A 112,979-nucleotide genomic window follows, 5' to 3' on the forward strand; every position below is an offset into this window, starting at 1 on the left:
ACGCCATCGCTGGGACAGGAGGCGAGGAAATACGCCGAGAAAGTCCTCGCTATTGGGTCGTCTCGCGAGGAATACACACGCCTGATCGGCGCAGCCAGGCCAGGCGATGACCAGTGCACCGTTGGCTAGAGAAAATCAGCACGATCAGCGAGCTAGTGAGATCGAGCCTTGAGTGAGGCGTAGCCCTGTTCCGGCTACGCCACTAGAGAGTCACCTTGCTCCGGCTTAGTCGCCCAGATATTCGCAGCCACTGGTACATGTTTCATGTATCCGGATACGGGACAGTTCCGGTAGCAGCGGCTTCAACTCCTGCCAAATCCAGCGAGCAAGATTCTCGCTTGTTGGATTTTCCAAGCCTGGTAAATCATTCAGATAGTTGTGATCGAGACGATCATAAATTGGCTTGAACACCTCTTTGATCTCGCCAAAATCCCGGATCCATCCTGTGTGGGGATCCACTTCGCCTCGTAGATAAAGCGCAACCCGGAACGAATGCCCGTGCAGGCGCCCACATTTATGTCCTGCAGGGACGTTCGGCAGGCGGTGCGCTGATTCGAACGTAAATTCTTTAAAAATTTCCACGGAACATCCAACCAAAACCTGACTGCAATGGCCCGAATCTTACGCTTTTTTCCTCCATGCCGCCCGCTTGATTCCCGCTTGGAGGTGACGGTGCATTTTGACACTACGAGTATGTTAGGGCACAGTACCGCGCTTTTTCCGGGCGGTGGGGGGGATTGAATGAACGCAGTCGTAGCGGCAGTCGGCATTATGCTGGTCTTGAGTTTGTGCAGGGTGCATGTAGTAGTTGCGCTGATTGCGGGTGCCATTACGGGGGGTATGCTTGGCGGCCTGGGCTTGGATGGTAGTTTGTCTGCGTTCAACAAGGGGCTCGGTGGCGGGGCAACAGTGGCTCTGTCCTACGCGTTACTTGGCGCCTTTGCAGTTGCAATTGGTAAAAGTGGATTGGCGAACGCACTGGCTGATCGTGCCCTCGCGTTGGTAGGCTCGCAGGACTCCAAGTCGGCTGGTCCAATCAAGTGGCTGATGGTTTTGTTGCTGTTGGCGGTTGCGATCTCGTCGCAGAATATTTTGCCCATTCATATCGCCTTCATCCCGCTGCTTGTGCCTCCGCTGCTCTTCGTGCTCAGCAAACTCGAAATCGACAGGCGGTTGATTGCGTGTGTGTTGGCATTTGGTCTAGTCACGCCCTACATGTTTCTTCCTGTGGGCTTCGGGAGCATCTTTCTCAAGGAAATATTGCTGGCCAATGTTTCGCAGAATGGCGCTGATGTGACCAACATCAATGTCAGTCAGGCCATGTTGATTCCCGCGCTTGGCATGTGTGCAGGCCTGCTCATCGCCCTGTTCAGCTATAGGAAACCTCGCAACTACGATCTTCGGAAAATCGAGCGCGATGAGCCGCGAGGCGCGCGGTACAGCCCGCTCACGTTGTTGGTTGCCGCAATTGCTGTTGCGGCCGCTTTCGTTGTTCAGCTATGGCTCGATTCGATGATCCTGGGAGCTTTGGTCGGCTTCGTTATTTTCTCCGTGTCAGGCGTGGTGCGCTGGCGCGAGGCGGACGATCTGTTTACCGAAGGGATGAAAATGATGGCCATGATTGGCTTCATCATGATCGCAGCAGCTGGTTTCGCCGAGGTAATGCGGGCTACTGGAGAAGTGAAAGCCCTGGTGGATGCCTCGACTGCATGGATCGGCAACAGCAAAGCGATCGGTGCGCTGGTGATGTTGGTCGTTGGGCTGCTCGTGACGATTGGAATCGGTTCGTCCTTCTCGACAGTTCCGATCATCGCTGCCATCTTCGTCCCGCTAGGTCTTGAGTTGGGCTTCAGCCCGTTGGCAATCGTCTGCCTCGTTGGTACCGCCGGGGCGCTTGGCGACGCTGGCTCACCCGCTTCGGACTCGACCCTCGGCCCGACGGCAGGCTTGAACGCGGACGGACAGCACAACCACATCTGGGACACCGTGGTCCCAACGTTTCTTCACTACAACCTACCGTTGCTCGGGTTCGGCTGGGTAGCCGCCCTGATTCTTTAGCGCGGCAGAGGGGCTCTTACGGCCCCTCGCAGCCATGCGCACTCCTGCTGACTATTGCTGACTAAGGAGTAGTCATCCCAGCGATAGGAAACCAACTGTGAATACGACCTTGGAGCAGAAAGTCTTCCTGGCCTTGTTGCTCGTCGTATCCCTTGCATTTGGTTGGATCCTCTATCCGTTCTACGGCGCAGTTTTCTGGGCCGTCATACTGGCGATTATCTTCGCGCCACTTCAGCGCTGGTTGTTTCAGCGCTGTGGGAACAGGCGCAATCTGACGGCCCTGATCACGCTGTTCGTATCGCTGATGGTGGCGGTGCTGCCGGTCATATTGATCACCGGCCTGCTCGTGCAAGAGGGGGCGTCCCTCTATCGGCAGATCGAAAGCGGTGAGCTGGATGTGGGAAGTATCGTTGGCAGCGCAAAAGAGCTGCTTCCACCGTCGTTGCAGGTGCAGATGCAGCGGTTCGGACTTGGCGATATCGATCAGATACGCGACCGGCTGGCCAGCGGTGCTCTCGAGGGCAGTCAGTTTTTGGCAACCAAGGCGTTCAGCTTTGGGCAAGGTACGTTCCAGTTCGTAATCAGCTTTTTCGTCATGCTGTATCTGTTGTTCTTTCTCATACGCGATGGTCGCGAACTGGTAGCGAAGGTCAGGCGAGCGTTGCCCTTGAGTGACACCCAGAAGCGTCGACTTTTCAGCAAGTTCACCCGGGTCGTCAGAGCAACGGTGAAGGGGAACATTGTCGTAGCCGCCACGCAGGGTTTTCTGGGAGGGGTGATTTTCGCAGTGCTGGATATTCCAGGGGCGTTGCTCTGGGGCGTACTGATGGCATTTCTTTCGCTATTGCCAGCCGTGGGGGCGGGAATCATCTGGACACCGGTGGCGATTTATTTCCTCATGAAGGGCATGATCGTTCAGGGGGTTGTGCTCACGCTCTACGGCATCTTGGTGATCGGTCTCGTCGACAACATCCTCAGGCCGATATTGGTTGGCAAAGACACAAAAATGCCGGACTACGTCGTGCTTATTTCGACGTTAGGTGGGCTCGCGCTATTTGGTTTGAATGGCTTTGTAATTGGCCCCTTGATTGCGGCGCTATTCATCTCTGCGTGGGGGTTGTTCACGTCGCCGGAGGGGGAGCGGGAACCTCCGGTCTAGATGCACCCGCCAAGGGGCGCATCTAGACCCAGCGGGCTCAAAGCACGCGACCACCATCCTTACGTCGAATGATTACCGTCGCCGAGCGCGGACGCCGTCTTGGTCCGTCGGGCCATACGCTGGTGTACTGCGTGGGTGTAGATCCTTCCCCGGGGTGTTGCACGTTCACGAAGACCGTTCTGAAGTCGGGCGTCGAGGTGATTCCCGTAATTTCAGCGCCTGTCGGGCCGACCAGGAAGCGCTTGGTCTGGCCTGTCTTCGGGTCGGAAACCAACATCTGGTTGTTGCCAAAGGGACCGGCGCTCAGTTGGCTGCCGCTCATGTCCGTCTGAATCCAGAGGCGGCCTTCATCATCGAACCAGAGTCCATCTGGGCTTGCCAGGACATTGTCCTGATCGAGCGACCTGCCACGGGGATCGCGGCTATCCGATTCCGGACCGGCAAGCAGATACAGATCCCAGCGGAAGGTAGTGCCGATATTGTTGCGGCCGTCTTCGCGCCAACGGACGATATGTCCGTAAGGGTTGGGGGACCTTGGATTGGCGGCATTCGCCTCCTGACGTGCCGAGTTATTCGTCAGTGTGAAATACACTTCGCCGGTGTCGGGATGCACGGCGCCCCATTCGGGACGGTCCATCTTGGTCGCTCCGACAATATCCGCCGCAAGCCTTGTGTTGATCAGGACCTCGCCCTGATCACGAAATTGGACGCCAGCAGTCAGGCAAGCCTGTTGGAAGCTGGCGTCCTCGAAGTCCAGCGCGAGCCAGTCCCCGGTGCCATCCGGGTTGAAGCGCGCCACGTACAGCGTTCCCTCGTCGAGTAAACGACTGTCATCCCGTAGCGGACGGTACCTGTCCCGACTGATGTATTTGTAGATGTACTCGTTCTGCGAATCGTCGCCGGAATAGCATACGACCGGCCAGCCTGCCTTGGCGGGAGCGAAGACCAAGCCTTCATGGGCGAAGCGCCCGAGCGCCGTGCGCTTTACAGGTGTGGAGTCGGGATCGAACGGATCGATTTCCACGATCCATCCGAACGTGTTGGGCTCGTTCCGATAGTCCGAGCGTGCGTCCTCGCCGATCGTGGTGGCATCGAAACGCTGGAACTCATCTCCAGGCACGGTCTCCCAGCCATAGCGGCCAGCGGTACCTACGCCATAGCGCTCGAGATGCCTCGGCAGTTCGGCGTCGCGGCTGGCGAAGTAACCTGCCCAGTTCTCCTCGCACGTCAGATAGGTACCCCAGGGTGTATAGCCGTTGGAACAATTGTTCAGCGTGCCACGGGTCGTGGTGCCGCTTGGGCTGTAGCGCGTGTGCATCAGCTCATGGCCGCGCGCCGGGCCTTCGATGCGCATTGGGGTTGCGCCGGTGATGCGCCGGTTGCGCGCGGATGGCAAGACTGCCCAATCGCCTCGCGCGTTGCGTTTGATCTCTACGACCGAGACGCCGTGGGCATTGATTTCCTTACGGACTTCTTCGGCCTTGGTGCGCTTGCCATCCTGCACACTTGGGCCGTTCGGGTGCAGCAGCGCGCTATCGACGTACTCATGGTTCAGTGCAAGCAAGCCGTGGTCGCTTTTGCGCCCTTTGAAGCGCGCATCCATGGGGAAGAAATGCATGCCGTCATGGTGCATGCCGGTTTGCTGAGCCTGATCCTCAGCGCTGTTGCTGGCGTCTTCGAGGTAGGCGGGGTAGCTCCCGCAGATGGGCGTTCCCCAGGGAATGAATACGTCCACCGTGTACCCGTCTGGAACAGTGATGGCGTCGGCGCGGGTCACCCCGACCGCCCCAAAGGGGAGTCGGCTGCGGCGTTGGAAAGCCGGTGCGTTACCTTTGGGGGCGGCAGCGGCTGCGATCGCAGGCATTCCACCCAGGAAGGCCAGCGCGCCCAAGGCAGCTCCGCCGGCTATGACCTGACGCCGCCCCACGGCAATCACGTCCTGAATATGAGGATTGGCGGAACGGTTGCTCGGACGCTCATCGCCATTGCCAAACATGATGTTGTGATTATCGTCAGTCACGACGTAGCTCCATTAGGGTAATCGACGGAGCTATGACGCTATGTTGAACAGACGACAAGTTAATGACAGTGCCGGCCCGCCCGACGAATGGACGAGCAAAAAAAAGCCCCGCCGATGCGGGGCCCGGGAAGCTGTGGGCCCGGGGGACGCCGGGCCGCGCGATCAGTGGAACTGGTTCATGGTGTTGTCTTTACCGCTGGCCTTCAGAGCAGCCTCGCCAGCGAAGTATTCCTTGTGGTTGTCGCCGATGTCGGAGCCAGCCATGTTCTGGTGCTTGACGCAGGCGATGCCCTGACGGATTTCCTGACGCTGAACACCCTTGACGTAGGCCAGCATGCCTTGGTCAGCGAAGTACCCCTTGGCCAGGTTATCGGTCGACAGGGCAGCGGTGTGGTAAGTCGGCAGGGTGATCAGGTGATGGAAGATACCGGCGTGAGCCGAGCCGTCACGCTGGAAGGTGCGGATCTTCTCGTCGGCGATCTGGGCCAGCTCGGTTTCGTCGTACTCGACGCTCATCAGCTTGGCACGGTCGTAGGCGGAAACGTCCTTGCCTTCGGCCACGAACTGGTCGAACACCTGCTGACGGAAGTTCAGTGTCCAGTTGAACGACGGGCTGTTGTTGTAGACCAGCTTGGCGTTTGGAACGACTTCGCGGATGCGGTCAACCATGGCCTTGATCTGCCCAACGTGCGGTTTCTCGGTCTCGATCCACAGCAGGTCGGCGCCGTTTTGCAGAGAAGTGATGCAGTCCAGAACGCAGCGGTCTTCGCCAGTGCCCTTGCGGAACTGGAACAGGTTGGACGGTAGGCGCTTCGGACGCAGCAGTTTGCCTTCACGCTTGATGACGACGTCGCCGTTGCCCAGTTCGGCTTCGGAAATTTCTTCGCAATCCAGGAACGAGTTGTACAGGTCGCCCAGGTCGCCCGGCTCCTTGGTCACAGCGATCTGCTTGGTCAGGCCGGCACCCAGGGAATCAGTACGCGCAACGATGACGCCGTTGTCGATGCCGAGCTCGAGGAAGGCGTAACGAACGGCCGCGATCTTGGCGAGGAAGTCGGCGTGCGGAACGGTAACCTTGCCGTCCTGGTGACCGCACTGCTTCTCGTCGGAGACCTGATTTTCGATCTGGATGCAGCAGGCACCTGCTTCGATCATGCGCTTGGCCAGCAGGTAGGTGGCTTCCGGGTTACCGAAGCCAGCATCGATGTCGGCGATGATCGGGACGATGTGGGTTTCGTAGTTGTCGATCTGGCTCTGGATTTCGTTGGCCTTCGCGGTATCGCCGGCTTCGCGAGCGGCGTCCAGAGCGGTAAACAGCAGGTCCAGTTCGCGGCTGTCGGCCTGACGCAGAAAGGTATACAGCTCTTCGATCAGGTCGGAAACGGCAGTCTTTTCGTGCATGGACTGGTCCGGCAGCGGGCCGAACTCGGAACGCAGAGCTGCGACCATCCAACCGGACAGGTAGAGGTAGCGCTTGTTGGTGGTCTTCAGGTGCTTCTTGATGGAGATCAGCTTCTGCTGACCGATGAAGCCATGCCAGCAACCGAGGGACTGGGTGTAAAGCGACGAGTCTGCGTCATACTCGGCCATGTCCCGGCGCATGATGTCGGCCGTGTACTGGGCGATTTCCAGGCCGGTCTTGAAGCGGTTCTGGGCACGCATGCGGGCCACGGATTCAGGGTTGATCGCGCTCCAACTGCTTCCAGCTGCTTCTTTCAGAGCGGCAACGGCTTTGATGTCGTTTTGATAAGCGGACATGGTCAATCCTTTCGAGAAAAAATTCGTGTTTGGTTGAGCACCGACTGTTCCCACCGAAACCTGCATGTTGAGCTGATGCGAGCAACACGCGGCAGAGTGTCGAAATACCGACCGAGACGAGATTGACCATGAAGGAGGGTGTGCAGTTACGACCGCATGAGGAGGTATCTGCTGCGGAATGGTCGTGGCATTCCGGCACGACGGCAAGGCGCCATCGGTGGCTCAGCGGATTGCTTCTACATGCTGCGCGTCAATCGCTTCCCCGTCCCTCGGGACGACTCGTTCCAGTCGCAACCTCGTCAGTCCGCCTTGTGGGCAGTACAGTCACGGATCGCTTGCTGGTTGGCCGAGCGGTCCGGAGGCCCTCGATCAGGGCCCCTGGTTAGCGGGAGCGGGGCCATAATGCGCCGGGGAAAAAGCTTCGTCAAATGTTTTGTAGTTGATTTTTCAGGTCACTACATTTTCTTTGAGGACGACGTTAGGGGCGGGTTCACATGTACCTAATCGAGGCGCTCGACCTTCAGGCGCAGCGAGAAGTCTTCCTGACCGGCAGTGGAGTAACGGCGCAAGGTGCCTCGCTGGTTGCCACTGGCGCTTTCATTGACGCCTCCGAGCGGTATCCACTCACCTAAACGGCCGCTGACACGCGTATCGGTATCTCGGACGTTGACCACCCCGGGCTGGTAGCGGTCTAGGCGGTCGTCATGGCTGCTGATCGTGACCTGAACCTGCTCGCCATGAACGGTCGCGGTTGCATAGAAGCCGCGTGTCACGTCGCGATATTGGGTCTGCTGATAGATCTGCCCATACCCATCGGTGTCACGTGTAGTAATCGGTACGCTCTGACCGACCTGAATCAGGGCCGGATATCCTTCGGTTGCCTGCACCTGCTGCACGCCCCCACCTTGGCTCGCGGTGCTATGCCGAATGATCCGCACCCTGTTCTCGCCTGAATTACCGTTCTGGCCGGTTTCCAGTCTGACGTTCCCTCCGCCGAAAGAGCCGTCGACCTGGAATCCGGATTCGCTGTCGCTCGCCGCATTCTGGGTGTCGACGCTGATCAACAGGCGGCGCGGTGCCGTATCGAGCCGGGACAACACGGTTCGCAGCTCTGCGATCACGGAATCGGGTGCGTTGACGATCAGTTGATTGCCGTAGGCGTTGACCTTGCCCTGCTCACCGACCACGGACTGGGCAACGGCCAGTACGTCATCAGCCATGCGGTATTCGAGCGGGATCACTTCGGTCGCTGCTTGACTGTGCAGGCATACCAGCAGGGCAGATAGGAGGGAGAGACGGCGCCGCTTCATAGCAGGAAGCTCCTCAACTCGGGATCAGTAAGGCTGTGTGACCAGGCTGTATCGAACTGCTGCTGACGCTGGCGGGCGCGAGCGGCGTCCTGGTACAGCGCATAGCCGGCGAAGCGTTCGACGCTTGGGCGCACGAGCAGCCCATGATCATCAACAATCAGATACGCGCCTTGCTCCATAGGGTAATCGGGATTGAGCTTGCGAATCTGCATGGTGCTGGTCAGTCTGCGCGACAGCGCCAGTAGACGATGGCTTTCCCTGATGGCGCGCGAGGAATCGGCGATCAGCACACGCATGCGGTTACGCGGATGGGCGCGCAGCATAAGGGCGCACGCCTGTTGGACTTCAAGATTGTTGTAAAGCCACGCCTCGAGATCCGGGGTGAAAAGACTCAGGCTTCGTCGCGCCTGCCGTAGCAGGTTTAGTGCGTGCTCCCGGGCCTGCTCAGCGGTGTCGAAGGGGCGCCGTCCGGCTAGCGGTTTATCGCCGGGCTGCATGGGTGCCGGATTGATGTCATAGGCAAAGCGACCGGGTGACTCGAAGTCGATTGCCGGCAGGTCAGCCGGTATTTCGCTTCGATCCGGTTCGCTTTCGCTCATCTCATTGACTCTTGCGCAGCATGTCGACGTGGGGGATTCCGGCCTCGAGGAACTCCTCGCTGATTACGTGGAAACCTAGGCGTTCGTAAAAGGCGGTGGCATGGACCTGCGCACTCAAGCGTTGCTCTTCCAGCCCCCGCCGTTCGGCTTCGGCAATGACGGCGCGCATCAGCGCTTCACCGACGTTCATGCCGCGCCAATCCCTTAGCACCGATACCCGGCCAATGTGACCGTCGCCAAGTAACCTTGCGGTGCCGATTGCGTACCCATCTTCAAACGCCAGAAAATGCACCGCATCGGCGTCGTCGGAATCCCATTCCAGTTCCGGTGGAACCGACTGCTCGGCGATGAATACGGTCTCGCGTATTCTGCGCAGCTCTGCGTTATCCCGCTGCCAGTCAGCGATGCGAACGTCGATTTCACTCATCAGCAAACTCCAGACTTCCTTGTTTGACCAGCTGCCAGATCAGATTACGCCCATCCTCATCGGCGAGCCAGGGTTGCAGGTTGTCGACATGCAGAGCGTCGGCCGAGCACAGGAGCTTGAGCAGATCCCGGAGGTGAGCGGGTAACAGGCGGCTCTGGCCGCTGGCGAATAGCAGCAGTCCGATATCGACTTCGCTCCAGGCCAGGCGTGCGCTGAGATTACGCACAAGCACCACCCCATCTGACAAGGCCGCGAACAGTTCGGATTCTTCCATTTCGGGGCCTTGCACCCGTTCGGGGTAGCGGGGTTCGGTCATGAACTGACCGAACCAGGTCAGCAACAGGCGTTCGTCGCTCATATGCTCGGTGAGCATCGTACGCAGGCGGTCGAGCGCGTCGCTTTGAATCTGGTAAGGATCATCCGCTGGGGTCAGGTCGGCGTCACTGTAGCGTTCCTCGTCGGGCAGGAACTGCGCAAGAAAATCAGTGAAATGCGTGAGCACTTCGGCTGCGCTCGGTGCCCGGAAGCCGAGCGAATAAGTCATACAGGCGTCTTCGGCGGTACCGTAATGTGCCAGGCGCGGCGGGAGATACAACATGTCGCCCGGTTCCAGCACCCATTCTTCCACTTCCTGAAATTCGGCCAGGATGCGCAGGTCCGGGTGCGTCAGCATCTTGCTTTCGGCATCACACATCTGGCCCACGCGCCAGCGCCGATTGCCATGCGCCTGCAGGAGAAATACGTCGTAATTGTCGAAGTGCGGCCCGACACCGCCACCTGGCGCGGCAAAGCTGATCATGACGTCATCGATGCGCCAGTTCGGCAAAAAGCGAAAATGCTCGACGAGCTGGGCGACGTCCGGAACGAGTTGGTCGACAGCCTGAACCAGCAGTGTCCAATCGCGCTCGGGCAATTGCTGATAGGTATCTTCGGTGAAGGGGCCCCGACGCAGTTCCCATGGGCGCTCGCCATGCTCGATGACCAGGCGCGACTCGACGTCTTCCTCGAGGGATAGCCCGGCCAGCTCATCTGGTGATACGGGGCTTTCGAAGCCGGGTAGAGCCTGGCGAATCAGCAGTGGCTTTTTCTGCCAATACTCTCGAAGAAACTCGCGTGCGCTGATGCCGCCGAGGATCTCAAGGGGAATGTCGGATGTCATGAAGGCACCTTGCTCGAGGGCGAGCGACCAATAAAAACGCCCGGCACAGCCGGGCGTGGGCTGAAAAGGATGGGTTCAGATTCGCTTGGCCTGGGCTACGGCGTTTCCGATGTACGCGGCCGGCGTGAGCTTGCGTAGCGCCTCTTTGGCGTCGGCCGGAATATCGAGGCCGTCGATGAACGTCTGCAGGGCTTCGGGGCTGATGCCTTTGCCGCGAGTCAGCTCCTTGAGCTTTTCATAAGGATTCTCCACCGCATAGCGACGCATTACGGTCTGAATAGGTTCGGCCAATACTTCCCAGCAAGCATCCAGGTCTTCGGCGATGCGTGGGGCATTGAGTTCCAGTTTGCCGATTCCTTTCAAGGTCGCTTCGTACGCGATCACGCTGTGTGCGAAGCCCACGCCAAGATTGCGCAAGACGGTCGAGTCGGTCAGGTCACGCTGCCAGCGGGAGATCGGCAGCTTGCTGGCCAGGTGTTGAAGCAGGGCGTTGGCAATGCCGAGGTTGCCTTCGGAGTTCTCGAAGTCGATCGGATTGACCTTGTGGGGCATGGTGGACGAGCCGATTTCACCGGCAACGGTACGCTGCTTGAAGTAACCGAGAGAGATATAGCCCCAGATGTCCCGGTCGAAGTCGATCAGAATGGTGTTGAAGCGCGCCACCGCATCGAACAGCTCGGCAATGTAATCGTGTGGCTCGATCTGCGTCGTGTAGGGATTCCAGGCAAGACCAAGGTCCTCCTCAATGAACGCACGTGCATTGGCCTCCCAGTCGACATCGGGATAAGCCGACAGGTGGGCGTTGTAGTTGCCTACCGCGCCGTTGATCTTGCCAAGCAGTGGAACGGCCTCGACCTGCGCAATCTGGCGCTCCAGGCGGTACACGACATTGGCCAGCTCCTTGCCCAGGGTCGTCGGCGAGGCAGGTTGACCGTGCGTCCGAGAGAGCATCGGCACTTCGGCATGCTCGACTGCGAGTTGCCGAATCGCGTTGGCCAGTTGGCGCATGAGTGGCAGCAGGACCTGATCGCGACCTTCACGAAGCATCAAGGCATGAGACAGGTTGTTGATGTCTTCGCTCGTGCAGGCGAAGTGGATGAATTCGTTGATCTTGGCCAGTTCAGGCAGTTGCTTGGCTTGCTCTTTGAGCAGGTATTCGACCGCTTTCACGTCGTGATTGGTGGTGCGCTCGAAGGCTTTGACCCGCTCGGCATGTTCGACCTGAAAATCTTCGGCAAGCCTGTTCAGCAGTTCATTGGCCTCGGCAGAGAAGGGCGCCACCTCTGGAATCCCGGTGTGTGCCGCAAGCCGTTGCAACCAGCGCACCTCCACGAGGACGCGGCAGCGGATCAGGCCGAACTCGCTGAAGATTGGGCGCAGAGCGCTGGTTTTGCCGGCATAGCGGCCATCGACAGGTGATACGGCAGTGAGCGAGGAAAGCTGCATAGAGGGCATTCTCGGACGGTCGAGCAACGAAAAGAGGGCGGCGATTATACATGAAAGCATCCCGGTGGCCTTCCCGGGAAACCTGACGGTCAGTCAGCAGCGGCGCCTAGCCTGTGCGCAGGAGCGGATAGAGCGCGTCGAGCATCTTCCGGCGGCTGAAAATCATCTGCCAGCGATGGCCGCCAAGCTGACGCCAAAGGCGCGCGGCACGAATGCCAGCGAGGAGCAGGGCCCGAATCTTGGCGGCGTTGTCTGGTTGTTGCAGGTGACGCATGTCTCCCTGGACCTGGATCCGCTGGCGAAATGTACTGAGGGTGTCCTGGTACAGACCGCCGAATGAGGCGATGACGTTTTCGTGCGTCAGTCCGAAATGGTCCGCTTGGGCCTGGATCTGATCCAGCCGGCTTCCGATAACTTGCAGCATGTCGCTTCGCTTATCCAGTTGGCGCTCCAGCCCTATCATCGCGAGGGCGTAGCGCAGAGGTTCGCGTTGCAAGCTGCTGGTGTCGCGCTCCAGCGCGCCAACCAGCGCGCGATAGCCTTCGCGCAGGTTCAGGTCGTCTCCGCCGTAAATATCAAGCGCTGGCTTCTCTTCACGGACCAGCAGACTGCCGAGCAGGCTCGCCATCGCCGCATTAGGCGCTTGCCCGGTCCGCGCGATACGGTCGACGAGCGCTGCTGCCTCGAACACAGCGCCCAAGGCAATGAGTTGCTCCTGCAACGGCGTCATGGGCGACCTCCCGCAGACCAGGGCTCTGCACGTTCTATCACGCCGCCACCGAGGCAAATCTCACCGTCATAGAACACCACCGACTGGCCCGGCGTGACCGCGCGCTGAGGTTCGTCGAAAACGGCGCGATAGCCACTCTCCGTGCGCTCGAGAAGGCAAGGCTGATCGGCCTGACGGTAGCGAACCTTGGCCTTGAGCCGCTTAGGTTCGTTCAATTCCATCGGATTCACCCAATAGATGTCCGAGGCCAACAGGGCGCGTGAGAACAGCATCGGATGATCGTTGCCCTGGCCCACCACCAATACGTTACGTTCCAGATCCTTGCCCAGGACGTACCAAGGTTCGTCGCTCGCCGCCTTGAGTCCGCCGATCCCCAAGCCCTGCCGCTGACCAATGGTGTGATACATCAGGCCATGATGGCGGCCGATCACGCTGCCCTCGACGGTCTCGATGTCTCCCGGTTGGGCGGGAAGGTACTGTTTGAGGAAATCGCTGAAACGACGCTCGCCAATAAAGCAGATACCTGTGGAGTCCTTTTTCCGGGCGGTCGCCAGGCCGTGACGCTCGGCGATGGCGCGCACCTCGGGTTTTTCGAGTTCCCCGACGGGAAACAGTGTCTTGCCAAGCTGCGCGCCGCCGACAGCGTGGAGGAAATAACTCTGATCCTTGTTCGGGTCGAGCCCCTTGAGCAACTCGCTACGTCCCGCGACATCGCGTCGGCGGACGTAGTGCCCGGTGGCAATCAGGTCGGCGCCCAGGGTGAGCGCGTAATCCAGAAACGCCTTGAACTTGATTTCCCGGTTGCAGAGGATGTCCGGGTTTGGCGTTCGTCCGGCCTTGTATTCGGCAAGGAAGTGTTCGAAGACATTATCCCAGTACTCTGCGGCGAAATTGGCCGTGTGCAGCGGGATGCCGATCTTGTCGCAAACGGCTTGAGCGTCGGCCAGGTCTTCCTTGGCGGTGCAGTATTCGGTGCCGTCATCTTCTTCCCAGTTCTTCATGAACAGGCCTTCGACCTTGTAGCCCTGTTCGAGCAGCAGCAGGGCGGAGACCGAGGAGTCGACGCCGCCGGACATGCCGACGATGACACGCAGGTTTTCGGGGGCGGCAGAAACGGTAGCAGGCATACGAGCTCAGGAAGGCCGATCAAAAAAGCGAGATTCTAACAGGCTTGGTCCGCTCCGCGGTGAATGCGTAGATCAGTCGCGCACGACCGCGAGGTCATAGCTTGGCCCGGCGAGGTAGTCGTCAATGCACCGGATAATCAGCTCGCTACGCCAGCGCGACGATTGCGCCAGTAACTCGTCTCGACTCAACCAGGTTGCGGCGACAATGCCTTCATCCAGCGATCGGGATGCGTCGTGGTGGAGTGCCTTGGCTGCAAAGCAGACGCGCTGGTAGGTCACGCCGTTGCTCGGCGCGGTATAGAGATAGATGCCGACCACGCCGGTCAGCTCGACCGTCCAGCCGGTTTCTTCGAGGGTTTCACGAATCGCGGCCGCCTTGAGTGTTTCGTCGGATTCCAGGTGGCCGGCCGGCTGATTCAACACCAGCCTTCCACCTTTTGATTCTTCGACCATCAGGAAGCGACCCGCCGACTCAACGACCGTGGCCACGGTGATATGGGGATGCCAGGCCATGAATAGCTCCATAAGGGGACAATAAAAAAGAAAGCCCCGACGGGGCCGGGGCTTTCTTAACGCACCTTCTGCCTGGTCGATCAGCTCAGCGAGGCGAGGGCGGCGTTGAAGGTCGCGCTGGGGCGCATGACCTTGCTAGTCAGTTCGGGATTGGAGCGGTAGTAGCCACCAATATCTACAGGATTGCCCTGGACTTGTGCCAGTTCGGCAACGATCTTCTCCTCGTTCTCGCTCAACTGCTTGGCCAGCGGTGCGAAATGGGCCTGCAGCTCCAGATCTTCGGTCTGAGTGGCAAGCTCCTGGGCCCAGTACAGCGCCAGGTAGAAGTGGCTGCCGCGGTTATCCAGCTCGCCTGTACGCCGCGACGGCGACTTGTCGTTGTCCAGCAGTTTGCCTGTAGCCGCGTCCAGCGTCTTGCCGAGTACTTTCGCCTTGGCGTTGTCCGTCTTGATGCCGGTCTCCTCGAGCGATACGGCCAGCGCCAGGAATTCGCCCAGCGAGTCCCAGCGCAGGTGGTTTTCTTCGAGCAGTTGCTGCACATGCTTGGGCGCCGAGCCGCCTGCGCCCGTCTCGTACATGCCGCCGCCCGCCATCAGCGGAACGATCGACAGCATCTTGGCCGAGGTGCCAAGCTCCATGATCGGGAAGAGGTCGGTCAGGTAGTCGCGCAGCACGTTACCCGTGACGGAGATGGTGTCCTGGCCACGAACCAGACGCTCCATGCTGACGCGGATGGCTTCGTTGTAACCCATCATGCGAATGTCCAGACCGCTCAGGTCGTGATCCTGCAGGTAGGTTTCGACCTTCTTCTGCAGTTCACGGTCGTGCGCGCGCTCCGGATCGAGCCAGAAGATGGCCGGGGTATTCGACTGGCGTGCACGCGTGACAGCCAGCTTGACCCAGTCGCGGATAGGCGCGTCCTTGGTCTGGCAGGCGCGCCAGATGTCGCCGGCTTCGACCTGATGCTGCATCAGCACAGTGCCGTCGGCGAGCACGACACGCATGGTGCCGTCTGCCATCATTTCGAAGGTCTTGTCGTGCGAGCCGTATTCTTCTGCTTTCTGAGCCATCAGGCCGACGTTCGGTACGGTACCCATGGTGGTCGGGTCAAATGCACCGTTGGTTTTGCAGAAGTTGATCATTTCCTGATAGATGCGAGCGTAAGTGCTCTCCGGCATGACGGCCTTGGTATCTTTCAGGGTGCCGTCCTTGCCCCACATCTTGCCGGAGCTGCGAATCATGGCTGGCATCGAAGCGTCGACGATCACGTCGCTCGGGATGTGCAGGTTGGTGATGCCCTTGACCGAGTCGACCATCGCCATTTCCGGACGGCGGCTGTAGCAGGCGTGAATGTCGTCGAGAATCTCTTCCTGCTGCGAGGCGGGTAGGCTCTTGATCTTGTCGTGCACGCTGGACAGGCCGTTGTTCGGATTGACGCCGAGCTCCTTGAACAGGTCGGCGTACTTGTCGAAGACTTCCTTGTAATACACGCTGACCGCATGCCCGAACACGATCGGGTGGGAGACCTTCATCATCGTTGCCTTGACGTGCAGGGACCACATGACGCCGGTCTCCTTGCAGTCCTGCAGCGTCTGCTCAAAGAACTGGCGCAGTTTCTTGCAGCTCATGAACATGCTGTCCAGAACTTCGCCCTTCTCGAGCGACAGCTCTTTCTTGACTTCGACCTTGCCGTCCTTGCCGATGAACTCGATGCGAACGTTACCGGCCTCGGCCATGGTGACGGATTGCTCGCTGGAGAAGAAATCGCCACCGCGCATGTAGTCGGCGTGCGACTGTGAAGCCATGCTCCATTTGCCCATCGAGTGAGGGTGCTTGCGCGCGTACGCCTTGACCGCGGCTGGAGCGCGGCGGTCCGAGTTGCCTTCGCGAAGGACCGGGTTGACGGCGCTGCCGAGCACCTTGCCGTAGCGGGCACGGATGTCCTTTTCTTCTTCGGTACGAGGATCCTCGGGGAAGTTGGGGACGTCGTAGCCCTGTGCCTGGAGTTCGGCAATGGCGTTGCGCAGCTGAGGAACCGAGGCGCTGATGTTCGGCAGCTTGATGATGTTTGCGTCCGGCTTCGTTGCCAGAACGGCAAGCTCGGCCAAATCGTCCTCGACGCGCTTGTCCGCATTCAGGCGGTCAGCGAAGGCGGCGAGGATGCGCCCTGCAAGAGAGATGTCACGTGTTTCGACGGCTATGTCAGCGGCCCCGGCAAAAGCCTCAACGATGGGCAGAAGCGAATAGGTGGCCAGCGCAGGGGCTTCGTCGGTGAAGGTATAGATGATCTTCGAGCGGGTGGACATGTAGGGTTAACTCTCTCTTGCTGAGCGTACATAGAACCTCGATATGCGCAGGTAGGCGCTCTGGCCGCCGTCTGGCGTACCAGAAATCGAGGATTCGCCGCGATGATGTTGGTTGCACCACTAGAGTGTCGAGCATTCGAGCCGTCCGGCTGCGGTAGCAATCGAACGGATTCAGGATAGGGGTCTCTATAGATGACCGCCTGGGACCTATGACTCGTTAGTCACCTAAGCAGTATACCACTGCACGCTGCGGTCGAAGAATGGCCCGCCTCTAAGACCAATGAACATCTGGTTTCGGCGAAATCAACTGGGTTACTCTCCGGGAGATGACCACTGTTTTAACCAACAAAACGGAGTCCAGCATGGGATACCAAAAGATCCAGGTGCCTGCCAGCGGTGACAAAATCACCGTCAATGCCGATAACACCCTGAACGTGCCGAACAATCCGATCATTCCTTACATTGAGGGTGACGGAATCGGCGTCGATATCAGTCCGGTGATGATCAAGGTAGTCGATGCGGCCGTGGAGAAGGCGTACGGTGGTCAGCGCAAGATTTCCTGGATGGAGATCTATGCCGGCGAGAAAGCGACTCAAGTGTACGATCAGGACACCTGGCTGCCGAAAGAAACGCTTGAAGTCGTTCGCGACTATGTCGTGTCGATCAAGGGTCCACTGACCACGCCCGTCGGGGGTGGTATTCGCTCGCTGAACGTGGCGCTGCGCCAGGAACTCGATCTTTATGTCTGCCAGCGTCCTGTTCGCTGGTTCACCGGCGTACCCAGCCCTGTCAAGAAGCCGGCCGACGTGGATATGGTGATCTTTCGTGAAAATTCCGAGGACATCTACGCCGGTGTCGAATGGAAGGCCGGTTCGCCGGAAGCGAAAAAAGTCATCAAGTTTCTGACCGAAGAGATGGGCGTCAAGAAGATCCGTTTTACTGAGAATTGCGGTATCGGCGTCAAGCCGGTTTCCGAGGAAGGCACGAAGCGTCTGGTGCGTAAGGCTCTTCAGTACGCGGTCGACAACGATCGCAGCTCGGTGACCCTGGTGCACAAGGGCAACATCATGAAATTCACCGAGGGTGCGTTCAAGGAGTGGGGTTACGAAGTCGCGCGTACCGAGTTCGGCGCCGAACTGCTCGACGGCGGCCCTTGGATGCAATTCAAGAACCCCAACACCGGCAAGAACATTGTCGTCAAGGATGCCATTGCCGATGCCATGCTTCAGCAGATCTTGTTGCGGCCGGCCGAGTACGATGTCATCGCCACGCTGAACCTCAATGGCGATTACCTATCCGACGCGCTGGCGGCGGAAGTGGGAGGCATAGGTATCGCGCCAGGCGCCAATCTGTCCGATACCGTCGCGATGTTCGAAGCAACCCATGGCACCGCGCCGAAATATGCCGGCCAGGACAAGGTCAACCCCGGCTCTCTAATCCTGTCGGCCGAAATGATGCTGAGACACATGGGGTGGGTCGAAGCGGCTGATCTGATCATCAAGTCCACCGAAGGCGCAATCGCGGCTAAGACGGTGACTTATGACTTCGAGCGGCTGATGGAAGGCGCGACCTTGCTGTCGTGCTCCGAGTTCGGCGACGCCATGATCTCGCACATGTAAACGCGAGCAAAACACAAAAAGGCCGATCGGTGATCGGCCTTTTTGTTTTATTGCATCAGGCGTCGACGGTCGAGCTTTGCGAGGCGACAGCGGTCACCTCTGCAGTCGTCGGTAGCGACCTGATGTTGGTTGCGTGCAGGCCCTTTGGACCCTGCAGGATATCGAACATGACCGCCTGGCCGGCTTTGAGCGTTCTATACCCGTCCATCTGGATGGCCGAGTAGTGGGCGAACAGGTCCTCATCGCCGCCGTCTGCTACGATGAACCCATAGCCTTTGGCGTTGTTGAACCACTTGACCTTACCGCTTAGCATGCTGTTGTCCCTCTGCAAAGGAGTCCATCACTGGAGTAACATCCATTTCATTCCGCGCTGATGCAGCACATAGCCCCATGCGCGCAACCTGTTGCCGTTGTGGCAATTACTGTTTGTATCACCGTTTTGCAGTTAGTCAAGGCGACTCGTCAGGTGGCTGTGAAGCCTTTTCAAATTACCCGGCCTCGGCGCCCCGATCCAGAACCGTATTCGCATGCGTGCATTCCCAGAGACTCGACTAATATTCAACCAGGATCGCCCCGGCACTGCCGGCGACGACTCATCTGGGTTGGCCGTCGAAGAGGCCAAGCCAGCGCTGAAGGCACCTCCCATGTTCAAAGTTGTCATGTTTAATGATGACTACACGCCGATGGATTTCGTCGTCGAGGTGCTCGAAGGAATTTTCAACCACAATCGGGAGCTTGCCACCAAGATCATGCTGGCGGTTCATACCGAAGGGCGAGCCGTTTGCGGTGTCTACACGAGAGATGTCGCTGAAACCAAAGCAATGCAGGTCAATCAATATGCAAGGGAATGCCAGCATCCGTTGCTTTGTGAGATCGAGAAAGACGGTTAACCCCGACTGTTGGGTAAGAGGTGAAAGCTATGTTGAACCGTGAGCTCGAAGTCACTCTGAATCTGGCTTTCAAGGAGGCTCGTACAAAGCGTCATGAGTTCATGACGGTGGAGCATCTCCTGTTGGCCTTGCTCGACAACGAGGCCGCCGCGACGGTGCTGCGTGCCTGTGGTGCAAGCCTGGATAAGCTGCGCCACGATCTCCAGGAGTTCATAGACTCCACCACTCCTTTGATCCCGCAGCACGATGAAGAACGCGAGACCCAGCCGACGCTCGGGTTTCAGCGCGTACTCCAACGTGCTGTGTTCCATGTGCAGAGTTCCGGCAAGCGCGAAGTCACAGGTGCGAACGTACTGGTGGCTATCTTCAGCGAACAGGAGAGCCAGGCGGTGTTTCTGCTCAAGCAGCAGAACGTCGCACGTATCGATGTCGTCAATTTCATCGCTCATGGCATTTCGAAGGTGCCAGGCAGTAATGGAAGTCCGGAAGGCGATTCGGACATGCAAGACGAGGAGGGTGGCGACGCTAGCACCGCCGGCAACCCGCTCGATGCCTATGCCAGTAATCTGAACGATCTGGCTCGCCAGGGGCGCATCGATCCTCTGGTGGGGCGCGAGCATGAAGTGGAGCGGGTCGCGCAGATCTTGGCGCGGCGCCGCAAGAATAATCCGCTGCTGGTGGGTGAGGCAGGGGTTGGCAAAACGGCAATCGCCGAAGGCCTGGCGAAACGCATCGTGGACAATCAGGTTCCAGAGCTCCTCGCCAACGCCGTGGTTTACTCCCTTGACCTGGGTGCCTTGCTTGCCGGCACCAAATACAGGGGCGATTTCGAGAAGCGCTTCAAGGCTCTGCTTGGGGAGCTGCGCAAGCGTCCGCAGGCCGTGCTGTTCATCGATGAAATTCATACGATCATTGGCGCCGGCGCCGCCTCCGGCGGGGTGATGGACGCCTCCAACCTGCTCAAGCCGCTGCTCTCGTCCGGCGAGATTCGCTGCATCGGGTCAACGACCTTCCAGGAATTCCGTGGCATCTTCGAAAAGGACCGTGCCCTGGCGCGGCGCTTCCAGAAGGTGGATGTATCCGAGCCGTCGGTTGAAGACACCATCGGCATTCTGCGCGGCCTCAAGGGGCGGTTCGAGCAGCACCACAACATCGAGTACAGCGACGAGTCCCTGCGTGCCGCCGCGGAGCTGGCGTCGCGATACATCAACGACCGGCACATGCCGGACAAGGCGATCGATGTCATCGATGAGGCGGGCGCATTTCAGCGGCTGCAACCCGAAGACAAGCGCGTGTCGCGCATCGATGTCGAACAGGTCGAGGAGATCGTTGCGAAAATCGCGCGGATTCCTCCAAAGCACGTCAGTACGTCCGACAAGGAGCTGTTGCGTAACCTGGAGCGTGACCTGAAGTTGACGGTGTTTGGCCAAGATGACGCCATCGATTCGCTGGCGACAGCCATCAAATTGTCGCGGGCAGGTCTAAAGGCTCCTGACAAGCCGGTCGGTTCCTTCCTGTTTGCTGGCCCTACCGGCGTCGGCAAGACCGAGGCAGCCCGCCAGTTGGCGCGTGCGCTGGGTATTGAATTGGTGCGCTTCGATATGTCGGAGTACATGGAGCGGCATACCGTATCCCGGCTGATCGGGGCGCCGCCTGGCTATGTCGGGTTCGACCAGGGCGGTTTGTTGACCGAGGCGATTACCAAGCAGCCGCATTGCGTTCTGTTGCTGGATGAAATTGAAAAAGCGCATCCGGAGGTCTTCAATCTGCTGCTCCAGGTCATGGATCACGGCACCTTAACGGACAACAACGGACGCAAGGCTGACTTCCGCAACGTCATTCTCATCATGACGACCAATGCCGGTGCCGAAACAGCCGCGCGTGCCTCGATCGGCTTCACGCATCAGGACCACGCGTCAGATGCAATGGAAGTCATCAAGAAGAGTTTCACGCCCGAGTTCAGGAACCGCCTCGACACCATCATTCAGTTCGGTCGGCTAAGCCACGAAGTCATCAAGAGCATCGTCGACAAGTTTCTCATCGAGCTGCAGACACAGCTCGAAGACAAGCATGTCACGCTCGAGGTGTCCGATGCAGCACGCAGCTGGCTGGCGGAGCGGGGTTATGACGTTCAGATGGGGGCTCGGCCCATGGCTCGCCTGATTCAGGACAAGATTAAGCGACCCCTGGCCGAAGAGATCCTGTTTGGTGAGCTCGCCGAGCATGGCGGCGTGGTGCACGTTGATATTCGAGACTGTGAACCGTTCTTCGAGTTCGAGACCACGGCCGAGCTGGCCTGACCCTAAATCAACCGCAATGATACGCCCGGCGAGCAATCTGCTCGTCGGGCGTTTCTTTTTGGGGGTTCAGCTATCAGCTGTATTCTGCGGGCACAAAAAAGCCCGGCATGACCGGGCGTTCTTCTCGCGTCCGCTTAGCGGGCGCGGTAGGTGATGCGGCCCTTGCTCAGATCGTAAGGGGTCAGCTCTACCCGAACCTTGTCACCGGTGAGAATCCGGATGTAGTTCTTGCGCATCTTTCCGGAGATATGCGCAGTAACGACGTGCCCGTTTTCCAACTCCACGCGAAACATGGTGTTAGGCAGGGTGTCGACGACAGTACCTTCCATTTCGAAGCTGTCTTCTTTCGACATTCAGTAAAGTCCTCGGTATTCATTGATTGACCCAGTGCCAGATGCCTGGGTAAAAGCGGCCCGTATTGTGCCTGAAAGGGCCCTCTGAGCCAAGCGTTCAGCTCAGGACAATCCAGCGCTGATTGACGAGCAGCTCGATCGGGCGATATTCGGTCTTGTAGTTCATCTTCCGACAGTTCTTTATCCAGTACCCCAGATAGACTGCCTTGAGTCCGAGTCGAGAGGCTTCCCCAATTTGCCAGAGAATGGCGTACCGGCCGAGGCTGCGCTTCTCCTCGCGGGGATCGTAGAAGGTGTAGACCGCCGAGAGCCCGTTGGGCAGCACATCGGTCACCGCGAGTGCCAGGAGTCGCCCGTCCAGGCGGAATTCGTAGAAGCGGGAAAAGGGCAGGTCCCGTACGAGAAAGGTATGGAATTGATCCCGGCTCGGAGGATACATGTCGCCATCGGCGTGGCGCTGTTCGATGTAGGTGGCGTAGAGCGAATAGTATTCTTCGGTAAAGGCAGGTCGGGTGCTCGTAACGCTGAGGTCGGCGTTGCGCTTGAGGATGCGCTTTTGCTGGCGGTTGAGCTGTATGCCTTCAGCTGGAATGCGAGCGGGAATACAGGCAGTGCAGCGCTGGCAGTGAGGGCGGTAGAGGTGATCGCCGCTTCGGCGGAAGCCGATCTCGGACAGCTCGGCATATACCTGAACGTCCATGGGTTGGCTCGGGTCGAGAAAAAGCGTTGTGGCCTGTTCATCGGGCAGGTAGCTGCACGCATGTGGCTGCGTGGCGTAGAACTTGAGACGAGCCAGTGAAGTCATGGTCAGCTCTCGAAAATCATGGACTCAGTTTAGGTCAGCTTGACGCCCTCGACTAGGATCCCCATTGGGCTGAGGTGGGTTCGTCCAGATGCCTGGCCAGAGCCTCTGCGAACACGCTACGGGGGATCGGGCGAGCGCCAAAACTGGCCAGATGCTGGGTTGGCATCTGGCAGTCAATCAATTTGAATCCCCAGCCCTGGAGACGTTCCACCAATGTCACGAAACCCACTTTGGACGCATCGGTCGTTCGGCTGAACATGGATTCACCGAAGAATAGTCGACCCATGGCCAGACCATAGAGTCCGCCGACCATGCGGTTTTCCTGCCAGACTTCCACGGAGTGAGCGTGCCCGAGCGCATGCAGCTGGATGTAAGCTTCCTGCATGGGGGTAGTGATCCACGTGCCCTCGGCGTAGCTACGCGGTGCTGCACAGCCACGGATCACGTCGGTAAAGGCCTGATCCAGCGTCACCGTGAAGTCGCCCTTGCGCAGGGTCTTGCGCAGGCTGCGCGAGACATGCAGTTCGTCTGGATAAAGTACCGTTCGCGGATCCGGCGACCACCAGAGAATCGGCTGCCCTTCCTGATACCAGGGAAAACAGCCGTGGCGATAGGCGGCCACCAGGCGTTGCGGTGACAGATCGCCTCCGGCTGCCAGCAGTCCATTGGGCTCGCGCATGGCTTTTTCCAGGGGAGGGAACACCAGGTCTCCCCGTGACAGCCAGGTCAGCATTCGAGTGCGCTCGGCAGGGCACCGAAGAGCGGCCTCCTCAAAGTCAGAGGTCCAGGTATTTTTCCGCATCCAGGGCGGCCATGCAGCCGGCGCCCGCCGACGTGATGGCCTGACGATAAACATGATCGGCTACGTCGCCCGCGGCAAACACCCCCGCGATGCTGGTGCAGGTCGCATCGCCTTCGCCGCCGCCGCGCACCTTCAGGTAACCATCTTTCATGTCCAGCTGTCCCTGGAACAGATCTGTATTGGGTTTGTGTCCGATTGCGATGAAGACGCCAGCCAACTCCAAGGTCTTCTCCTCGCCAGACAGCGTGCTCTTGAGGCGCATGCCTGTCACGCCGCTCGCGTCTCCGATGACTTCTTCGAGGGTGTGGTTCCAATGCAGGCGAATATTTCCGTTCGCCGCTTTCTCCATGATCTTGTCTTGCAGAATCTTTTCCGATCGCAGCTTGTCACGGCGGTGCACCAGGTGCACTTCCTTGGCGATGTTGGACAAATAGAGCGCCTCCTCGACGGCCGTGTTGCCGCCACCGATCACGGCGACCACCTGGTTGCGGTAGAAGAACCCGTCACAGGTTGCGCAGGCCGAAACGCCGCGACCGGCGAAGGCTTCTTCTGACGGCAGGCCGAGGTACTGTGCCGACGCACCTGTGGCGATAATCAGTGCGTCACAGGAATAAGTGCCACTGTCACCTTTGAGCACGAAAGGACGTTGTTGCAGCTCGGCGGTATGGATATGGTCGAACACGATTTGCGTGTCGAAGCGCTCGGCATGCTTCTGCATCCGCTCCATCAGAGCGGGGCCGGTCAGGCCTTCCACATCGCCTGGCCAGTTGTCCACTTCCGTGGTCGTGGTCAACTGGCCGCCCGGCTGGATGCCGGTGATCATGAGTGGCTTGAGATTCGCGCGCGCCGCATAGACCGCGGCGGTATACCCGGCCGGGCCCGAGCCGAGGATGATCAGACGCGAATGCTTGACTTCATTCATAAAAAGCCCTCATAAGTCTTTGTTGCTAATAGGGAAGCGTGCTCCAGTCGAGCCCCGCAGAAAAAACTGGCGTTTATGCTACACCGAAGCATCGAGAAAAGACCAAGCCGGCACGGAACCGGCATGTCATCCAGTCGACAAACCCGTACAATGCCCAGGTTCTGGCTGATACGGTTCATAGAACGCGCCGCTGGCGCAGGAAATTAAGCGTTTTGAAGAATTCCTCCTCTACCGCGCCAGCTTCCGTCTGGCGCCAACAACTGCACTACCGTCTCAAAGAGGGCGCGTTGATAGCGCTCGGCGCACTCTGCGCCTGTCTCTGGATGGCATTGCTGACCTACGACCCCGCCGATCCGGGTTGGACACACACGAGCAACGTACAACAGGTGCAGAACGCGGCCGGCCGGGCCGGAGCCTGGTTCGCCGATGTACTGTTCATGGTGCTGGGCTATTTTGCTTACCTGTTCCCGTTGTTGTTAGCCATCAAGACCTGGCAGGTATTTCGGGCCCGTCACCAGCCCTGGACCTGGAACGGCTGGTTGTTCTCCTGGCGCCTGATCGGGCTCGTGTTCCTGGTGCTTTCGGGATCGGCACTGGCCTACATTCACTTCCAGTTCGCCAATAACCTGCCTGCGTCCGCAGGTGGGGCGTTAGGAGAAAGTCTTGGTCAGCTGGCTGAGTCAGCCCTCAACGTGCAAGGCAGTACCTTGCTGCTGCTGGCTTTTTTCCTTTTCGGGTTGACGGTCTTTACCGATCTGTCCTGGTTCAAGGTCATGGACCTGACCGGCAAGATCACGCTCGACCTGGTCGAACTGATCCAGAGCTTCTTCGAGCGTTGGTGGGCTGCGCGAAACGAGCGCAAGCAGGTGGTCGCCCAACTGCGTCATGCTGACGAGGTCGTTAACGATGTCGCCGGGTCGCTGTCGGACCGTCGTGAGCGTGCCAGGGTCAAGGAGCGCTTGCTGGAGCGTGAAGAGTCGCTTAACAAGCATATGAGCGAGCGCGATAAGCGCCCCGCGCCAGTGATCGCACCGGCGGCACCGCCGAAGCCGGTCGAGCAAAGCAAGCGAGTCCTGAAGGAGAAGCAGGCGAACCTGTTCGTCGATCCGCTCATCGAAGGCAGCCTGCCTCCGCTGTCCCTGCTCGACGTCGCGGAAAAACAGCAGAAGCAGTATTCACCCGAATCGCTCGAGGCCATGTCGCGCTTGCTGGAGATCAAGCTGAAGGAGTTCGGCGTCGAGGTGATCGTGGAGTCGGTACATCCGGGCCCGGTCATCACGCGGTTCGAAATCCAGCCCGCGGCGGGCGTGAAGGTCAGTCGGATCTCCAACCTCGCCAAGGACCTGGCGCGTTCGTTGGCCGTCATCAGCGTTCGTGTCGTGGAAGTCATTCCAGGCAAGACCACGGTCGGGATCGAGATACCGAACGAGGACCGGCAGATCGTGCGTTTCTCCGAGGTGCTCTCGTCCGCGCCTTACGATGACGCCAAGTCGCCAGTGACGATCGCGCTGGGTCACGATATCGGCGGCAAGCCGGTCATCGCGGACCTGGCTAAGATGCCGCACCTGCTCGTTGCCGGTACCACCGGCTCCGGTAAGTCGGTGGGCGTCAACGCGATGATTCTTTCGATCCTGTTCAAGTCCACGCCGGACGACGCGCGGCTGATCATGATTGACCCGAAGATGCTCGAGCTGTCGATCTATGAAGGCATTCCGCACCTGCTCTGCCCAGTTGTGACCGACATGAAGGAGGCGGCCAACGCGTTGCGCTGGAGCGTCGCCGAGATGGAACGTCGCTATAAGCTGATGGCGGCGATGGGGGTGCGCAACCTGGCGGGCTTCAACCGCAAGGTCAAGGAGGCGGAAGAGGCGGGCACCCCGCTGACCGACCCGTTGTACCGGCGTGAGAGCATGGAGGACGAGGCGCCATTGCTGAAGAAGCTGCCGACCATCGTGGTGATCGTCGACGAGTTCGCCGACATGATGATGATCGTTGGCAAGAAGGTCGAAGAACTGATCGCGCGGATCGCTCAGAAGGCGCGGGCCGCCGGGATCCATCTGATTCTGGCGACGCAGCGGCCGTCGGTTGATGTGATCACAGGTTTGATCAAGGCCAACATCCCGACGCGCATGGCCTTCCAGGTATCCAGCAAGATCGATTCGCGGACCATCCTCGATCAAGGCGGCGCCGAGCAGCTGCTCGGTCACGGTGACATGCTCTACCTTCCGCCGGGCACTGGCTTACCAATTCGCGTACACGGCGCGTTCGTGTCGGACGAGGAGGTGCATCGTGTCGTCGAAGCCTGGAAGGCACGTGGGGCTCCTGACTACATAGAAGATATCCTCGCGGGTGTCGAAGAGTCTGGCAGCGGCTTCGATGGCGGTAGCGGAGAAGGCGGCAGCGGTGAGGGTAGCGAAGAAGATCCGCTTTACGACGAGGCCGTGCGCTTCGTGACCGAAAGCCGTCGCGCGTCGATTTCGGCCGTTCAGCGCAAGCTCAAGATTGGCTATAACCGCGCGGCTCGCATGATCGAAGCCATGGAGATGGCTGGTGTCGTGACTTCCATGAACACAAATGGCTCGCGAGATGTGCTCGCGCCGCCCCCATTACGCGACTGAGTCGCTTCGAGGTCATATGCAGTTGATTCGTTTGCTTCTCGCCTCCGTCTTGCTGATGTCGCTGGTTCCGGCACATGCCGACCAGGCTTCCACCAAGCGATTGACCGAGCTGCTGCAGAGAGCGGAGACGCTGACAGGGCGTTTTTCTCAGCTCTCGCTCGACGGCAGCGGGACGCAACTCCAGGAAACCTCTGGCGAAATGGCTCTGAAACGTCCCGGCCAGTTCCGTTGGCACACGGACGAGCCCATGGAGCAACTACTGGTATCCGACGGCAAGAAAGTGTGGCTCTACGACCCGGACCTCGAGCAGGTCACGATCCAGACCCTCGACCAGCGCCTGACCCACACGCCGGCGCTGCTCTTGTCCGGAGACGTGTCGGCCATCAGCGAAAACTTCGAGGTGAGCCACAAGGAGGCCGGGGGCGTCGTCGACTTCACCCTCACGCCCAAGGCCAAGGACACCCTGTTCGATAATCTGCGGCTGTCCTTCCGCGACGGGGTGATCAACGATATGCAGCTGGTCGACGGGGTGGGTCAGCGCACCAACATTCTGTTCCAGGGCGTCGAGCTGAACACCCCGATCGAGGCCGACCGGTTCAGGTTCGAAATACCCGAAGGGACCGATGTGATCACCGAGTGATCGCATGTCCTTGCAACCCATGCGGCCTGCTACGTGCAGGCCGTTTGCATGATAGATAGGCCGTCCGATGGACCTGTTCAGTCGTGAACCCGTAGCGCAACCGCTCGCAGCCCGACTGCGCGCCACCAGCCTCGACGAGTATGTCGGACAGGAGCATCTGCTGGCTCGCGGCAAACCGCTGCGTGAGGCGTTGGAGCAGGGCGCACTGCATTCGATGGTCTTCTGGGGGCCACCCGGCGTCGGCAAGACCACCTTGGCCAGGCTGCTGGCCAAGGTGTCCGATGCGCATTTCGAAACCGTTTCTGCAGTTCTTGCCGGGGTGAAGGAGATCCGTCACGCGGTGGAAATTGCCAAGCAGCAGGCGGCGCAGTACGGTCGGCGCACCATCCTGTTCGTGGACGAGGTCCACCGCTTCAACAAGTCACAGCAGGATGCGTTCTTGCCTTACGTTGAGGACGGGACACTCATCTTCATTGGAGCCACGACCGAGAATCCATCGTTCGAGCTCAACAACGCACTGCTGTCTCGTGCACGCGTATACGTACTCAAAAGCCTGGATGAGGCCGCCTTGCGAAAGCTGGTCGCCCGCGCCCTGAGCGAGCCCAAGGGGCTCGGCGAACTCCGACTTCGCTTACCTGAAGAGAGTTTTCAGATTCTGCTGGCCGCGGCGGATGGGGACGGCCGTCGTCTCCTCAACTTGCTGGAGAACGCATCGGATCTGGCAGAAGAGGGCGGGGAGATTAGTGTCGAGCTTCTGCAGGATCTGCTGGGTGACAGTCGCCGACGATTCGACAAAGGTGGCGAAGCCTTCTACGACCAGATATCGGCCTTGCACAAATCCGTTCGTGGTTCCAATCCGGACGCTTCGCTGTACTGGTTCGCACGGATGCTCGACGGTGGTTGCGATCCGCTCTACATCGCTCGTCGCGTAGTGCGTATGGCGAGCGAGGAGGTTGGTAATGCCGACCCTCGGGCCCTTGGCCTTTGCCTTTCCGCGTGGGACGTGCAGGAGCGGCTCGGCAGTCCGGAAGGCGAACTGGCGGTCGCGCAGGCCATCGTCTACCTGGCCTGTGCGCCGAAGAGCAATGCGGTATACAGCGCCTTCAACGCGGCCAGGCGAGATGTGGCCGAGCACGGCTCCGAGGAAGTGCCCCTGCACCTTCGCAATGCGCCGACCCGCTTGATGAAAGAGCTGGGCTATGGCGATGGCTATCGCTATGCCCACGACGAGCCCGACGCCTACGCGGCCGGCGAGGACTACTTTCCGCAAGCCCTCGAGCCGCGGCGCTACTATCAACCCGTGCCGCGGGGACTCGAAGCCAAGATTCGCGACAAGCTCGATCACCTGGCGCGTCTGGATCGCGAGAGCACGCGCCAGCGGAGGAAGCCCTGATGCGCGTATTGCTCGCGGTGGTCGCTGGCGGCGTGCTGGGCACGCTGATCCGCTTTGGCGTTTCCACTTGGGTGGCGTCGAGCTGGCCGCGACATTTCTACCTGGCGACGCTGGTAGTCAACCTGATTGGCTGCCTTGCCATCGGTTACCTGTACGCGACTTTTCTGCTGCGACCGGAATGGTCGCCCGAGTTGCGCAATGGACTGATGATCGGCTTTCTCGGTGCGCTGACGACCTTTTCCAGCTTTTCCCTCGACGGCCTTCGTCTGTTCGAGAGCGGACAGATAGGCATGGCATTCATCTACCTTGCAGCGAGCGTCATCGGAGGGGTACTGGCTGCCTGGGTCGGGCTCACGCTCGGCAGGTTATGAAGCTGGCCGCTATCGAAGTAAACTCCGCAACCTCTTCGCCAATTTCTATCGAAGCTTTCACAGACGAGACTCACCATGCTTGATTCGAAACTGCTCCGTACCCAGCTGCAAGACGTTGCCGAACGATTGGCTACTCGCGGCTACCAGTTGGACGTGGCGCGTATCGAGGCGCTGGAAGCGCAGCGCAAGACCGTCCAGACCCGTACCGAGCAGCTGCAGGCCGAGCGCAATGCCCGCTCCAAGTCCATTGGCCAGGCCAAGCAACGTGGTGAAGACATCGCACCGCTTCTTGCCGATGTCGACCGGATGGGCTCCGAGCTGGAGGCGGGTAAGGCTGAGCTGGACAACATTCAGAGCGAGCTGGACCAGCTCATGCTCAGCTTGCCGAACCTGCCACACGATTCCGTGCCGGTGGGCAAGGATGAGGAAGACAACCTCGAGGTGCGTCGCTGGGGTGAGCCGAAAGCCTTCGAATTTCCGGTCAAGGACCATGTCGCGCTTGGCGAACAACATGGCTGGCTGGACTTCGAGACGGCCGCCAAGCTGTCGGGTGCGCGTTTCGCCCTGATGCGCGGACCGATTGCACGGCTGCACCGCGCCCTGGCTCAATTCATGCTCGATCTGCATACCCGCGAGCATGGTTATGAGGAAGCCTATACGCCGTATCTGGTCCAGGCACCGGCGCTGCAGGGCACCGGACAACTGCCGAAGTTCGAGGAGGACCTGTTCAAGATCGGTCGCGAGAATGAAGCCGATCTCTACCTGATCCCGACCGCCGAGGTGTCGCTGACCAATATCGTGTCCGGCGAAATTCTCGATGCCAAGCAGCTCCCGCTGAAGTTCGTCGCGCACACGCCCTGTTTTCGCAGTGAGGCCGGTGCTTCCGGTCGCGATACGCGGGGCATGATCCGCCAGCACCAGTTCGACAAGGTCGAAATGGTGCAGATCGTTGAGCCGAGCACTTCCTTCGAAGCGCTCGAGAGCCTGACAGCCAACGCCGAGGCCGTACTGCAGGCGCTGGAACTACCCTATCGTGTGCTTGCACTCTGTACCGGAGACATGGGCTTTGGCGCGACCAAGACCTACGATCTCGAAGTCTGGGTGCCCAGCCAGGACAAGTACCGTGAGATATCCTCCTGCTCGAACTGTGGCGACTTCCAGGCGCGGCGAATGCAGGCGCGCTACCGTAACCCGGAGACGGGCAAGCCTGAGCTGGTACACACTTTGAACGGTTCGGGATTGGCCGTTGGCCGTACGCTGGTTGCTGTTCTGGAGAACTATCAGCAGGCGGATGGCTCCATCCGCGTTCCGGCGGTGCTCAAACCCTACATGGGCGGTATCGAGGTTATCGGCGGCTGAGCTGACGTACCGATTGTCGGCCGACAACGCTGATCGGCCGACCTGGCGATCTGGCGGTCGGCCGCCGTCCTTGATCGACGACAAGGGCGGGGCGGGCGTTTGACGCTGTGATGCCCCAATCCCACGTTCACAGGATTCGCTATGGAATTTCTGCCGCTGTTTCATAACCTCAAGCGCCAGACCGTGCTGGTTGTCGGCGGTGGCGAAATTGCGCTGCGCAAGGCGCGCCTGCTCAGCGAAGCCGGCGCGGTGCTGCGGGTGGTCGCGCCCGAAATCGGGGCGCAGCTGGTCGAGCTGGTAGAGCAGGGCGGTGGCCGTCTATTGATGCGTGGCTACGCGCCGCAGGACCTGAACGACTGCGTGCTTGCCATTGCCGCGACCGATGACGAGGCGCTCAACGAGCGGGTGTCGCAGGATGCCAGGGTGCGTGGGCTGCCGGTCAATGTTGTCGACTCTCCTCAGTTATGCAGCGTGATTTTTCCTGCCATCGTCGATCGTTCCCCGCTGGTGATCGCCGTCTCCAGCGGCGGTGATGCGCCGGTGCTGGCGCGGTTGATACGGGCGCGAATCGAAACCTGGATTCCGGCCGTCTATGGTCAGCTGGCCGGGCTGGCGAAGCGCTTTCGCGCCCAGGTCAAGGCAAGCCTGCCTGATGTGCAACAACGCCGAGTGTTCTGGGAAGAGGTGTTCGACGGGCCGGTGGCCGAGCGCGCCTTGGCCGGGCAGATGCACGAAGCTGAGCGCATGCTCCAGGAAAAGCTCGACGGCGCACTGCCAAAGGCGCTGGGCGAGGTATACCTCGTCGGCGCAGGGCCTGGCGATCCGGACCTGTTGACCTTCCGCGCCCTGCGCCTGATGCAGCAGGCCGATGTGGTGCTCTATGACCGGCTGGTTGCTCCGGCGATTCTGGATCTCTGCCGGCGCGATGCCGATCGCATTTACGTAGGCAAGCGGCGCGCCGAACATGCCGTGCCGCAGCAGGAAATCAACCAGCTACTCGTTTCCCTGGCGAAAGCGGGCAAGCGGGTCCTGCGCCTGAAGGGCGGCGATCCCTTTATCTTCGGCCGCGGTGGAGAGGAGATCGAGGAGCTGGCGGCCCACTCGGTACCCTTCCAGGTCGTGCCTGGCATCACCGCGGCCAGCGGCTGTGCAGCCTATGCCGGAATACCCCTGACGCACCGAGACTATGCTCAGTCGGTGCGTTTCGTGACCGGCCACCTCAAGGATGGCAGCTGTGATCTGCCCTGGGCCGAACTCGTGGCGCCGAGCCAGACGCTGGTGTTCTACATGGGGCTGGTCGGCCTGCCGGTGATCTGCCAGCAATTGATCGCGCATGGGCGTGCAGATTCGACACCGGTCGCGTTGATCCAGCAGGGCACTACGCATAACCAGCGCGTGTTTACCGGCACGCTGGCTGATCTGCCCGGGCGTATAGCGAACGAGCAGGTGCAGGCGCCAACGTTGGTGATCGTAGGCGAGGTGGTGCAGCTTCGCGACAAGCTCGCCTGGTTCGAGGGATCTGCAGCCAGGCCCTAAACTCAGCGCTGCCAGATACCCTTGCCGGGCAAGCGTTCACGATCATGCGAGTCCTCGAGCGAAAGGGCTGGACCTTTTGGGACGATTCCGGTCGGGTTGATGTGCCGGTGACTGGCGTAGTAGTGATGCTTGATGTGACCCAGGTCGACGGTGTCGGCGATGCCTGGCCACTGATAAAGCTCCCGCAGCCAGTTCGACAGGTTCGGGTAGTCGCGAATGCGCCGCAGGTTGCATTTGAAATGGCCGTGGTACACCGCATCGAAGCGAACCAGCGTGGTGAACAGCCGCCAGTCGGCTTCGGTCAGGTATTCGCCAGTCAGGTAGCGTGAGCGCTCGAGCCGTTGCTCGAGGTAATCCAGCTCCGCGAACAGCCGATCGAATGCCGCTTCGTAGGCCTTCTGGCTTGTTGCGAAGCCTGCCCGATAAACGCCATTGTTCACGGCCGGATAGATGCGATCGTTGAGCCGATCGATCTCGGCCCGCAGCGGAGTGGGGTAGAAATCGAGCCTGGAGCCCGTGAGTTCGTCGAAGGCTTCGTTGAAGATGCGAATGATCTCCGCCGACTCGTTGTTGACGATGCATCCAGCCTGGCGATCCCAGAGCACCGGAACGGTGACGCGACCGGTATAGCGCGGGTCGTCCGAGGTGTAGCGCTGGTGCAGGTGTCGCAAGCCATCTAGCGCATCGCCGCTGGAGCCGGTGGCCTGATCGAAGGTCCAGCCCTGTTCGCCCATCAGCCAACTGACGACCGATACGTCTATCAGCGGTTCGAGTTGTTTGAGCTTGCGGTAGATAAGGGTGCGATGGGCCCAGGGGCAGGCAAGCGATACGTAGAGGTGAAAGCGGCCGGCCTCGGCCCTGACCGCGTCCTGGCCATCGGGCCCGGGGCTGCCGTCTCGCGTCACCCAGTTCCGGCGCTGCGCTTGCTCGCGCTGAAATTCACCGTCTTGGCTGTTCTCATACCAGCGGTCCTGCCACTGCCCGTCGACCAGAAGCCCCATTTGCATCCCTCCACGACTTGTTCTGTGCCCAGAGTCTAGGTCGATGCATGCCTGGGAATGGTCGCAATGACCGGTACAACCTATCGTTCAGTTCGATGAGTTGCGCTGCTGCCAGACACGCCGAGCATGTTCGAACGCGACGTCCCGCGGCTCACCGAGGCCGCGCAGGGCCAGGGCAATGGTTGATAGCACCGCCAATTCCCCGTATTCATCCGAGGCCTCGCCGCGCCATACAGCCAACAAATGTTGCGGGTCGAGTTGGGCTGGTTTGACGTGGCGCTGAGGGGAGAGCGCGGGCCAGTCTTCGTCCCAGATGTCGCCTGCCGCGGTGCCATAAAGGTGAGAGAGGCCGTCTGGATTGATCTCGATCTCGCCGCCTTCGCCCTTGATGACGATCGCGTTGTCGCTCAGCAGGCGGCTGGCTTCACGGTGGTTGGCCTGGTAGCCGGGGTGGAAGATGCTCTGCAGACCACACCTCGCCCGCAGCGGATTGAGGATGCGGGCGAGCGAGTGGATGGGCGAGCGCAGGCCGAGGATGTTGCGCTGGTCGATCATCCGTTGCAGGCCTGGCATCCAGGCGCCAAGCGGCATGAAGGCCAGGTGATCGTGCGCCAGGGCTTCGTCGACCTCGGCCCAGCTTTCGCAGCGGCGAATCTCCAGCAGGTCGACCACTTGTTCGGTGTAGAGACGACCTGCCGTGTGCGGGCCGCCGCCGTGCATGAAGATGCGAATGCCGCTCTGCGCCAGGCATTTGATCGACAGCAAGTACCAGGGTAAATGCCGTTTCTTGCCGGCATAGCTGGGCCAGTCGATGTCGACGCTGATCGCTGGCGCATCGAGCCGCTCGCGTACCGCCTCGGTGAAGCCGGCCAGTTCAGCGGCGCTTTCCTCCTTATGCCGTAGCAGCATCAGGAAGGCGCCTAGCTGGGTTTCTTCGGCCTTGCCGTCCAGCAGCATGCCCATCGCCTCTCTGGCTTCTTCTCGCGTCAGGTCGCGAGCACCACGTTTGCCCTTGCCGAGAATGCGTACGAACGGGGCAAAGGGATGTTCTTCAGGCGTGACGAGGTTCATATGCAATTGCTCGGTTTTGGCAAGCCTGCCAGTTTGGCGGCGAGCTTGGCAGGCGTGCCCTTGAACAGGCGGTTCAGGTGGCCGCTGTTGCCCTTTTCGGCACCCAGTTTGAGTGCGGTGTACTTGATCAGCGGCCGCGTCGCCGGGGAGAGCTTGAATTCCGCGTAAAAGTCTCTCAGTACGTAGAGGACCTCCCAGTGCGCGTCGCTGAGCTCGATGCCCTCGGCTCGGGCCAGCGCTTGCGCGACGGGCTCATTCCATTCGGCCAGATCGACAAGAAAACCCTCCTTGTCGACAGCAATCGACGTGCCATCAACCGTGAGCGTATTCATAGCCAGGCGTTCGTCCTTTCGTAGAGGCAGCAAAGCTCGACGAAGCGGGCGTAGGCGATCGACTCGAGTCGCTCTGGAAGCCCTTCCAGGCCGCGCGCCGTGAGGTCCTCTTCCAGGGCGAACACGGAGACGGCCTCGGGCAACCGCTCCACGGCCGCGCGGGGCGCCGTGCCCGCTTGCAAGGCATAGACCGCGTCGCCACTCAGCAGCAGGCCGTCGCCCGCCGCGATCAGGCGCAGGCAGCTATCCAGGCGGTTGTCGCCGAAAGGGGAATGGGAAAGCAGATGGAGGGTCGACATCAGAGCGTGATCACGTGGTCGTAGCGGTTGAGCAGGGCACCCAGTTCGCTGTCGTCGAGCAGCTCGACCGGAAGCGTCAAGCGTGACGCATCCAGCCCGCGCGCCAGGAGGCTGGAACGCGATGCGTAGAGCGCTTCGACACCGAACAGGGGCAGCGCCTGAAGGTTGGCGGTCAGATCTTTCTGTTGCAAGCGCGCGGCCTGCTGGGCGGGTGCGAGCTGGAAGACGCCGTCGTCAAGAAACAGCAGGCCGAGCGGCAAGTCGAACGCGCCACCGGCCAGCACCACATCGAGCGCCTCGCGGGCTGATGGACCGGCCCAAGGCGCTTGGCGAGTGACGAGGAGCATCGAACGCGCCATCAGTGACCTCCAAAACAGACGAGCCGATCGGCATGCTGTGCGGCTTCGTGCAACTGGCCCAGACCCGACAGCTCCCAGCCCGACGCGAGATTGGCGGCCCCTCGTTCGTACCGTTTGGCTTCCTGTTCGTCGAGCACACCGCGGCGCAAACCGGCCGCAATGCACACCACGCCATCAAGCCGATGCCGGCTGACGAACTCTGCCCACTGCGCCGCGATGTCCTGCTCGTCCTGCGGTGACACGACGTTGGCCGAAGCGCTATGCACACCGTCCTGGTAGAGGAAGAGGCGAGTAATCTCGTGACCGGACTCGAGCACCGCTTTGGCGAAACGCAATGCGCGACGCGAGGCGGGGGCATGGGGAGGGGAAAACAGCGCGATGACGAATTTCATGAGGCACCTGAACGATCAGGCCGACATGATACGCCAGCTACGGAAACGAAAAAGCCCGCCGAAGCGGGCTTGATCCTGTGGTCGGCTATCAGTCGTCGCCGCCCATGATTCCCATCAGCTGTAGCAGGCTGATGAACAGGTTGTAGATCGATACGTACAGACCGATGGTCGCCATGATGTAGTTGCGCTCGCCGCCGTGGATGATCGCGCTGGTCTGGTAGAGGATGCAGACCGACGAGAACAGCACGAAGCCGGCGCTGATAGCCAGCTGCAATCCGCTGATCTGGAAGAAGAAGCTGGCCACCATGGCGCCCAGCAGCACGAAGAAGCCGGCAGTGATGAAGCCACTGAGGAAGCTCATGTCCTTGCGGGTGATCAGCACGAATGCCGACAGGCCGAAGAACACCAGTGCCGTCATCGACAGGGCCGAAGCGATCAGCTCGCCGCCATTGGCCGTTCCCAGGTACATGTTCAGGATGGGGCCTAGGGTGTATCCCATGAAGCCGGTGAGGGCGAAGGTCGAAAGCAGACCCCAGGCGGAGTTGCGTAGCTTCACAGTCAGGAAGAAGAGCCCGTAGAAGCCGATCAGCACCACGAAGATGTTCGGGTAGGCCGCGTTGGCCTGCATGGCCATGTAGGCGACCAGGGCACTGAAGCCCAGGGTAATGGCCAGCAGGCCATAGGTATTGCGCAGGACGCGGCTGACTTCCTGTTGTTCAACCTGCGTATGCGTAGAGGCGTACTGTTGCTTGAGCATGGCGACACTCCTGTAAATGAATTCAGCCCGGAGACGAATTGCCTCGGATCATAGCAGAGCTTTGAATCGGGCCTAACAACAGTGTTTGACAGTGTGTTTCGTTCGGGTACTATTGCGCCCGCTCTCTGCGGAGGAGTGGCAGAGCGGTTGAATGCAACGGTCTTGAAAACCGTCGAAGGGGAAACTCTTCCGTGAGTTCGAATCTCACCTCCTCCGCCATCTTGTAAAGCCGAAGGCCCCGAATTCCGGGGCCTTCGTCGTTTCTGACGGCTCAATCACCCTTGTGCCTCGCCGGCTGCATCTCCACAGAGGCGTCAGTGTGGCGCGCCCAGCGTTTCAGCGTAATGACAGGCGACTTCGCGGTCGCCGACCGGCCGGAAGGCAGGCACTTCGGCGCTGCAGCGCTCGGTTGCATAGGGACAGCGACCGTGAAAAGGGCAGCCCGACGGCGGATCGAGCGGGCTCGGCAATTCGCCGCTTGGCCTTATTCTCGAGATCGACCGGTTGGCGTCGAAGCTCGGCGTCGCCGCCAGCAGCACCTGCGTGTAGGGATGAAGCGGACGTGTGTACACCTCCTCGGCGGGTCCTTTCTCCATCGGGCTGCCGAAATACATCACCAGCACCTGGTCGGCGACATGCCGGACCACGGCCAGATCGTGGGAAATGAACACGTAGGCGGCGTTGAATTGCTCCTGCAGATCCATGAACAGGTTGAGCACCTGCGCCTGGATCGAGACGTCCAGCGCCGAGGTCGGCTCGTCCGCGACCAGCACCTTTGGATTCAGCATCATCGCGCGGGCGAGCGCGATACGCTGGCGCTGGCCGCCGGAAAACATGTGCGGGTAGCGCTGGTAATGTTCCGGCCGCAGGCCAACCTGCTGCATCATCGCCTGGACCCGTTCACGGCGCTCGCTACGTGACAACGGGCTGTTGATCGCCAGCGGCTCGGCCAGCTGGTCGCCGATCTTTCGCCGCGGGTTCAGCGAAGCGTAGGGGTTCTGAAAGACCATCTGGACATCGCGCCGGAGCAGCTTGCGCTGCGCGCGGTCCGCTTGGGTCACGTCGTGCCCGGCGATCTGCAGGGAGCCGGAGGTGGGCTCCTCGATCAGCGTCAGGGCGCGGGCCAGGGTCGATTTGCCGCAGCCGGACTCACCCACCACAGCGAGGGTTTCGCCGGCTTTCAGTTCAAACGAGACGCCATTGAGTGCCCGTACCGTCGCGCGGGGTTTGAACAGCCCGCGTGAAACCTCGTAGTGACGCGTGAGGTCCCGGGCCGAGAGCACGCTGTGCGTTGGTTCAGTAGACATGGGCGTCTCCTGGTGGCGGGGTTCGACGAGGCGTTTCGGTTGGGGCCTCGGCTGTCTGGGCAGATGCCAGGTTGAGCGGGAAGAGGCAACGCACCTCGCCGCCGGCGTAGGGTTCGAGGGCGGGTCGCTGCTCGCACGCCGGACGCGCATAGGGACAGCGGGGCGAGAGCAGGCAGCCCGCGGGTCGATCGTAGCGGCCCGGGACGATACCGGGCAGCGTCGCCAGGCGATGGCCGCTGCAACGCTCCGGAATGGAGGCTAGCAACGCCTCGGTATAGGGGTGCGCGGGAGCATCGAACAGGGCGGGTACGCGACCGGTTTCCACGGCTTGGCCGGCGTACATCACGCAGACCCGCTGTGCGGTCTCGGCGACCACTGCCAGGTCATGGGTGATGAGGATCAGCGCCATGCCCTGATCGCGCTGCAGACTGAGCAGCAGATCCATGATCTGTGCCTGTATGGTGACGTCGAGCGCCGTGGTCGGTTCGTCGGCGACCAGCAACTGTGGCTCGGCGGCGATCGCCATGGCAATCGCGACCCGCTGGCTCATGCCGCCGGACAGCTGGTGCGGGTAAGCGTCGAGGCGACTGGCCGCGGCCGGGATTTCCACCCGTTCGAGCAACTCGAGCGCTCGCTGGCGCGCCGCTTTGCCCTTGAGTCCGAGGTGCTGGCGCAGCACTTCGCCGATCTGGAAACCCACCGTGTAGCTTGGATTCAAGGCGGTCATCGGGTCCTGGAAAACCATCGCCAGGTCCTTGCCGATCAATCGCCTGCGTTGTTTGCCCTTCAGGGTGAGCAGGTCCTGCCCGGCGAAGTGCAGACGCTGTGCGGACACCTGCCCGGGCGGGTCGATCAGACCCATAAGCGCCATCATGGTCACCGACTTTCCGGAGCCGGACTCGCCGACGATGGCCAGTACCTCGCCCCGATCGACGCTGAGATCCAGCCCGTCGACCACTGGGGGTGCGTCCGGGCCACCGAAGCGGACGGTCAGGTCATGAATATCCAGCAGGCTCATGCGCGTGCCTCCGTATCGCGTTGTTCAGGCATCTCGGGCTCCGTCATGCGGCGTTCTTCAGCTTCGGATCCAGGGCGTCACGAAGGCCGTCGCCGAGCAGGTTGATCGCCAACACGCTTAGCAGAATCGCCAAGCCTGGCAGTGACACGACCCACCAGGCGCGTTCGATGTAGTCGCGTGCCGAGGCCAACATCGTGCCCCATTCGGGGGTGGGCGGTTGTACACCGAGGCCGAGAAAACCCAGCGCAGCGGCGTCCAGGATCGCGGAGGAAAAGCTCAGCGTCGCCTGCACGATCAGCGGAGCCATGCAGTTGGGCAGTACGCTCACGAACATCAGCCGCAAGGTGCCGGCACCGGCGAGCCTGGAGGCAGTGACGTAATCGCGGTTGAGCTCGCTCATTACCGCTGCGCGGGTCAGGCGGACGTAGGAGGGCAAGGACACTATGGCGATCGCGAATATCGTGTTGATTAGGCCTGGACCGAGTACCGCGACGATGGCCACGGCCAGCAGCAGCGAGGGCAGCGCCAGCATGATGTCCATCAGGCGCATGATGAAGGGGCCGAGTCGGGTCGGGGAAAAACCGGCCATCAGGCCCAGGAGAATGCCGGGCAGTAGCGAGACGATTACCGAGGCCAGGCCGATTAGCAGCGACAGTCGCGCGCCGTGGATCAGGCGCGAGAGCATGTCGCGACCGAGTTCATCGGTGCCGAGGATGAAGGTCGCATTGCCTCCTTCCTGCCAGACCGGTGGTGTCAGCAGGAACTCGCGAAACTGTTCGCGCGGGTCGAACGGGGCGAGCCAGTGCGCGAACAGCGCGCAAAAGACGAGCAGCGCCATGAACAGCAGCCCGCCGAGCGCGCCACGGTTGCGGCTGAAGGCGGTCCAGAATTCCCGAAAGGGTGAGGGGTAATAGGTCGCCGGCTCGGCGGCCGGCAGTGTCTTGAGACTGCTCATGGCGGCGTCCTCAGCGCTGGTGTCGGATACGGGGGTTGGCCAGCCCGTAGAGAATGTCGACGATGAAATTGACCAGGATGACCAGGCAGGCCACCAGCAGGATGCCGTTCTGCACGACCGGATAATCGCGGGCACCGATGGACTCGATCAGCCATTTGCCGATGCCGGGCCAGGAGAAGATCGTCTCCGTCAGCACCGCACCGGCCAGTAGCGTGCCGATCTGCAGGCCGAATACCGTGAGCACCGGGATCATGGCATTGCGTAATCCGTGCACGAACACCACCCGCGCAGGTGACAATCCTTTGGCCCTGGCGGTGCGCACGTAGTCCTCGCGGAGCACTTCGAGCATGGCCGAACGCGTCATGCGTGCGATCACCGCGAGCGGGATGGTCGCGAGCACCACCGCAGGCAGGATCATATGGCGCACGGCGTCCAGGAAAGCGCCTTCTTCGTCGCTGAGGAGGGTGTCGATGAGCATGAAGCCGGTCACCGGCGGGACATCGTAAAGCAGGTCGATACGCCCGGAGACAGGCGTCCAGCCGAGGCCAACCGAGAAGAACATGATGAGAATCAGGCCCCACCAGAAGATCGGCATCGAATAGCCGACCAGGGAAATTCCCATCACGCCGTGATCGAACAACGAGCCGCGTTTGAGCGCCGCAATGACGCCCAGCAGCACGCCAGCCGTCCCGGCGATGATCAAGGCCGCCAACGCCAGTTCGAGGGTGGCCGGAAAAAGCGTGGTGAATTCGTCCCAGACGCTGGTGCGGGTACGCAGCGATTCGCCGAGGTCACCGCGGGCGAGCTTGCCGATGTAGTCGAGGTATTGCGCGTAGAGCGGCTTGTTCAGGCCGAGGCGCTCCATGGCCTGCGCATGCATTTCCGGGTCGACCCGACGTTCCCCCATCATCACTTCGACGGGGTCGCCGGGGATCATGCGGATCAGCGCGAAGGTGAGCAGGGTCACGCCGAAAAAGGTCGGGATCAGCAAACCCAGACGGCGCGCGATGAAACTGAACATGGCGTTGCATACTCCTGTGCGGACGACACGGCCTGGCGGCTACCGTGTCGTGCCAGTGGGGAACGGGCGCAGGCCGAAGCGGGCGAGCCTTGGCCCGCCCGAGCCGGATTCAGCGCTGGTTCTCTACACCGTAGAAGGAGTTGCGTCCGAAGGGGCTGATCTCGAAGCCCTGGACCGTCTTGCGCATCGGTTGATAGACGGTGGAATGCGCGATGGGGGTGATCGGCAATTGCTGCTGGATGATCGCCTGAGCCTGCTTGTACAGCTCGGTGCGCTCGTCCTGGTCAGTGATTCGCTTGGCCTGCTTGACGATCTTGTCGTACTCGGCATCGCACCATTTGGACCAGTTGTTGCCATCCACCGCATCACAGCCGTACAAGGTGTTCAGCCAGTTATCCGGGTCACCGTTGTCGCCGGTCCAGCCAATCAGCATGGCATCGTGCTCGCCGGCGTGGCCGCGCTTGATGTACTCGCCCCACTCATAGCTGACGATGCGCGCCTTGATGCCGATCTTGCCCCAGTCGGATTGAATCATCTCGGCCATCAGCTTGGCGTTGGGGTTGTAGGGACGCTGCACCGGCATCGCCCAGAGGGTGATCTCGGTGCCTTCAGCGATGCCGGCCTGCTTGAGCAGTTCGCGTGCCTTTTCCGGGTTGTACTCGGTTCCCTTGATGCTGTCGTCGTAGGACCACTGGGTCGGCGGCATCGCGTTGACGGCCAGCTGGCCGGCACCCTGGTAAACGGCCTCGATGATTGCCTTCTTGTCGACCGCCATGTCCAGCGCCTGGCGCACCTCGAGCTTGTCCAGCGGTGCGTGCTCCACGTTGTAGGCGATGTAGCCGAGGTTGAAGCCCGGCTGGCTGGGCACGGCGAGGTTGGGATCGTTCTGCAGGGCCTCGAGGTCAGCGGGGCGCGGGTTGAGGGTGATCTGGCATTCGCCGGCGCGCAGCTTCTGAGCCCGGACCGAGGCGTCCGTGGTGATGGCGAAGATCAGGTTGTCGATCTTCACGTCATCCGGATTCCAATAGTCCTTGTTGCCCTTGAAGCGGATCTGCGCGTCCTTCTGGTATCGGCTGAATACGAAGGGCCCGGTGCCGATCGGCTTCTGGTTGATCTGGTCGGCCTTGCCATCGGCGAGCAGCTGCTGCGCGTATTCGGCCGAATGGACGGCGGCGAAGTTCATCGCGAGGTTCTGGATGAATGCTGCGTCGACATGGTTGAGCTCGAAACGGACGGTCATGTCGTCGAGCTTCTCGATTTTGGCGATGTTCTTGTCCATCCCCATGTCGGTGAAATACGGGAACTCGCTGGGATAGGCCTTGCGGAAGGGATGGTCCTTGTCGCGCATCCGTTCGAAGGTGAACACCACGTCGTCCGCATTGAATTCACGGGTCGGCTTGAAGTAGTCCGTGGAATGGAACTTCACCCCCGGTCGCAGGTGGAAGGTGTAGCTGAGGCCGTCGTCCGATACCTCCCAACGGGTCGCAAGGGCGGGTAGGGCACGGGTGCCGCCACGCTCGAATTGCGCGAGTCGATTGAAGACCGTCTCGGAGGCGGCATCGAAATCGGTACCGGTGGTGTACTGGCCCGGGTCGAACCCGGCGGGGCTGCCTTCGGAGCAATAGACCAGGTTGCTGGCGGCGAAGCTGAGGGGAGAGCCGAAAATCAGACCCGCGGCGAGCAATGCTCGGATGGAGTTAGTGTTTCGCATGCAAACCTCATTCTTTTTTATGTTCATCGAGGGTTGGTCTCGTGGACCTCAGGATGTTCGCTGCTGCCGCTCGCCACGGGGGTTACCCGTGCGGCCTGTAAACACCCTTGGCAACTGCCTTCTGGTCGAAGAATGCGCAGCCTTGGCCTGCCCCGAAATTAAGTGATGCTGAAAACCGGGTCAATCGAAATTAAGCGGGGCTGAATTTGCGAGGCGCGGTTTCAACCACAATTTCGAAGCAAAGCAGGTGCCAGGTCTGGCATCAGCGGGTCACCAGATCGTCGAACAGGCCCATCGTGGTCACCGTGAGCACTTCGGCCGCCTGGTCGCCGACGTTGGCCAGGTAATGGGGCTTGCCTGCATCGAAGTGGATGGAGTCGCCTGCTGCCAGCGGGTACTGGCGACCATCCACGGTATAGACGATGCGCCCGCTCAGCACATACGCGAATTCCGAGCCCTCATGGGCGATCAGTTCTGACTGATAACCCACCGGCATGCTGACTTTCACGGCATTCAGCAGATTCCCGGGAAAGCTCGTGGACAGGCGTTCGTAGGCCAGCGGCTGGCCTTCGATGGTGTAGCGGACCCGCTCGCCCTGGTGGGAATCGGGCTGCGCCTGGGTCGGTTGGTCGAACAGGCTGTTGAGCGGCACGCCCAGCGATTTGGCGATGTTGGCCAGCGAAGAAATCGACACGCCGGTCAGGTTGCGCTCGGCCTGGGAGAGGAAGCTCGCCGTGAGCCCAGACTCCTTGGCGACCTGGTTCAAGGTCTTGTTGGCGGCGCGTCTGTAACGACGCAAACGTTCACCGATACGATCGACGGTCATTGGCTTCGCCCATGCTGAAAGGCGCCAGTATACGGCCAGCGCAACGCCATCGCGCCAGCCCATGCCCAGGCGTCCAGGTAGGCCGCTACAAAAAAGCTTTGCCTGAAAATTTAAGCTGTACTTAAATCTGGCGACTTCACTTACGAGGCGGGAGAGCGGCATGACGATCGGCGTAGGCGGCAGCACACCGCAGGAAGCACTGGCACGACTGCACAACATGACCGATGGGCTGGAGCCGATTGCCCACGCCGAATACCAGGCACGCATCGGCCGGGCGCAGGTGCGCATGCGCGAACTTGGTATCGACGCCATCTTGCTCAGCGCCGGGAGCAACCTGGAGTACTTCACCGGGGTGCGCTGGAATCCGAGCGAGCGCCTGGTTGGTGCGTTGCTGCCCGCCAATGGTGCGCTGGAGTACATCGCTCCGGTATTCGAAGAGGGAACGATCCGCGATTTCATGGTGGTGCAGGGTGCGGTCAATGGCTGGCAGGAACACGAGAGTCCCTACCGACTGGTATTCGACTGCCTGCTGCGAATGGAGATCAGGCCGAACGTCCATGCCCGTCCGCGCATCGGCATCTGCCCCGCACTGCCGTTCTTCATGTTCGACGGGCTGCGTCAGCTCGACCCCGGCTACGCATTCGTCGACGCCGCCTCGGTCAGCGGATACTGCCGGCAACGCAAGTCGAGCAGCGAGATCGCGCTGATGCAGCGGGCCAAGCTGATGACCCTCGAGGTCCAGAAAGCCGCGGCCAGCATCCTTCGCGAGGGCATCAGTACGCAGGAGGTGGTGGAGTTCATCCAGCGAGCGCATCGCGCGGTCGGTGCGACGGGCTCGGTGTTCTGCATCGTGCTGTTCGGCGAGGCCAGTGCCTTTCCTCATGGTGTGAGCTATACGCAGCGCCTCAAGCGAGGCGACATGGTGCTCATCGACACCGGCTGCCGGGTGCACAGTTACCTGTCGGACATTACCCGCAGCTATGTTTTCGGCGAGCCAAGCGAGCATCAGCGAGCGATCTGGGGATTCGAAAGGGAAGCGCAGCTGGCGGCATTCGCGGCGGCGCAGCTGGGGGCACCGTGCGAACAGGTGGACGAGGCCGCGCGCAGCTCACTGGAAGCCTGCGGCCTGGGCCCGGACTACCAATTGCCCGGGCTGCCTCACCGCACCGGCCACGGGATTGGCCTGGACATCCATGAGGGGCCCTATCTGGTGCGCGGTGACCATACGCCGCTGGATGTGGGTATGTGCTTCAGCAACGAGCCGATGATTTGCGTGCCAGGCGAGTTCGGGGTCCGACTCGAGGATCACTTCTACATGAGCGAGCGCGGCCCCTGCTGGTTCACCGAGCCGAGTCCGAGCATCGATGATCCGTTCGGTCTGGGGCGCTGAAGCTGAACTGCACCGGCAAACAATAGGCTGACTGTGCCGGTCGGTATCATCAGCGCCTTGCCTAGAATGGCGTTTCGTCCTTCCTTCGCGCCAGGGCTGCCCGCATGCCAACCCGTCCTTTTCCCTTGTTGCTTGTGGGCGCCTTCGCCGCGCTCTACCTGATCTGGGGTTCGACCTATTTCGTGATTCGGATCGGCGTCGAGTCCTGGCCGCCGATGCTCCTGGCGGGATTGCGCTTCCTGATCGCGGGAAGCCTGATGTTCGCCTGGCTGCGCTGGCGCGGCGTGCCAGCACTCAGCGCGCGGCAATGGCGCTCATGCGCGCTCATCGGGGTACTGCTGCTGAGCTGCGGGAACGGTGGCGTGACCGTGGCCGAGCATTACGGCGTGGCTTCGGCCGTCGCAGCGCTGGCCATCGCTACCGTGCCCCTGTTTGCGTTGTTGTTTGGCCTGATCTGGGGGCAGAAGACCACTGGTCTGGAGTGGGGCGGCATCCTGCTCGGCCTGGTCGGGATCGGGTTGCTCAACCTCGGGCACAACCTGCAGGCGAGCCCGGTGGGGGCGATCCTGGTGTTGCTCGCGGCCGCCAGCTGGGCGCTTGGCTCGATGTGGAGCCGTCAGCTCGACCTGCCGGGCGGCGCCATGGCCAGTGCCGCGCAGATGCTCGTCGGCGGGGCCGTGCTCTTGCTCGGCAGCGGGTTGTCCGGCGAGCGCCTCGAAACGCTGCCGACGCCGGCCGGCTGGGCTGCCCTGATCTACTTGACGCTGCTTGGCTCCATCGTGGCCTTCAGCGCCTATCTCTATCTGCTCAAGCACGTTCGGCCTGCGGCCGCGACTAGCTACGCCTATGTCAACCCGGTGGTTGCGGTGCTGCTGGGCATCAGCTTTGCGGGGGAGCGAATTGGCATCGAGGAAGGGGTGGCGATGATGGTCATCCTCAGCGCCGTGGTGTTGATTGGGCTGCCGCAATGGCGCCGACCGGCTCCCACCGTCATGACCCGGCAAGCCTGATCGATGGCCACAGACCCTCGGGTCAGTTGTATGATGAATTCGCCACGCTTGGGGATATACGGGTTCGGTTACAGGTCATAGCCCTGGACACGCCAGGGCCCGGCGTCCTCGGTTTCACTCTCAACGACAGGCGTATCCATGCCCGCTTCGAACGAACCCGCTGCCAACGACACCTTGTTCATCCTCTCGCTGGTCGTGTTCAACTTCATATCCTTCATCTCGATCGGCATCCCGCTCGCATCGCTGCCTGGTTACGTGCACGACACCCTGGGCTACAGCACGACGATCGCCGGGGTCGTCATCGGCGCCCAGTACCTCACCACCTTGCTTTGCAGGCCGCTGGCCGGCCGCCTGGCCGATGAGCGGGGCGCGAAGAAGACGGTTCTGATCGGCATGGCGTCCGGATTCGTCAGTGGCATCTTGCTGCTGGCCGCAGCGCTCATGACGGCATGGCCGGCGGCAAGCATCGCCGTGCTCTTCGCGAGTCGCCTGGTCCTGGGCTTTACCCAGAGCCTAATCGGCATTTCCGCGATCAGCTGGGGCATCACCCGGCTGGGGCCGCAGAGCACGGCACGGATGATCTCCTGGAACGGGATCGCGGCCTACGGAGGGGTCGGCATCGGTGCGCCGCTCGGCGTTTATCTGCAGCAGTCGCTGGGCCTCTGGAGTCTGGGCGTGGTGACCATGCTACTCGCGGCGACCGGACTGGCCCTGGCCTGGCGACGTGGCGATGCGCCGCTCAACCCCGGCGCGCGGCTGCCGTTCGGCAAGGTCCTGTGGAAGGTCGCCCCGCCCGGGCTGAGCCTGGCGCTGGCGACCATCGGCTACGGCACGCTGACCGCCTTCATCGCCTTGTACTACGACACGCGCGGGTGGGATGGCGCCGCCTGGTGCCTGACGGCGTTCGCCTTTGCCTTCATCGGAACGCGCCTGCTGTTCCCCAACCTCATCAACCGTGTCGGCGGCTACACCGTGGCGGTGGCCTGCCTGGTGGTCGAGATTCTCGGGCTCGTCATGCTTTGGCTGGCGGAAGCGCCTGGCTTCGCACTCGCGGGTTCGGCATTGACCGGCTGTGGCCTGTCGCTGCTCTATCCGGCGCTGGGCGTGGGGGTGGTGTCCCGGGTAGGGGTCGCCAACCGCAGTTCGGGACTGAGCGTGTTCGCGATGTTCTTCGACCTGGCGCTGGGCCTGTCCGGCGCGATCATGGGGGGCCTGGCGACCTACATCGGCATGCAAAGCATCTTTCTGGGCGCCGGAGCGATGGCGTTGGTGGGGCTGGCGATCGTCTGGGCCCTGCTGCAGCAGGAACGCAGGGCCGAGAGCGGGTAGGCGGGTTAGCGACCTGCGCCGGACATGGCCGCATCGAAGGATGCGCGTCGTGCCAGGGCGGCGGCACTGGGTCGGTATGTCCGGTGCCCATGATGCAGCTGCTTCCACAGTTCCAGCGGCGCCTTGGCGCTGTGATCGGACTGCCTGACCAGGTTTTCCAGAGTTTTGCTGCTCATGGGGCCTCCAAGTGCTCGGTCGAGTGAGGGGTCGTCCTTATGGAGCCGCGTCCTTGCGCCAGCCGTCGTGGCTTTCCTGACCTCGAGACTGAGCGACACGCGTTACAGCTTGTTGACAGGCCGCGCCATCGGATGAGCGGTCGTGTGCGGGGCGACCTCCACCGCGGCACGCTCCAAAAATGATTGCTCCGGTGCAAGCAGCGCCAACCCTGCAATTGGCGTTTCGTTGCCATCTAAGTGCAATGACAGTAATTAACGGTTTGATAGCAGAATAATTGCGAGCCGTTCATCGACCGATAAAGACAAGTGCGAACTATCAGGCGCTCACCGCTTTCGGAGATAGTGAGGCGGCTGCAGTTTGAGTCGCATCTTATTTAGTACCACCAAGTAACTGGAGTAATCTCATGTCGAATGATAAGAGCGGAAATCCGGGTAACTTTGCAAACGATCGCGAGAAGGCCTCCGAAGCAGGACAAAAGGGCGGTCACAACAGCGGCGGCAACTTTGCCAACGATCCGCAACGCGCTTCTGAAGCCGGCCATAAAGGCGGCCAGAACAGCGGTGGCAACTTCGCCAACGACCCCCAGCGCGCATCCGAAGCCGGCCAGAAGGGCGGGCAGAACAGTGGCGGAAACTTCGCCAACGATCGCGAGAAGGCATCTGAGGCTGGCAAAAAAGGCGGCCAAAACAGCCACGGTGGCGGTCGCAGTTCCTGATAGCTGATCTATAACAGACAGCGTCAAGACAAAGCGGAATCCGTGAAAACGGATTCCGCTTTTTTTATTGTCGTTAATAAAGGGTTGCACAGAATAAACAGCCAGCATGTTAATTATTCTGTTCACACTCCGGTTTCGCCCAATTGTCATTATGCGCGTTGGATGAAGCGAGCGCTCATGCGTGAGGCAATCTCGTCATTTGCCGCGTTCGGCTGAACTCATCCGACGATCGGCGGCCGAAACAGACGGATACATTCGTCCCTAGAAGTCAGGCATGCCTCAGATTTTCCCCCGTTCGGCTGATATGTGGCTGCGTCTGGCCTTGCTCATCCTGTTCGGCGGGTTGGTTGGATTGCTCATCGTGGTCATGGTCCTGGATCGCTCGGATTACATCAGTCGCAAGGGATGGGTGGTGCGACAACCCGTGCCGTTCAGCCACGAACACCACGCCGGCGCCTTGAAGATCGATTGCCGCTATTGCCATGACAGCGTCGAAACAAGCGCCGTGGCGGGGCTGCCGCCGACCGAGACCTGCATGAGCTGCCACTCCCAGATATGGACAGGTGCCGAGATGCTGGCCCCGGTTCGCCAGAGCTTGGCCGAGGACAAGCCCTTGCGCTGGAACCGCGTGGCCGAGCTCCCCGATTACGTCTATTTCCAGCATGACGTTCACGTCAACGCCGGTGTCGGTTGCGAAACCTGCCACGGCCAGGTCGACACCATGCCGCTCATGTACCGCGGTGAGGCCTTCACCATGAGCTGGTGCCTGGATTGCCACCAGGACCCGGCGCCGCGGCTGCGACCGCGCGAAGCGATCACGGCGATGGGCTGGTCCACCGAGCTCGATCGGCGCGAGGTCGGCCAGCAATTGGTGAAGGCGCACCACATCGACACCCGCCACCTGACTCATTGCTACACCTGCCACAGGTAATCCATGGATCGCATGCCGCTCGATTACGCTGCTATTCGCCAACGTCTCGAAGGCCAGCATGGCCCGCGTTATTGGCGCTGCCTCGAGCAGTTGGCCGATGAGCCGGCGTTTGCGGCCTTCGTCGAGGCTGAATTCCCCAGCATTGCGCCGGAAATGGACCGTCGTCGTTTCCTGCAGCTGATGGGCGCGTCGATGGCATTCGCCGGCCTGGCGGGCTGCGGGCAGGAGCCGGAGCAGGGCGTGCCCTACGTCGTCCAGCCAGAAAATCTCGTACCCGGTCAGGCTCGCTGGTACGCCAGTGCGGTTCCGTTCGCCGGCCTTGCGCAGCCGGTGCTGGGGCGCACGCATGTAGGTCGGCCTACCAAGCTGGAGGGCAATCCGGATCATCCCGCGAGCCTGGGGGCAGCCACTGCATTCACCCAGGCCACCATCCTGCAGCTCTATGACCCGGACCGCTCGCAAGCGCCACGCCATGAAGGGGATATCAGTACCTGGAACGCCTTCCAGCGCACAGCCTTGGAGCAGGCGGCCCGAGCCGACACGCGAGCTGGACGCGGCTTGCATCTGTTGATGGGGGCCAGCAGTTCACCGACGCTGCGCCGGCAGGTGGCGGCAATGCTCGAACGTTGGCCACAGGCGACGCTACATCGCTTCGAACCCTGGGAGGGCGATGCTTACGCTGCCAGCGAACGTGCGTTTGGCCGCGCTCTGGAAACCCGCTATCGCTTCGAGCGTGCGGAATGGGTGCTGAGCTTCGAACATGACTGGCTCGGTGCCGGCCCACGGGAACTGTCGCAGGCTATCGCCTGGAGCGAGCGCAAGCGCCGAGCGGCCCGCGGCGAGGGTGAGGCTCGGCTGATCGTCGTCGAGTCGCTGTCCACCGTAACCGGGGCCAAGGCGGCTGAGCGTCGGCGGGTCACGCCCACGGCCTTGAGAAGCTATGTTCAGGCTCTCGCGGCGGCGTTGGGAGGCCCAGACGCAGCGCCATTGCCGCACGCCAGCCAGCGCTGGATCGAAGCGGTCGCCGCCGAACTACAGGCGCGGCGCGGGCGTTGCCTGATCACGGCCGGCGACTATGTCCCCCTCGACGTGCAAGCGGCAGTGCATTGGCTGAACCAGCAGCTTGGCAACGTTGGCAAGACCGTCGAATACACCGAGCCATTCATCTGGCTTGAAGCCGGCGGCCAACGACTATCGGGCCTCGAGGACCTGGTGGCGGCGATGCGCACAGGGGCCGTCGATACCCTGGTGATCCTCGACGTCAACCCCGCGCATACGGCACCTGGCGATCTCGCGTTCACCGAGGCGATGGCCCAGGTCCCACTGCGCATCCATGCCGGGCTCTATTACGACGAGACGGCCGCGCATTGCCATTGGCATCTTCCCCTGACCCATGCGTTGGACAGCTGGTGCGACGGCCGCGCAGCCGATGGCAGTGTCTGTCTGACGCAACCCCTGGTCCAGCCGTTCTACAGTAGCCGCACGGCGTCCGAAGTGCTCGCCGTTCTACAGGGCGAACTGTCACCCGATGCGCAGGGGCTGGTGCGCGAAACCTGGCCCATGCTCGATGACCGGCGCTGGCGCCAGGCACTGGAGCTGGGCTTCATCCGCGACAGCGCCTTGCGGACCATCGAGGCCCGTGCGAGGCCACCCCGTTGGGACCCGCCGGCATTGCCCGTGGACGGTTTGACCCTGTCGTTCAGGCCAGACCCCTGCGTCTGGGACGGACGCTTCGCCAACCTGGGCTGGTTGCAGGAACTGCCCAAGCCGATCAGCAAGCTCACCTGGGACAACGTGATCGGCCTGTCGCCAGCCCTGGCGGAGCGGGAGGGTATTGCGAGCGGCGATCGCCTGCGCGTCACCCTCGAGGGCAGGGTGGTCGAAGGTCCGGCCTGGGTCATGCCCGGGCAGGCCGATGACACCCTGAGCCTGTTCGGCGGCTATGGCCGCGAACGCGCCGGCCGTGTGGGTGACGGGCTCGGCTACGACGTCGCGCCGCTGCGTACGGCGCAGCAACCGTGGATGCGGCACGGTGCCCGGCTGGCTCGGCTGGACGACCACATGCGCCTGGCTTCCACCCAGCCGCATCACGTGCTGCAGGGGCAGGATCTGATTCGCAGCCACCCGCGCGAGGAGGCCTTTCGTGAGGTAGCGCCGACGCCCGAGGCGATCAGCCTCTATCCGCCTCGACAGCCGCGCGATACCGCCTGGGGCATGGTTATCGATCTGGACCAGTGCATCGGTTGCAACGCCTGCGTCGTGGCTTGCCAGGCGGAGAACAACATCCCCGTGGTGGGCAAGGAACAGGTCGAGATGGGCCGCCACATGCATTGGTTGCGCGTCGATCACTATTACGCCGGCGATCCGAGCGAGCCCACCTCGGCCTTTCAACCCGTGCCCTGCATGCACTGTGACCAGGCGCCCTGCGAGGTGGGCTGCCCGGTCAATGCGACCGTACACGGGCCGGACGGGTTGAACGAGCAGATCTACAACCGCTGCATTGGGACTCGAACCTGTTCGTCCTATTGCCCATACAAGGTGCGCCGCTTCAACTGGTTCGACCTGACCGGGGATGACCCGCCGTCGATCCAGCATCAGCGCAACCCCAATGTCACGGTGCGCTCGCGAGGCGTCATGGAAAAGTGCACCTACTGCGTGCAGCGCATCAGCGAGGCGCGGATCACGGCGCGGATCGAGGACCGCGAGATCGCCGACGGCGAGGTCAGGACGGCGTGCCAGCAGACCTGTCCCACCCAGGCGATCACTTTCGGCAACCTCAATGACCCGGATGCCGCCGTCAATCGCGAACGCCACACGAAACGGCACTACCGCCTTCTGGAGGAACTCAATACCCGGCCGAAGACGACCTACCTCGGTCTGGTCGAGGATCCGCCGGTCCTGCCCGATCAGCCGCTTGGCGAGTGGCCCGGTAAAGGAGGGCAGGATGGCTGACACACCGCATTTCCTGCCGCGGGACATGCCGCTTGGCGCGGTGTCGGAGCAGGTGCTCGACCTGCCCGGGCACTTCGACCGGTACCGAAGGGCCTGGTGGGTGCTCTTTAGCGTCAGTTGCCTCTTGCTGGGAGTGTTCGTCGCCGCGGCCGCGGTCGTACTGGCGAAAGGTGTCGGCGTCTGGGGCAACAACGTCCCGGTCAACTGGGGCTTCGCCATTCTCAATTACATGTGGTGGCTGGGGATCGGCCATGCCGGTACCTTCATCTCGGCGCTCCTGCTGCTGCTGAACCGTCCCTGGCGCAATTCGCTGAACCGGCTCGCCGAGTTGATGACCCTGATGGCGGTGATCTGCGCGGGGATCTTTCCGATCCTGCACCTCGGCCGGCCCTGGTTGTTCTATTGGACCGCGCCTTACCCGAACACCCTGGAGCTATGGCCGCAATTCAAGAGCCCCACCGCCTGGGACTTCTTCGCTGTGCTGGGCTACCTCGGTGTGTCGCTGCTGTTTCTGTATGTCGGCGCCATCCCCGATTTCGCTTCAGCGCGTGACCGAGCCCGCAAACGCCACTATCAATATTTCTACGGCCTGCTCGCACTCGGTTGGCGGGGTGCCGCCTCGCACTGGAGCCACTGGCGCCGCACCTATCGCTTCATCGCGATTCTCGCCGTGCCGCTGGTGTTCTCGGTTTCGAGTGGTTACTCGTTTCTGCTCGACCTGTCATTAGAAGCCGGCTGGCATTCGACGGTCTTCCCGCCGTATTTCGTCGCGGGCGCGGTGTTCTCCGGGTTTGCCATGGTCATCGTCATCGCGCTGGGCCTGCGTCGCTTCTTTGGTTGGCATCACCTCATCACTGATCGTCATCTGGACAAGCTGGGGCTGCTGTTGCTGGCCACCGGTTGGATGACCGGATACGGCTATTTCGCCGAGCCCTTCATCGCGTTCTATTCGGGCAAGGAGCACGAGATCCTGGTGACCATGAACCGGATCACGGGGCCGACGGCCTGGAGCTTCTGGGCCGCGATCATCCTCAACCTCGTCGTGTTGCAGGCGCTCTGGTGGCCGGCCATCAGGCGCAATGGCCGCGCCATGTTGCTGATTGCGCTGGGTGTGTTGGCAGGGATGTGGTGCGAGCGCTACATGCTGATCATCCAGCCCCCGACCCGAGACTTTCTGGTGTCCAGCTGGCAGGCGTACAGCCCCTCGTTCTGGGACTGGGCACTGTTCGTCGGCACCTTCGGCCTGTTCATGGTGCCGTTCTCGCTATTCATGCGCTTCCTGCCGATGATCTCGACGTTCGAGCTCAAGGAGGTGCTGCATCGTCACCGCGGAGGCGCCCATGAGTGAGCGCCACTATGGTCTGTTGGCCGACTTCGCCCACCCCGACGCGCTGCTGGAGGCGGCGCGTGCCGCCCGTGCGGCGGGCTACCGGCGGATCGAGGCCTACAGCCCGTTTCCGGTCGAGGGGATCGAGGCCGTGCTTGGGCACCGCAGCGACCGCGCCTACTGGTTCGGGGTGGTCGGCGCACTGGTGGGGATCGTCTTCGGGCTGGGCATGCAGGTCTACGCCAACCTCAGCTATCCGCTGGACATCGGCGGGCGGCCACTCATCGCGCTGCAGAGCTTCAGTATCGTCACCTTCCTGCTCATGGTGGGGTTCGCGACGGGCTTCGCCGTGTTCGGCCTGTTGTGGCTGTGCCGCTTGCCATTGCTCTGGCATCCCTTGCATGACGCGAGCGCCTTTGAACGCGCAACGGACGATCGCTTCCTGCTCTGCATTCGCGCAGACGATCCGCTCTACGATCGGACCGGTACCGCGCTGTGGCTGGCCGAGCGCGCGATTTCGGTCAGCGAGGTGCCGGCATGATTCGCGGCGCGCTGCTCCTGTTGCTGCTGGGTACGCTGTTTGGCTGTGACGACATGGCCAACCAGCCCCGCGCCGATGCGCAGCAAGCCAGCCGGTTCTTCCCGGACGGCAAGGTCAACCAGGCCCCGCCGGTGGGCACCGTTGCGCGCGGCGACCTGGCACGCGAAGCCGTGCTGGCCGAGCGGCCCGCGTTGACGGTCGAACTCATGCAGCGGGGGCGCGAGCGCTTCGAGATCTTCTGCTCGCCGTGCCACGGCGTTGCGGCCGACGGCAACGGGACGGTTGTCAACCGTGGCTTCCCCCGCCCGCCGGATCTGGCCGAACCCCGACTGATCGCCGCGCCGGACCGGCACTTCATGGACGTCATCGCGCACGGCTACGGCCAGATGTACAGCTATGCGGCGCGGGTGCAACCGGCGGACCGCTGGGCCATCGTCGGCTATATTCGGGCATTGCAATTCAGCCGGCGTGTGGAGGTGGCCGAGCTGCCGGAAATCGACCGCAACACCCTGGAGCGCCTGCCATGAACCGGCATCGCATGGCAACGGTTGCCGCCGGGCTTGGCGCCCTCGGGTTGCTGGCGTGCCTGTGGCTGGTCAGCCGCGAAGCCGTGGCGGCCAGCCTGGCGAGCCTGCTCGGCTTGGCCGCGATTCCACTGGGCGCGTTGGGCCTCGGGCTCAGCGTGGCGCTGGTCAGCGGCAGCGCGCGCGATCAACTGTGGACCTTGACGGTGCACAGCAGCCAAAGCGTGCCGGTGATCGCGCTGGCTGCCTTGCCGGTGCTGATCGGCGCGGGGGCGCTCTATGCGTGGGTTGGCGTCGATGAAGGCGGCTTTCGCGGGCTCTGGCTCGCCTGGCCCAGTTTTGCGGTGCGCGGCGTCCTGTATCTGGCCTTGTGGTGGGCACTGGCCTGGTGGGTGCTGCCGCTGAGTCTCAGCCAACCGGCAGCCGCTGGCCTGGGTCTGATTGCGCTGGTCTTGAGCACGTCGCTGGCAGCCGTCGACTGGGCGATGTCGCTCGACCTTCACTTCACCTCCAGCCTGTTCGGCCTGGTCTGGTTTGGCCGGCTGATGCTCAGTGGCATCGCCTTTTGCTGCCTGGGGGCGGTGGCACGCGGCAGCAACCGTCCGGGCGTGCTGCGTGGCCTGCTGGCCTCGGCCGCGCTGGCCTGGCTGTACCTGCATTTCATGCAGTACCTGGTGATCTGGTACGGCAACCTGCCCGAGGAAATCCGCTGGTACCAGCAGCGTGTCGACGGCGGCTGGGCATGGTTGACCGGAGTATTGGCAGGCGGCCAAGCGCTGGTGTTCCTCGCCTTGCTCTGGCCGGCCAGAGAGCGCCGCATTCCGCTGACAGCCCTGGCCGTGGCGACGTTGACGCTCGGATTGGCCGAAGGCGTCTGGTTGAGCCTGCCGGGCGTGGATGCCGTGAGACCGCTGGGGCTGGCGTTTGCGCTGCTCTGCGCCTGGCTGGCGGGAATCGGCCTGTTGGCGCTGGCCCTCTTGCCGAGGAGAAGCACATGAGCGTACCCGTCGATCCGGGTTCCCAGCGGGACGGTTTCGAGCATCAGGACGCCAACGTCAAGGTGCTGCTGATCGTTGGCTTCGGGATTTTCGCAACCTTGCTGGTCGCCGGCTTCGGCGTGGCTGGCTTGCTCTGGTGGTACGACCTGAAGCCGGACAAGCCGGTCACTGCACTGGAGCGTACCGTAGGCAAGCCACCCGAGCCGCGGCTGGAAAGCGACCCACGAGCGGGCGGAACAGGGGTAACGACCGATGGCCTTGCGCTGATCGAACACTACGGTTGGGTGGACCGAAACGCCGGGCTGGCGCGCATCCCGGTCGATCGCGGCATCCTCCTGCTGGCCGAGCGCGGCTGGCCGTCGCGTGCCGAACCCGAGGCCGGCCAACCCACCCCACGAGAGCAGCAGGCCAGGGGGAGGGCGCAGCCGTGATCATCTGTCGCTTGTGTTCCGGCCGCATGAGGCGCCCGCTGTGGATGCTCTGGCTGTCCTGGCTCGCCTGGCTGCTGCTTGGGCCGGCGCAGGCCGACACGCCTTTCGATCCCTTTGCGGCGGCCGGGATCGAGCAGAAACCCGGCGCCCAGGTGCCGCTCGAGCTGCGCTTCGTCGACGTGGACGGAAATCGCGTCACGCTGGGTGATGTGCTCGGCGACCGGCCGGTGATTCTTGCGCCGGTCTACTACCGGTGCCCGAACGTCTGCGGGGCACAGTTGGCGAGCCTGTTCAACCTGTTGTCCGCGCTTTCACTCGAGCTGGGCAAGGACTACGAGGTGGTCGCCTTCAGTATCGACCCGCGCGAGACCCCAGCCGATGCCGAGGCCGAGCGCGCCAAGCTGCGCACGCGCTGGCCGCAGCTCGTGGACTCGCCTCACGTGCATTTTCTCAGCGAAGTCGTTCCGGCCACTCGGCCGGAGCCGAACCCGTCGCATCCGGCCGCCGGGCACCGGCTGGCCGAGGCGGTCGGCTTCAACTACAGCTGGGACCCGGAGATCGGCGAGTTCGCCCATGCCTCGGCCATCGCCACGCTCAGCCCGGACGGCAGACTGGTGCGCTGGCTCTACGGCCTCGGCTACCAGCCGGACGACATGCGGCTGGCGCTGGTGGACGCAGGCGAGGGTCGTGTCGGCTCGCTGGGCGATCAGCTGTTATTGCTCTGTTATCACTACGATCCGCGCACGGGCGGTTACGACAACCTGGTGATCGGCGCGCTGCAGGTCGGTGGCATCGGCACCACGCTGCTGCTGGGCGGGTTCATCGGCGTCACGCTCTGGCTTGAACGCCGCAAGCGGGAGGGCGGCGCGTGAACGAGGAGTTCGTTCGCTTCTGGCCGGAAACCGCGTCGAGCTATGCCGGCAACGTCGACTGGCTGGTCTTCGCCTTCACCGGAATGATGATGTTCTTCATCGTCCCGGTGTTCGTCCTGCTGGTGCTCTTCTCGTTTCGCTACCGCAAGGGTACGAAGGTGCCACGCGACCATCGACCGCGCGGCAGCATGAAGGTCGAAATGACCTGGATCGCGCTGCCCTTCGTAGGCGCCATGGTCATCTATCTGGTCTCCGCCAGGCTCTATTACGAAGTGCGCACGCCACCGCCCGATGCCATGGAAATACAGGTGGTGGGCAAGCAATGGATGTGGAAATTCCAGCACCCGGACGGCCAGCGCGAAATCAACACGCTGCATGTGCCGGTAGGCCAGGCGATAAAGCTCAACATGATTTCGCAGGACGTCATCCACAGCCTCTATTTCCCGGCGTTGCGAGTGAAGCAGGACCTGTTGCCGGGCCGCTATACCCAGCTCTGGTTCAAGGCCAGCAAGACCGGGCGTTTCCAGGCGTACTGCGCCGAATACTGCGGCACCGATCATTCGCGCATGCTGGCGGATCTGGTGATCCTGCCGGCCCAGGAGTACGCGGCCTGGCTGGAGCAGGCCGGTACATCCGAAAGCCTGGCCGACCAGGGCGGGGCGCTGTTCCGTCAGTTCGGCTGCAGTGGTTGCCACGGCGACGCCAGCGTCGCGAATGCGCCCAATCTGGCCGGGCTCTACGGCCGCCGCGTGGCGTTGCAGAGCGGCGAGTCGGTCGTGGCCGACGATGGCTATATCCGCGACAGCATCCTGTTGCCGAACAAGCACATCGTGGCCGGCTTCGAACCCATCATGCCGAGCTTCGACAATGTGCTGGATGAGGAAGCGGTGTTGCGCCTGACTGCCTATATCAAGTCACTCGGACACGCCGGCGAAGGAGGGCAGGATGGCGCTGACCAACCCTGAAGCAACCACCGCCGAATGCGGCCTGTTCCGACCCAGGAGTGTTATCCGTTGAGCCAGAAGAACCCCGCCGCAAACCAGCGCCCGAGTTACCTGGCCGACGAGCACGGGCTGCGCACCTGGTTCATGACCACCGATCACAAGCGCATCGGAATCATGTACCTGATCGCCGTGACCGCCTTCTTTTTTCTCGGCGGGCTCGCGGCCAGCGCGATCCGCATCGAGCTGATCACCCCGGACGGCGATCTGCTGACCGCCGATGGCTACAACCGCGCCTTCACCCTGCATGGCGTGGTCATGGTGTGGTTCTTCCTCATCCCGTCGATCCCGGCGGTGTTTGGCAACTTCCTCATCCCGATCATGATCGGTGCGAAGGACATGGCCTTTCCCAAACTGAACCTGTTCAGCTGGTACCTGCTGGTCGGCGGCGGTGCGTTCACCATCTTCGCGCTGCTGGCTGGCGGCGTGGACACCGGCTGGACCTTCTACACGCCACTGTCGACCATGTTCAGCAACGGCCATGTGGTGGCGGTGATCCTGGGCGTGTTCATCACGGGGTTTTCCTCGATCCTCACCGGGCTGAACATCATCGTCACGGTCCACACCTTGCGCGCGCCCGGGATGACCTGGTTTCGCATGCCGCTGTTCTGCTGGTCGCTGTATGCCACCTCGGTGATTCTGGTGCTGGCGACGCCGGTGTTGGCGATCACGCTGATCCTGGTCGCGGCCGAGCACCTGTTCCACATCGGCGTGTTCGACCCGGCGCTGGGTGGTGACCCACTCCTGTTCCAGCACCTGTTCTGGTTCTACAGCCACCCGGCGGTATACATCATGATCCTGCCGGCGATGGGCGTGATGAGCGAGCTGGTCACGGCGGCGGCGCACAAGCGCATCTTCGGCTATAGCTTCGTCGCCTATTCGAGCCTGGCGATCGCGGTGATCGGCTTCATGGTCTGGGGCCACCACATGTTCGTTGCCGGCCAGTCCATGTACGCGAGCATGGTGTTTTCGCTGCTCAGCTTTCTGGTGGCCATCCCGTCGGCGATCAAGGTCTACAACTGGACGGCGACCCTCTACAAAAGCAACCTCACCATCAATGCACCCTTTCTCTACGCGGTGACATTCATCGGGTTGTTCGTCGTCGGTGGGGTGACGGGCCTTTTCCTGGCGCTGCTGGCGGCGGACGTGCACGTGCACGACACCTACTTCGTGGTCGCGCATTTCCACTACATCATGGTCGGCGCGGCGGTGGCGGGGTTCTTTGGCGCGCTGCACTTCTGGTGGCCGAAGATGACCGGCCGGATGTACTCGCAGCTGTGGGGCAAGATCGCGGCGGTGATGATCTTCCTCGGCTTCAACCTGACGTTCTTCCCGCAATTTCTGCTGGGCTATCTCGGCATGCCGCGGCGGTATCACAGCTACGGGGAGGATTTTCAGTTTCTCCATGTCCTGTCCTCGGCCGGCGCGGCGATCCTCGCGGCGGCCTACATCCTGCCGTTCTTCTATTTGATCTGGTCGCTGCGCTACGGGCCGATCGCCGATGACGATCCCTGGGACGCCGCCGGCCTTGAATGGCGTACCTCTTCGCCGCCGCCGACGCACAATTTCACCGAGACGCCCATCGTCGATTTCGAGGCGTACGAGTACCCACCCGAGGCGACCCATGGACGCTCGTAAGGGTTACCTCGCCGAGCACTTCAGTACGGCCGCGCAGCAGCGCGAGGCGACCTATCTCGGCATGTGGCTGTTCCTGGCCACGGAAGTCATGATGTTCGGCGCGTTGTTCCTGGTGATTGGCTATTACCGCCTGCAATACCCGGAGCCGGTCGCCGAGGCGGTGCGTCATCTGCATTTCGTGCTGGCCGGCTTCAACAGCGTGCTACTGCTCACCGGCAGTCTGTGCATGAGCTTGGTGGTCAGGGCCGCACGCCAGCGCGAGGACCGCCACGTCCAGATCTGGCTGGCCGTCGCGGCGCTGCTGGGCCTGGGGTTTCTTGCCGTGAAGGGTTTCGAGTACGCCTGGGAATACCGTGAAGGGCTCCTGCCCGGATCGCCCAACCCGTCCCCGCTCGAAGACCCTGCTTCGCGGCTGTACATGGTGATCTATCTCTATTCCACCGCGTTGCACGCCCTGCATGTCGCGATCGCCGTGGTACTGGCGCTGGGCATGGCCGTACGCATCCGTCTTGGCCACATGAAACTGCCCGAGCGCGCCCTGACGCTGGAGATGGCCGGCCTCTACTGGCACCTGGTCGATGTGATCTGGATTCTGCTCTACCCGACGCTCTACCTGCTCGGGAGGCCTGCATGAGCCTGCAAAAACTGCTGTTGGCCTACCTTGGGCTGATCCTCTTGCTGGCTGCCAATGTCCTGCTGGCGTTGTGGCTACCGGCCTGGTCCGACCTTGCGTTGCTCGGGGCGGCGGGGCAGGCCGCGCTGGTGCTGTTCGGCTTCATGCAACTGGGCCAGCACTCGGGGCTGGTGCGCTTCTTCGCCCTCGGCGCCGGGTTCTGGCTGCTGCTGATGTTCACCCTCACGCTGGTCGACCTGCTGACTCGCAACGCCGGCTTCTGACCCGACGGAAACGGAAGAATCATCCTCGGCGTGCAGAGTCCCAAGTAATAGCCGCGCGACCCGGCGCGATACGCGTTGCCTGGTCCGTGCATTTACCGACAACGAGGAAGGCCGGATGGCCAACGGCAACGAATTTGACGGCCTCGAGCAGGTGATCGACGCGGTCATCGAACTGGGGGACGACCAGTCGGAAGTCTCCGTCGGGGACATGCAGAAGAAGGTCGGCCAGCGCAGCTTCGGCCCCTTTCTGTTCGTTCCGGCCATCATCGAAATCAGCCCGGTCGGGGGAATTCCGGGCGTGCCGACATTGCTCGCCCTCATCATCGCCTTGTTCGCCTTGCAGATGCTGTTCGGTCGGGACCACTTCTGGATACCGCGCTTTCTAGCCAATCGATCCGTCAGCGGCCATAAGCTTGAAAAGGGGCTGAACAAGGTCCGTCCAGTGGTGCGCTGGCTGGACAAGATCAGCCGTCGGCGGCTGCCCTGGGCCACCCGCCGCGGCTTCCTGCGCATCATCGCGGCGCTCTGCGTGGTGCTGGCGGCATCCGTGCCACCGCTGGAATTGCTGCCTTTCGCCAGCACCGCGCCGTTCTCGGCGATCTGCCTGTTCGGCCTTGGCATCACCACCCAGGACGGCGCGGCGATCCTGCTGGGCCTGATCGTGGCGGTGGGGGCCTTCGTGCTTGCCGGGATGGGGCTGATGGGTTGAGCGAATGCCCGTCAGCTCCCCGCGCGCTTCATGCAGGCCAGGTGACGGTCGTTGACCCGGTTGGCGAACCAGGCGGTGGTCAGGTTTCGCGTGATCTTCGGGCTTTCCAGCCGAATCCCCGGCAATACGGCGCGAGCCAGGGGCTTGCCGGCGCGCTTTTCGGCCAGCTCGAATACGCGTTCGTAAAGGCGGGTCTTTTCGAATCCGTGTGTGTCGCCGCGTACCAATGCATTACGGATCGCGGTGTCGCTCATGTCCAGTTGCTTGGCAAGCGAACGCACGGCCGTCTCGGTCTGGCCCACCTTGCTGCTGCCGTGGATGATCAGGTCCCCGTCCAGCGCGAGTTTGATGCCGCTGGCGCGCGTGACGGCATTCTGGAAGGCCGCGTTGCGGCTGGCATACCAGCCGGCATTGAAGTCGGCGAATCGGTACAGCGGCCGGTCGTAGCTGGCCGGATAGTCGAGCAGGTGCGCGATGCCGAAGAACATTCCGCCGCGTCGGGTGAATACCTCTTCCCGGATAGTGCCTTCGCGTGAGTACGGGTAGTCACGTGCGCGCGATTCGGCGAAGGCGATGCTGACCTGCATCGGGCCGCCGGTCTTGACCGGGTTGAAGGTGCCGAACAGCTGCTTGCCCAGCGGCACGATGCTTACGAAGTCATCGAAGATGGCGCTCAGCTGGCTCTCGTTGCGCACGGCCGACAGCCGCTGGTTGTAGGTCTTGCCGGTCGGCGATTGCAGATCCAGTGCGGCGTTGACCATGAACCGTGGCACATGAACGCGGGCGGCCCGACGGTAGATTTCCTCGCGCGCGATCTTCGCCAGGCCCGGGACGGGTGGCGTGGCCTGGAAGGTCGACTCCTGCACCGTCACCGCCAGCACGGCGCAAATGTTTTCATTGTCCGCCGGGATGTCCAGCGTATCGAAGGCGTTGTAGATGTCCCGCGCCCAGCCCTGGCGGTCCGGGATGCTGCTCGGTATCAGACGGACGATCTTCGCCCTGACTTCTTCAGGGCTCGGCGGGGGCGGTCCCGGTGGTTGCGTACTGCAGCCGGCGAGCACGAGCAGCGCGGCGGCGCCGATCCCGGACGCGAGCCGACGCCAGGTGTCTTTGGCGCAGTGACGGGTTTCGAGAGGCGTGCGGCGTGGTGAACGTATCGGAGTCATGCGGTCCTGGGTGTCATGAGCATTGAAGTTCGGACAGTAGAACAGACGAAGCCGTTCGACGTCCCGGGTGGATGAATGCGCGAGACCGACATGCATTAGCGCGGCCTGCGGTTCGAGGGCGATGCGGCACCGGCCGCGAAGGGGCACAAGACTGCTTCGGCAGCGGGATTTTCGGCTAACCTGACGGCCTGCAAAGTGTCGCGGAGGGCCGATCATGCGCCACGCCGAAGCAAACCATCCATCGAGCCGGGCCTGTTCACGTTTCTGGCGCGACCCGGCGCTGCCCTTCATCGAGTCGCGCACCGTGCTGGACGGTCGTCGCGTCTGCTACGCCCGGCACAGCCACGAAACCTTCTCCATCGGCCTGATCGACAGCGGTGCCAGCACCTACCTCAACGGTGAGCACCAGTGCCGCATCGAGGCGGGCACACTGGTGCTGATGAACCCGGGCGACGTGCACGCCTGCAACCCGATCCAGAACCAGCCGTGGGCATACCGCATGCTCTACGTCGACGCCGCCTGGCTGGCCGATCTGCAGGACAGGCTCGGCATGGCCAGCTCAGGCTTTCGTCGTTTCGCCCCCATTCTCACGCGCGATGACCGGTTGCGAGCCGGGTTCCACCGCCTGCATGCCGAGCTGACCGACCCGCATGCCGATCCGCTGCGCAAGCAGGGCGAGGCCGTCGCCTTCTTCACCGCGCTCCACGAGCGGCTGGGGTTGCAACGGCAGACTGCCCACCAGGACGCAAAGCTGCAAAGAGCGGCCGACTACATCGCCGATCATTACCAGCGCTCGCTCAAGCTGGAGGAGATCAGCCGGGCCGCGGGCGTGTCGCCATCGAGTCTGATACGCGGCTTCAAACGGCAGTTCGGGATGACCCCGCACGCCTACCTGACCAACCGCCGCGTGCAGTTCGCACGCGCCGAGTTGCGTCGCGGCCGGCCCATCGCCGAGGCGGCGCTGGCGGCCGGCTTCGCCGACCAGGCGCACCTGCAGCGCGCGTTCAAACTGTTGCTGGCGGCGACCCCGGGGCATTATCGCGACCGCTAATCCTGCAGCAGGTAGAAAGCGCACCCCGCCAGCAGCGCAGCCATCAGCCGATTGAGTGCTCGGACCCGCTCTGGCCGGGCCAGATGGTGCCGCAGGAACGTACCGGCAAACGCCCAGCAGGCGAGCGACGCGTAGCAGATCACGAAGTACACCGCCGCGAAGCGCCAGACCGCCGGCCCGTCGCCACCCGCAGCGAACAGGCCCATGCCGGCCACCGAAGCCAGCCAGGCCTTGGGGTTGAGCCATTGCATCGCTGCACCTTGCAGCAGCCCTGGCCGCAGGGCGGGGCGCTCCGTGTTGAAGCGCCCGTCATCGCGGGCCAGACGGTAGGCCATGTAGAGCAGGAACGCCACGCCCGCCAGGCGAATGGCTTCGGTCAGCCATGGCCAGCTCAGCAGTATCTGATCCAGCCCCAGGCCGATCGCCAGCAACAGCAGGGTGAAGCCCAGCGTCGCACCGCTGACGTGACGCATCGCAGGCCCCAGCCCGAGCTGCGCGCCGGCGCTGAGGGCGACAATGTTGACCGGGCCGGGCGTGATGGAAGAGGCCAGCGCGAAGGCGGCCATGGAGAGCAACAGGCTCATCGGAGCTCCTCGGGTACGCAATTGAAGGCGCGACGATAGGAGGGCGACCGGGGAGCGGTATTGAAGAAAATGGGCGTTGTGCGGTCACCAGCGCAGCAGACGTGGGCCGAGCAGGGCGCCGATGGCAGATGGAACGGCCATCCCGAGCACGTACCAGACGGCCCAGAAGGCGACACTCATCTCCGGGCAGTGCAAGCTGTAGGCGAGGGTTGCCGTCGAGCTCGCCAGCAACCCGCCAGCCGCTCCGGCGAGGCGCGGGCGGGTCGGCGCCAGGCCGCGGATGGCCCAGAACACGCTCACGAAGGCCGGTATCGACAGCAGCGCGATATTTACCGGGCACGTCCGCCAGGTCTCGCCGAGCACCAGGATATGCCGGCTCCCTGACGAGACACTGAACAACAGGCCGAGGGCCGCCAGCCAGACGATCGTCAACGGGGTTGCCACGGCCGCCCAGCTGGCGCCCACCGGCATGCCCGGGCGGGCCAGCCGCGCCGTCATCCACAGGCTGCCGCCGAGCAGGGAGGCGGGAAATGCCAGCTTGAGCCAGAACAGCGGCGTGCGGGCGACCTCGGCGAGGTCCGGGCGGATGCCAAGGAATACCAGCAGCCCCAGCAACCCCAGCAGCAGGCCCACGGCTATCGCGAGGGTGAAGCGCCGGGCGACGACCCGCCGATCTACCGCCGGGGCGTGGCTGGCGAGCATGTCGATCAGCTCGTTCGTATTCATCCGGAACCTCCAATCAGGGCGGCCAGCGCCTTCAGACCACGGTGGACGCCCACCTTGACCGCGGATGTCGAAAGCCCGGTGCGCCGGGCGGTCTCCTCCACCGACAATCCTTGCAGCTTGACGTGCAGGATCGGCAGGCGCTGCTTGTCGGGCAGCTGCTCGAGCAGCTTGGCCAGGTCGCGTTGTGCCTGTTCGGCCTGGTGATCTTCGTCGGCCAGCAGTGCGGCCTGGTCGTCCAGCGGATCGTTCAGCGCCTCATGCCGGGCATGGGCGCGGAAATGGTCCATCAGCTTGTAGCGCGCGATGGCCTGCACCCAGGCTGTCAACGGCTGATCGGCGCGGTAGGTATGCCGCGCATTGTGGACCGCGAGCAAGGTTTCTTGCAGCAAGTCCTCAACCGCTGCCGTCTGCAACCGGCGCTTGAGAAAGCTGCGCAGGTGCGCACCGAGCAGCGTCAGGAACTGCCGATAGGCCGCCTCGTCGCCGTCGAGCCCCTGCAGGAACAGGCGCTGCAGAACGGCCTCGCGCGCTTTCAACACCTCATGTGGGGTAGTTCGTTCCATCGGTTGCCCTGGTTACACGAGCGGGAAGAATCGATGCAGCGTGCCTTGCACGCCGGGCCCCTGCGAGGGTGCGCGCCGCTACGTTAGGGCGGTCTCGGGTAAATCTCAAAAAAAATTTTCGCCTCGCTGTAACCAACGCACCCGCACCGGCGAATTACTGGTCGAGCGGCCGGCAACATCGCTGGCAGCCACATCCTCAGGAGAATGACCCATGAAGACCCTCGCCCTTGCTGCTGCAGCCGTCGCCCTCGCTTCCATCGCCGCGGGCGCCTCCGCCGACGAGAAGAAGGAAGGCGCCATGGAGAAGTGCTACGGCGTCTCGCTTGCCGGCCAGAACGATTGCAAGGCTGGCGCCGGAACCAGCTGCGCCGGCACGTCGAAGATGGATTACCAGGGCAATGCCTGGAAACACGTTCCTGCCGGCACCTGCACCTCGATCAAGACGCCCAACGGCATGGGCTCGCTGACACCGATCGAATCCTGACAGGAAGCATCGCCATGAGCATGCCGGTCGATCTGGGTGCAGGCCTCGGTCTCAAGCCCGAGCACTACGAGGCGGCGCACGACTGCGCTGCGTCAGGGATCTGGTTCGAGGTCCACCCGGAGAACTACATGCTCGGCGGCGGGCCGCGTCTGGCCTGGCTGGAGGCGATCGCCGATCGCCATCCGGTGTCGCTGCATGGTGTGTCGCTGTCGCTGGCGGCCGACTGTGCGCCAGACGAGGTCCACCTGAAGCGTCTCGTGGCGCTGGTCGAGCAGGTTCGACCGGCGCTGGTTTCCGAACACCTCGCCTGGTCCACCTGGCGAGGCCAGTACCACCCCGATCTGCTGCCATTCCCGCGCACCGGCGAGGCGTTGCGCCGCATCGTCGATAACGTCCAGCGCGCCCAGGACGCGCTCGGCCGTGAGATCGCCGTGGAAAACCCCAGCCACTACCTTCGCATCGACGGACACGACTGGGACGAAATCGACTTCCTGACCGAGCTGGCGCGTCGCAGCGGGTGCGGCTTGCTACTGGACGTCAATAACGTGCACGTCAGTGCGCACAACCTCTGTTTCGACGCGGCCGGCTATGTCGACCGCTTTCCGGGTGATGCCGTCCGGGAGGTGCACCTGGCCGGGCATAGCCCCGACGGCTCTACGCAGTCCGGGCTGCTGATCGATTCGCATGATGCGCCGATCGGCGACGCGGTCTGGGCACTGTATGAGCGGCTGATCAGCCGAATCGGTGCGCGCCCGACTCTGATCGAACGGGACGACCGGCTGCCGGCCTTCGCTGAGCTGCTCATCGAGCGTGACCGTGCCCAGCGGCTGCTTGACCGCAGGTGGGCCGCATGAAGACGTCGCTCAGTGCTTTTCAGGATGCCTTCGCGGCCGCGCTCCAGAGCGACGAGCCCGACACCAGTGCCGACTGGCTGCGCGCGCTCGCCGAGCAGCCGGGTTTCGCGGTGTACCGCAACACCGCCTTTAAAGGCTGCGTGGATGCACTGCGAGCGAACTTTCCAACCGTGGAGCGCCTGGTCGGCGCCGACTGGATGACCGCCGCGGCCGCCGCCTATGCCCGGCATACGCCTCCGAGTTGCCCTCAGCTGATCGACTATGGCGATGGTTTCGCGGACTTCCTGCAGCGCTTCGGGCCAGCGCAAGCGCTGCCGTACCTCGCCGAAGTCGCGCGCCTCGATCGCCTGTGGCTGGAAGTGTTCACCGCCGCCGAGCAGCCGCGGCTGATGCCTCGGGCCCTGCGCGCAGTGACGCCCCAGCAACTGGCCGGATTGCACCTCCAGCCCTGCGTCGCGGCGCGCTGGCACTGGTCCGGGCTGCCCGCGTTCACGCTGTGGCGCTGCAATCGTGACGGCGCAGAGCTGCCGGAACCTTCGATCTGGCAGGGCGAAGGCACCCTGATTTGCCGGTGGGGCGGTGCCGTGCGCTGGCAGGCACTGAGCCACGGTGGCTGCGCCTTTCTCGATGCCTGCGCGCAGGGTCTACGGCTCGATGCCGCCTCGGTGGTCGCCCTCGAGGCGGAGCCCGCGCTGGATTTCAACGAGCTGCTGGTCGCGCTGTTCGCGGCCGGCGTTTTCAAAGGAGATCGACATGACTAGCCTGAACCCGCCCGCTTCGACGTTCGAGCGACGCTGGCAGCAACGCTGGAACCGCCTGGCCGCTTGGCTGCAACGCCTCATCAGCGACTCCACCTTGTCCCTTGTGGCGCGCCTGGCCATCGCCGCGGTGTTTTTCTATTCCGGGCGCACCAAGGTCAGCGGACTGCTCACCCTCAAACCGAGCACTTACAGCCTGTTCGAAACCGAATACGCGCTACCGGTACTGTCGCCTCATCTGGCCGCGCACCTGGCGACCTACGCCGAGCACCGGTTTCCGCTTTTGCTGGTGCTCGGTCTGCTGGCGCGGCTGTCTGCCTTTGCGCTGCTGGTCATGACGCTGGTCATCCAGGTGTTCGTGTATCCCGATGCCTGGCCGACACACCTGACCTGGGTCGGGCTGATGCTGGTCGTGATCGGGCGGGGTGCAGGACGCTGGTCCGCGGATCGGTTGCTGGGCATTCGCTGAAAAGGCTCCGGTGGCGGCCAAACTTGGCGCAGCCGTTACAGTCCAAGGGTCTCCGGCGCGGCTGCCGCGCTTCCACGGCCAAACAAACGGAGCCCCGATGTCTTCTATCGACCTGCTGATCAGCGATTGCGACGGCGTGATCGTCGACAGCGAAATCCTCAGCCATCGCGTGCTGTTCGAAGCCCTGAGTCTGCATGTGCCGGCCGAACGGCTGCACGAGGCCCTGGAGGGCACGTTCGGCCTGACCGTGCCAAGCATTATCGAGCTGATCGAAAAGCGCTTCGGGCTGAGCCTGCCCGACACCTTCGACAGCGACCTGCGCCGGCAATCGGAGAGGGTCGTGGCCGAGCAGGTCCAGGCGATCCCCGGGGTGCGCGAGGCGCTCATGGCTATCGACCTGCCATTGGCGGTGGCTTCCAACAGCCGATTGCACAACGTCGAGTCGTCGCTGCGGCGTGCCGGGCTGTCGGAGCGCGTAGCGGGGCGGATCTTCTGCGCCGAGATGGTTGCCTCGCCAAAGCCGGCGCCGGATGTCTACCTCCTGGCGGCCGAGCGGATGGGGGTCGCGCCCGGGCGGTGCCTTGTAGTGGAAGACAGCCCGACCGGGGTGTTGGCCGCTCGAACGGCCGGCATGCAGGTGATCGGTTTCACGGGCGCCAGCCACATTCCCGCCGGCCATGACCAGGCGCTGCGCGAGTTGGGTGTGACAGCGGTGATCGAGCGAATGCAGGATCTGCCTGAGCTGGTCAACCGGTTGGCGGGCATGGCTGACTAGCACCTGCCAAGCGACTGGCAAATCCTTACTTTCCCTTTACGTAGCGCTCACACGAAGCTGACTTTCGATCGCGTAGAGTCTTGGGCAGGCTGACGGAACAGCCTGCTCCCCCTTGTGGGTGCGCCATGTCCGGCCTGGCACGGGCTACGCTGGACATGGCTGCCCGCTGTTTTTAGTTTCTGATTGCCGACGCCGGCTGCGTCGCATGAAAAGCACAACACCTTGTTCACGTCGGGAGACAAGTCACCATGTTACTTCGCAGAAATTTCCTGGCGGTCGTGGCGGGCGTCGCACTGTTCGGGCAGACGCTTGTCGCTCACGCCGACCTTCCGGACTTCACGCCGCTGGTCGAAAACGCCTCGCCCGCGGTGGTCAACATCAGCACCAAGCAGAACGCGCCCGTCCGCGGTGCCGCGCAGATGCCCGACCTGGAAGGCATTCCGCCCCAGTTTCGTGAATTCTTCGAGCGGGGTATTCCACGCCAGCCCGGTCGCCAGCGCGAAGCCCAGTCCCTGGGCTCCGGCTTCATCATCTCCAAGGACGGTTATGTCCTGACCAACAACCATGTCGTGGAAAACGCCGACGAAATCATGGTTCGCCTGCCTGACCGCAGCGAACTGCAGGCCGAACTGGTCGGCGCCGATCCGCGGAGCGACGTGGCCCTGTTGAAGATCAAGGCCGACGACGAGCTGCCGATCGTCAAGATCGGCAGCTCGGAAAAGCTCAAGGCGGGCGAGTGGGTCGTGGCGATCGGCTCGCCGTTCGGTTTCGACCATACGGTGACTGCCGGTGTGGTCAGCGCCACTGGGCGCACCTTGCCGAACGAGAGTTACGTGCCCTTCATCCAGACTGACGTCGCGATCAACCCCGGCAACTCCGGTGGCCCTCTGTTCAACCTCGACGGTGAGGTCGTAGGGATCAACTCGCAGATCTTTACCCGTTCGGGCGGGTTCATGGGTTTGTCGTTCGCCATCCCGATCGACGTTGCCATGGACGTGGCGAACCAGTTGCGCGAGGAGGGCAAGGTCAGCCGTGGCTGGCTGGGCGTGGTCATTCAGGAGGTCAACAAGGACCTGGCCGAGTCCTTCGGCCTGGATCGTCCGGCCGGTGCGCTGGTCGCGCAGGTGCTCGACGGCGGTCCGGCGGCCAAGGGTGGCCTGAAGGTGGGTGACGTGATCCTCAGCCTCAACGGCAAGCCCATCGACATGTCGGGGGACCTGCCGCACCAGGTCGGTAGCATGAAGCCGGGCGACAGCGCCAAACTCGAAGTGGTGCGCGAGGGCAGCCGTCGCACGCTGAACGTCACCATCGGCGCGTTGCCGGATGACGATGCACAATTGGTCGCCGGCGGCGGCGCAGGCGGCTCGTCGGCCAGCAGCAACAGGCTCGGTGTCACCGTGGGCGAGCTGTCCGACGAGCAGAAGAAGAGCCTTGAGGTCGAGAGCGGTGTGGTGGTTCGTGATGTGAACAATGGGCCGGCCGCCCTGATCGGTCTGCGGCCGGGCGACGTCATCACGCACCTGAGCAACGAAGCCATCGACAGCGTCAAGACCTTCACACGCATCGCCGAAAAGCTGCCGAGCAATCGATCGGTGTCGATGCGGGTATTGCGTGAAGGGCGTGCCAGCTTCATTACCTTCAAGCTGCCGCGCTGACCCGAAACCACCGGGTTCGCCAAAGGCTGGCCCGTCATGATGCAAAGCCCCGCCGATCGGCGGGGCTTTTTCGTATCAGGGTGAAACGTCCATCACAGCTTCGTCACACGGCCATCTGCCGAAGCAACTTCCCCGCCGGAAAGCGTTCCCTTAACCGATCGTCGTACCTCGCCGGGCATTCCGAGAAAGGTCCTATGTGACGCGGGCGAATCGCTTAAGCTAGGCCGCTGTGTCTGGCGCCCCGTGGCCCGGTGCGACAGCACGTCAGCCCTCGCAGCATTGAATATCAGGCAGGTTTCTATCTTGAATCAGGTACGGCGAGCCACGCCGCCCCGCTCGGTCCCTCTGCGCAGCCGCCTCATCGCGATTGCGCTGGCCGGTATTCTGCCGTTGGCGCTGGTGGCCGGGCTGGGCATGCTCTCGATTGTCAATGAACAGAAACGCCTGGCCGAACAGCGCAGCCTCGAGGCGACGCGGCTGGCCGCGACCGCTGTCGAAGTGGAGCTGAGCCGGTCGCTCAATGTGCTACAGGCCCTGTCCCAGTCGTCCTTGCTCGACGACGGCGATCTCGATGCATTCGCCGACATGGTCCGGCGGGTGCTCCCGTCGCTTCCCAGCTGGCATGCGGTGCTGATCATCGATCTGGACGGGCAGGTGCTCCGGCGCACCTCGCTGCATCCGCCTTCGGAGTCGCGTGAAATATCCGAGCCCGGTAGCTTCGCCAATCTGATGACAAGAAACGAGCCGCAGATAGGGAACATGGCACGCGGACCTAGCGGCGCATGGGGCATCCCGTTGCGGGTCCTGGTGGATGTCGCTGGGCAGACACGCTATGTCCTCAGTGCTGTGGTGAAACCGCAGGCGATTGCCGACGTGATCAGTAACCGTCGGTTGCCAGCCGGCTGGGTCAATACCGTGCTCGACGCCAACGGCGTACGCATCGCCCGTACGCTGCGGCACGAAGAGACAGTTGGAGGCCAGGCTGCGCCCCTGCTGCAGAAAATGCTTCGCGAGAACCCGAACGAGGAGGGCGGAGGGGTTTCGGCTTCGGTAGAGGGGCATGGGCTCTACACCTCCTTCGTGCGTTTGAGACCGTCCGGCTGGGTTGTGGCGACCGGGATCCAGACCAGCGTGGTGGAGGCTGGCGCCGTAAGGGCCTACACGATCTACGGTGGCGGATTGCTGCTGTCGCTGATGTTCGCCGTAGCGGCGGCACTGTTCGCGACCAGGCGGATCAACGTCCCGATGCGCCAGCTGCGCCGCGCCGCTCAAGCCATCGGCAAAGGCCAGGCGGTCGAGGCGCCGAACAGCGAAATCGAGGAAATCGGCGAGGTCGGTCGCGCGCTCGTCAATGCCGCCGAGGCGCGGCGTGCCAGCGAAGCTGAGCGCGACTCCATGCTGTCTCGGCTGGAGCTGGCGCAGCAGGACCTGCGCCAGCAGGTGAGCGACCTCGAGCACCTGCAGGCACTGAGCAATCGACTGCTGCAGATGCCAGAGCTGGGCGAGCAGTTGCAGGCCATCATCGATACCCTCTGCACGCTGCACGGCGCTGCACATGGCTTATTGGCGCTGAGCGACGGCGCTTCGCCGCTGCGTATTCACGCCTCGCGCGGCTTTTCCACCGAATCGCTGATGCTGATGGACAACGTGACGCCCGGGCTGGGTGCATGCGGCACGGCGGTGCAACGTGGCGAGCGGGTTGTGGTGGTAGATACCGAGACTGACCCGTGCTTCCAGGACTTCGTGGCGGTCGCTCGCCGCGAGGGCTTCCGCTCGGTTCACAGCACGCCGATCCGCCATAGCGACCACCGCGTGCTGGGCACCTTGACCGTCCAACTGAGGGACGCGCGGGCACCGACCCAGCGGGAGATCCGCCTGGCCGATGTGGCGGCGGGGCTGGCCGCGGTATTCATCGACCGCGCACGTGCTCAGCGCAAGGCCGGCATGTTCGAACAACGGCTGCAGGTCGCGCTGGATTCATCTACGGTGCCCTTCGCCATCCTCTCTCCGCTGCGGGGCGCCGATGGGGAGCCGGAAGATTTCAGCCTGGATTTCATCAACGCCACCGGTGCAGCCAGCCTGCATGGCAGCGTTTCCGAGTTGACCGGGCGACGCTTGCGTGAGGTGCTTGGTACCGGCGCCAACCCACAGGCATTGGCAACCTTATTGGACGTGCAACGCTATCGGCAGCCGCGCGACCTGGAGCTGCGCAGTACCGCCTTCGAGGATGAGCGCTGGGTGCGGCTGGTCGCGACCCCCTTCGACGAGAGCCTGGCGGTGTGGTTCGCTGACGTCACCGAGGCCAAGCAGCAGGAGCAGGCCATACGTGAATCCGGCCGACGCAAGGATGAATTTCTCGCAACCCTGGCGCATGAGTTGCGCAATCCGCTCGCCCCAATCCGCCTGGCGGCAGGGCTCTTCGGATCGCCCTCGGCCAGCGAGGCACAGAAGGTGCGCAGCCAGCAGATCATCGAGCGTCAGGTGCGCCACATGGCGCTGCTGCTCGACGATCTGTTCGATATCTCCCGCATTACGCTGGGCAAGCTGGCGTTGCGTAAAGAGCGGCTGGACTTGCGTGCCGTGGTGGAAGCCGCGGTCGAGACGGCACGCGCCAAGATCGAGTCGCGGCGGCACGAACTGACCGTGACGTTGCCGCAAACGCCGCTGATGGTGGAAGCCGATCCACTGCGGCTCGAGCAGATTCTGATCAATCTGCTCAATAATGCGGCCAAGTTCACCAGCGACGGTGGGCGCATCCGCCTCAGCGTCACGCACGAGGGCGACAGGGCGCGGCTCTCGGTGGCCGACAACGGCCTTGGTGTGGCAAGGGAGCACCAAGGCCTTATCTTCGAGCGCTTCGCCCAGGTGCCGGTAGGCGAGGGGCAGGTGAACACCGGGCTCGGAATCGGCCTGGCCCTGGCTCAGGGCCTGGCGAAGCTGCATGACGCGCGGATTCAGGTATTCAGCGAGGGGCAGGGCAAGGGCGCGGAGTTCAGCTTCAGCCTGCCGTTGCTACCGGCGACGCCTATCGAAGACGAGCGTCTCGCTGAAACCATGCCCGGGCTGAGCAGCCGGCGCATCCTGGTAGCCGACGATAACCGTGACATCGCCGAGACCATGGCCGAGGTGCTGAGGCTCGAAGGGCACGACGTGCACCTCGCGTTCGACGGTGTGCAGGCGCTGGAGCGCTACCACGCGGTCAAGCCGGATGTGGTGCTGTTGGACGTGGGCATGCCCGGCCGGCGTGGTGACGAGGTCGCGCGCCTGATTCGCGAGAAGGACCGCACTGTGCGCCTGATCGCCATCACCGGCTGGGGTCAGCCGAGCGACAAAGAGAACGCGGTGGCGGCAGGCTTCGACGTGCACATGACCAAGCCTGTCGATATCGCGCTGTTGATCGAAGTCGTGGGTCGCTGAGGTGCGTCAGCTGGATGACTGCACCACGGCGGAGCGCTCTGTCAGTGCTGATGCCTGAAAGCATGGCTGGCGCCAGCAGGGACTTTTCTGGCACGCTGCGTGCCTAAGTTTCAACTGCTGTTCGGCCTCTGGCCGACAGCAGTGCGTGATATCGGGAGAGACTGCACGGCAGGGCCGTTCGCAGCGCCGAAGGAGCAACCGCCCCGGAAACTCTCAGGCAAAAGGACCGATGTCGCGGGTGAACTCTGAAGAGCCGTCGGGCCGTCGTCGCCCGTCGCACCGAAGGAGCAAGCGGGCAGCGCCCGTGAAACTCTCAGGTCCAGAACAGAGGGGGCGCCCGATCCGCATGTCGCGGATGGGCTCAACCCTGACGTCTCTGGAGCTGCATTCATGAAGCATATTGCCGTCATCGGTGGCGGGATCACGGGCATCACCACCGCCTACGCGCTGGCCAAGCGCGGTTTCGCCGTTACCCTGTTCGAGAAGCACCGCTACGCCGCGATGGAGACTTCCTTCGCCAACGGCGGCCAACTGTCGGCCTCGAACGCGGAGGTGTGGACGCACTGGTCAACCATCCTCAAGGGCATCAAATGGATGCTCAAGAGCGACGCGCCCCTGTTGGTCAATCCGAAGCCGAGCTGGCACAAGCTGTCCTGGTTCGCCGAGTTCATCGGCTCCATCCCGCAGTACCGACAAAACACCATCGAAACGGCACGCCTGGCCATCGCCGCGCGCGAGCATTTGTTCGCCTGGGCCGAAGAAGAAGGCATCGACTTCGATCTCAAGAAGGCCGGCATCCTGCACATCTATCGCGACAAGGCCGGCTTCGACCACGCCGGGCAGGTGTCCCGGTTGCTCGCCGAAGGTGGTTTGCCGCGGCGGGCCGTGACGCCCGACGAAATCCGCCACATCGAACCGACGTTGGCGGGGCAGTACTACGGTGGCTACTACACCGAGTGCGACTCGACCGGTGACATCCACAAGTTCACCAACGGACTGGCGGCGGCGGCGATTCGACTGGGCGTCAATTGCCGGTACGGCCAGGATGTGGCGAAGGTCGCCACCAACGGCCAGGGTGCCAGCGTGACGCTGGCCACGGCGGAAGGTGAGCAGCAGCTCGACTTCGACGGCATCGTCATTTGCGCCGGTACGGCCAGCCGCGCCCTGGCGGCGCAACTGGGCGATCGCCTGAACATCTACCCGGTGAAGGGTTATTCGATCACCGTCAACCTCGACGACGAGGCCAGCCGTGCTGCGGCGCCGACCGTCAGCCTGCTCGATGACGAAACCAAGCTGGTCACCAGCCGTCTGGGTGATAACCGTCTGCGTGTCGCGGGGACCGCCGAGTTCAACGGCTACAACCGTGACATTCGAGCCGACCGGATTCGCCCCTTGGTGGATTGGGTTGCCGAATGCTTCCCCGGCGTCAGCACTCGCAGCGTGGTGCCCTGGGCGGGCCTGCGGCCGATGATGCCGAACATGATGCCCAAGGTAGGCCGCGGTCGTGCGCCTTGCGTCTTCTACAACACCGGGCATGGCCATCTGGGCTGGACGTTGTGCGCCATCACGGCGGACATGATCGGTTCGGTGGTCGGCGAGGCGATGGGCGAGTCGCTCGGTGCCGTTCAGCGGCCGGCTCACGCCTGACCTTCGTTGAGCAGCGTACGGCAATAACCCCCGGGGTTTCGGACTGTTGCTCCCCATGCCTTCTCTTCTGACGGAGAAGGCATGGGCTGGGTTCGGCGGCGGGGAGTCAGGGGCGGTCACGCTCGCCGAGTGCCGCGATGGCCCTCAGCAATGCCGCCTGGGTAAAGGGCTTGGCCAGAAGCGGCAGGTGTTCCGCCGCCGTGCCGGGTGGAATCGCCGCGTAACCGCTGACCAGCAACACGGGCAAGTCGGGGTACAGCCGGCGAACTTCCTCGGCCAGCTGCGCGCCGGTCATCCTGGGCATGGCGTGATCCGTGACGAGCAGGTCGAACGGCGCTTCCTTGAGCCGCTCGAGCGCTTGCGCCGCGGACTGCGCGGTGGTCACCCGATGGCCATGGTCCCGTAGCATTTCTGCCGTATTGCCCAGCACCAGCGCGTCGTCGTCGACCGCCAGGATGTCGAGTGGCTGCGTGGCGAACGGCAGGCCCTGAATGTCGGCGATCGGCGGCAAGGGTATAAGCGCTTCGTTCATCGCCGGCAGCCAGATCTGCGCCGTGGTGCCGACGTCGGGTTCGCTGCGCAACACCAGCTTGCCACCCGACTGCTCGGCGAAACCGTGCACGATGGACAGCCCCAGCCCAGTGCCCTTGCCGACGCCCTTGGTGGTGTAGAAGGGCTCAATGGCGCGCTTGAGAGTGACCTCGTCCATGCCTTCGCCTTCGTCGGATACAGCCAGGCAGAGGTAGGTGCCGGCCTTGAGGCCGGGCCGGGTTTCGATCCGTTCGCTGTGCGCGCTGATGATGACGCGGCCCTGGCCGCCAATGGCATCACGGGCGTTCAGGACCAGGTTAAGCAGGGCGGTCTGCAACTGATTCGGATCGGCCTCGATCGTTGGCAGGCGCGATTCGACCTGCGTCTCGATGACGATCCCAGGGTCGAGCGAGCGGCCAAGCAGCTCGGTCATTTCCTCGATCAGCCGCCCGGGCTCGATGGGTTCGGCCTGCAGCTCCTGCTTGCGCGCGAAGGCCAGCATGCGGCGGGTGAGGGACGCGCCCCGCTCGGTGCCGATACGGGCGTTATCGATCAGCCGCAGCAGTGGCGAATCGTCGGCGACCCGCTTGCGCAGGAGCTCCAGATTGCCCATCACGGCCGTCAACAAGTTGTTGAAGTCGTGAGCGATGCCGCCGGTGAGGTTGCCCAGCGCTTCCATCTTCTGCGCCTGTTGGAGCGCCTGTTCGGCCTCCACCCGCGCGGTGCTGTCCACCGCTTCGGGGACGATGCCGACCACCTGACCGCTTTCGTCGAGCACCGGTCGGATGGAAAAATCGAACGAACGTGGCCCACCAGGTAGCCGCAGTTGCATGTCGAGGTGGTCGCTGGCGCCCTGTGCCGCTGCTCGAACACAGCGCTCGACGGTGGCCGACATGCCGGGCGTGGCGGTGAACCAGGGCGCATCCCAGAACGGCAGGCCTACCACGTGGTCGCGCGCGACATTGGCGCCGGTCAGCGACGTGGGGTTGGCGTAGACGATCCGCCCCTGGCTGTCGAGCAGCCACTGATAGAGATGGGAGCTGGCGGCGACGGTGCGGATCTGCGCCTCGCTCTGGGCGAGCGCGGCGGTGCGCTCGGCCACTTGCAGCTCCAGTTCACGCCGAAAGCGCTGTTCGGCCTGCCGCACCTCGGCTGCTGCCCTCACACGTTCGATGTGCGCCCAGGAACGCTCGGTCACCTCGGTCAGCAGGGCCAGTTCCTCGAGCTTCCAGTCGCGTGGCGCCCGGTCGTGAACGGCCATCAGCGCCGTGAGGCGGCCTTGCTTGGTCAACGGCATGCAGACAGTCGCGGCCAGCCCGAGGTCGATGAAGGTCGCGGCTTCGTGGACGGGAAGCTGCCGGGCGGTGTCGTTCAGTACCAGGGGAAGGCCGGCCCGCAGGTTACTTACGGCGAGCCGGCCGAAATCGGCAAGCTGGTAGTGTCCGACGATGTCCTGTGCGTCACTGGCCGCCCAGTTGCCGCGGATGGTGAAGCCATCCTGGTCGGGATCCATGTCGGCATAGGCGCAGACGGACACACCGAGATGCTCGGCCAGCATGCGCGTGGTCGTGGCCAGTATCGTATCGGCATCGGTGCTGGCCGCGGTGGCCTTGCCCAGGGCGTCGAGAAACTGCATGCGGCGCTCGGCCAGTGCCCGCTGCGTGACATCGTGGCCCTCCATGAAAATGCCGGTCACGATGCCTTCGTGGTCGATCACGGGCTGAAAGACGAAGTCGAGGATGAAGGTTTCCTCGGCTTCACCCGGCGTACGCTGGATCGTCAGTTCCACCGAGTTGCCGACATAGGCGATGCCGGTCCGGTAGACCTCGTCGAGCAGTTCGATGAAACCTTGGCGAGCAATCTCCGGCAGGGCCTCGCGCACGGGCCGGCCCAGCAGGTCGCGATTGTCCACCAGGTTGGCATAGGCCGGGTTGGCCATCTGGTAGCGGTGCTCGGGGCCACTCAGCATCGCCATGATGCCGGGCGCCTGTTCGAACAGGCGCGTTAGCCGATCCTTTTCGGCGAGCAGGTGCCGCTCGGCGCGGACGCGCTCGGTGGTCTCCACGACAAAGGCGATGACGCCCGCGGGTCGCCCGGTTTCATCCAGCACCGGCGAATAGTCGAGGTTCATCCAGACCTGCTCCGGGCGCCCGTTGCGGTGCAGCGTCAGTTCCTGATCCTTGTAGGCGAGGGTGCCGCCAGCCAGGCAGACGCGCATGACATGGTCATTGAAGTCGGCGACCTCGGGCCAGCCCTGGCGCACTGCAGAGCCCAGCAAGCGCGGGTGGCGGCCGGCGGCGAAAACCGAATAGGCGTCGTTGTAGAGCATGATGCCGCTCTCGCCCCAGAGCAGCACGATGGGTACAGGCGAGAGCAGCAGCATGGCGGTGACGGTCTTGAGGCTTTGCGGCCAATGCTCCGGCGGGCCCAGATCGGTTTGCGACCAATCGTACGTACGGATCAGTTCGCCAAGTTCGCCGCCGCCGGACAGGGCGGGGCTGTGTTCGAACGCGGCTGGGGCTGCTGGAGTCATCTGAAGACCGTTCCATCGTGGATGGTGCCTTGCTGGCAACTGGCCGCTATTGTATGCCGGGCCGGCGTCGGCCGGGCAGACATGCGCCAGTGACGACTTTGAGTGCCGCGCGGCGACAAAGTTGGCCGCGACGGTCTACGCTGTGCGCGCCCTCACATCAGTCGTTGCGGGTCAACACTTCGAGCAGTTCGATTTCGAAGATCAGGTTGGAGTTCGGCTTGATGTGCTTGCCAATCTGCCGCTCGCCGTAGGCGAGATGAGCGGGCACGAACAGCCGGCGTTTGCCGCCGACTTTCATGCCCATGAGCCCCATGTCCCAGCCCTTGATGACGCGGCCGGTGCCGATCACGCACTGGAAAGGCTTGCCGCGCTCGTGGGAGGAGTCGAAGACGGTGCCGTCCTCCAGTTGGCCGTGGTATTGCGTGGTGATCAGTGCGCCTTTGACAACGGCCTTGCCGTCGCCCGGGTGAATGTCTTCGATGTGCAGTTCGTCTTGCATGGCAGGACCTTGAGGGTGAACGTCTCGGCGCCGGCGGGTTCGCTAAACCCTTCGCCGGCGGCCGGCATGATACGCGACGGGCCCGCCGGATGCTGACCTCAGCGGGCGTCCAGGCTGTCGTCCCAGTCGTGATGCCGGCTCATATAGGCGCTGACGAACTCGCATACCGGCACGATGCGCTTGCCCTGTTGGCGGGTGTTGTCCAGGGCCTCGCGCACGAGTTTGCTGCCCATGCCCTGGCCTTCGAGGCTCGGGTCGACTTCGGTGTGGGTGAAGAGGCGGCGTTCGCCTTCGTCGCTGTAGCTGGCGATGCCGAGTGCCTGACCATTGATCTCCAGTACGTAGCGTTGCTGTTGCCCATCGTGGCGTACGGTCGCGTTATCGCTCATGCCTGTCTCCTGCAGTCGAGCCGCCATGGCGGCCAGTTATTTCAAGGGGTCTCGAGGGCATCGACCAGGGCCTTGCCCATTTCCGTGCCGCGGGCGAGCGCCTCGTCGTAGCCACGGTAGTGGCGGGTCTGATCGACCTCTACCGGAACGACGATCTCCCGCTCCCGGACCACCTCGGCGCCGACGGCCCAGAGGGTTTCACCGAAAGTTTCGTATTCGTAGCCGGTCAGGTGGACGATCACGTCGTGATCCTTGTAGACCAGCCGGTGACTGTGCGGGATCTGATGGTCGCTGCCGGCGGGAATATGTGCGGGCGTATCGAAGTAGGGCTGTTCGGCGTCCGGTTTGACTGCCTTGGTCATCGCTGAGCCTCCCATGGATGTGTTGTGGTCTGGCCGGTCAGTTCGCAGAGTATCGCGGATCGACCACGCCCGAACCGTGCGATCGCTGACCGCGCGAGCCACTAGCTTGGGCCCGCTATCGGGCGCCATCGTTCCGTCATCCAGACGGGCGCGAACCGAGACCGAAGTACTGGCCTTCCAGTCCGCAAGTCGCATGGCGCGAGGCGAGGCGTTGCCTAGCATGGGATGACGGCCGCCACGGAGGCGATGGCCCCGAGATTGCCCATGGAGGCTCGATGATCGCGCGTGTTCGCCTGTTACTGCTGCTGATCGGCCTGCTCGCCGGCCCGGTGACCTTTGCCCAGACGCTTGAAGCCGAGATCCAGCAACTCTTCCCGAAGGCCACGCGCATCGAGCCCAAGCAGGACGACCCGCCGGTGCACGCGGTGTACCAGCTCGACGAGTTGCTGGGGTATGCCTTCGAGTCCACTGACTACTCCAGTCTCCAGGGCTTCTCTGGCAAGCCGATCCGCTTGCTGATCGGCCTGGATACGGCCGGTGTGTTGGCGGGCGTGAAGGTACTGGAACATCACGAGCCGGTATTTCTACACGGGTTGGGCGAGCAGTCGCTATTCGATTTCGTCGATCAATACCGGCACAAGTCCATCGGTACGCCCATCGTGGTGGGTAGCGAAAAGGGCGCGGCGGGCGAGGGCGGCTCGGTGACGCGCATCGACGGGGTGAGCAAGGCGACCGTGTCGGTGGTGATCCTCAACGAGACGGTGCTGCTGTCCGCTCTGAGCGTGGCGCGCAAGCAGCTGGATGGTTTCGCCAGCGGCCCGTTGGCGAGCGCGCGAACGGACCTGTACGAGCCACTTGACTGGCAAGGCTTGCTCGAGCGCGGCTATGTGCAGCATTGGACGCTCAGCCGTGATGAAGTCGAGCGGGCCATCGGCCAGCCGCTCGACGGCTTTCAGAACCTGAGTCTGGATGGTGATGAAGCGAGCTTCAGCGACATTCACTTCGCCTACCTCAACGCACCCAGCATCGGCCGAAACCTGCTGGGCGAAGCGGGTTTCGCCAGGCTCAACGAAGAGCTCAAAGTCGGTGAGCAGGCGTTGCTGGTGCTCTCCTCAGGGATGTACCGCCATGTGCCGGACGACTTCGTGCCGGCTACTGCACCCAGCCGGCTGGTGTTGATGCAACATGACCGCGCCATCGAGCTGCATGATATGAACTTCAACAACGGGGCCGTCATGGAGTGGCTCGACGTGCCGGCCGGCGATGTCGAGGCGAACGTCTTTCGAATCAAGGCGCACAATGCCTTCAACCCCGCCGAGCCGGCCGGCCTGCGGCTGAACGTGGACCTGCAGCGCAACCACCTGGTGCGCAGCGATGCCGCCTTCACCCGCGACTTTCAGCTCGACCGCGATCTATTCGAGATCCAGTCGGCGCCGGACGAAGCCGAACCTATCCCCATCTGGCTGCGCATGTGGCAGGAGCGCTGGTGGCAGGTGGCGTTGGTCGTACTGGCGCTGGCAGCATTGACCTGGACCTTTCTTCGCCAGCATCGCATCAGCCGGCACAGCCGGAGCTTCCACCTGTTTCGCGCCGGTTTCCTGGTGTTTACCCTGGTATTCATCGGGCTCTATGCACAGGGGCAGTTGTCGGTGGTGAACATCTTCACGCTGCTGCTGGCGCTGTGGCATGGCTTCGACATCCGCGTCTTCCTCATGGACCCGGTAATTTTCACGCTCTGGAGTTTCACCTTTGTCAGCCTTTTCCTCTGGGGCCGCGGGCTCTTCTGCGGCTGGCTGTGCCCCTTCGGCGCGTTGCAGGAAATGCTCGGCTGGGTCGCCAAGCGCGCGCACATCCGTCAGTGGAAGATCCCGGATCCTCTGCATCGCCGACTTCAGTGGCTCAAGTACGTGATCCTGATTGCGCTGGTCCCGGTCGCCTTTCACTCGTTGACCCTGGCCGAGCGGCTTGCAGAAGTGGAGCCGTTCAAGACCAGTATCACGCTGTTCTTCGTGCGCGCCTGGCCGTTCGTGCTCTACGCCGTAGCGCTGCTCGGACTCGGGTTGTTCGTGCACAAGTTCTACTGCCGCTACATCTGTCCGCTGGGCGCCGGGCTGGCGATACTCGGGCGGTTACGGCTGTTTTCCTGGCTGACGCGTATCGAGGCCTGCGGCCAGCCGTGTCAGCACTGCAAGCACCAGTGCGAAATCGGCGCGATCAGGCGTGACGGGCGCATCGACTACGACGAATGCATTCAGTGCCTGGCATGCATCGTCATCCTCAACAACGAGGACCAGTGCGCCGCCAGCATCAGCGCGCGCAAGAAGGCGGGCAAAGCGGCGCACCCCCCGCTCATCGCCACCGATGCCATGGCGCCGGTGGCGATGAGGCGGCGATGACCAGCCGGTTCTGCGATTTCACAGAGCCACTGTGCATCCGCACCTCTTGCGGGGCCTGGCTGGGACGTTAGGATCGGGCGGATCGCCGGCCGTGAGGCTGGGTGCGGCTCGAATCTGAACGGAAGACACCTCATGGCTGAACGCGACATCTTCATCTGCGGTGCGGTGCGCACCGCGATCGGCTCCTTTGGCGGCGCGCTGAAGGATACCGACCTGATCACCCTCGCCACCACGGCCTGCCGCGGCCTGCTGGAACGCTCGGGTGCGCCGGCGGATGCCGTCGGTCATGTGGTGATGGGCAATGTCATTCCGACCGAGCCCCGCGACGGCTACCTGGCGCGGGTCGCCGCGGTGGATGCAGGCGTGCCGCTGGAAACGCCCGCCTTCAACGTCAACCGCTTGTGCGGCTCCGGCTTGCAGGCGGTGATCAGCGCGGCGCAGGCGATCCTTCTGGGCGATACCGATGTGGCCATTGGTGGCGGCGCTGAAAGCATGAGCCGCGGCCCGTTCATTCTGCCGAACCTGCGCTGGGGCGCGCGGCTGGGTGACACACAGGCGATCGATTACATGAATACGCTGCTGCACGACCCCTGGGGCAAGTTCCACATGGGCGTGACGGCGGAAAACGTCGCCGAACGCTACGGCATCAGCCGCGAGCGGCAGGATTCGCTGGCGCTGGAGAGCCAGCAGCGCGCCGCCCGCGCCGTGGCGAACGGTTACTTCCGTGAACAGATCGTCCCGATCGAGCTGGTTACCCGCAAGGGTACGACGGTGTTCGACACCGACGAGCACATCCGGGCGGACCTCACCGCCGAGCGCCTGGCTGCGCTCAAACCGGTGTTCCGCAAGGACAACGGCACCGTCACCGCTGGCAATGCCTCCGGCCTCAACGATGGCGCAGCCGCGCTGCTGCTGGCCGAGGCCGGCCGGGCCCGCGACCTCGGGCTTGAGCCCATGGCCAGGCTGGTGGGTTACGCCCATGCCGGCGTCGAGCCGGCCTATATGGGCATCGGCCCGGTGCCGGCAGTGCGCAAGGTGCTGGAGCGCACCGGCCTCGAACTGGCGCAGATGGACGTCATCGAGGCCAACGAGGCCTTCGCCGCCCAGGCCTGCGCGGTAATGCAGGAGTTGGGCATGGATCCGGCGCGCGTCAATCCAAATGGCTCGGGCATCTCCCTCGGCCATCCCGTGGGAGCGACCGGTGCGATCATCACCGTCAAGGCCTTGCATGAACTGCGACGGACGGCGGGGCGCTACGCGCTGGTGACCATGTGCATCGGTGGTGGGCAAGGTATCGCGGCGATCTTCGAGCGCGTCTGAGTGGGGCAAGGGCAGCTCATCGGGCCGCAACACCTTGCCACTGAAGATTCCGCCACGCCTGCCGACAAGCCGGGAGCGAGGTGACCTCTCGACACGAGCCCGGCTTTCCCACAGGACGACCCATGAGCAACGTTTCCGCCACCGACTCCTTATCGCTTCTGCTTTTCACGCTGCGCAGCGGCAAGCAGATGGCGATCAACCTGTTGAAGGTCAGCGAGATCATCCCGACGCCTTCATTGACCCGCCTGCCCGAGTCGCACCCGCACGTGCGAGGCGTGGCAACCCTGCGCGGGCAGCCGCTGTCGGTGATCGACCTGAGCCTGGCCATCGGCATGGCCCCGCTGCAGGACCCGAAGGGTGGCTGCCTGATCGTCACCGAAATCAGCCGGTCCAAGCAGGGCCTGCATGTGCAGTCGGTGGTCAGGATCGTGCATATCCGTTCCTCGAAGATCCTGCCGCCGCCCTACGGTGCACGGACCAGCTCCTTCATCACCGGCACGGCGGAGGTGGATGGCGAGCTGATTCAGATCCTCGACGTGGAAAAGGTCATCCACAACATCGCCCCGGTGCCGGTCGATGCAGACATCTCGGAACTCGACAGCCAGGATGCCCAGCTGCTCACCGAAACACGCGCCCTGGTGGTCGATGACAGTCAGGTCGCGATCCATATGTCCGTTTCGGCGCTCACCAAGATGGGCGTCACCTGCCATGCGGTGCGCAGCGCGCGCGAGGCGTTCGACAGGCTGGACAGCCTCAACGGTAGCCACGACGCCATCAACATGGTGGTTTCCGACATCGAGATGCCGGAAATGGACGGGTATTCCTTCACCCAGGCATTGCGCAAGCATCCGGATTACGCGTCGTTGTACGTCCTGCTGCACACCTCGCTGGACAGCACCATCAGCACCGACAAGGCCAAGGCCGCCGGTGCCAATGACATCCTGACGAAGTTCTCCCCGCCGGAGATGGCCAAGTGCATGCTGCGCGCCGCGCGGGTGATCCACCTCGGGGAGGATACGTCGGTCGCCTGAGCGAGGGGCGTCCGGGTATCGCTTTCAGCCAGGCGCGCGCCTGCAGACGGTTGAGCGTCATGCCTGTTCAGCTGCCGTGCTTGCCGAAGCTTGCGTCGCGTGTGTTGACGTAGAGCGCATACACCGAGTGGCTGCTGGCCATGAACAGCCGGTTGCCCTTGGCGCCGCCAAAGCAGAGATTGGCGCAGCGCTCGGGCAGGCGGATCTTGCCGATGGCCTTGCCTTGCGGGTTGAACACCATCACGCCATCCAGGTCCGCAGGCGTCGCCTCCGGTGCCCCGGAACTGCCCCAGCCGCACCAGAGGTTGCCGTCCTCGTCGCACTTGATGCCGTCCAGCGCGCCGTAGGCGGTCGCCTCGATATGCTTGCGGCGTTCGCCCAGGGTGCCGTCGTCATTGACGGCATAGGCCCAGACCAGCCGGTTCGGCTTGGCACGTCCTTCGACGACGTACAAGGTCTTCTGGTCCGGCGAGAAACAAAGCCCGTTGGGTCCGGCGATCTGGTCGATCACGCGCGTTACCGCACCGGTCTCGCCATCGATCCGGTAGACGCCGTCGTCTAGCTCGGTCTCGATCTTGTGGCCTTCGTAGTAGTTGCTCGTCTGGAAGGGCGGGTCGCTGAACCAGATCGAACCGTCGTGGCCCACAGCCAGGTCGTTGGGCGAATTGAAGCGTTTACCTTCGAAGGTATCGGCAAGCACCGTGATGCTGCCGTCGGGCTCGGTGCGCGTTACGCGGCGGCCGATGCCGTTCGTCGTGGAGCCTTCGCACACCAGCAGGCGGCCCTGAAGATCACGCGCCAGGCCGTTGGAATGATTGGAGTGCTCGCGGTAGACATCGAAGGATTCGGTGATCTCATCCCAGCGCATGATGCGGTTTTCCGGAATGTCACTGAGCAGCAGATAGCGGCCGTCGCCCACCCAGACCGGACCTTCGGCCCAGCGCATGCCCGTCGCCAGGCGCTCGACACTCGCATTGAACAGTCGGTACTTGGCGAAGCTCTCGTCGAGAATCTCGACCAGTTCGTCCGGGTAGCGCTGCGTCAGGGGCTCGGCGCAAGCGATGCGTGGCAGGCCGAGGGCGCCCATCGAGGCGACTCCGGCCGAGACGACCAGGGATTTCCGCAGGAACTCGCGGCGCGCTGCGCTGGCGCCAGGTACGGGATCGGTAGTGGGTGCTGTCATGGCAAGCGTCCTAATCGAGTGGTTTTTTCAGGGCGAAGGCGACTGTCCTTGCCGATGGCGGCAAAGCGCGTCTGTAGTAGCAATGTCAGGTAACGAGTTCGGCCGGGCTGTCGCGAGAGCGAGGTGGCCATCCGTAATCGGAAGAAGGCATGGGCGTGCGGGGTTCCATTGTTATTGTTGTCGTACAACCTGGCTGAGTATTGTGGCCGGCTCCGGCTTTGTCAAAACTAGAAGGCCGATTACGTAAGCCTTCATTGGCTTTTAGTCCATCCGGTTCCCGCTAAGACATCGTATGACATGGCGCTGTGATGAAGCGCGCGACAGATCGTCGAGCCACGTAGAATGCGCGTCACCGATCGAGTTTTAAGGGCGATTCTTTGGATCTGCAGCAGGGCTTCGTCCTGACACGCCACTGGCGCGACACGGCGGCCGGCACCGAGGTGGAGTTCTGGGTGGCGACCGACGCGGGGCCGCGCCGGATTCGCGTGCCCGTCCAGCCTTCCGTGGCCTTCCTGCCAGCCGCGCAGCAGCGCGAGGCCGAACGGCTGCTGGCCGGCGAGCGAGACGTCGAGCTGCGCCCGCTGAACCTGGCCGACTTCAACCACAGGCCGGTGCTTGGCCTGTACTGCAAGCAGCACCGCCAACTGATGAGCCTCGACAAGCGGCTGCGGGCCGCCGGTGTCGAGGTTTACGAGGCGGATATCCGGCCACCCGAACGCTACCTGATGGAGCGCTTCATCACCGCGCCGGTCAGTTTCCTGGGGCATGTCGACGGGGAGGGCGTGTTGGTCGACGCGCAGATCAGACCTGCGCCCGATTACCGGCCCTCGCTTCGGCTGGTCTCGCTGGATATCGAGACGACCATGCGAGGCGAGCTGTACTCCATCGCGCTGGAAGGCTGCGGCCAACGTCAGGTCTACATGCTAGGGCCTGCCAATGGTGACGAGACGGTGGTGGATTTCGCCCTCGAGTATTGCGACAGCCGGGCCCAGCTGATCGAACGACTGAACGGATGGATGGCGCAGCACGATCCCGACGCGATCATCGGCTGGAATCTGGTGCAGTTCGATCTGCGTGTGCTGCGAGATCAGGCGCAGCGCTATGGCGTCCCCCTGCGCCTGGGACGCGGTGGGCAAGAAATGACCTGGCGCGAGCATGGTCAGCGCAGCCATCACTATTTCGCCGCGGTGCCCGGCCGGTTGGTGATCGACGGCATCGAAGCGTTGCGTTCGGCGACCTGGAGCTTTGCATCCTTCAGTCTGGAACACGTTGCCCAGACGCTACTCGGCGAGGGCAAGGCCATCGACACGCCGTATCAGCGCATGGACGAGATCAACCGCCTGTTCGCGGAGGACAAGCCGGGGCTGGCGCGCTACAACCTCAAGGACTGCGAACTGGTCACGCGGATCTTCGAGAAAACCGAGCTGCTGACCTTTCTGCTCGAGCGCGCCACCGTGACCGGCTTGCCAGCCGACCGTAGCGGCGGCTCGGTGGCCGCCTTCGAGCACCTCTACATTCCGCTGATGCACCGGCAGGGCTTCGTCGCGCCGAACCTCGGCGGGCGGCCACCGGAAGCCAGTCCTGGTGGCTTCGTGATGAATTCGCAGCCGGGGTTGTACGAATCGGTGCTGGTGCTGGACTACAAGAGCCTTTATCCGTCGATCATCCGTACCTTTTTGATCGACCCGGTGGGGCTGGTGGAGGGCATGCGGCAGCCCGCTGACGAGGCCTCGGTGCCGGGGTTTCGCGGCGCCCGCTTCTCGCGCACGCGGCATTGCCTGCCGGCGATCGTCGAGCGCGTCTGGGAAGGGCGCGAAGCGGCCAAGCGCGAGGGCAACAAGCCGCTGTCGCAGGCGCTGAAAATCATCATGAATGCGTTTTACGGCGTTCTCGGCTCCAGCGGCTGTCGCTTTTTCGACCCGCGTCTGGCGTCGTCCATCACACTGCGCGGACACGAGATCATGCGCCGCACCCGGGAGCTGATCGAAGCCGAAGGCTACAGCGTCATCTACGGCGATACCGATTCCACCTTCGTCTGGCTCAAGCGTGCGCACAGTGATGAGGACGCGGCGCGGATCGGCAGGCAGTTGGTGAAGTTGATCAACGCCTGGTGGCGCGAGCACCTGCAGCAGACGTACGGGCTGCAGAGCGCGCTGGAGCTGCAGTTCGAGAGCCATTTCAGGCGCTTCCTCATGCCGACCATCCGCGGCGCGGAGGAGGGCAGCAAGAAGCGTTATGCCGGATTGATCACCCGTGCCGATGGCAGTGACGGATTGGTCTTCAAAGGGCTGGAAACGGTACGCACCGACTGGTCGCCGCTGGCTCAGCAGTTTCAGCAGGAACTCTACCGACGCATCTTCAATGATGAACCCTATCAGGAGTACGTGCGCGATTACGTCCGGCGCACGCGGGCAGGTGAGATGGATGGCTTGCTGATCCTGCGAAAGCGGCTTCGTCGTCGCCTGGACGACTACGAGCGTAACGTCCCGCCGCATGTGCGTGCCGCACGGATCGCCGACGATTACAACTTGCAGCATGGTCGACAGCGGCAATATCAGAACGGCGGCTGGATCAGTTACCTGATCACCGTGGCTGGCCCTGAGCCGCTTGAGGTGAGGCGGGCGCCGATCGATTACGACCATTATGTGTCGCGTCAATTGGAGCCTATTGCAGACGCCATCCTGCCGTTCGTGAACGACCGATTTGACACGCTGGTGGATGAACAGCTTGGGTTGTTCTGAGGGGCCTCAGCCGAGTTCGCTCCTGGTCAGTACCATGGCGACGCCCGCGAAATAGAGCCCGATCAGGGTCACGCTTTCAAAGCCGATACGGCCAAGGCCGTGCTTCTCACGGCGAAGCAAGCCCATGAGCAAAACAGCTGTCATCAGAATCGACAGCGCGACCCAGAGCAGCACGCTGCTGGAGGCGTGGTGATAAATCGAACCTTCTCGATAGGCGACATCCGAGGCAGCGACGAACAGGGTATCGAACGCGTTGCCTCCGATGATACCGCCGACGGCCAGCGTCAATGCGCCACGTCTGACCGCTGCAACTGAAGTCACCAGTTCGGGAAGCGAGGTAACGACAGCCGTCATCAAGACGCCAACGGCCGCTTCGCTTAGCCAGGTTCGACTGGCAATTTCGCTAGCTGACGCCTCGAGCAGCCACCCGCTGAAACCGAGTATCGCGGCCATGATCATGAACTGAACCCAGAGCGAAGTAAGTGTCCTGGTCTTGGCCTGCTTTGCTGGGGCGTCCTCGCGCGTCTCGCGGGTAAGAGTGGGTAGCCACATAGCCTCGCGTTGCCCTTTGGCGATCACGCGCAGCCCGTACAGGTAGCCAACCAATAACAGCGGGGTGACCGGATGGATACTCCACAGGGTAACGTTCGGGGCGAAAGCGCCCACCATGATCAGCGCCAACAGGCACAACACCAAGGTGCCTTGCATCAGGTTGCCAATCGAAGCGGACGCATGTTCGAGGTTGACTCGCCGAAGGGCGAGATCCGCGACAGTCAGGAAGAGTGTCTGCACGGCTATCCCGCCCAGTGCATTGCTCATGGCCAGTTCCGGTTTCGCCTCCCAGGCAGCTGTAACCGAAAGCACGATGCCGGACAGAGAGGTTGCCATGCCCAGCAGGATCGCGCCGGCCATTGCCTCGCCTATGCCGGTGCGATCGGCCAGCTCATCGACAACCCGAGTCAGCCGGGTGCCAACGATACCTATCACGACTGCGCAAACGAGCAGCAGGCCAACGCTGACGGGTAACCCCGCTGTCTGGAGGTTGGGTAGCACGTGACCTCCGATTGACCAGCTTCGTTAGGCACTGTCCTAGGTAGAGCGGCGCCTGCTGGCAGGGTTCAATCTGGCGGAACTCTTCCACCTTGATTGCCGTGAGCGGCGTCGCTACGCCTGTGTTGTGAGCCGGAGCGTTAGCGGCAAGCTTTCGAGGCAAAGCCAAAGGAGGTGATGGAAGATTCGCTCAGTAATAGTTGGCTTCAGTAATACGTATATGTATAAAAGAGGTTGTAATAATCCAGATGCGTAGTAGTCTGTGGTTGTGTTACCAACTAGACGGAGCGTTCGGATGAATTTCGAACAGGCGGTCAGCAAACCCGATATCAGCTCACCCGATGCGGGGCGAGTGGCGCTGACGTTCTTTTTCAACCTGATGGGGTTGTGGAAGTGCAGCGCCGAACAACAGCGGATTCTTTTGGGCTCGGTCGGCAATACCACTTACTTCAAGTACAAGAAGTTGCCTGAAGTGCGTCTGCCACGAGATACCCTTGAGCGCATTTCCTATCTGATGGGTATTCACAAGGCCCTGAGAATAATCTTCAGCAATCAGGTTGAGCGGGCGTACGAGTGGGTACACAAACCCAACGATGCCGCGCCGTTCAACGGGCGCAGTGCTCTGGACTACATGCTGGGCGGCCAGGTGGTGGACCTGGCCGACGTGCGTCGCTATCTGGACGGGGTGCGGGGCTGATGCCGCCGCAGACGGTGTTGCCGGGCTGGCGCAAGGCCTACCGGCTGGTGAACAGTTCCTACCCTCCGCTGGGCGTGTTCGAGGATACGCTCGATCCGGCTGATCTGGAGGTCGCGTTCGCCATCGAGGCCATGACCAACGACCGGTTGCGCGAGGAGGCGGGTATGCTGCAGCGCGTTGCACCGGGCGATCGTGTCAGCGGGCCGGGCGCGACCGTGGTGATGGCCGCGTTCACCCATATCGGTAACGAGAGCCGCTTCAGCGATGGCACCTATGGCGTCTATTACTGCGCCAGTTCGGTCGATGCCGCGATCGCCGAGACCAAATTTCACCAGGAGCGCTTCCTGGCCGCCACGCGCGAAGCAAATGTCGAAATCACCATGCGCGCCTACGTGAACAGGGTGGTCAAGCCATTGATCGACGTGCGTGACCAGCCCGAGTTGCACGACCCGGATATCAGTGCCTACCCCGTCAGCCAGGCGTTCGCGCGTGAACAGCGCGACGGCAAGACCTGGGGGTTGTTGTACCGAAGCGTCAGGCTCGAGGGGCACGAGTGCGTGGCCGCGTTTCGCCCGCAGGCTGTGTCGTTGCCTGTGCAGGGGGCGCATTTCCGCTATGTCTGGGATGCGAAGGCCGGTGCCATCACGCACGTGATGGAGCTGACCGAGGTGAACGTCTGAACGAGATGGCCCGTCAGCCTTGAGCCGGGTCAAGTTCAGAGGCGATGGGCCCGGTTAGCCTGAGGGCTCATTCTCCAGCCCTGACCGAGCCGCCGATGGCCAAGAAATTTCCGCTCAACCCGCCGCACCCCGAGCGCATCTGCTGGGGCTGCGACCGCTATTGCCCGGCAGACTCGCTTGCCTGCGGCAACGGAGCCGACCGTACCCAGCACCCAGCTGAGATGATGGGCGACGACTGGTATCGCTACGGTGATTACAGTGATCTGATCGCAACCGACGCTCGGTCGAAGCGTGGCGACTAATCGGTTGGCGAGGGGTCAGTGGGCGGTCGGCCCGGTCGGCTGGTCGAGCATCTGTCGCACCTTCGCTAACAGGTCGCCGATCTGGAAGGGTTTGACCACCATGTCCATGCCGGCCACAAGGAAACGGTCGCGGCGCACGGCGTTCTCGGCGTAGCCGGTCATGAACAGCACCGGTAGAGCGGGGCGGTGGAGGCGGGCCGTGTCCGCCAGGTCTCGTCCGGACAGCTGCGGCAGCCCGACATCGGTCAGCAGCAGGTCGACGCTCGGATCATCCTGCAGCACCGACAGGGCCGTGGCGACATCGCCCGCCTCGCTGCAACGATAACCCGCTTCGCCGAGCATTTCGGCCACCAGCATGCGCACCGCGGGCATGTCTTCGACGATCAGCACATGCTCGCCCTGGCCCATCGGCATGTCGCTCAGGTTGCTGGTTGCGACGCTGGCGGCTATTGCCGTCGGCAGCACCAGCGAAACCTCGGTGCCTTCGCCGACCACACTGGTCAGCCGAGCCTCGCCACCCGATTGCCGCGCAAAGCCGTAGATCGACGACAGGCCGAGGCCTGTGCCCTGGCCGAGCGGCTTGGTGGTAAAGAACGGCTCGAACACCTTACTGAGGATCTCCGGCGCGATGCCGGTACCGTCGTCCTTGACCGTGAGCACCACATAGCTGCCGTCGTCCAGATCCGGATCGCCCTGAGCCTGCAAGGCAGCGGTGCGGATGGTGATGTTCCCGCCGTTCGGCAGGGCATCACGGGCGTTGATCACGAGGTTGAGAATGGCGCTCTCGAGCTGATTGGCATCCACCTGGGCGACGGCGCCCTGCGCGCAAAGGTCCAGGTTGAGCGAGATGTGCTCACCGATGGTCCGCTGCAGCAGCTCCTCGAGCGACCTGATCTGTTCGTTGAGGTCCGCCGGGCGCGCATCCAGCGGCTGCTGGCGGGCGAACGCGAGCAGGCGATTGGTCATGGAAGCCGCGCTGCGTGCCGAGTTCAGCGCCGTGTCGGCGAAGCGCAGGACGGCGTCGTTGCGGCCTTCGTCCATGCGCTTCTTGAGCAGTTCGATACCGGTGATAATGCCGGTCAGCAGATTGTTGAAGTCATGGGCTATGCCGCCAGTGAGCTTGCCAAGCGCATCCATCTTCTGCGCCTGCATCAGTTGCGCCTCCGTCCGGACGCGTTCGGCCACTTCGCGGGCCAGCTCGGTGTTGGCGTTGTCCAGCTGCTGCCGCTGCGAGCGCTCCCGCTGACGCTGTTCGGTCACGTCTTCGATGACCACCAGCCCGAGCTCGTCCGCGCGATAGGGTGACACCTGCCACTTGGTCTCGCGCCGATTTCCGGCGACCTCCATGATCAGCGTGTCCTGCCAGCGGGCACTGCTGGAAAGCGCTTCGCGCAGCGCTTGCAGTTTGGGTTGCTGACCATCGGCCAGACTGGCGGCCAGTGCGCAAGGGTCGGGCTGCTCACCCAGCAGCTGGCTCAGGGCCCGGTTGCTTTCATGGATGTGCAACTGCGTGTCGATCACGGCGATCGGTGCTGCAACCTGGGAAAAGATGTCGCGGAACCGCGCTTCGCTTTCGCGCAGCGCGTGTTCGGTATCGCGGACGCGCAGCAGCGTGCGCAAGGTGGCGAGCAACACGTCCGGGTCTACCGGGTGGATCAGATAGGCATCTGCGCCCGCGTCCAGGCCGGTGATGATGTCGCCGGTCTGGATGGAAGCGGCGGATACATGAATGACCGGCAGCAGCCGGGTCCGGTCGTCGGTTCGCAATTGCCGGACGATATCGAAGCCGCTCATGTCCGGCAGGTTCACGTCCAGAATCAGTGCATCGATCGTTTCGCTGAAAATCAGTCCAAGCCCTTCGTTGCCCGTACCGGCTTCCAGCACGCTGTAGCCGTGTCGTTCGAGCACACGGCGGATCGCATAGCGAGTGGCGCCATTGTCATCTACCACCAGCAATGTGTTCTTAGGCTGCATTGACCGGCTCCGTGGAAATGGCGACGGGAATGATCACGTAGAACGTCGAGCCGACGCCCGGCTGGCTCTCGACACCGACCCGCCCACCCAGCAGTTCGGCGAAGCGCTTGCACAGGGACAGACCCAGCCCCGTGCCACGCAACCGCTTCTGCAGCGGCGAATCGATCTGGACGAAGTCTTCGAACAGTGTGAGGTGCAGGTCTTCGGGGATGCCGATGCCGGTATCCGTCACGGCGAAGCGCACCGCGGCGTCGCCTTCGGGACGCACGGAGACCCGAACCTCACCGTTCTGGGTGAACTTGAGCGCGTTGGAAATGAAGTTGCGCAGGATCTGCGCGAGCTTCTTGTCGTCGGTATAGAGCCGTGGCATGTCCAGCGGCTCCTCGAAGATCAGGTCCACCGCGTTGGCGTCCACGATCGGGCGAAACATGCCGCGCAGGGCAGAGAACAGGTCCAGCATGTCGAACCAGGCCGGCGAGATGGTGATCCGACCGGCTTCGATCTTGGCCAGGTCCAGCAAGTCGTCGACCATGTCGGTCAGTTCCCCGGCAGCGCTGCTGATGAACAGCACCTGCTTGTGCTGCTCGGGGCTCAGCGGGCCGTCGAGTTCGTCGCTGAGCAGCCGGGTGATGCTGCGGATCGAGCCCAGTGGCGTGCGGAACTCATGGCTCATGTACGACAGGAATCGGCTCTTCAAATCCGAGGCCTGCCGGAGTTGCTCGGCCTGGGTGTCGAGTTCGGCGTAGAGCGCCAGCACGCCCTGGTTGGTTTCTTCAAGCTCCGCGCGTAGCGATTCGTTCTCGCGGCGCAATTGCTCGTAGCGTTCGGAATCAGTCACCGATTGCCTCCAGTGCAATCACCATAACGGTTACATCGTCGCGACCCCGGCTGAAATCGCGGTGCAGCAGCGCGGCAATGATCGCCGGGTGACGGTGCACCAGGCCAGGATAGTCGCGCAGATTCCAGCGGGACTGCAGGCCATCGCTGTACATGATCAATAGGCGACTGTCGCCGACCGGATAATCGAATACCTGGGCCTTGCGGAACTGGCCGCCGATGATACCGGGATGCGAGGCCAGGCCGCGGCTCTTCTCCGTCGTCAGCAGGTGCGCTCCGATATTGCCGACCCCGGCGAAACGCAGGGTCCCGGTGTTGGCGTCGTACAGCGCGACGGCGGCGGCGCCGCCCCGCGTGCCGGACATCGCCTGGTGCATGCTCATCAGGTTACTGCTTGGTTCGTCGAAGGGGGCCGTGGCGAATGCTGCCTTGCCGGCAAGACTGGCGCGCTCGGCCTCCTGCCCGTGGCCGATGCCATCTATCACCAGCGCTGCGACGCGTGCCCCCTTGAGCGCGATGTGCCAGGTATCGCCGCAGGCCGGGTCGTCGTTCAGTGCATGCTGGCTGATGCCGAAGCGCAGGGGCAGGGCCGAGGCGTGGCGAGGGTAGAGCTGCGCCAGGACGACCGAGCCCCGGCTATCGGAATGGATATCGAAGACCTGCGTCTGACGCGACAGGGCGCCGAGCCCGGTTCCTTGGGTGCCGCCAGTGGAAAAACCATCGGCGAGGCACTGGGCCGGGTCGAAGCCGGGGCCACGGTCCACGGCGATCAGCTCGATCCCGCTGCCGTTTCGCCCCGGTATCCTGCGGATATGAAGAGCCCCGTGGTGGGCGTGCTTCAGAAGGTTGGTGCACAGTTCGGTCGCCACCAGCGCCGCACGGCCGGCATCGGTTTCGTTGAACCCCAGCTCGGTCGCGAGCGCTTGCGCGACACGTCTGGCCTGGCCGATCTGGCTGTCATCCTCGATCGGTACCACGCGGGTCGTGGCGCCACCGGCAGTCATGACCATTTGATGATACTGATCCGCGTACCCACGCCAGGCGTGCTGTCGAGATCGAATTCATCCACGAGGCGTCGCGCACCGGTCAGGCCCAGGCCCAGGCCGCCGCCCGAAGTCCAGCCATCGGTGAGCGCCAGTTTGACGTCCGCGATGCCCGGGCCTTCGTCGCGGAAGGTCAGACGGATGCCGGTCCGCGGGCCTTCGTCGAGGACGTCCCAGTCCATGTCGCCGCCACCGCCGTAGACAACGGTGTTGCGGGCCAGCTCGCTGACCGCAGTGACCAGCTTGGTCTGGTCGATCAGGCGCATGCCGCAGTCCTGTGCCAGCTTGCGCACGGCCTGCCGCGCGATGACCACATCCTGCTCGATGCGGACCGCCAGGCTGCCGCTGGTGCGCACGTTCATTGAGCGGCCATCCGCTTGTGCAGCAGCTGCATGCCTTTCTCGACATCCAGTGCGGTGCTCACGCCTTGCAGGGTCAGACCCAGCTCGACGAGGGTGATGGCGACCGCGGGTTGCATGCCGACGACGACGGTTTCAGCGTCCATGATGCGGGAGAGGCCGGAAATGGAGCTGATCATCCGGCCGATGAAGGAGTCGACCATGTCCAACGCGGAAATGTCGATCAGCACGGCCCGTGCGGAAGTCGAGCTGATTCGCTCGGCCAGGTCGTCCTGCAGCGTCATTGCCAATTGGTCGTGCATGTCGACCTGAATGGTCACGAGCAGGAAATCGCCCATTCGTAGAATCGGGATGCGTTCCATTTAGACGACCTTGCTGACGGTCAGGCCGGAGCGGCGCAGGGCAAGCGCCAGCGCGTCGGCGAGGGACGCCTTGGTCACGATGCCCTGCAGATCCAGGCCCAGATGCACGATGGTCTGCGCGATCTGCGGCCGCACGCCGCTGATGATGCAGTCGGCACCCATCAGACGGATCGCCGTGACGGTCTTGAGCAGGTGCTGCGCGACCAGGGTGTCGACGGTGGGCACACCGGTGATGTCGATGATGGCAATTTCCGAGCCGGTGTCGACGATGCGCTGCAGCAGCGACTCCATCACCACCTGGGTGCGTTGCGAATCGAGCGTGCCGATCATCGGCAATGCCAGCACGCCGTCCCAGAGCTTGACCACCGGCGTGGACAGCTCCAGCAGCTCTTCCTGCTGACGCTTGATGATCGCTTCGCGAGATTGCTGGAAGGTGCGCACCGTGTGCAGCCCCAAATGATCGACCAGCTCCGAAAGTGCCCAGATCTGATCGGCCAACAGGCCCGGCTCATCAGCGTATTCGGCTTGCAACAGCGGCATCAGCGGACGCTTGATCGAGAAGATGAAGCCGGCTGTCTGCTGCGAATCGAAGCCCAGCAGCACGCGACTGTGCGACAGCTGCTCGAGAAACTGGCGCATGTCGTTCCAGCTGGCGGAGCGAATGTCGGTGGACTCGGCCCGACTTGCGCCTGCGACCAACAGGCGGATGAACTCAGCGGTCTGCTGCCGGAATTCGTCGGCCTTGACGTTGCGGTAGATGCCGCTGGCCTCGAGCTCTTTTGTCCAGCTTTCGATCAGGTCCTGCTCATGCTTGGCAATGACGGTAAAGGTGCGTTCTTGCAGTGAGGCCATTGGCGCGTGTCCTTTTAGGCGGTGCGGCGATAGTCGGGTTGGATTCGATTTGCCAGCCGGTGTTCCGGTGGCATCTATCATTTCGTCATCGAATCCGGCCCAATAGCGCGGCGTTTAACAGGCGAAGCATCGGGCTGGATGCAGGTCGGGAGCGCACACTCGGGTGTCGCTCGTGGAGCCGATGCCGGGTGCAGGGGGGGAGGGTGCCATCATCGATGACGCAAATCCGCGACCTGTTCATCGGCGCAGCGCTGGCATTTCGCCTCATCTTGTCGGCTCGGTCAAGGAGTTTGCCAACGCAGCGCTCTGGATCACGGCCGCATCGGCGCACGTCTGGCCCGGCACCGCTGAGCGGATAGTGCTTTTGCATCCTTAAAAACCGTCCGGTTGCGCCGACACACGGTTCGAGCGACCGAGGCGTTCGGAAGAGGCGTGCATGATTCTGCATGATGGCACTTCGCCTTTATCTGGTTTTCGGTCAAGATTCGCGCCCCATTCGCCGAGGCAGGGCCCATGCTGGTTGGTAGCTATAACAACATCCTGGTGTTTTTCTCGTTCGTTGTTGCCGTCCTGGCCTCCTATACCGCGCTGGACATGGCCGGGCGTGTCGCAACCGCGCAAGGCCGTGCTGCCCGCTGGTGGCTGGCTGGTGGGGCGTTTTCGATGGGGCTGGGCATCTGGTCCATGCATTTCATCGGCATGCTGGCGTTCAGCTTGCCCATACCCCTTGGCTACGACCCGCTGATCACGGCGGGCTCCCTCGCTATTTCGGTCATGGCCTCGGCGATGGCGCTGTGGCTGGTTTGCCAGCGTGAACTGCCCTGGACGCGTCTGCTTCAGGGCGCATTGCTGATCGGTTCCGGCATCGCGGTGATGCACTACAGCGGCATGGCGGCGCTACGGATGCAGCCGGGCATCATTTATGACGCGGCTTGGCTGGTCGTTTCGATTCTGGTGGCTGTTGCGGCTTCCGGGGCGGCGCTCTGGCTGGCGTTTCGCCTGCGCGCGAACCTGCATCACGTCAAGGCGTTGCGCGGCGCGGCGGCGCTGGTCATGGGGCTGGCCATCGTCGGGATGCATTACACCGGCATGGCGGCGGCGAGTTTTCCCGAGGGCAGCTATTGCGGCGCCGCCAACGGCGTGGATACCAACTGGCTCGCCTTGCTGGTCATTGTCGTGACCCTGGCCGTGCTGGCGATCACGCTAATCGTGTCGGTGCTGGACGCACGCCTGCAGTCACGCACGTCGGTGCTGGCCAATTCGCTGGAGAAAGCCAACTCCGAGCTGATGCAACTGGCCCTGCATGACAACCTGACCCGGCTACCGAATCGCCTGCTGCTCGAGGACCGGCTCAGCCAGGCGTTGAAGGTGGCGCAACGTGAGCAAAGCAGCTTTGCCGTGATGTTCATGGATCTGGACGGTTTCAAGGCGGTGAACGATGCCTATGGCCACCACCTGGGCGACCAGCTGCTGGTCAGCGTTGCCGAAAGGCTGCGTGACTGCGTGCGTGCGCAGGACACCCTGGCACGGCTGGGCGGGGACGAATTCGTGTTGCTGGCCACCATCACAGGGCCGGACGATGCCGCCACGCTGGCAGCCAAGCTGGTTCAGTGCATCAGCGAGACGTTCGTGCTGTCGCGCTACACCTTCAGCGTCTCGCTCAGTATCGGCATTGCCGTCTACCCCGGCGATGGCGACAGCGAACGCGATCTGCTGCTGCACGCCGATGCGGCGATGTACCACACCAAGAGCACCGGGCGTAACGGCTACAACTTCTTCGAAGCATCGATGAACGCCAACGCGGCCGAACAGTTGCAGCTGTTGCATGACCTGCGACTGGCCGAAGCGAACGGCGAGCTGCGCCTGCACTATCAGCCGAAATTCGAGGCGCCCGCCGGCCCGGTACAAGGTTTCGAAGCGCTATTGCGCTGGGAACATCCGCAACGCGGCCTGCTGTCGCCCGATGCGTTTCTGCCCCTCGCGGAAAAGACGGGCCTGATCGTCCCCATCGGCCGATGGGTGCTCGACGAAGCCTGTCGACAGCTGCGCGAATGGCACCTGCAGGGGCTCGACCAGTGGACCGTCGCGGTCAATCTGTCCGCAGTTCAGTTCGAGCAGCCGGACCTGCTGGGCGTGGTGACCGAAGCGATTGGGCGGCATGGCATCCCGCCGGCCATGCTGACCATCGAGGTCACCGAAACGGTCGCGATGCGTAACCCCGAGACGACGATTGAAACGCTGGAGCAGCTCACGGCCCTTGGTGTGAGGGCCTCGATCGATGACTTTGGCACCGGCTATTCGAGCCTGCTCTACCTCAAGCGGTTGCCCGCCAGCGAGCTGAAGATCGACCGTGCCTTCGTGCGTGACATGAGCGTGGGCAACGAGGATTCGGTGATCGTCTCGGCGATCATCGCGCTGGCCAAGGCCCTGGGGCTGCAGGTGGTGGCGGAGGGGGTGGAAACCGCCGAGCAGCAGCAATTTCTCACCGGGCTTGGTTGCGAGACCTTGCAGGGTTTCCTGCTCGACCGCCCGATGACACCGACACAGATCCTCGCGCGCCTCGAGCAGGCGCGCCCTGGCGAGTCGGCGTTCGTGGCGGAGAGTCTTTCCCCCGCCGAACCGGCCTGATTCGCTGCTCGGTCAGAACCAGCGGTCGTTGCGCTTGCGACCGCGCGTCATTGCCGGAAGGATGAGGCCAGCTAGCAGGCCGGCGCCGGCAATGCTGCCGCCGTAGACCATATAGCGCATCAGCACCTGGTTGTTCTCGTCGCCCAGGCGGGCCTCTGCGTCGCGAAGCTCCGATTCCGTGGCGGTCAGGGCTTCGTCCAGGGCCTTGCGGCGTGCTTCCAGCTCGTCAATCAGCGCCTTGCGTGAGTCGAGGGTTTCCTGCATGCCCTGAACGCGGGCCTTCCAGCTGTCATCGATGGTCTTGAGCTCTTCGCTGAGCTCGGCAACCTGCTGCTCCAGTTGTGGCAAGCGCTCGGCCTGGCCGGGCACTTCCTGCAGGTCGCTGCTGCGAATCCAGACACGGTCGCCGTTCTCGCCACGGATCTGGCTGTAATCGCCCTGGGTGTCGAGCAGCTCCACCTTCTGCCCGGAGGTAAGGCTGCCAACGATGCGATAGCCATCGGTCGGGCCGCTGCGCACGTAGGTGGTCAGCGTGTCACTGACCCAGCGGGCGCTGCTGGCTTCCTGGGCCTGGGCGGGTACGGCCAGGGCCAGCAATGTGCCGATCAGGCCGGCCCGGAAGGCGTTGCGCTGGCTGGGTGCAAGGGAAAAACGGGACAAAAGGGTGACGAGATGACGAGATAAGTACATGGCAGTCTTCGCGTTGAAAAGATGAAGGCCCCGGTGAACGGGCCGTAAATGAAAGCGGATCCGGCCAGGCCAGGAAGAAGCCGCCGCGCCGGGTCAGGCTGTTGTCGAGCGGGCGTGCCGAAGTGACCTGTTCATGTTCGGGAGGGGTGCATTCCCCCCGTGTGTGGGGCCTGGCCCCGTTGCACTGGCAGACAGGACTGACAACGAACCGACACGAGGGTTCATTAAATTTTCATTCAATCGTGCTTGTGACTACAGCTGCTCGATGTGCTGCGCCCGGATCATCACCTGCTCCTGGCGAAAGCGGGCCTCGAGTGACGTGCGGTATTGCTGCCACCAGCCGCGGTCCAGGTCCGCTGTCATGACTTCATACAGGATCAGGTCGTCGCGCACGGCATGCTCGTCGTCTTCGCACCAGAGCCCATCCACCGGGGCGCGTGCGTGCGCCGTCAGCCCGCCGAAGCGCTGCACCAGTTCGTCTCGCACGCTGGCAAAGAGCGTTTTGGGCAGAGGCTGCCCGGTGTTGTCGTAGAGCGGTAGCAGGAGCTGGATCAGGTACATGGCGTGTTCTCGAACGAGCAGGGCTATCCATCCGACCGCAAGCTGCCGTGCTTGACGTCAGCCCATCGGGAGACCGCTGGTAGGCACAAGCGAATTCAGCGGCGCGGCTGGACTCCAAGCAAGACATGCATTCGCTGGAGGTAACCCACAATGGAAGCGTCCAACCCCTCGGTCGCCGCGCTGCAGCGCGCGCAGGACATCACCTCTCGATGGTCGGACGGCGAGCTCGGCGCCGAAGAGGCGCAGCAGGCGCTCAGCGCCGTCTTCGAACAGTGGCAACCCACCGAGCCTGACACCGACGCCGAACGGGTCGCGGAGACGGCGCTGGCGGGCGCACGTATCGCCTTCAATGACTGGCAACAGCGTGGGGAAAACTGCGAGGAGCTGGTTGCGCAGTTGCGCTGGATACTCGATCCGTCGAAAGACGGCATCACCGATCCCGAGCTCAACGTCTACGCGCCGCAGCGCCCGGAATGAGGCGAGCGCCTTAGCGGACCAGCAGCCCCACCACGAGCAGCGCCAACGCCAGGGAAACGCCTTTCCAGAACAGCACCGGGTTGCGCTCCATCAGGGGCGGCCTGGCCTTGGCGAGAAAGGCCGGACTGGGCTGACGCAGCTCGAAGACGAACTCCGACAGATCCTCGTAGCGCTTGTAGGGGTCCGGGTGCAGCGCCTTGCGCAGGACGTCGTCGATCCACGCTGGCACCTCGCGGTCGTGGTCTCGAATCGGTTGATAGACGAGCTTTTTCTGTGCTGCGCGCGTTCGGCTGCGGGCGACCTGAGTGCCGTAAGGCAGGGCGCCGGTGAGCATCTGGTAGGTGATCACCGCCAACGAGAACATGTCCGAACGGGTGCTGCCGCTTTCTCCCAGGAAATACTCGGGTGCGGTGTACTGCGCCGTGCCCAGCAGGTCGCTGCGCTCGATGGGTGAGGCGATTTCCATGATGCCGGCGACCCGGGTCGAGCCGAAGTCGATGATTTTCACCGTGCCCGTGGTGTCGATCATGATGTTGGCCGGGCGCAGGTCCTGATGAAGCATCTCCAGGCGGTGGAAGGCGCGTAAGCCCTTGGCGATCTGCTCGACGATGCCGCGCACCGTTTCAAGATCTGGACGCGGGTGGTCGATCATCCATTGGGTCAGCGTCTGCCCGTCGATGAACTCGCTGACGCTGTACAGGTAGTTGCGCTTGCGGGTCTGCGCGCACGGCTTGACCACGTGGGGGCTGTCGATGCGCCGCGCGACCCATTCCTCGGTGAGAAAGCGTTCCAGGTACTGCAGGTCGCGCTGCAGGTCGATAGAGGGCGTCTTGATGATGACCGTCGCCTGGCTGTCATCGTCGATGGCGAGATAGACGTGACTGCGGCTGCTGGCGTGGACTTCGCGGACGATGGTGTAGCCATCGAACCTGGCGCGCGCCTCGAGGATGGGCGCAAAGGGCAGCTCGGTCAGTTTGTGGTAGAGCTCGTCGGCCTCCTGCAGGGGCAGGGCGTCGATACGCAGGATCTGCACCGTGAGGTTGTCGTCGCTGCCCTGTTCGAGGGCCTGCGCGACGATGGCTCGGGCGGCGGCGTCGAGGTCATCGGCGTACTGCGCGATGGCGCCTAGCATCGAAATGGCGCTGATGTACTCGTACACGCCATCGGTCGCCAGGATGAAGGTGTCGCCAAGCTCCACCGGTTCGGCGCGGTAGTCCAGGTCCAGTTGTGGATGGATGCCCAGCGCACGGCTCAGGTAGCTCTGCTGTTCGGAAAGCCACAGACGGTGATCGTTGGTGAGTTGCTCCAGGGCGTTGCCCTGGACGCGATAGATGCGTGAATCACCGGCATGAAACAGGTGCGCGGTAGTCGACTTGATGACCATCGCGCTGAAGGTGCAGACGTAGCCGCGATCCGGGTCGAAGCGGTCAGGTCCTCGCTGACCCTGCGAATGCAGCCAGGAATTGGTCGCCATCAGTACCCGCTGGGCCGATTTCTTCACCGACCAGGCATCGGAGGTGCAGTAGTAGTCGGCGAAAAAACCGGTCACGGCCGACTCGCTGGCGATGTGGCTGACGGCGCTACTGCTGATGCCGTCGGCCAGGGCAATGGCGATGCCTTTGCTGCTCAGCTGCGGCTCCCTGGGGATGTAGACGCCGTGGAAGTCCTGGTTGATGGCTTTGGGGCCCTTGTCGGTGTGTTGGCCCACCGAGACCTTGAGTTGTGTGCTCATGAAAGATCGGCTGCGGTCCCTGCGATGGGTAGGCCAGGACTGGCGGATGGACTGGCGCTCAAGGGAAGGTCACCGGATGGTCTGACACCGCGGCCCTCTCCCTTTGGGAGCGGGCCGGGGTGAGAGGAACGGCGGCGTGCACAAAGGCTCATCCCCATCCCTTGATCGCTCTCGCCGGTCGGGCTCGCACCGAGCGACCCGCCTTAGCGCACCAGCACGCGCTTGGCGCCCGTGCGTACATGCGTGGTGTAGAGCGTCAGGCCGGTAAAGGCCAGGCCGCCCACCAGGTTGCCCAGCGCGGTGGGGATCTCGTTCCAGATCATGTAATCCATGACCGAGAAATTGCCGCCCATGATCATGGCCGAAGGGAACAGAAACATGTTCACCACCGAATGCTCGAAGCCCATGAAGAAGAACAGCATGATCGGCATCCACATGGCGATCACCTTGCCGCTGACCGAGGTGGAGATCATCGCGCCGACGACGCCCATCGAGACCATCCAGTTGCACAGCATGCCGCGCAGGAAGATGGTCAGCCAGCCGGCCAGGCCGAACTCGGCGTAGCCCAGGGTGCGCGACTCGCCGACGTGCGAGATTTTCTCGCCGACCGGCCCCGGGTCGGTGGAGAACCCCATGGTGAACATGAACGCCACCATGAAGGCCACCAGCAGCGCGCCGCCGAAGTTGCCCAGGAACACCAGGCCCCAGTTGCGCAGCACACCCTTGACGGTCACGCCAGGGCGTTTGTCCAGCAAGGCCAGTGGGGTGAGCACGAAAACGCCGGTGAGCAAGTCGAAGCCCATCAGGTAAAGCATGATGAAGCCGACCGGGAACAGCATCGCCCCCACCAGTGGCGAGCCGGTCTGCACCGTGACGGTCACGGCGAACACCGCAGCCAGGGCGAGGATCGCACCGGCCATGAAGGCGCGGATCAGGGTGTCGCGAGTGGACATGTAGATCTTGGATTCACCCGCGTCGACCATCTTGGTGACGAATTCCGAAGGAACGAGGTAGGACATTAGTCGATTCTCAGTGTGTTGGCTGTTAGCCGATATTCCGGCCTTTAGATTCGAGTGAGCGCTTCCGTAGGGGCCGCTGTTGCCAATCGAGTTCGGCCCTACGAATTCATGCCCCGCCCGTTTGAGCGATTTCCACCGCATCGCCATTGAGGCGCACGGGCCAGACCTGCAATTGCTGTTCCGGATACTCCAGGCAGCTGCCATCGGCCAGGCGGAAGTGCTGCTTGTACAGCGGCGAGGCGATCACCAGGTCGCCCTTGAGCTGCCCCACAATGCCGCGACCGATGACATTGGCGCCCGATTTCGGGTCCTTGTTGGCGATGGCGAAGACCTGCTCGCCGGTCTCCGTATCGGGCAGGTGAAACAGCGCCACCTGCTCACCATCGAGCCAGGCGACCACACCCGAATTGGCGACCAGGTCGCGGCGGCTGCACAGCGGACGCCAGCGGACGGACTCGGTCGGTTGCATGCGTACGGCGTTTGGCTGGCTCATCAGAGCACCTCCTCGGTGACGGGAATCAGGTGGAGTTCGGATGCGTGCACCGGACGGCGCTGGCCACGCTCCTTGACGAAGTGGATGTCCGGGTCGCCGCGCTGGTCGTTGACGAAGGTGCGGAAGCGCTTGAGCTTCTCCGGATCCTTGATGGCGTTGGCCCATTCGCATTCGTAGCGGTCGACCACCAGCTGCATCTGCGCCTCGAGCTCGGCGGCCAGGCCCAGGTTGTCGTCGATGATGACTTGCTTGAGGTAGTCCAGGCCGCCCTCGAGCGACTCGCGCCACACCGAGGTGCGCTGCAGCTTGTCTGCGGTGCGGATGTAGAACATCAAGAAGCGGTCGATGTAGCGCACCAGGGTTTCGTCATCGAGGTCGGTCGCAAACAGCTCGGCGTGGCGCGGGCGCATCCCGCCATTACCGGCCACATAGAGGTTCCAGCCCTTGTCGGTGGCGATCACGCCGACGTCCTTGCTCTGCGCTTCGGCGCATTCCCGGGTGCAGCCGGAGACGGCGAACTTGATCTTGTGCGGCGAGCGCAGGCCCTTGTAGCGATTCTCCAGATGCAGCGCCATGCCGACGCTGTCCTGCACGCCATAGCGGCACCAGGTGCTGCCAACGCAGGATTTCACCGTGCGCAGGCTCTTGCCGTAGGCGTGGCCGGTTTCGAAGCCAGCTTCGATCAGCTCGCCCCAGATGTCCGGCAGCTCGTGCAACTGGGCGCCGAACAGGTCGATGCGCTGGCCGCCCGTGATCTTGGTGTAGAGGTCGTATTTCTTGGCGACGGCACCCAGGGCGATCAGCTTGTCCGGGGTGATCTCGCCGCCGGCGATGCGCGGCACGATGGAGTAGGTGCCGTTCTTCTGCATGTTCGCCATGAAGGTGTCGTTGGTGTCCTGCAGCGGGATCAGCGCCGGGTCGGTGATCGGCTGGTTCCAGCAGGAGGCGAGGATCGAGCCCACCGCCGGCTTGCAGATATCGCAGCCGGTGTGACCGCGGCCGTGCTTGGCGAGCAGCTCCTGGAAGCTGAGGATGCCTTCGACGCGGACGATCCCGTAGAGCTCCTGCCGGGTATGGGCGAAGTGCTCGCACAGGCTCTTGTCGACTTCCACGCCGCGCGCGGCCAGCTCGTGTTCGAAGACCTGCTTGAGCAGGGCCGAGCAGCCGCCGCATCCGGTACCGGCCTTGGTCGCCGCCTTCAGCTCGCCGAGGTCGGTGAGACCGGCATCGACCTGGCAGCACACCGCGCCCTTGGTGACGTTGTGGCAGGAGCAGATGGTCGCGGTGTCGGGCAGGGCATCGGCACCCAGCGCCGGCGCGCCTTCGCCAGCCGGGAGGATCAGGCTCGACGGGTCGGTCGGCAGCTTGAGGCCGTTCTGCGCGTACTGCAGCAGGGTGTCGTAGTAACTGTTGTCGCCGATCAGCACCGCGCCGATCACCCGCTTGCCGTCCTCGGAAAGCACCAGACGGCGGTAGCTCGCGTTGGCTTCATCGATGAAGCGGTAGCTCTTGGCGCCCGGCGTGGCGGCGTGGGCGTCGCCGATGGAGCCGACGTCGACCCCGAGCAACTTGAGTTTGGTGGACATGTCGGCACCGCTGAAGGGCTGGTGCGGCTGGCCGCAGAGCAGGGCGGCCAGGTTGCGGGCCATGGTGTAGCCGGGGGCGACCAGGCCGAAGATCATGCCGTTCCAGGATGCGCACTCGCCAATGGCGAAGATCGAGGGGTCGCTGGTGCGGTAGTCGGCGTCGATCACGATGCCGCCGCGCGGCGCGATCTCCAGTTCGGCGCTGCGCCCGAGCGCATCCTGCGGGCGGATGCCGGCGGAAAAGACGATCAGGTCGGTTTCCAGATACTCACATCTACCATCAGCGCCATCCTGGAAATTCATGCGGTAGGCGTATTGCTCACCCGCGATGATTTCCTGCGTGGCGCGCGACAGGTGCACACCGACGCCCAGCGCCTCGATGCGCGCCTTGAGCGCCTTGCCGCCTTCGTCGTCGAGCTGCACCGGCATCAGGCGCGGAGCGAACTCGACGACATGGGCTTCCAGCCCGAGTGACTTCAGCGCATTGGCCGCTTCCAGCCCGAGCAGACCACCGCCGACCACCACGCCGCGCTTGGCATGGCTGGCCGCCGCGCGAATGGCATCGAGGTCGTCGAGCGTGCGGTAGACCAGGCGCGAATGGCCTTCGGCACCGGGGATCGGTGGTACGAACGGATAGGAGCCGGTCGCCAGGATCAGCTTGTCATAGGCCTGGCGGCCTTCGGTCGTGACGACTTCCTTGCGCTCGCGGTCGATTTCGAGCACCTGCACGCCCAGGTGCAGGTTCACGCCGTGTTCGCCGTAATAGCCGGCGTCGCACAGTGCCAGGGAGTCGGCATCGCGGCCGCCGAAGTACTCGGACAGGTGCACCCGGTCATAGGCGCGCTGGCGCTCTTCGCCGTACACATGGATCTGGTACTGGCCCAGCGCACCGCGCTCGACCAGCTGTTCGACGCAGTGGTGGCCCACCATCCCGTTGCCGATGACGACCAGCGTTTCACTCTTGATCGGGGTGACGATTGCGTTCATGACCGGTTCCTCCGTCGAGACCTGGGGCGGACTCGTCGTACAAAAACAAAAAGGCGCCTGGAGCTGTCGGCAGCTCCAGGCGCCTTTGCCTGGTATTCATGGATTGTGTGGGGGTGTTGACGCGAGCCACGTTGCCCGCTGCACCCGTCCCGTGCCTTCTGGCTGATGGTCGTCGCTGACCCCGGGGAGGCCACCGAAAGGGTCGGCAGCCGTTGTTCGTGATGAAGCAGATTGCATGCCAGGCCCGTCCCAGCTGCACGGGTTGGCGGTGCAGCCGCTGGCCGGCGAGCCCTGCACGGGCCGCTCAGTGGTTGCGACGGTGCGCTGCCGGGCAGGACCATCGCCGAGCATTGACCTATAAAGGTGCGATGGCCGTGCCCATTCCCTTTTTTGGGGCGTGTGGCCGAGAACTTTGCCGCCTGGCTCCGGTCGGTACTCCACCTGTGACCCGCCACATCGCCGCGGCGCAGACCCGAATGGCTGGAGGGCCCGTGAATACCATCATCGAACAACCCGTACTGCTGGGCATGATGCGCCTGACCCAGTATCCGGAGCTGGCACAACCCCGGGCGCTGCTCGACTTCATCGAGCGCTGTGTCGAGCTGGGCGTCAGCGGCTTTGACCATGCCGACATCTACGCTGGCGGAGACTGCGAGGCGCTGTTCGGCGCTGCCCTGCGCTTGAAGCCCGAACTGCGGCGCCAGATCCAGCTGATCGGCAAGGCGGATATCGTGCTCGCCGATCAAGACCGCTCGCGTTGGTCGGTCAAGCACTACAACACCGAGGCTGCCTACCTGAAGACGGCGGTCGAGGGCACCCTCAAGCGCCTGGGCGTCGAGCGGCTCGACGGCTTCCTGTTGCACCGGCCGGATCCGCTGTTGCGCGTGGAGGAGGTTGCCCGCGCGCTGGACGACCTGGTTGCCGGCGGCAAGGTGGCCTGGTTGGGCGTGTCCAATGCCGAGCTGCTGCAATGCCAGGTGCTGGCGCGCGAATTGCCGATTCGCTGCAATCAGATCGAACTATCCTTGCAGGCGCAGGCGGCGGTCTGGGATGGCCGGCTACATGGTCTGCAGAGCGAAGGTATTCAGGTGCTGGCGTGGTCGCCAATGGCCGCGGGACGCTTCACGCCGGCGCTGCAGCAGTCGCTCGACGCCGTGGCGGCCGATGTTGGCGCGACGCCCAACCAGGTGGCACTGGCCTGGTTGCGCCGCCTGCCGGGCCGTCCGGTACCCATCCTGGGAAGCCTGCGCTGGGAGCGGATCGAAGAAGCGGTCACCGGTGCTTCACTGGAGCTGGATCGGCCCACCTGGTACTACCTGGCCGAAGCCGCGCGCGGGCATGCGGTCGCCTGATCGAGGCATGCGCCAGGGAATCGTCGACTGGAGCGCGAAGCGCCATATGGCTGACATAGTCGCGGCATAAGGTGGGCACGACGCCGCACCTGCGCCGGTCGCGCGCCGCGGCACTGCCCATGGAGAAAGCCCGATGCGTATTCTGAAGCCGTTGGTCGTCGCCCTTGCCGCGGCGTTGTCTGTCCCCGTAATGGCCGCCAGCAACACCCTGGTCGGCTGGGCGATGATGCCCGCCGACACCTTCTCGGATGGGCCGACGTCCGGGCAGATGGTGTCTGGCAATCCCTACGGCACCTTCACGCCGCCTTATGAAGGGCGCCAACCCGTGCAGGGCTTCTCCGCGATCCTGCCTGGCGCGGACGAGAACAGCTTCATCGTCATGACCGACAACGGCTTCGGCGCCCAGGGCAACTCCGCCGATACGCTGCTGCGCCTGTACAGCGTGCGGCCCGATTTCCGCACCGCCAGCGGCGGCAGCGGCAAGGTCAGCGCCAGTGACTATCACAGCGGCACGCCACTGGCGCGATTCATCGGCCCGTCACGTCTGAGCATCAACGACATCAACCAAACGCTGGGCTTGCCGATCCAGGCTGACTACCGCTTCTACTACAACGATGGCTCCAAGCCTGCCGTAGACGGCGACATCATATTCGGGCGGCTGCTGACGGGCGCGGATCTGGATGTCGAATCGGTGCGGCGCGACCGGAGCTGCGCCATGTGGTTCGGCGATGAGTTCGGGCCCTACCTGATCAAGACCGACGCCTCCGGCACCGTGCTGCGCAGCGCCATCTCGCTACCGGGCGTCTATGCGCCGCAACACGCCGATGTGCTCGCCGGCCGGGCCACGGCCAACCTGGGCAGTTCCGGCGGTTTCGAAGGCATGGCGATCAACCCGCGCGGCGACCGGCTGTATACGCTCCTGGAGAAAACGGTCGACGGCGACCCGGACGGCAGCCTGCGAATCAGCGAGTTCGACATCGATCAGGAACGCTACACCGGGCGGGTCATGTTCTATCGTCTGCAGGCGCCGAACCATGCCATCGGCGACATGACTGCCCTCGACGACTCCCGCTTTCTGGTGATCGAGCGCAACGGTGATACCGCCACCCGTGGCGAGCCTTTCAAGCGCATCTATTTGATCGACACCCGCCAGGTCGCCAACGGCGGGGTCGTGCACAAGACCGAGCTGGTCGACCTGATGCGTTTGGACGACCCGGACGACCTCAATCGCGATGGCCAGCGCCAGTTCACCTTTCCCTACGTGACCATCGAAAGCGTCTTGCCGCTGGATTCGCGTACGCTGCTGGTCACCAACGACAACAATTTCCCCGGCGGCGGCGGGCGTGAGTTGGCCGCGGACGTGACGGAATTCCTCAAGATCCGCCTGGCCCAACCGATTCCCGGCGTACGGCCGCCGCACCTGCAGCAGGCGAAGGACGCGCGCCGGTGCCAAACGGTGGTTGGAGCCAACCAGCGCTGATCCGCGTCTGGCCGGGCCGACGGTCTCATCCAGGGATCCTTGGCCTGGTCGGCTCGGGCGAAGGGTTGCCGGTTTGACGGCGCGTTCGTGCTGAGCAGCCTGGTCAGGCCTCGCCCACCTGCACCACCAGTTTCCCGAAGTTCTTGCCCTCCAGCAGGCCTATGAAGGCGTCGGGTGCGTTCTCCAGGCCTTGAACGATCTGCTCGCGGTACTTGACCTTGCCGTCGGCGTACCAGGCGCTCATGTCGCGGGCGAACTCGTCATAGCGGTGACCGTAGTCGTCGAAGATGATGAACCCCTGCATGCGCATGCGCTTTTTCAGCAGCGTCTCGAGCAACAGGGGCAGGCGGTCGGGCCCGTCCGGCAGATCGGTGCTGTTGTACTGGGCGACCACGCCGCATACGGGCACGCGTGCGCGAGTGTTCAGCAGCGGTAGCACGGCATCGAACACCTTGCCGCCGACGTTCTCGAAATACACATCGATGCCGTCCGGACACTGCTTGGCCAGTTGCTCGGCGAAATCTGTTGCACGGTGATCGATACAGGCATCGAAACCGAGGGTATCGACCGCGTGGCGACATTTCTCGGCGCCGCCGGCGATCCCCACGACACGGCAACCCTTGAGTTTGCCGATCTGACCGACCGTGGCGCCGACCGGCCCGGTGGCCGCTGCGACCACCAGGGTTTCTCCGGCTTTCGGCTGCCCGATGTCCAGCAGACCCATATAAGCAGTGAAGCCCGGCATGCCCAGCACACCCAGCGCATGCGAGGGATGCTTCATGTCGCGGGCGAGCTTGATCAGGCCGGTGCCGTCGGAGAGGGCGTAGTCCTGCCAACCATTGCCGGACAGCACCCAGTCGCCCTCGCTGAAGTCCGGATGTCGCGATTCGGCAACGCGGGAGACCGTACCGCCAACCATCACGTCATCGATCTCCATCGGCGGGGCATAGGAAGGCCCGGCGCTCATTCGGCCCCGCATGTAGGGGTCCAGCGATAGATAGACGGTACGCAGCAACAGCTGGCCTTCATGGGGCTCCGGCACCGGCCCGGTTTCCAGACGAAAGTTATCCGGCGCGGGCGCGCCATGCGGGCGCGAGGCCAGGTGAATATGGCGATTGTGCTGGCGGATCTGGGACATGACTGATACCTCAAGGCAGGGTGAACGCTGTGCAGATTGGGAGCACGACCGAGCATGAGCGTTCCCTTTTCGCGCCCGACAGGCGTGCCCGGAAAGCAGGCAATTTTCAAATCGCCATCATCGCGAAAAATTTCGTTACGTAACGCTGAACCAGGCGCGCGCTGGCGGGTCCGAGCAAAGCATCATGGCTGAATGCAAGTACAGTCGCGGCTCCTGCGAACGCTGTGCATCTGGCCAATATGGATTGACCGCACCTGCCTCCCGAACGTTACCGAGCGACCTATGGATCAGATATACGCCGTCGTGCTGTCGTACAAACGCAAGGATTTGCTCAAACGCTGCCTTGAAGGAATCAACGCGCAAAGCCGGCCCTGCGACGGCATCATCGTCGTGGACAACGCCAGCAACGATGGCACCGAGGAGATGTTGCTCGAATCGTCGCTGCCCAACCTCAAGGTTTTCGTTCTCTCGCGTAACACCGGTGCCTCCGGCGGCTTCAGTGCCGGTTTCCGCCTGGCCTACCAGAGTGGGGCCGATTTCGTCTGGATGATGGATGACGATGTCATCCCCGAGCCGGACGCCCTGGAGAACCTGCTCAAGGCCGACGAGCAGCTCGCAGCTCGCCAGCAGCCGCGGTCCTACCTCATCTCTCGCGCCTATACCGAAGACGGCCAGCTGACCAACGTGCCTCAGGTCGATGCACGGCCCAATGCCATCGACTACGAGAACTGGCCGGCCATGCTCGACCTCGGCCTGGTCCCCGTACGGCCAGCAACCTACGTCTCTATCCTGGTGCCTCGCGCATCCCTGGCGCGATATGGCCTGCCGCTCGCCCCGATGTTCATGTGGGGCGACGACACCGAGTTCACCTTGCGCATCAGCCAGGACGCACCCGGCTACCTCGTCGGCAGCAGCCGCGTCTTGCATTTGCGTCAGGTCAGCGGGGCGCTGGACATCATGCGTGAGCAGAATCCGCAACGGATCGCCCTGCACAAGCATCTGGTGCGCAATGAGCTGTACATCGCCCGGCGTTATTCCCGTTCGCGCCGCGTGGTGCGTCTGCTGCTATCGCGCCTGCTGTTCGTAGCCCGGCTGGTTGCCCGTGGCCAGTACAACAAAGCGCGAATCGTCTACGCCGGGCTGCGTGAAAGCTTCAGTTTCGCCCCGACACCGGAAGCCGCTGACGCCCCGCTAGCAGCGCTCGGTGTCAGCGTGCGCGAACTCATCCCAAAAGGCACCGCGCAGGCCATGGAACAGTCGGTGGCGAGTGTGGCCGCCGAAGAGGACGCGCTTGTCAGAGGCTCCAGTCAGAACATGCGCGTGCTGGTGTGCGGTGCGGGCGGGCAGGTCGGGCACTGCGTGGTCAACCAGGCGGCGAGTTTCGGACTCGAAGCGATCGGCCTGACCCGCCAGGAACTCGACATCACGTCCCCGACGCAGATCCAACAAGCGATCGAGCGATATCGGCCTGCACTGATTATCAACGCGGCCGCCTATACCAACCTCGACCACGCTGAGGCCGAAGTCGCCAAGGCCGAAGCAGTCAACTGCGAGGGTGCGAGAAACCTCGCCGAAGCGGCGAAGCGCCATGGCATCCCGCTGTTCCATCTCTCCAGTGAGTATGTCTTCGACGGGGAGGGCACGGCACCTTACCGGGAAAGCGATGCGGCCGAACCGCGCAGCGTCTACGGCAAGACGAGGCGGGCGGGCGAAGCGGCAATCACCGAGACCCTGGACCATCACCTTATCCTGCGGACCAGTTGGATCTACAGTGAGCACGGCAACAACTTCGTCAAGACCATGCTCAATGTCGGCAGCAAGACCGAGGAAGTCTCGGTCGTCAGCGACCAGCTCGGCTGCCCGACGCGCGCTCGCAGCGTCGCGCGCGTGCTGATCGAGCTGGCCCTGCGCTACTGCCGTGACGGCCAACTGCAGTGGGGCTTGTACCACTACAGTGGAGCGTCCTGGTGCTCATGGGCGGACTTTGCCACGGCCATCTTCCACGAAGCGGAGATCGCCGGCCTGATCGAGAAGGCCCCTCGCGTGCTGCCGGTCGCCAGCGAGCAGCTACCACGCGCCGCGGTTCGCCCTGCCTGGTCCGTACTGGACTGCAGCCTGATCGAAAGCACCTTCGGCATTCGCCCCAAGCCCTGGCGCGAAGAGCTCCATCATGTGATCCGACAGATGAGCGACCGGCCGACGACACCCGCCGGCCCAGCGCCGAGCCGCGTACCGTTCAAGGCATACCCATTCAGCGTCGGCGAGCCGCCCGCGCCGATGCTCGCCGCGCAAACCGCGCTGCGCAGCTGAGATGTGAAAAACTTTTTCAGAATGTTTCTGTCCGATGTGCAATCCAAACTGGAAGGAATGTGTCATGAGCGACGCAACAGTTAAAAGAATAGGGGTTTCAGGCACAGGGATGATCTCGCACTGTTTCGTTCGCTTGATCATGCAGCATTACAAGGACGTGACCATCAGCCGCGTGCTGACGCGCCGCAAGCTTGACGAACTTGCAGGCTTTCCCCTGCCAATGGCGCTGACCAATTCGATCGACGACCTGATCGAGCATTCGGACATCATCGTCGAGTGCTCCGGTGACGTCTTCTATGGCACCGAAGTGGTCGAGCGTGCCTTCGAAGCCGGCTTGCCGGTCGTGACCGTCAATGCCGAGCTGCAGGTGACCACCGGCTCCTACCTCGCGGGCCAGGGGCTCATTACCGAAGCGGAAGGTGACCAGCCGGGGTCGCTGGCCGCGCTGCACGAGGATGCCGTGCAGATGGGCTTCACCCCGCTGGTCTACGGCAACATGAAGGGTTATCTGAACCACAATCCCAG

At 63.0% G+C, this 112,979-nt stretch carries 104 protein-coding genes, 1 tRNA gene and 2 riboswitches (1 of these 107 running past the window's edge); of the genes, 51 read left to right on the forward strand and 54 right to left on the reverse strand.

Going from position 1 to position 112,979, the window contains the following annotated elements:
• Positions 1-225: 225 nt before the first annotated feature.
• Positions 226-582: a 6-carboxytetrahydropterin synthase QueD gene (queD, locus tag MST27_RS05810; RefSeq protein ID WP_243605064.1), complete on the reverse strand. Its 357-nt coding sequence runs from the start codon at positions 580-582 to the stop codon at positions 226-228.
• Positions 583-741: 159 nt separating this feature from the next.
• On the opposite strand from queD, the gene MST27_RS05815 reads away from it, so the two are divergent.
• Positions 742-2,058 (forward strand): Na+/H+ antiporter family protein, encoded by a 1,317-nt coding sequence (locus MST27_RS05815; RefSeq protein ID WP_243605065.1) that lies wholly within the window; start codon positions 742-744, stop codon positions 2,056-2,058.
• Between the two features lie 97 nt (positions 2,059-2,155).
• Positions 2,156-3,217: an AI-2E family transporter gene (locus tag MST27_RS05820; RefSeq protein WP_243605066.1), complete on the forward strand. Its 1,062-nt coding sequence runs from the start codon at positions 2,156-2,158 to the stop codon at positions 3,215-3,217.
• A 37-nt stretch (positions 3,218-3,254) separates the two neighbouring features.
• Here the strand turns inward: MST27_RS05820 and MST27_RS05825 are convergent, their stop codons facing one another.
• The 11 genes from MST27_RS05825 to MST27_RS05875 all read right to left on the reverse strand — a co-directional run bounded on the left by MST27_RS05825 (position 3,255) and on the right by MST27_RS05875 (position 16,612).
• Positions 3,255-5,213: a PhoX family protein gene (locus MST27_RS05825; protein WP_275973119.1), complete on the reverse strand. Its 1,959-nt coding sequence runs from the start codon at positions 5,211-5,213 to the stop codon at positions 3,255-3,257.
• Between the two features lie 186 nt (positions 5,214-5,399).
• Entirely contained in the window at positions 5,400-6,995 is a 1,596-nt protein-coding gene (locus MST27_RS05830) for an isocitrate lyase (RefSeq protein ID WP_243605068.1), read from the reverse strand.
• Positions 6,996-7,495: 500 nt separating this feature from the next.
• The gene (locus tag MST27_RS05835; RefSeq protein WP_243605069.1) at positions 7,496-8,305 is read right to left on the reverse strand and encodes a secretin N-terminal domain-containing protein; all 810 of its coding nucleotides are present in this window, start codon (positions 8,303-8,305) and stop codon (positions 7,496-7,498) included.
• Positions 8,302-8,904, reverse strand: coding sequence for a DUF7931 domain-containing protein (locus MST27_RS05840; protein ID WP_243605070.1), 603 nt, complete (start codon positions 8,902-8,904; stop codon positions 8,302-8,304). The genes MST27_RS05835 and MST27_RS05840 overlap by 4 nt, the downstream gene beginning before the upstream one ends.
• Position 8,905: 1 nt before the next feature.
• Positions 8,906-9,331, reverse strand: coding sequence for a GNAT family N-acetyltransferase (locus MST27_RS05845; protein ID WP_243605071.1), 426 nt, complete (start codon positions 9,329-9,331; stop codon positions 8,906-8,908).
• Positions 9,324-10,490: a ribosomal protein uL16 3-hydroxylase gene (locus MST27_RS05850; RefSeq protein WP_243605072.1), complete on the reverse strand. Its 1,167-nt coding sequence runs from the start codon at positions 10,488-10,490 to the stop codon at positions 9,324-9,326. Before MST27_RS05850 ends, MST27_RS05845 begins: the two co-directional genes overlap by 8 nt.
• A 75-nt stretch (positions 10,491-10,565) precedes the next feature.
• Positions 10,566-11,936: an adenylosuccinate lyase gene (gene purB / locus MST27_RS05855; RefSeq protein WP_243605073.1), complete on the reverse strand. Its 1,371-nt coding sequence runs from the start codon at positions 11,934-11,936 to the stop codon at positions 10,566-10,568.
• Between the two features lie 106 nt (positions 11,937-12,042).
• Positions 12,043-12,666 carry a high frequency lysogenization protein HflD gene (gene hflD, locus MST27_RS05860; RefSeq protein ID WP_243605074.1) on the reverse strand — a complete coding sequence of 208 codons (624 nt, stop codon included), beginning with the start codon at positions 12,664-12,666 and terminating at the stop codon, positions 12,043-12,045.
• Positions 12,663-13,793: a tRNA 2-thiouridine(34) synthase MnmA gene (gene mnmA, locus MST27_RS05865; RefSeq protein WP_243605075.1), complete on the reverse strand. Its 1,131-nt coding sequence runs from the start codon at positions 13,791-13,793 to the stop codon at positions 12,663-12,665. The genes hflD and mnmA overlap by 4 nt, the downstream gene beginning before the upstream one ends.
• Before the next feature lie 72 nt (positions 13,794-13,865).
• Positions 13,866-14,306 carry an NUDIX hydrolase gene (locus MST27_RS05870; RefSeq protein ID WP_243605076.1) on the reverse strand — a complete coding sequence of 147 codons (441 nt, stop codon included), beginning with the start codon at positions 14,304-14,306 and terminating at the stop codon, positions 13,866-13,868.
• 80 nt (positions 14,307-14,386) lie between these two features.
• Positions 14,387-16,612, reverse strand: coding sequence for an NADP-dependent isocitrate dehydrogenase (locus tag MST27_RS05875; RefSeq protein ID WP_243605077.1), 2,226 nt, complete (start codon positions 16,610-16,612; stop codon positions 14,387-14,389).
• A 362-nt stretch (positions 16,613-16,974) separates the two neighbouring features.
• Between MST27_RS05875 and icd the strand changes: the two genes are divergently transcribed.
• A complete protein-coding gene (icd, locus tag MST27_RS05880) occupies positions 16,975-18,231 on the forward strand; it encodes an NADP-dependent isocitrate dehydrogenase (RefSeq protein WP_243605078.1) in 1,257 nt (418 codons plus the stop codon).
• A gap of 55 nt (positions 18,232-18,286) precedes the next feature.
• On the opposite strand, the gene cspD is transcribed toward icd, so the two are convergent.
• Positions 18,287-18,544, reverse strand: coding sequence for a cold shock domain-containing protein CspD (cspD, locus tag MST27_RS05885; RefSeq protein WP_275973097.1), 258 nt, complete (start codon positions 18,542-18,544; stop codon positions 18,287-18,289).
• Between the two features lie 214 nt (positions 18,545-18,758).
• Between cspD and clpS the strand changes: the two genes are divergently transcribed.
• Both clpS and clpA read left to right on the forward strand, forming a co-directional pair.
• Entirely contained in the window at positions 18,759-19,121 is a 363-nt protein-coding gene (gene clpS, locus MST27_RS05890; RefSeq protein ID WP_243605079.1) for an ATP-dependent Clp protease adapter ClpS, read from the forward strand.
• A gap of 29 nt (positions 19,122-19,150) precedes the next feature.
• Complete coding sequence (gene clpA / locus MST27_RS05895; RefSeq protein WP_243605080.1) at positions 19,151-21,421, forward strand: ATP-dependent Clp protease ATP-binding subunit ClpA; 2,271 nt, start codon at positions 19,151-19,153, stop codon at positions 21,419-21,421.
• Between the two features lie 134 nt (positions 21,422-21,555).
• On the opposite strand, the gene infA is transcribed toward clpA, so the two are convergent.
• The 4 genes from infA to trxB form a co-directional block, all read right to left on the reverse strand.
• The gene (infA, locus tag MST27_RS05900; RefSeq protein ID WP_002553999.1) at positions 21,556-21,774 is read right to left on the reverse strand and encodes a translation initiation factor IF-1; all 219 of its coding nucleotides are present in this window, start codon (positions 21,772-21,774) and stop codon (positions 21,556-21,558) included.
• A gap of 97 nt (positions 21,775-21,871) precedes the next feature.
• Entirely contained in the window at positions 21,872-22,579 is a 708-nt protein-coding gene (locus MST27_RS05905; RefSeq protein ID WP_243605081.1) for an arginyltransferase, read from the reverse strand.
• 52 nt (positions 22,580-22,631) lie between these two features.
• Positions 22,632-23,312, reverse strand: coding sequence for a leucyl/phenylalanyl-tRNA--protein transferase (gene aat / locus MST27_RS05910; RefSeq protein ID WP_243605082.1), 681 nt, complete (start codon positions 23,310-23,312; stop codon positions 22,632-22,634).
• A 43-nt stretch (positions 23,313-23,355) separates the two neighbouring features.
• Positions 23,356-24,303, reverse strand: coding sequence for a thioredoxin-disulfide reductase (gene trxB / locus MST27_RS05915; protein ID WP_243605083.1), 948 nt, complete (start codon positions 24,301-24,303; stop codon positions 23,356-23,358).
• A gap of 212 nt (positions 24,304-24,515) precedes the next feature.
• Here trxB and ftsK point away from each other — a divergent pair, with 212 nt between their 5' ends.
• The 6 genes from ftsK (at position 24,516) to cysG (ending at position 32,220) form a co-directional block, all read left to right on the forward strand.
• Positions 24,516-26,921, forward strand: a complete 2,406-nt coding sequence (gene ftsK / locus MST27_RS05920) for a DNA translocase FtsK (protein ID WP_476756128.1) — start codon at positions 24,516-24,518, stop codon at positions 26,919-26,921.
• A 16-nt stretch (positions 26,922-26,937) separates the two neighbouring features.
• Complete coding sequence (gene lolA, locus MST27_RS05925) at positions 26,938-27,561, forward strand: outer membrane lipoprotein periplasmic chaperone LolA (protein ID WP_243605084.1); 624 nt, start codon at positions 26,938-26,940, stop codon at positions 27,559-27,561.
• A 67-nt stretch (positions 27,562-27,628) separates the two neighbouring features.
• The gene (locus MST27_RS05930; protein ID WP_243605085.1) at positions 27,629-28,954 is read left to right on the forward strand and encodes a replication-associated recombination protein A; all 1,326 of its coding nucleotides are present in this window, start codon (positions 27,629-27,631) and stop codon (positions 28,952-28,954) included.
• Entirely contained in the window at positions 28,951-29,325 is a 375-nt protein-coding gene (gene crcB / locus MST27_RS05935) for a fluoride efflux transporter CrcB (protein ID WP_243605385.1), read from the forward strand. The genes MST27_RS05930 and crcB overlap by 4 nt, the downstream gene beginning before the upstream one ends.
• A gap of 75 nt (positions 29,326-29,400) precedes the next feature.
• Complete coding sequence (gene serS / locus MST27_RS05940) at positions 29,401-30,684, forward strand: serine--tRNA ligase (RefSeq protein WP_243605086.1); 1,284 nt, start codon at positions 29,401-29,403, stop codon at positions 30,682-30,684.
• 141 nt (positions 30,685-30,825) lie between these two features.
• The gene (cysG, locus tag MST27_RS05945) at positions 30,826-32,220 is read left to right on the forward strand and encodes a siroheme synthase CysG (protein ID WP_243605087.1); all 1,395 of its coding nucleotides are present in this window, start codon (positions 30,826-30,828) and stop codon (positions 32,218-32,220) included.
• A 2-nt stretch (positions 32,221-32,222) separates the two neighbouring features.
• Here cysG and MST27_RS05950 read toward each other — a convergent pair whose 3' ends face one another.
• From MST27_RS05950 to MST27_RS05980, 7 genes are all read right to left on the reverse strand, one after another.
• Positions 32,223-33,221 carry a glutathione S-transferase family protein gene (locus MST27_RS05950; protein WP_243605088.1) on the reverse strand — a complete coding sequence of 333 codons (999 nt, stop codon included), beginning with the start codon at positions 33,219-33,221 and terminating at the stop codon, positions 32,223-32,225.
• An 87-nt stretch (positions 33,222-33,308) separates the two neighbouring features.
• Positions 33,309-34,292: a glycosyl transferase family protein gene (locus MST27_RS05955; RefSeq protein WP_243605089.1), complete on the reverse strand. Its 984-nt coding sequence runs from the start codon at positions 34,290-34,292 to the stop codon at positions 33,309-33,311.
• On the reverse strand, positions 34,289-34,624 hold the full coding sequence (locus MST27_RS05960) for a TusE/DsrC/DsvC family sulfur relay protein (RefSeq protein ID WP_243605090.1): 336 nt from the start codon (positions 34,622-34,624) through the stop codon (positions 34,289-34,291). The genes MST27_RS05955 and MST27_RS05960 overlap by 4 nt, the downstream gene beginning before the upstream one ends.
• Positions 34,621-34,923, reverse strand: a complete 303-nt coding sequence (gene tusB, locus MST27_RS05965; protein ID WP_243605091.1) for a sulfurtransferase complex subunit TusB — start codon at positions 34,921-34,923, stop codon at positions 34,621-34,623. The genes MST27_RS05960 and tusB overlap by 4 nt, the downstream gene beginning before the upstream one ends.
• Entirely contained in the window at positions 34,923-35,282 is a 360-nt protein-coding gene (gene tusC / locus MST27_RS05970) for a sulfurtransferase complex subunit TusC (protein ID WP_243605092.1), read from the reverse strand. Before tusC ends, tusB begins: the two co-directional genes overlap by 1 nt.
• Complete coding sequence (gene tusD / locus MST27_RS05975; protein ID WP_243605093.1) at positions 35,282-35,674, reverse strand: sulfurtransferase complex subunit TusD; 393 nt, start codon at positions 35,672-35,674, stop codon at positions 35,282-35,284. Before tusD ends, tusC begins: the two co-directional genes overlap by 1 nt.
• A gap of 88 nt (positions 35,675-35,762) precedes the next feature.
• Entirely contained in the window at positions 35,763-36,431 is a 669-nt protein-coding gene (locus tag MST27_RS05980; RefSeq protein WP_168425498.1) for a Bax inhibitor-1/YccA family protein, read from the reverse strand.
• 129 nt (positions 36,432-36,560) lie between these two features.
• Here MST27_RS05980 and MST27_RS05985 point away from each other — a divergent pair.
• Positions 36,561-36,650 (forward strand) — tRNA-Ser (locus MST27_RS05985).
• Positions 36,651-36,745: 95 nt separating this feature from the next.
• Here the strand turns inward: MST27_RS05985 and MST27_RS05990 are convergent.
• The 6 genes from MST27_RS05990 to MST27_RS06015 all read right to left on the reverse strand — a co-directional run bounded on the left by MST27_RS05990 (position 36,746) and on the right by MST27_RS06015 (position 43,269).
• A complete protein-coding gene (locus MST27_RS05990; RefSeq protein WP_243605094.1) occupies positions 36,746-37,738 on the reverse strand; it encodes a peptide ABC transporter ATP-binding protein in 993 nt (330 codons plus the stop codon).
• Positions 37,728-38,756 carry an ABC transporter ATP-binding protein gene (locus MST27_RS05995; protein WP_243605095.1) on the reverse strand — a complete coding sequence of 343 codons (1,029 nt, stop codon included), beginning with the start codon at positions 38,754-38,756 and terminating at the stop codon, positions 37,728-37,730. The genes MST27_RS05990 and MST27_RS05995 overlap by 11 nt, the downstream gene beginning before the upstream one ends.
• A 43-nt stretch (positions 38,757-38,799) precedes the next feature.
• Complete coding sequence (locus MST27_RS06000; protein ID WP_243605096.1) at positions 38,800-39,711, reverse strand: ABC transporter permease subunit; 912 nt, start codon at positions 39,709-39,711, stop codon at positions 38,800-38,802.
• 10 nt (positions 39,712-39,721) lie between these two features.
• Complete coding sequence (locus MST27_RS06005) at positions 39,722-40,732, reverse strand: ABC transporter permease subunit (RefSeq protein WP_243605097.1); 1,011 nt, start codon at positions 40,730-40,732, stop codon at positions 39,722-39,724.
• 109 nt (positions 40,733-40,841) lie between these two features.
• Positions 40,842-42,443: an ABC transporter substrate-binding protein gene (locus tag MST27_RS06010; protein ID WP_243605098.1), complete on the reverse strand. Its 1,602-nt coding sequence runs from the start codon at positions 42,441-42,443 to the stop codon at positions 40,842-40,844.
• 262 nt (positions 42,444-42,705) lie between these two features.
• Positions 42,706-43,269 (reverse strand): cupin domain-containing protein, encoded by a 564-nt coding sequence (locus tag MST27_RS06015; RefSeq protein ID WP_243605099.1) that lies wholly within the window; start codon positions 43,267-43,269, stop codon positions 42,706-42,708.
• A gap of 160 nt (positions 43,270-43,429) precedes the next feature.
• On the opposite strand from MST27_RS06015, the gene MST27_RS06020 reads away from it, so the two are divergent.
• The 3 genes from MST27_RS06020 to MST27_RS06030 all read left to right on the forward strand — a co-directional run bounded on the left by MST27_RS06020 (position 43,430) and on the right by MST27_RS06030 (position 46,998).
• The gene (locus MST27_RS06020; protein WP_243605100.1) at positions 43,430-44,659 is read left to right on the forward strand and encodes a M24 family metallopeptidase; all 1,230 of its coding nucleotides are present in this window, start codon (positions 43,430-43,432) and stop codon (positions 44,657-44,659) included.
• A gap of 104 nt (positions 44,660-44,763) precedes the next feature.
• The gene (yedA, locus tag MST27_RS06025) at positions 44,764-45,669 is read left to right on the forward strand and encodes a drug/metabolite exporter YedA (protein ID WP_243605101.1); all 906 of its coding nucleotides are present in this window, start codon (positions 44,764-44,766) and stop codon (positions 45,667-45,669) included.
• A gap of 138 nt (positions 45,670-45,807) precedes the next feature.
• The gene (locus MST27_RS06030) at positions 45,808-46,998 is read left to right on the forward strand and encodes an MFS transporter (protein ID WP_243605102.1); all 1,191 of its coding nucleotides are present in this window, start codon (positions 45,808-45,810) and stop codon (positions 46,996-46,998) included.
• 5 nt (positions 46,999-47,003) lie between these two features.
• Here MST27_RS06030 and MST27_RS06035 read toward each other — a convergent pair whose 3' ends face one another.
• On the reverse strand, positions 47,004-47,174 hold the full coding sequence (locus MST27_RS06035) for a hypothetical protein (RefSeq protein WP_243605103.1): 171 nt from the start codon (positions 47,172-47,174) through the stop codon (positions 47,004-47,006).
• Positions 47,175-47,578: 404 nt separating this feature from the next.
• Between MST27_RS06035 and MST27_RS06045 the strand changes: the two genes are divergently transcribed.
• The 14 genes from MST27_RS06045 to MST27_RS06110 all read left to right on the forward strand — a co-directional run bounded on the left by MST27_RS06045 (position 47,579) and on the right by MST27_RS06110 (position 60,711).
• Entirely contained in the window at positions 47,579-47,890 is a 312-nt protein-coding gene (locus MST27_RS06045) for a con-10 family general stress protein (protein ID WP_423705476.1), read from the forward strand.
• Positions 47,891-48,164: 274 nt separating this feature from the next.
• Positions 48,165-48,821 carry a cytochrome c family protein gene (locus MST27_RS06050; protein WP_243605104.1) on the forward strand — a complete coding sequence of 219 codons (657 nt, stop codon included), beginning with the start codon at positions 48,165-48,167 and terminating at the stop codon, positions 48,819-48,821.
• Between the two features lie 3 nt (positions 48,822-48,824).
• Positions 48,825-51,773: a TAT-variant-translocated molybdopterin oxidoreductase gene (locus tag MST27_RS06055; protein ID WP_243605105.1), complete on the forward strand. Its 2,949-nt coding sequence runs from the start codon at positions 48,825-48,827 to the stop codon at positions 51,771-51,773.
• Complete coding sequence (nrfD, locus tag MST27_RS06060) at positions 51,766-53,121, forward strand: NrfD/PsrC family molybdoenzyme membrane anchor subunit (protein ID WP_243605106.1); 1,356 nt, start codon at positions 51,766-51,768, stop codon at positions 53,119-53,121. Before MST27_RS06055 ends, nrfD begins: the two co-directional genes overlap by 8 nt.
• Complete coding sequence (locus MST27_RS06065) at positions 53,114-53,641, forward strand: DUF3341 domain-containing protein (protein WP_243605107.1); 528 nt, start codon at positions 53,114-53,116, stop codon at positions 53,639-53,641. The genes nrfD and MST27_RS06065 overlap by 8 nt, the downstream gene beginning before the upstream one ends.
• On the forward strand, positions 53,638-54,168 hold the full coding sequence (locus MST27_RS06070) for a c-type cytochrome (RefSeq protein WP_243605108.1): 531 nt from the start codon (positions 53,638-53,640) through the stop codon (positions 54,166-54,168). Before MST27_RS06065 ends, MST27_RS06070 begins: the two co-directional genes overlap by 4 nt.
• Positions 54,165-55,163: a hypothetical protein gene (locus tag MST27_RS06075; RefSeq protein ID WP_243605109.1), complete on the forward strand. Its 999-nt coding sequence runs from the start codon at positions 54,165-54,167 to the stop codon at positions 55,161-55,163. The genes MST27_RS06070 and MST27_RS06075 overlap by 4 nt, the downstream gene beginning before the upstream one ends.
• Complete coding sequence (locus MST27_RS06080) at positions 55,160-55,594, forward strand: hypothetical protein (protein WP_243605110.1); 435 nt, start codon at positions 55,160-55,162, stop codon at positions 55,592-55,594. The genes MST27_RS06075 and MST27_RS06080 overlap by 4 nt, the downstream gene beginning before the upstream one ends.
• Before the next feature lie 26 nt (positions 55,595-55,620).
• Positions 55,621-56,466, forward strand: a complete 846-nt coding sequence (locus tag MST27_RS06085; RefSeq protein ID WP_243605111.1) for an SCO family protein — start codon at positions 55,621-55,623, stop codon at positions 56,464-56,466.
• Positions 56,463-57,431, forward strand: coding sequence for a cytochrome c oxidase subunit II (gene coxB, locus MST27_RS06090; protein WP_243605112.1), 969 nt, complete (start codon positions 56,463-56,465; stop codon positions 57,429-57,431). The genes MST27_RS06085 and coxB overlap by 4 nt, the downstream gene beginning before the upstream one ends.
• 48 nt (positions 57,432-57,479) lie before the next feature.
• Entirely contained in the window at positions 57,480-59,105 is a 1,626-nt protein-coding gene (locus tag MST27_RS06095; protein ID WP_243605113.1) for a cytochrome c oxidase subunit I, read from the forward strand.
• Positions 59,092-59,739 (forward strand): cytochrome c oxidase subunit 3, encoded by a 648-nt coding sequence (locus tag MST27_RS06100; RefSeq protein WP_243605114.1) that lies wholly within the window; start codon positions 59,092-59,094, stop codon positions 59,737-59,739. Before MST27_RS06095 ends, MST27_RS06100 begins: the two co-directional genes overlap by 14 nt.
• Positions 59,736-60,002: a hypothetical protein gene (locus MST27_RS06105; RefSeq protein WP_243605115.1), complete on the forward strand. Its 267-nt coding sequence runs from the start codon at positions 59,736-59,738 to the stop codon at positions 60,000-60,002. Before MST27_RS06100 ends, MST27_RS06105 begins: the two co-directional genes overlap by 4 nt.
• Before the next feature lie 115 nt (positions 60,003-60,117).
• Positions 60,118-60,711 carry an exopolysaccharide biosynthesis protein gene (locus tag MST27_RS06110; RefSeq protein ID WP_243605116.1) on the forward strand — a complete coding sequence of 198 codons (594 nt, stop codon included), beginning with the start codon at positions 60,118-60,120 and terminating at the stop codon, positions 60,709-60,711.
• Between the two features lie 11 nt (positions 60,712-60,722).
• Here MST27_RS06110 and MST27_RS06115 read toward each other — a convergent pair whose 3' ends face one another.
• Positions 60,723-61,973, reverse strand: coding sequence for a DUF1615 domain-containing protein (locus tag MST27_RS06115; RefSeq protein ID WP_243605117.1), 1,251 nt, complete (start codon positions 61,971-61,973; stop codon positions 60,723-60,725).
• 118 nt (positions 61,974-62,091) lie between these two features.
• Between MST27_RS06115 and MST27_RS06120 the strand changes: the two genes are divergently transcribed.
• Positions 62,092-62,928 carry an AraC family transcriptional regulator gene (locus MST27_RS06120; protein ID WP_243605118.1) on the forward strand — a complete coding sequence of 279 codons (837 nt, stop codon included), beginning with the start codon at positions 62,092-62,094 and terminating at the stop codon, positions 62,926-62,928.
• Here the strand turns inward: MST27_RS06120 and MST27_RS06125 are convergent.
• The 3 genes from MST27_RS06125 to MST27_RS06135 all read right to left on the reverse strand — a co-directional run bounded on the left by MST27_RS06125 (position 62,925) and on the right by MST27_RS06135 (position 64,801).
• Complete coding sequence (locus MST27_RS06125) at positions 62,925-63,512, reverse strand: LysE family translocator (protein WP_243605119.1); 588 nt, start codon at positions 63,510-63,512, stop codon at positions 62,925-62,927. The two genes, MST27_RS06120 and MST27_RS06125, sit on opposite strands and share 4 nt — an antisense overlap.
• 84 nt (positions 63,513-63,596) lie before the next feature.
• The gene (locus MST27_RS06130) at positions 63,597-64,238 is read right to left on the reverse strand and encodes a DUF1109 domain-containing protein (RefSeq protein ID WP_243605120.1); all 642 of its coding nucleotides are present in this window, start codon (positions 64,236-64,238) and stop codon (positions 63,597-63,599) included.
• Positions 64,235-64,801 (reverse strand): sigma-70 family RNA polymerase sigma factor, encoded by a 567-nt coding sequence (locus MST27_RS06135; RefSeq protein ID WP_243605121.1) that lies wholly within the window; start codon positions 64,799-64,801, stop codon positions 64,235-64,237. The genes MST27_RS06130 and MST27_RS06135 overlap by 4 nt, the downstream gene beginning before the upstream one ends.
• A 211-nt stretch (positions 64,802-65,012) precedes the next feature.
• On the opposite strand from MST27_RS06135, the gene MST27_RS06140 reads away from it, so the two are divergent.
• The 8 genes from MST27_RS06140 (at position 65,013) to MST27_RS06175 (ending at position 74,860) form a co-directional block, all read left to right on the forward strand.
• Positions 65,013-65,285 (forward strand): BufA1 family periplasmic bufferin-type metallophore, encoded by a 273-nt coding sequence (locus MST27_RS06140; RefSeq protein WP_243605122.1) that lies wholly within the window; start codon positions 65,013-65,015, stop codon positions 65,283-65,285.
• Positions 65,286-65,299: 14 nt separating this feature from the next.
• Entirely contained in the window at positions 65,300-66,139 is an 840-nt protein-coding gene (bufB, locus tag MST27_RS06145) for an MNIO family bufferin maturase (protein ID WP_420864221.1), read from the forward strand.
• On the forward strand, positions 66,136-66,900 hold the full coding sequence (locus MST27_RS06150) for an HvfC/BufC N-terminal domain-containing protein (RefSeq protein ID WP_243605123.1): 765 nt from the start codon (positions 66,136-66,138) through the stop codon (positions 66,898-66,900). Before bufB ends, MST27_RS06150 begins: the two co-directional genes overlap by 4 nt.
• A complete protein-coding gene (locus MST27_RS06155; protein WP_420864223.1) occupies positions 66,887-67,366 on the forward strand; it encodes a DoxX family protein in 480 nt (159 codons plus the stop codon). The genes MST27_RS06150 and MST27_RS06155 overlap by 14 nt, the downstream gene beginning before the upstream one ends.
• A gap of 97 nt (positions 67,367-67,463) precedes the next feature.
• Positions 67,464-68,141 carry an HAD family hydrolase gene (locus tag MST27_RS06160; RefSeq protein WP_243605125.1) on the forward strand — a complete coding sequence of 226 codons (678 nt, stop codon included), beginning with the start codon at positions 67,464-67,466 and terminating at the stop codon, positions 68,139-68,141.
• A gap of 248 nt (positions 68,142-68,389) precedes the next feature.
• Positions 68,390-69,796: a DegQ family serine endoprotease gene (locus MST27_RS06165; protein ID WP_243605126.1), complete on the forward strand. Its 1,407-nt coding sequence runs from the start codon at positions 68,390-68,392 to the stop codon at positions 69,794-69,796.
• Between the two features lie 303 nt (positions 69,797-70,099).
• Positions 70,100-73,213 (forward strand): hybrid sensor histidine kinase/response regulator, encoded by a 3,114-nt coding sequence (locus tag MST27_RS06170; RefSeq protein ID WP_243605127.1) that lies wholly within the window; start codon positions 70,100-70,102, stop codon positions 73,211-73,213.
• A 142-nt stretch (positions 73,214-73,355) separates the two neighbouring features.
• Positions 73,356-73,452: riboswitch (glycine riboswitch) on the forward strand.
• Between the two features lie 4 nt (positions 73,453-73,456).
• Positions 73,457-73,543: riboswitch (glycine riboswitch) on the forward strand.
• A gap of 60 nt (positions 73,544-73,603) precedes the next feature.
• Positions 73,604-74,860: a D-amino acid dehydrogenase gene (locus MST27_RS06175; RefSeq protein WP_243605128.1), complete on the forward strand. Its 1,257-nt coding sequence runs from the start codon at positions 73,604-73,606 to the stop codon at positions 74,858-74,860.
• Positions 74,861-74,966: 106 nt separating this feature from the next.
• Here MST27_RS06175 and MST27_RS06180 read toward each other — a convergent pair whose 3' ends face one another.
• The 4 genes from MST27_RS06180 to MST27_RS06195 all read right to left on the reverse strand — a co-directional run bounded on the left by MST27_RS06180 (position 74,967) and on the right by MST27_RS06195 (position 79,174).
• The gene (locus MST27_RS06180; RefSeq protein ID WP_243605129.1) at positions 74,967-77,924 is read right to left on the reverse strand and encodes a PAS domain-containing protein; all 2,958 of its coding nucleotides are present in this window, start codon (positions 77,922-77,924) and stop codon (positions 74,967-74,969) included.
• 157 nt (positions 77,925-78,081) lie between these two features.
• A complete protein-coding gene (locus MST27_RS06185; RefSeq protein WP_243605130.1) occupies positions 78,082-78,423 on the reverse strand; it encodes an FKBP-type peptidyl-prolyl cis-trans isomerase in 342 nt (113 codons plus the stop codon).
• A gap of 98 nt (positions 78,424-78,521) precedes the next feature.
• On the reverse strand, positions 78,522-78,812 hold the full coding sequence (locus tag MST27_RS06190; protein ID WP_243605131.1) for a GNAT family N-acetyltransferase: 291 nt from the start codon (positions 78,810-78,812) through the stop codon (positions 78,522-78,524).
• 41 nt (positions 78,813-78,853) lie between these two features.
• A complete protein-coding gene (locus tag MST27_RS06195) occupies positions 78,854-79,174 on the reverse strand; it encodes a hypothetical protein (RefSeq protein WP_243605132.1) in 321 nt (106 codons plus the stop codon).
• A 275-nt stretch (positions 79,175-79,449) separates the two neighbouring features.
• On the opposite strand from MST27_RS06195, the gene MST27_RS06200 reads away from it, so the two are divergent.
• The 3 genes from MST27_RS06200 (at position 79,450) to MST27_RS06210 (ending at position 83,921) form a co-directional block, all read left to right on the forward strand.
• A complete protein-coding gene (locus MST27_RS06200; RefSeq protein WP_243605133.1) occupies positions 79,450-81,570 on the forward strand; it encodes a NosR/NirI family protein in 2,121 nt (706 codons plus the stop codon).
• 132 nt (positions 81,571-81,702) lie between these two features.
• Positions 81,703-82,890, forward strand: coding sequence for an acetyl-CoA C-acyltransferase family protein (locus MST27_RS06205; protein ID WP_243605134.1), 1,188 nt, complete (start codon positions 81,703-81,705; stop codon positions 82,888-82,890).
• Positions 82,891-83,012: 122 nt separating this feature from the next.
• On the forward strand, positions 83,013-83,921 hold the full coding sequence (locus MST27_RS06210; protein ID WP_243605135.1) for a chemotaxis protein CheV: 909 nt from the start codon (positions 83,013-83,015) through the stop codon (positions 83,919-83,921).
• Between the two features lie 67 nt (positions 83,922-83,988).
• Here MST27_RS06210 and MST27_RS06215 read toward each other — a convergent pair whose 3' ends face one another.
• Positions 83,989-85,104 (reverse strand): SMP-30/gluconolactonase/LRE family protein, encoded by a 1,116-nt coding sequence (locus MST27_RS06215; RefSeq protein ID WP_243605136.1) that lies wholly within the window; start codon positions 85,102-85,104, stop codon positions 83,989-83,991.
• Between the two features lie 377 nt (positions 85,105-85,481).
• Here MST27_RS06215 and MST27_RS06220 point away from each other — a divergent pair, with 377 nt between their 5' ends.
• Complete coding sequence (locus MST27_RS06220; RefSeq protein WP_243605137.1) at positions 85,482-87,845, forward strand: DNA polymerase II; 2,364 nt, start codon at positions 85,482-85,484, stop codon at positions 87,843-87,845.
• A 6-nt stretch (positions 87,846-87,851) separates the two neighbouring features.
• On the opposite strand, the gene MST27_RS06225 is transcribed toward MST27_RS06220, so the two are convergent.
• Entirely contained in the window at positions 87,852-88,898 is a 1,047-nt protein-coding gene (locus MST27_RS06225) for a sodium:calcium antiporter (RefSeq protein ID WP_243605138.1), read from the reverse strand.
• Between the two features lie 292 nt (positions 88,899-89,190).
• Here MST27_RS06225 and MST27_RS06230 point away from each other — a divergent pair, with 292 nt between their 5' ends.
• From MST27_RS06230 to MST27_RS06240, 3 genes are all read left to right on the forward strand, one after another.
• Positions 89,191-89,592, forward strand: coding sequence for an MbcA/ParS/Xre antitoxin family protein (locus tag MST27_RS06230; RefSeq protein ID WP_243605139.1), 402 nt, complete (start codon positions 89,191-89,193; stop codon positions 89,590-89,592).
• Complete coding sequence (locus MST27_RS06235; RefSeq protein WP_243605140.1) at positions 89,592-90,272, forward strand: RES family NAD+ phosphorylase; 681 nt, start codon at positions 89,592-89,594, stop codon at positions 90,270-90,272. The genes MST27_RS06230 and MST27_RS06235 overlap by 1 nt, the downstream gene beginning before the upstream one ends.
• A gap of 95 nt (positions 90,273-90,367) precedes the next feature.
• Positions 90,368-90,574, forward strand: coding sequence for a DUF3079 domain-containing protein (locus tag MST27_RS06240; RefSeq protein ID WP_243605141.1), 207 nt, complete (start codon positions 90,368-90,370; stop codon positions 90,572-90,574).
• 15 nt (positions 90,575-90,589) lie between these two features.
• Here MST27_RS06240 and MST27_RS06245 read toward each other — a convergent pair whose 3' ends face one another.
• Genes MST27_RS06245 through MST27_RS06270 form a run of 6 tightly spaced genes read right to left on the reverse strand, consistent with a single transcriptional unit; the run spans position 90,590 to position 96,001 of the window.
• Positions 90,590-92,548, reverse strand: a complete 1,959-nt coding sequence (locus MST27_RS06245) for a response regulator (RefSeq protein WP_243605142.1) — start codon at positions 92,546-92,548, stop codon at positions 90,590-90,592.
• Positions 92,538-93,386: an ATP-binding protein gene (locus MST27_RS06250; RefSeq protein ID WP_243605143.1), complete on the reverse strand. Its 849-nt coding sequence runs from the start codon at positions 93,384-93,386 to the stop codon at positions 92,538-92,540. Before MST27_RS06250 ends, MST27_RS06245 begins: the two co-directional genes overlap by 11 nt.
• The gene (locus tag MST27_RS06255) at positions 93,379-94,389 is read right to left on the reverse strand and encodes an ATP-binding protein (protein ID WP_243605387.1); all 1,011 of its coding nucleotides are present in this window, start codon (positions 94,387-94,389) and stop codon (positions 93,379-93,381) included. The genes MST27_RS06250 and MST27_RS06255 overlap by 8 nt, the downstream gene beginning before the upstream one ends.
• On the reverse strand, positions 94,386-94,790 hold the full coding sequence (locus MST27_RS06260) for an anti-sigma regulatory factor (RefSeq protein WP_243605144.1): 405 nt from the start codon (positions 94,788-94,790) through the stop codon (positions 94,386-94,388). Before MST27_RS06260 ends, MST27_RS06255 begins: the two co-directional genes overlap by 4 nt.
• Positions 94,787-95,149 (reverse strand): STAS domain-containing protein, encoded by a 363-nt coding sequence (locus MST27_RS06265; protein ID WP_243605145.1) that lies wholly within the window; start codon positions 95,147-95,149, stop codon positions 94,787-94,789. Before MST27_RS06265 ends, MST27_RS06260 begins: the two co-directional genes overlap by 4 nt.
• Positions 95,150-96,001, reverse strand: a complete 852-nt coding sequence (locus MST27_RS06270; RefSeq protein WP_243605146.1) for an STAS domain-containing protein — start codon at positions 95,999-96,001, stop codon at positions 95,150-95,152.
• Positions 96,002-96,514: 513 nt separating this feature from the next.
• On the opposite strand from MST27_RS06270, the gene MST27_RS06275 reads away from it, so the two are divergent.
• Positions 96,515-98,629 carry a putative bifunctional diguanylate cyclase/phosphodiesterase gene (locus tag MST27_RS06275; RefSeq protein WP_243605147.1) on the forward strand — a complete coding sequence of 705 codons (2,115 nt, stop codon included), beginning with the start codon at positions 96,515-96,517 and terminating at the stop codon, positions 98,627-98,629.
• A 12-nt stretch (positions 98,630-98,641) separates the two neighbouring features.
• Here the strand turns inward: MST27_RS06275 and MST27_RS06280 are convergent, their stop codons facing one another.
• The gene (locus MST27_RS06280) at positions 98,642-99,319 is read right to left on the reverse strand and encodes a TIGR04211 family SH3 domain-containing protein (RefSeq protein WP_243605148.1); all 678 of its coding nucleotides are present in this window, start codon (positions 99,317-99,319) and stop codon (positions 98,642-98,644) included.
• A 252-nt stretch (positions 99,320-99,571) separates the two neighbouring features.
• Positions 99,572-99,880 carry a hypothetical protein gene (locus MST27_RS06285; protein ID WP_243605149.1) on the reverse strand — a complete coding sequence of 103 codons (309 nt, stop codon included), beginning with the start codon at positions 99,878-99,880 and terminating at the stop codon, positions 99,572-99,574.
• Between the two features lie 150 nt (positions 99,881-100,030).
• Between MST27_RS06285 and MST27_RS06290 the strand changes: the two genes are divergently transcribed.
• Positions 100,031-100,357, forward strand: a complete 327-nt coding sequence (locus tag MST27_RS06290) for a hypothetical protein (RefSeq protein WP_243605150.1) — start codon at positions 100,031-100,033, stop codon at positions 100,355-100,357.
• A gap of 10 nt (positions 100,358-100,367) precedes the next feature.
• Here MST27_RS06290 and MST27_RS06295 read toward each other — a convergent pair whose 3' ends face one another.
• The 4 genes from MST27_RS06295 to nirB form a co-directional block, all read right to left on the reverse strand.
• Entirely contained in the window at positions 100,368-102,089 is a 1,722-nt protein-coding gene (locus MST27_RS06295) for a bifunctional protein-serine/threonine kinase/phosphatase (RefSeq protein ID WP_243605151.1), read from the reverse strand.
• A 203-nt stretch (positions 102,090-102,292) separates the two neighbouring features.
• Positions 102,293-103,108, reverse strand: a complete 816-nt coding sequence (locus MST27_RS06300) for a formate/nitrite transporter family protein (protein WP_243605152.1) — start codon at positions 103,106-103,108, stop codon at positions 102,293-102,295.
• A 106-nt stretch (positions 103,109-103,214) separates the two neighbouring features.
• Positions 103,215-103,601, reverse strand: coding sequence for a nitrite reductase small subunit NirD (nirD, locus tag MST27_RS06305; RefSeq protein ID WP_243605153.1), 387 nt, complete (start codon positions 103,599-103,601; stop codon positions 103,215-103,217).
• Entirely contained in the window at positions 103,601-106,174 is a 2,574-nt protein-coding gene (nirB, locus tag MST27_RS06310) for a nitrite reductase large subunit NirB (RefSeq protein WP_243605154.1), read from the reverse strand. The genes nirD and nirB overlap by 1 nt, the downstream gene beginning before the upstream one ends.
• Before the next feature lie 527 nt (positions 106,175-106,701).
• Between nirB and MST27_RS06315 the strand changes: the two genes are divergently transcribed.
• Both MST27_RS06315 and MST27_RS06320 read left to right on the forward strand, forming a co-directional pair.
• Positions 106,702-107,526, forward strand: coding sequence for an aldo/keto reductase (locus MST27_RS06315; protein WP_275973123.1), 825 nt, complete (start codon positions 106,702-106,704; stop codon positions 107,524-107,526).
• 133 nt (positions 107,527-107,659) lie between these two features.
• Complete coding sequence (locus MST27_RS06320) at positions 107,660-109,006, forward strand: esterase-like activity of phytase family protein (RefSeq protein ID WP_243605156.1); 1,347 nt, start codon at positions 107,660-107,662, stop codon at positions 109,004-109,006.
• 103 nt (positions 109,007-109,109) lie between these two features.
• Here MST27_RS06320 and MST27_RS06325 read toward each other — a convergent pair whose 3' ends face one another.
• Positions 109,110-110,144 (reverse strand): NADP-dependent oxidoreductase, encoded by a 1,035-nt coding sequence (locus tag MST27_RS06325; RefSeq protein ID WP_243605157.1) that lies wholly within the window; start codon positions 110,142-110,144, stop codon positions 109,110-109,112.
• Between the two features lie 282 nt (positions 110,145-110,426).
• Between MST27_RS06325 and rfbD the strand changes: the two genes are divergently transcribed.
• Both rfbD and MST27_RS06335 read left to right on the forward strand, forming a co-directional pair.
• Positions 110,427-112,454, forward strand: a complete 2,028-nt coding sequence (gene rfbD / locus MST27_RS06330; RefSeq protein ID WP_243605158.1) for a dTDP-4-dehydrorhamnose reductase — start codon at positions 110,427-110,429, stop codon at positions 112,452-112,454.
• Between the two features lie 109 nt (positions 112,455-112,563).
• Positions 112,564-112,979, forward strand: the start of a protein-coding gene (locus MST27_RS06335) for an NAD(P)-dependent oxidoreductase (RefSeq protein WP_420864224.1). 751 nt of this gene lie beyond the right edge of the window; 416 of the gene's 1,167 nt are visible here — the first part of the coding sequence; its start codon is at positions 112,564-112,566; its stop codon lies beyond the right edge, outside the window.

Origin of the sequence: Stutzerimonas marianensis (assembly GCF_022810315.1) — a bacterium.
Lineage (GTDB): Bacteria > Pseudomonadota > Gammaproteobacteria > Pseudomonadales > Pseudomonadaceae > Stutzerimonas > Stutzerimonas marianensis.

Excerpts from the sequence above, each read along its gene's own strand:
- clpA (WP_243605080.1), top strand. The coding sequence starts at position 19,151 with ATGTTGAACCGTGAGCTCGAAGTCACTCTGAATCTGGCTTTCAAGGAG.
- MST27_RS06180 (WP_243605129.1), bottom strand. The coding sequence starts at position 77,924 with ATGACTCCAGCAGCCCCAGCCGCGTTCGAACACAGCCCCGCCCTGTCC.
- MST27_RS05830 (WP_243605068.1), bottom strand. The coding sequence starts at position 6,995 with ATGTCCGCTTATCAAAACGACATCAAAGCCGTTGCCGCTCTGAAAGAA.
- MST27_RS05850 (WP_243605072.1), bottom strand. The coding sequence starts at position 10,490 with ATGACATCCGACATTCCCCTTGAGATCCTCGGCGGCATCAGCGCACGC.
- MST27_RS06255 (WP_243605387.1), bottom strand. The coding sequence starts at position 94,389 with ATGACTGCCGGTGGCGCCACGACCCGCGTGGTACCGATCGAGGATGAC.
- MST27_RS06200 (WP_243605133.1), top strand. The coding sequence starts at position 79,450 with ATGATCGCGCGTGTTCGCCTGTTACTGCTGCTGATCGGCCTGCTCGCC.
- MST27_RS05870 (WP_243605076.1), bottom strand. The coding sequence starts at position 14,306 with ATGGCCTGGCATCCCCATATCACCGTGGCCACGGTCGTTGAGTCGGCG.
- MST27_RS06160 (WP_243605125.1), top strand. The coding sequence starts at position 67,464 with ATGTCTTCTATCGACCTGCTGATCAGCGATTGCGACGGCGTGATCGTC.
- yedA (WP_243605101.1), top strand. The coding sequence starts at position 44,764 with ATGCCAACCCGTCCTTTTCCCTTGTTGCTTGTGGGCGCCTTCGCCGCG.
- clpS (WP_243605079.1), top strand. The coding sequence starts at position 18,759 with ATGCGTGCATTCCCAGAGACTCGACTAATATTCAACCAGGATCGCCCC.
- MST27_RS05875 (WP_243605077.1), bottom strand. The coding sequence starts at position 16,612 with ATGTCCACCCGCTCGAAGATCATCTATACCTTCACCGACGAAGCCCCT.
- MST27_RS06280 (WP_243605148.1), bottom strand. The coding sequence starts at position 99,319 with ATGTACTTATCTCGTCATCTCGTCACCCTTTTGTCCCGTTTTTCCCTT.
- MST27_RS05930 (WP_243605085.1), top strand. The coding sequence starts at position 27,629 with ATGGACCTGTTCAGTCGTGAACCCGTAGCGCAACCGCTCGCAGCCCGA.
- MST27_RS05980 (WP_168425498.1), bottom strand. The coding sequence starts at position 36,431 with ATGCTCAAGCAACAGTACGCCTCTACGCATACGCAGGTTGAACAACAG.
- MST27_RS06210 (WP_243605135.1), top strand. The coding sequence starts at position 83,013 with ATGAGCAACGTTTCCGCCACCGACTCCTTATCGCTTCTGCTTTTCACG.
- MST27_RS06260 (WP_243605144.1), bottom strand. The coding sequence starts at position 94,790 with ATGAACGTGCGCACCAGCGGCAGCCTGGCGGTCCGCATCGAGCAGGAT.
- MST27_RS06020 (WP_243605100.1), top strand. The coding sequence starts at position 43,430 with ATGACGATCGGCGTAGGCGGCAGCACACCGCAGGAAGCACTGGCACGA.
- MST27_RS06035 (WP_243605103.1), bottom strand. The coding sequence starts at position 47,174 with ATGAGCAGCAAAACTCTGGAAAACCTGGTCAGGCAGTCCGATCACAGC.
- MST27_RS06295 (WP_243605151.1), bottom strand. The coding sequence starts at position 102,089 with ATGAGCACACAACTCAAGGTCTCGGTGGGCCAACACACCGACAAGGGC.
- MST27_RS06315 (WP_275973123.1), top strand. The coding sequence starts at position 106,702 with ATGATGCGCCTGACCCAGTATCCGGAGCTGGCACAACCCCGGGCGCTG.
- MST27_RS05845 (WP_243605071.1), bottom strand. The coding sequence starts at position 9,331 with ATGAGTGAAATCGACGTTCGCATCGCTGACTGGCAGCGGGATAACGCA.
- mnmA (WP_243605075.1), bottom strand. The coding sequence starts at position 13,793 with ATGCCTGCTACCGTTTCTGCCGCCCCCGAAAACCTGCGTGTCATCGTC.
- MST27_RS06325 (WP_243605157.1), bottom strand. The coding sequence starts at position 110,144 with ATGTCCCAGATCCGCCAGCACAATCGCCATATTCACCTGGCCTCGCGC.
- MST27_RS06205 (WP_243605134.1), top strand. The coding sequence starts at position 81,703 with ATGGCTGAACGCGACATCTTCATCTGCGGTGCGGTGCGCACCGCGATC.
- nrfD (WP_243605106.1), top strand. The coding sequence starts at position 51,766 with ATGGCTGACACACCGCATTTCCTGCCGCGGGACATGCCGCTTGGCGCG.
- MST27_RS05950 (WP_243605088.1), bottom strand. The coding sequence starts at position 33,221 with ATGGGGCTTCTGGTCGACGGGCAGTGGCAGGACCGCTGGTATGAGAAC.
- MST27_RS06230 (WP_243605139.1), top strand. The coding sequence starts at position 89,191 with ATGAATTTCGAACAGGCGGTCAGCAAACCCGATATCAGCTCACCCGAT.
- MST27_RS06175 (WP_243605128.1), top strand. The coding sequence starts at position 73,604 with ATGAAGCATATTGCCGTCATCGGTGGCGGGATCACGGGCATCACCACC.
- MST27_RS06110 (WP_243605116.1), top strand. The coding sequence starts at position 60,118 with ATGGCCAACGGCAACGAATTTGACGGCCTCGAGCAGGTGATCGACGCG.
- MST27_RS05840 (WP_243605070.1), bottom strand. The coding sequence starts at position 8,904 with ATGAGCGAAAGCGAACCGGATCGAAGCGAAATACCGGCTGACCTGCCG.
- cspD (WP_275973097.1), bottom strand. The coding sequence starts at position 18,544 with ATGCTAAGCGGTAAGGTCAAGTGGTTCAACAACGCCAAAGGCTATGGG.
- lolA (WP_243605084.1), top strand. The coding sequence starts at position 26,938 with ATGCAGTTGATTCGTTTGCTTCTCGCCTCCGTCTTGCTGATGTCGCTG.
- MST27_RS06045 (WP_423705476.1), top strand. The coding sequence starts at position 47,579 with ATGTCGAATGATAAGAGCGGAAATCCGGGTAACTTTGCAAACGATCGC.
- MST27_RS06275 (WP_243605147.1), top strand. The coding sequence starts at position 96,515 with ATGCTGGTTGGTAGCTATAACAACATCCTGGTGTTTTTCTCGTTCGTT.
- MST27_RS06135 (WP_243605121.1), bottom strand. The coding sequence starts at position 64,801 with ATGGAACGAACTACCCCACATGAGGTGTTGAAAGCGCGCGAGGCCGTT.
- MST27_RS06005 (WP_243605097.1), bottom strand. The coding sequence starts at position 40,732 with ATGTTCAGTTTCATCGCGCGCCGTCTGGGTTTGCTGATCCCGACCTTT.
- MST27_RS06010 (WP_243605098.1), bottom strand. The coding sequence starts at position 42,443 with ATGCGAAACACTAACTCCATCCGAGCATTGCTCGCCGCGGGTCTGATT.
- MST27_RS06190 (WP_243605131.1), bottom strand. The coding sequence starts at position 78,812 with ATGAGCGATAACGCGACCGTACGCCACGATGGGCAACAGCAACGCTAC.
- MST27_RS05960 (WP_243605090.1), bottom strand. The coding sequence starts at position 34,624 with ATGAATACGCTCACGGTTGATGGCACGTCGATTGCTGTCGACAAGGAG.
- MST27_RS06165 (WP_243605126.1), top strand. The coding sequence starts at position 68,390 with ATGTTACTTCGCAGAAATTTCCTGGCGGTCGTGGCGGGCGTCGCACTG.
- MST27_RS06290 (WP_243605150.1), top strand. The coding sequence starts at position 100,031 with ATGGAAGCGTCCAACCCCTCGGTCGCCGCGCTGCAGCGCGCGCAGGAC.
- MST27_RS05815 (WP_243605065.1), top strand. The coding sequence starts at position 742 with ATGAACGCAGTCGTAGCGGCAGTCGGCATTATGCTGGTCTTGAGTTTG.
- purB (WP_243605073.1), bottom strand. The coding sequence starts at position 11,936 with ATGCAGCTTTCCTCGCTCACTGCCGTATCACCTGTCGATGGCCGCTAT.
- MST27_RS05955 (WP_243605089.1), bottom strand. The coding sequence starts at position 34,292 with ATGAACCTCGTCACGCCTGAAGAACATCCCTTTGCCCCGTTCGTACGC.
- MST27_RS06300 (WP_243605152.1), bottom strand. The coding sequence starts at position 103,108 with ATGTCCTACCTCGTTCCTTCGGAATTCGTCACCAAGATGGTCGACGCG.
- MST27_RS06215 (WP_243605136.1), bottom strand. The coding sequence starts at position 85,104 with ATGACAGCACCCACTACCGATCCCGTACCTGGCGCCAGCGCAGCGCGC.
- MST27_RS06065 (WP_243605107.1), top strand. The coding sequence starts at position 53,114 with ATGAGTGAGCGCCACTATGGTCTGTTGGCCGACTTCGCCCACCCCGAC.
- MST27_RS05995 (WP_243605095.1), bottom strand. The coding sequence starts at position 38,756 with ATGAGCCTGCTGGATATTCATGACCTGACCGTCCGCTTCGGTGGCCCG.
- MST27_RS06140 (WP_243605122.1), top strand. The coding sequence starts at position 65,013 with ATGAAGACCCTCGCCCTTGCTGCTGCAGCCGTCGCCCTCGCTTCCATC.
- MST27_RS06285 (WP_243605149.1), bottom strand. The coding sequence starts at position 99,880 with ATGTACCTGATCCAGCTCCTGCTACCGCTCTACGACAACACCGGGCAG.
- MST27_RS05825 (WP_275973119.1), bottom strand. The coding sequence starts at position 5,213 with ATGTTTGGCAATGGCGATGAGCGTCCGAGCAACCGTTCCGCCAATCCT.
- MST27_RS06150 (WP_243605123.1), top strand. The coding sequence starts at position 66,136 with ATGAAGACGTCGCTCAGTGCTTTTCAGGATGCCTTCGCGGCCGCGCTC.
- MST27_RS06080 (WP_243605110.1), top strand. The coding sequence starts at position 55,160 with ATGAGCGTACCCGTCGATCCGGGTTCCCAGCGGGACGGTTTCGAGCAT.
- MST27_RS06000 (WP_243605096.1), bottom strand. The coding sequence starts at position 39,711 with ATGAGCAGTCTCAAGACACTGCCGGCCGCCGAGCCGGCGACCTATTAC.
- MST27_RS06195 (WP_243605132.1), bottom strand. The coding sequence starts at position 79,174 with ATGACCAAGGCAGTCAAACCGGACGCCGAACAGCCCTACTTCGATACG.
- MST27_RS06015 (WP_243605099.1), bottom strand. The coding sequence starts at position 43,269 with ATGACCGTCGATCGTATCGGTGAACGTTTGCGTCGTTACAGACGCGCC.
- MST27_RS06105 (WP_243605115.1), top strand. The coding sequence starts at position 59,736 with ATGAGCCTGCAAAAACTGCTGTTGGCCTACCTTGGGCTGATCCTCTTG.
- icd (WP_243605078.1), top strand. The coding sequence starts at position 16,975 with ATGGGATACCAAAAGATCCAGGTGCCTGCCAGCGGTGACAAAATCACC.
- MST27_RS06085 (WP_243605111.1), top strand. The coding sequence starts at position 55,621 with ATGAGGCGCCCGCTGTGGATGCTCTGGCTGTCCTGGCTCGCCTGGCTG.
- hflD (WP_243605074.1), bottom strand. The coding sequence starts at position 12,666 with ATGACGCCGTTGCAGGAGCAACTCATTGCCTTGGGCGCTGTGTTCGAG.
- MST27_RS05905 (WP_243605081.1), bottom strand. The coding sequence starts at position 22,579 with ATGACTTCACTGGCTCGTCTCAAGTTCTACGCCACGCAGCCACATGCG.
- tusC (WP_243605092.1), bottom strand. The coding sequence starts at position 35,282 with ATGGCGCGTTCGATGCTCCTCGTCACTCGCCAAGCGCCTTGGGCCGGT.
- MST27_RS06030 (WP_243605102.1), top strand. The coding sequence starts at position 45,808 with ATGCCCGCTTCGAACGAACCCGCTGCCAACGACACCTTGTTCATCCTC.
- MST27_RS06245 (WP_243605142.1), bottom strand. The coding sequence starts at position 92,548 with ATGCAGCCTAAGAACACATTGCTGGTGGTAGATGACAATGGCGCCACT.
- tusB (WP_243605091.1), bottom strand. The coding sequence starts at position 34,923 with ATGTCGACCCTCCATCTGCTTTCCCATTCCCCTTTCGGCGACAACCGC.
- MST27_RS06075 (WP_243605109.1), top strand. The coding sequence starts at position 54,165 with ATGAACCGGCATCGCATGGCAACGGTTGCCGCCGGGCTTGGCGCCCTC.
- MST27_RS06240 (WP_243605141.1), top strand. The coding sequence starts at position 90,368 with ATGGCCAAGAAATTTCCGCTCAACCCGCCGCACCCCGAGCGCATCTGC.
- MST27_RS06125 (WP_243605119.1), bottom strand. The coding sequence starts at position 63,512 with ATGAGCCTGTTGCTCTCCATGGCCGCCTTCGCGCTGGCCTCTTCCATC.
- MST27_RS06270 (WP_243605146.1), bottom strand. The coding sequence starts at position 96,001 with ATGGCCTCACTGCAAGAACGCACCTTTACCGTCATTGCCAAGCATGAG.
- MST27_RS06115 (WP_243605117.1), bottom strand. The coding sequence starts at position 61,973 with ATGCATGTCGGTCTCGCGCATTCATCCACCCGGGACGTCGAACGGCTT.
- MST27_RS06070 (WP_243605108.1), top strand. The coding sequence starts at position 53,638 with ATGATTCGCGGCGCGCTGCTCCTGTTGCTGCTGGGTACGCTGTTTGGC.
- MST27_RS05835 (WP_243605069.1), bottom strand. The coding sequence starts at position 8,305 with ATGAAGCGGCGCCGTCTCTCCCTCCTATCTGCCCTGCTGGTATGCCTG.
- MST27_RS06185 (WP_243605130.1), bottom strand. The coding sequence starts at position 78,423 with ATGCAAGACGAACTGCACATCGAAGACATTCACCCGGGCGACGGCAAG.
- MST27_RS06050 (WP_243605104.1), top strand. The coding sequence starts at position 48,165 with ATGCCTCAGATTTTCCCCCGTTCGGCTGATATGTGGCTGCGTCTGGCC.
- serS (WP_243605086.1), top strand. The coding sequence starts at position 29,401 with ATGCTTGATTCGAAACTGCTCCGTACCCAGCTGCAAGACGTTGCCGAA.
- nirD (WP_243605153.1), bottom strand. The coding sequence starts at position 103,601 with ATGAGCCAGCCAAACGCCGTACGCATGCAACCGACCGAGTCCGTCCGC.
- MST27_RS06055 (WP_243605105.1), top strand. The coding sequence starts at position 48,825 with ATGGATCGCATGCCGCTCGATTACGCTGCTATTCGCCAACGTCTCGAA.
- tusD (WP_243605093.1), bottom strand. The coding sequence starts at position 35,674 with ATGAAATTCGTCATCGCGCTGTTTTCCCCTCCCCATGCCCCCGCCTCG.
- bufB (WP_420864221.1), top strand. The coding sequence starts at position 65,300 with ATGAGCATGCCGGTCGATCTGGGTGCAGGCCTCGGTCTCAAGCCCGAG.
- trxB (WP_243605083.1), bottom strand. The coding sequence starts at position 24,303 with ATGAATGAAGTCAAGCATTCGCGTCTGATCATCCTCGGCTCGGGCCCG.
- rfbD (WP_243605158.1), top strand. The coding sequence starts at position 110,427 with ATGGATCAGATATACGCCGTCGTGCTGTCGTACAAACGCAAGGATTTG.
- infA (WP_002553999.1), bottom strand. The coding sequence starts at position 21,774 with ATGTCGAAAGAAGACAGCTTCGAAATGGAAGGTACTGTCGTCGACACC.
- aat (WP_243605082.1), bottom strand. The coding sequence starts at position 23,312 with ATGCTGACCTGGCTGTCACGGGGAGACCTGGTGTTCCCTCCCCTGGAA.
- MST27_RS06265 (WP_243605145.1), bottom strand. The coding sequence starts at position 95,149 with ATGGAACGCATCCCGATTCTACGAATGGGCGATTTCCTGCTCGTGACC.
- nirB (WP_243605154.1), bottom strand. The coding sequence starts at position 106,174 with ATGAACGCAATCGTCACCCCGATCAAGAGTGAAACGCTGGTCGTCATC.
- MST27_RS06100 (WP_243605114.1), top strand. The coding sequence starts at position 59,092 with ATGGACGCTCGTAAGGGTTACCTCGCCGAGCACTTCAGTACGGCCGCG.
- MST27_RS06320 (WP_243605156.1), top strand. The coding sequence starts at position 107,660 with ATGCGTATTCTGAAGCCGTTGGTCGTCGCCCTTGCCGCGGCGTTGTCT.
- MST27_RS06235 (WP_243605140.1), top strand. The coding sequence starts at position 89,592 with ATGCCGCCGCAGACGGTGTTGCCGGGCTGGCGCAAGGCCTACCGGCTG.
- MST27_RS05990 (WP_243605094.1), bottom strand. The coding sequence starts at position 37,738 with ATGTCTACTGAACCAACGCACAGCGTGCTCTCGGCCCGGGACCTCACG.
- MST27_RS06120 (WP_243605118.1), top strand. The coding sequence starts at position 62,092 with ATGCGCCACGCCGAAGCAAACCATCCATCGAGCCGGGCCTGTTCACGT.
- cysG (WP_243605087.1), top strand. The coding sequence starts at position 30,826 with ATGGAATTTCTGCCGCTGTTTCATAACCTCAAGCGCCAGACCGTGCTG.
- MST27_RS06130 (WP_243605120.1), bottom strand. The coding sequence starts at position 64,238 with ATGAATACGAACGAGCTGATCGACATGCTCGCCAGCCACGCCCCGGCG.